This is a genomic window from Nonomuraea gerenzanensis, from assembly GCF_020215645.1.
GTDB classification, from domain to species: Bacteria; Actinomycetota; Actinomycetes; order Streptosporangiales; family Streptosporangiaceae; genus Nonomuraea; species Nonomuraea gerenzanensis.
Genome location: NZ_CP084058.1, coordinates 2764361 through 2877589 on the forward strand (window position 1 = coordinate 2764361; position 113229 = coordinate 2877589).

Genomic DNA, 113229 nt, shown 5'->3' on the forward strand with positions numbered 1-113229 from the left:
GGTGGGTCTCCGCGAAGTGCGTCTCCAGCGCGTCGACGGCCTCCAGCCGTACGGAGATGCCGCGGGCGTTGATGTCCGGCGGCCGGCCCGAGCGCCGCGGCAGCGCCTCGACCAGGGCGGGTGAGTCGGGAAGGAACTTGACGGTGTCGCCGTCGGGCTCGGGGCCCTGGCGGGGCAGGTCCGGATAACGGATCACGAAGCTGCCGCGTAACAGCGTGTAGCTCATGGAATCCCCCCATGCGAGCTGATGATGGTCCCCCGACCGGTAGTCAGCGGAGCGTAACTCGCATAGAGGGCATCGTCCATGTAGCTGGGCAAAGCGGTCAGCGGTACACGGCGACGGCCGCCTCGGCGACCAGCGTGTCCACGATCTCCACCAGCTCGGCCACCGGTGAGCCCGCGGCCGTGGCGATCTCCCGCAGCCGGGCGACCAGCCGGTTCGCCGGCTGGTCGAGGTAGAGCTCCGCCTCCAGCCGCAGCACCGCCACGAGCCCGCACAGCCCCGCGCAGCGCGCGTCGGGCGGTTTCCAGCCCTCGACCGCCGAGCGCACCCCCGAGGAGGCCCGCACGATCGAGGCGATGTCGGCGAGCTCGTAGCGCGTGTACGGCAGCACGCCCATGCGCCGCTTGCTGACCTGGACGAGCACCCCCGAGTCGAGCAGGTCCTCGCGGGCGCGGTCGTAGACGCCGTCCGCCACCGCCCGCTTGATCGCGGCCCTGGGGTCGGCCGGGGCGGCCCGGCCGGCCAGCAGCAGGTCGAGCAGGGCGGCACCGGCCAGCCCGAGTGCCAGCGACGCCTGGTGGACGCGCGGCCGGCCGGCCTGGTCGTGGCCGATCAGGTACAGGTCGTGGTGGAGCGGCAGCCGGTTCATCAGTCGGGGACGCTCCGCTCCATGGGTCCGCTCCGCGGGGTCGTGCCCTGCAGCGCCGGGGGGCGGCCGAGTGCGTACAGGGTGATCAGCACCACGACGCCGAGGCCCAGCCAGACCAGGCCGAGCACCTGCGCGAGGACGTTCGCGTTGATCACCACGAAGACCAGGATCCCGGCCCCGATGAGCGGCGCGACCAGGTGCGACCACACCTTGTTCGAGCCGCTGCGCAGCGAGTAGTGCACGATCACCGACACGTGCAGGACGATGAACGCCACCATGGCGCCGATGTTGATCAGCGTGGAGAGCAGGGTGACGCCGTCGTCGCGGGTGGACATCCAGATGCCGACGCCCACGGACAGCAGGCAGACGAGCATGATGGCGTTGGCCGGCACGGAGTGCTTGACCGACACCTTGGCCAGGAACGACGGGAGCTGCCGGTCCCTGGCCATCGCGTACAGCAGCCGTGAGACCGCCACCTGCGCGACCATCGTGTTGGCCAGGCCCCACGACAGCGCGGTGGCGAACGAGGTGACGTGCCTGAGCCACTCGCCGCCGGCCACGGCCGCCGCGTCGTAGAAGGCCGTGTCGCTGGGACTGCTCAGCAGCCCGCCGGGGTCGGGCACGAGCAGCGCGGCGACCCACACCTGCACGATGAACAGCACGCCCGCCAGCACGAGCGCCAGCCGCATGGCCCTGCCCACCTGCTCCGAGCCGCCGGTGGACTCCTCCACCAGCATGCTGATCCCGTCGAAGCCGAGGAAGGACAGGACGGCCACCGACACCGCCGCGAAGATCACCGGCCAGGAGAAGGTGTCCACGTCGAACAGCGGGGAGAGGCTGAAGCCGCTGCCCCTGCCCTGGAGCAGCGCCCAGAGGCCGACCAGGAGGAACAGCGCCAGCACCACCAGCTCGAACACGATCATGATGCGGGTGAGCCGGACCGTCATCTTGATCCCGCGCAGGTTGATCACCGTGTTGATCGCCACGAAGCCGATCAGCCAGGCCCAGACGGGCACGTCCGGCAAGCTGGCGTGCATGGCCACCGAGGCCACGAGGTAGAGCAGGCACGGGACGAGGATGTAGTCGAGCAGGATCATCCATCCGGTCATGAACCCGACCGGCGGGGCGATGCCGCGCCCGGCGTAGTTGTAGACCGAGCCCGACAGCGGGAACGCCTTCACCATCTGCGCGTAGGACGCGGCGGTGAACAGCAGCGCGACCATCCCGACGAGGTAGGCCAGGACCGGCATGCCGCCGGAGGTCGCGTAGACGGTGCCGAAGATCGCGAAAGGTGCGATGGGCACCATGAACGCCAGGCCGTAGAACACGAGGTCGGTCAGCCCGACCCCGCGACGTAACTCCTGCCGGTAACCGAACTGCTCAATGTTCTGTTGTGTGCGCACGACAGGCCTCTCCAGTCGTCATGCAAGGGGCGGGGGGTTCGATCCCGAGATCCTTTCGCAGCCCGGGGCCGCCTCGCAAGAGCGCCGGCGAGGCGCCGATGCGCCAGTCTGGAGGGTATGGACCTGCTGATCGCCGAAGAACTCCTGCTGCTCGGCTACACGCCGAAGGGCAAGCCGCTGGTCAACCTGGAGCTGCTTGACTACACGCTCAGCGCGGCCGTGCTCGCCGACCTCATGATCATGGCCAGGATCGATTTACGGAACGGGCGGATCGTCGTGACGGACCCCGCTCCTCCGGGCGACACCGAGCTGGATTCGGGTCTCGACCGGCTCTCCATGCGCGAGCAGCCGCCGCCGTTCGAGGAGTGGTGGCCCGCCATGTACACGCCGGAGCGGCGGGCTCGCCTGCTGGAGCGGCTCGCCCGGCGCGGGGCGGTCACCGCAGAGACCCGGACGTACCTGAGGCTGTTCAAGGAGGAGGTCTTCCCCGAGGCCGACCCGGCGGCCCGCGAGTCGGTACGGCGGCGCGTGCTCGCCGCACTGGAGCCGGGGGCCGAGCCCGACCGTCGTACGGTGGCGCTCGTCTCGCTGGCGCACGCCGCGGGGCTCATCGCCAAGGCGCTGCCGAAGGCGGATCGCAAGCGGGCGGCCGAGCTGGCGGGCCGCGACCGGCTGGGCGGCCTGGTCGCGGTGGCGTTCAAGCAGGCCGCGGGGGAGAGCGTGGGCAGGCTGGCCAAGGGCGGCGGCCTGGCCGGTTGACCGCTCACCTCGCCTTCCCGGGCCGCCGTGCCCCGTCTACAGGCTGTCGAGCCGTGCCTGGAGGCCGTCGAGGACCCGCTCGAGCCCGTACGCGAAGGCGTCGGCGTTGCTCGTGGAGGAGTCGCCGCCCTTCTGCGCGGAGTAGCGGGCGCGCATGCGCGGGTAGTCGCGCACCGCCCGCTCCGCCGCCGGCCACAGCTTCTCCATCCACTCCTGCTCGGTCTGCCCGCTGCGCGCGACCATGGACACCCAGGCGGCCTCGCTGGTCGTGACCCCGATCACGTACGCCAGGACCGTGGTCATCGCCGCGTCGGCCTCGTCGAGCGGGAACCCGGCGTCCTCCATGACCCCGAGCATGAACTCGCTCTGCCGCAGCACGTTCGGCCCGAGGTAGGCCAGCCCCGCCTCGGCGAGCTTGGCGGCCAGCCACGGGTGGCGCAGGATCGTGGCGCGCATGGCGTGGGCCACCTCGGTCAGGGTCGTGCGCCACTCGCCGGTGTCGGGCAGCGGCAGCTCGCCGTAGACGGCGTCGAGCGCCAGCTCCAGCAGCTCGTCCTTGCTGGCCACGTGGCGGTAGAGCGAGGTGGCGCCGGCGCCCAGCCTGCTGCCCAGGCGGCGCATGCTCAGGTTGTCGGCACCTTCCTCGTCGAGCAGGCGCACCGCCTCTGCCACGATGGTCTCCCGGGTGAGCAGGGGCTGCTGGCGCTCCCGGTGCGGGCGCGCCCACACCGAGGGGATCGGCTTGTCGTCGGTCATGAGGGCTCCTCTCCACCTCCAGCCTAGCGTACGGCGTGCGCTCCATGCGTACAGCGAACACGGCCCTTGACCTCGCCCGCCCGCGACATAGATTCCTTGGTACGACCCCGCGGAGGTGACGGCCTCGTGGCGACGTACGCCTACCACTGCGCCGGCTGCGGCCCCTTCGAGGTACGCAGGCCGATCGGCACGGCGGAGCCCGCCGAGCCGTGTGCCGCCTGCGGAGAGCCGGCCCCCCGCCGGTACACACCCCCGCTCCTGGCCCGCACCCCCGCCGCCGAGGCCCGCGCCCGGCTGGCTCAGGAGGCCGGCGCCCACGAGCCCCAGGTGGTGCGGCAGGTGCCTCCGGCCCCCGCCCGGCCCGCGCCGCCGCCCGACCCCCGCTGGGCAGGACTGCCCCGTCCCTGACGGCAAGCCCCGGGCAGGCCCGCCCCTGGAGACAAGGAGCACCGTCCCATGCCGGAAGTCGTCTTCAGCGTCGACCAGTCCCTGTCCATGGCCGCCCAGCTCGTGCCCGGGCACAACCGCTGGCATCCCGACATCCCGGCCGCCGCCACGGTGCGGCCCGGGTCGGAGTTCCGCGTCGAGTGCAGGGAGTGGACCGACGGGCAGATCGGCAACAACGACTCCGCGAACGACGTGCGCGACGTGGACCTGTCGGTCTGCCACATGCTCAGCGGCCCCATCGCGGTGGAGGGCGCGGAGCCGGGCGACTTGCTCGTCCTGGACATCCTCGACCTCGGGCCCGTGCCGCAGGCCACCGGCGCCGCGCCCGGCGAGGGGTGGGGGTACACCGGGATCTTCGCCAGGGAGAACGGCGGCGGGTTCCTGACCGACCACTTCCCGCAGGCGTACAAGGCGGTCTGGGACTTCCACGGCCAGCAGGCCACCTCCCGCCACATCCCCGGCGTGCGCTTCACCGGCATCACCCATCCGGGCCTGTTCGGCACGGCGCCGCACCCGTACCTGCTCGCCCGCTGGAACGCCAGGGAGCAGGCGCTCATCGACACCGACCCGCACCGGGTGCCGCCGCTGGCCCTGCCGCCGCTGCAGCAGGGCGTGCTGGCCGGCACGCTGAAGGGTCCCGAGCTGGAGCGTGTCGGCCGGGAGGGCGCGCGCACGGTCCCCGCCAGGGAGAACGGCGGCAACCACGACATCAAGAACTTCACCCGCGGCGCCCGCGTCTTCTACCCCGTCCACGTGCCGGGAGCCCTGCTGTCAGGCGGAGACCTGCACTTCAGCCAGGGCGACGGCGAGATCAGCTTCTGCGGCGCGATCGAGATGGGCGGGTTCGTGGACTTCCACGTGGACCTCATCAAGGGCGGCATGGAGAAGTACGGCGTCACCACCAACCCGATCTTCATGCCGGGCAACGTGGAGCCGCGCTACACCGAGTTCCTGTCGTTCATCGGCATCTCGGTGGACCACGACACCGACACGAACCTCTACAACGACGCCACCATCGCCTACCGCAACGCGTGCCTGAACGCGATCGAGTACCTCAAGAAGTTCGGCTACAGCGGCGAGCAGGCGTACCTGCTGATCAGCGCCGCCCCGGTCGAGGGACGGGTGAGCGGCGTGGTGGACATCCCGAACGCCTGCTGCACGCTGTACCTGCCCACCGCCGTCTTCGACTTCGACATCCGCCCCACCGCCGAAGGGCCGCGCCACGCCGACAGGGGAGCGTGCGCGGTGAGCAGCTGACTCAGTGCTTCATCCTGCGCGTCTGCGGGCCGTAGCCGAGCGTGCCCATCATGCCCTGCTCCTGGTGGTAGAGGTTGTGGCAGTGGAACATCCACTCGCCGGGGTTGTCGGCGCGCACGTCGATGTTCAGGCGCTCGCGCGGCAGGATGTTCACGGTGTCCTTGCGCGGCCCCTGCGGGCCCGGTGACGAGCGCACCTGGAACGTGTGCCCGTGCAGGTGCATCGGATGCCACATGGGCGACTGGTTGTCGAGCACGATCCTGATCGTCTCGCCGCGGTCCACGCGCAGGCGCATCGGGTCGGCGGCGAGCCGGTCGTTGAGCGTCCACTCGTTGCCCGACGGGCGCATGCCGAGCGTCACCGTGACGCTCCTCGACGGGCGCGGCAGCATGTCCTGCTGCCGCGCCTTCAGGTCGGTGTACCTCAGCATCCGCTGGGACAGCTCGCGCAGCCGCACGTCGCTGGCGGGCGCCGTCGCCCGCTGCGACGTGCGCACGATCGCGAACGCCCGCGCCCCCTTCCCCTCCGCCTCCGCCACCAGCGGGAAGGCCCCCTCGCCCAGCCGGACCAGGAAGTCGTAGCGCTCGCCCATGCCGATGAGGAACGTGTCCACCGCCACCGGCGCGCACGGGAACCCGTCGGTGTGCGTCACCGCCAGGCGGTGCCCGCCCAGCGCCACCCGGAACGCGGTGTCGGCCGCCGCGTTGATCACCCGGAACCTGACGAGCCGCCCCGGCTTGCTGGTGAACACCGCGGGCGCGTCGGCCGCCCGGCCGTTGACCAGGTGGTACGGATGCCGCAGCTCACCCACGACCCCGCCCAGCAGCGCGCTGCGCAGCGTGTCGTCGTGCGCGGTGCTGGCGTTCAGCCGCCGCAGCGCGTCGTCGGGGGTGCCGCCCACCCCGTCCAGCCAGTCGTCGAGCACGACCGTGAACTCCTGGTCGTACCCGAGCGGCTCGTGCGGGTCGGCCACGATCAGCGGCCCGTACAGGCCGCGGTCGTTCTGCATGCCGACGTGCGAGTGGTAGAAGTACGTGCCGGGGTCGGGGACGGTGAACACGTAGTCGAACGTGCCGCCCGGCGGCACCGGCTGCTGCGTGTAGCCGGGGGCGCCGTCCATCCTGGCGTCCAGCCTGATGCCGTGCCAGTGCACGGTCGTCTCCTTGGGCAGGTCGTTGACCAGCTTCGCCCGTACCAGGCCGCCGGCCGTGGCCTCGATGCGCGGGCCGGGCAGCTGGCCGTCGTAGGTCCAGGTGGCGACGGTGCGCCGGCCGATCGAGACCTTCGCCGGCCGCGCCCGCAGCACCGGGTTGCGATGCGGCCGCCCGGTGACGGCCTCCGCCGCCACGGGGACCGCGCTGCCCAGCGCGGCGAACATACCGGTCACGAACAACCTGCGGGACAAGCCCCGATACGAACCATTCACTGCGGATCCCCCCATCCACCTGGCAAGGTAACGGAGAGTGATCAAGAATGCGTCGCGCCACGCTGAAGATCAACCGGCTCCTGGCGGTGCCGTGGGGCCGCGCACGATCAGCGACACGGGCAGCAGCAGCGTGCGCGCCGGGCGTCCCGGGTCGTCGAGGCAGTCCAGCAGCATGCGGGCCGCCGCGGCCGGCGGTGACAGCGAGCTGCTCATGCTCGAAGAGGGCAACCACGGCTGCGCCAACCTCACCCCCTGGCACCGTCCCTACACCGCCGACTGGCTGGCCCAGCGGCTCGCGAAAGGCAGCCCGGGGCCGGGGTGGACACGATCGCCGCCCTGCACGACTCCTACAACGGCTACCGGACGTGTTACTACCGCACGTTCGGGGTGGGCAGCGCGACGGCCTCGCAGCGGGAGGCGTACGTCAGAGCGCGCGAGTGGATGGACGCGTCCATCGCCATGATCAGACCCGGGGCGGGCACCGACCAGGTGGCGCGGGTGTGGCCGCAGGCGGCCGAGTTCGGGTTCGAGGACGAGATGGCGGCCTTCGGGCTGCAGTTCGGGCACGGGCTGGGGCTGGGGCTGCACGAACCGGCCGCTTACTGACCGGCCGGCGCGTGCCGAACGGCCGGGCGCCCGCATCAGCGGCCCGGGGCCTGCTGACCGGCCGGGCGGCCTCACTCGACGACCTTCGGCGCGGCCTCATTCGATGGCCTTCAGCACGGCCTCACGGTCGAGCGGGAGGTCGCGGACGCGGACGCCGAGCGTCGCGGCGAGCGCGTTGGCGATGGCCGCCGCCACCGGGCCCTGGGCCGCCTCGCCCGCGCCCACCGACGGCGTGCCCGGATGCTCGACCAGCTCCACCGCCACCTCGGGCGCCTCGGAGAAGCGCAGGATCGGGTAGCTCTCCCAGTCACCGCTGGTGATCGCCCGCCGGTCGAACCGCACCCGCTCCTTCAGCGTCCAGCTCGTCGCCTGGGTGGCGCCGCCCTCGATCTGGTTGCGCACCCCGTCGGGGCTGACGACCTGGCCGGCGTCCACGGCGATGGTCAGGCGGCGCACCCGTACGTCCTGCTCGGCCTCCACCTCCGCCACCGCCGCGCAGTACGCGCCGATGCCCTTGTACCTGGCGAACCCCAGGCCCAGCCCCGGCTCGCCCCAGCCCGCCGCGTCGGCCGCCCGCTCCAGGACCATCCGGGCGCGGGGGTCGCTCAGGTGCGCCAGCCGGTACGCCAGCGGATCCATCCCCGCGGCCAGAGCCAGCTCGTCCATGAACGACTCGATGGCGAACACGTTCATGAACGCGCCCAGCGAGCGCAGCGCCGACGACCGGATGGGCGTCTCCAGCACGCGGTGGCCGGTGATCTCCAGCCGCGGGAAGTCGTAGATCGGCACCGCGTTGCGCGCCATGCCCGAGCCCGACTGCGGCGACGGGTCCACCGCCGCCGGGTACGCCCACGGCCGCTCCAGGTGGGCACCGGCGAGCAGGCCGGGCACGCCGCCCGCGTAACCGGGGCGGCTGAGGTGGCCCTGGCTCCACACGTCGTAGCGCCAGGAGCGCACCAGGCCCGCCTCGTCCACCACCGCCGCCACGTCCACCGACATGGCCGAGCCGAACGGCGCCCAGGTCAGCTCGTCGCGCCTGCTCCAGCGCACGTGCACCGGCCTGCCTCCCGCCTCGCGGGCCAGCAGGGCCGCGTCGAGCGCCACGTCGTCGGCGGCGTTGTGGCCGTAGCAGCCCGCGCCCTCCACGTGGTGGACCTCGACCTCCGCCTCCAGGATCTTCATCAGGGCCCTGCGCAGGGGGTGCACGCCCTGGGTGTGGCTCCACACCTCCAGGTCGCCGCCGGGGTTCCAGCGGGCGGCGGCGCAGCTCGGCGCGATCGAGGCGTGCGCGATGAACGGCCTGCTGTAGGTGGCCGCGTGCGGCTCGCCCTCGGGCGCGGGGCCGGCGGGCGTGCGGACGGTGATCGTCTCGTGCGGGCCCCGGCGCAGGAACGTGTGCAGGTCGTGCTCGTCGGGCAGGGTGTCGTGCTCCTCCCACTCGGCCGCGCGGGCCACGCGGGCCAGCGCCCGGTCGGCGTCCGCCTCCGTCTCGGCCAGGACGCCGACGAACGAGCCGTCGCGTACGACGTGGAGGTCCGGCAGGGGGGCCAGCCTGGTCAGGCGGGCGGCGGGGGAGGGCGGGCGCAGGACCCGGCCGTAGAGCTGGCCGGGCAGGCGGAGGTCGTGGATGAAGCGGGGGCGCCCGGCGATCTTGTCGGGCAGGTCCAGCCTGGGCACGCTGACCCCCACGAACACAGGCGCCTCGGCCTGTGCCGCGTCGGCCTGTGCCGCGTCGGCCTGCGTCGCCTCAGCGCGCGGGGCGTCGGCCACCTGCGCCAGATCGGCGTAGGTCGCCGTCCGATCCCCGCAGCGGAACTCGCCGCGCCGCACCATGACCTCCCCGGGAGAGACGCCCCAGCGGCGCGCGGCCTCGGCGGTGCAGGCGGCGCGCACGCCTGCGCACGTTTCGCGCAGCGGCGGCCCCGCCACGGCGATCGACAGGCTGCCCGCCGTGAAGCCCTGGTCGGGCCCCGCACCGGTGCTCGCCGCCAGCATCCGCACCTGTGCCACGTCGGCCCCCAGCGCGTCGGCCGCGATCTGGGCCAGCGCCGTGAGCACCCCCTGCCCGAGCTCCGACTTCCCGGCCCGCACGAAGATCACGCCGTCACCCCGCACCGAGACCACGCCGTCCTCCGACACGAGCAACATCCCCGGGTCGCTCTCACCGGCCGGCGAGCCCACGGCCGGGCCGCGCTCGTCGGCCGGCGAGCCCACCGCCCGGCCGCTCTCCCCGCTGGGCGAGCCCATCACTCCGCCGCCTTCAGCACCGCACGCACCACCCGCCGCTGCACCCCGCACCGGCACAGATGCCGATCCAGCGCCGCCACCACCGCCTCCTCGTCCGGCCGGGGATCGCGCGCCAGCAGCGCGGCGGCGGTGACCATCATCCCCGACAGGCAGTACGCGCACTGCCCCGCCTGCTCCTCCAGCACCGCCCGCTGCACCGCGTGCAACGAGTCACCCGGAGCCAGCCCTTCGACCGTCACCACCGCCCGGCCCTCAGCGGCCGACAGCGGCGTGTCGCAGGCGGCCGTCACCACCCCGTCGAGCAGCACGAAGCACGCCCCGCACAGCCCCACCCCGCACCCGAACCGGGTCCCCACCAGCCCGAGCTCCCCGCGCAGCACGTCGAGCAGCGGCGTGCCGGGATCGGCCGCCACCTCGGCGGCGGCCCCGTTGACGGTCAGCCGGATCATCGGAACACCTCCGGATGCCGGCACAGCTCCACCCGCGTACGCCGGATGTGCCCGCGCAGGCACCGCTCCGCGTCCACGACGTCGCGCCGCTCGATCGCGTCGAGCAGCAGCCGGTGCTCGGCGTTGACCACCCACCGCCGCGCCGGCCCCGTCAGCCGCATGAACGCCCGCCGGTGGTCGTCACCGGTCAGGTGGGGGATGCTCTCGGCCAGGGCGAGAGGTTCGAGCCGCTCGCGCATCCGGTACATCACCTCCACCTCGTGCATGCCCAGCTTGGGCACCCGTGCACCCCTTCCCTGCGCGGATGGTGCTCGGTGAGCCCCTCCGCCTCCAGCATGCGCAGCGCCTCACGCACCGGCAGCCGGCTGGCGCCGAGCCGCTCGGCCGGCTCCTCCTGCCTGATCCGCTCGCCGGGCGCGATGGCGCCGCTCAGGATGGCCTCCCGCAGGTGGTCGGCCACCCGCTGGCTCTCAGGCGCCCGCACGGCCGAACGCCCCCGGGTACGACACCAGCTCGAACTGCATGCCCCAGGGCGCCAGGAAGTACACCCACCGCTTGCCGGGAACCGGCCCCAGGCTGGCCGACGGCTCCCCCGGCTTCGCGCACGTGGGCGTGCGCGGCGACCTGTCGGAGCTCGACGGCGTGCGGACGGCCGACCGCGACACGTTCACCGGGGAGCTGGCCGAGCGCAGGTTCATCGAGGCGGTGTCCGGGGTGATGGCGCGGCGGATGCGCGCCGATCCGTCGATCGTCGTGCTCGGCGAGGACGTGCACCGGCTCAACGGCGGCACCAACGGAACCAGATCGCCAAGGCCAGGCACATCGGCGGCGGCGACGCCATGCCGCTGGTCCTGCGCAGCAAGGTCGCGATGGGCACCGGCTACGGCTCTCAGCACTCCATGGACCCGGAGGGCCTGTTCGCCACCGCGCCGGCGCCACGGGGAGTGCCCGGTGGACGACTGGGACCACTGCATCCCCGTCGGCCGGGCCCGCGTGCGGCGGGTGGGCTCGCAGGTGACCGTGCTGACGTACCTGGCGATGACCGGGTACGCGCTGCGGGCCGCCGAGTCGTCCGGGGTGGACGCCGAGGTGATCGACCCTCGTGCGGCGGGTGACCGGCGGGGAGGCGTCGCCGAGCATCAGCAAGGTGCTGGAGCGGGCGGCCATCGCGGGGGAGGAGGAGGTGGCCGCCACACTGGCCGAGATGGCCCGGTGGTGACCACGGGACAGGGCTGAAAGTCACCTCTTGCTCGGGCGGGCTGGCGCGAAATATGGTGTTAATCGTTTAACACCGGCCGAGGGCCGCCAACTGAACTCTTCCTTCCTGCTGCCCATCTGACGAGATCCAGCGACTCCAATACCCTATAATCCTGTAGGGAATGCTAGGTTATTCGACTAACATGAGACCAACAGCGCGACAAGTGGCCGAGCTGGCGAACGTGTCAGTGGCGACCGTCTCCTACGTCCTCAGCGGCAAGGACCGTCCTGTCGCCGCCGAGACCAGGCGGCGGGTGCTCGACGCCGCCAGACAACTCGGCTACACCCCCAACCAGGCCGCCAGGAGCCTGCGCAAACGCCGTACGCAGCGCGTCTGCCTGGTCCTGAGCACGTTCGGCGGCGTGCCCACCGACGCGCGGCTGGCCACGGACCTGCACGAGATGGCCGACGCGCGCGGCTACTCGGTGGTCACGCTCTCCGTCTACGACGAGGCCCGCGCCCAGGCGGCCGTCGAGGTGCTGCGCGGCGGTATCGCCGACGGGGCGCTCATCCGGCTCACCGGTGGCCACCTGGAGCACGACCTGCTCAGCGGGCTGGCCGCCACCGGGCTGCCGATGGTGGTGATGAGCAACGAGAGCGGGCTGGAGGGCTGCGACGTCGTCCGCACGCCGGAGGTGGAGGCGTGCGCCGAGGCCGTCCAGCACCTGCTGGACACCGGCAGGCGGCGCGTCGCCTTCATGGGCCAGCGCTACGAGGTCTACCGCGACAAGCCGGAGGGGCGGCTGCTCGGCTACCTCACGGCGCTGGAGCGGCACGGCGGGGCCGAGCGCGTCATCACCGGGGGCGCCGACGACCGCGTGGCCGCGTACCAGACGGCGACCGAGCTGCTCAGCTCGCCCGACAGGCCCGACGCGATCTTCGCCGCCTCCGACCGGGCCGCGATCAGCGCCATCTGGGCCGCCAGGGACCTCGGGCTGAGCGTGCCCGGAGACGTCGCCATCGTCGGTGTCGGCAACATCGACGAGGGTCTCATCAGCAACCCGCAGCTCAGCACCGTCGGCCCGCTCCGGCACGACTACACCGACGTCGTACGCCTGCTCTTCGACCGCCTCCAGGCCGAGGAGCCGCCGCCCGCCCGCGAGATCGTCCGTTCGTGGACCTTCGTGCGGCGGGGCTCGTCCTAGAAGGGAACCCCCGCATGTCCGCCCACCCCTCACGCCGTGACCTGCTCCGCCTCGTCGGAGCCGCCGCCGCCGTCCCCGTCCTGTCGTCCTGCGCGGGCGCGCCCGCCACGCAGAGCGCCGCGCCCGGCACCTTCACGGTGTACTGGAACGCCGGCCACGACTACCAGGCCTACCGCAAGGTGATCGCCGAGTTCGAGCAGGCCAACCAGGTCAAGGTCAACCTCCAGAAGTACCAGTGGCCCGACCTGCGGACCAGGCTGCTGGCGGACTTCGCCTCCGGCACCGTGCCCGACCTGGTGGAGGAGCCCGGCGGGTGGGTGCAGGAGTTCGCCGTGTCCGGCAACGCGCGCTCGCTGCAGGACTTCGTCGACCGTGACGGCCAGGCGATGGGCTTCCCCGCCGACTGGCAGCCGGTGACGGTCGAGCGCAACTCCTACCAGGACAAGGTTTACGGGGTGCAGCTGCACCTGACCTGCAACACGCTCGTCTACAACAAGGGCATGCTGCGCGAGGCCGGCCTGGAGGCGCCCACCACCTGGGAGGAGTTCCTCGACGCGGCCAGGAAGCTGACCAGGGACGGCGTGTACGGCGTCGCGCTCAACCAGGACTACACCTACATGTGGCCGTGGATGGTGCAGGCCGGCGTGACCCCCTACGACCTGGAGACCAAGGCGATCATGGAGCCGCGCGCGGACGCGGTCGCCGCGCTGCAGTTCCAGGCCGACCTCGTGCACAAGCACAAGGTGGCCCCGGTGCCGGTGGCCGGCACCGACTACTCGGGCCCGCAGAAGCTGTTCTCCGCCAAGCGCGCCGCGATGATCCTCACCGGCCCGTGGGACCTCGACCCCATCAGGAAGACCAGCCCCGACATCGACCTGGGCGTGGCGCCGCCGCTGAAGAACAAGACGGCGGCCACCCAGGCGGCCGGCGTCAGCATGTTCGTGCCCGCCAAGGCCACCAGACCCGAGCTGTCGTGGGACTTCATCAAGCGCATCACCGCGCTGCAGGTCGAGCAGGCCGCCACCAAGGAGACCGGCATGCTGATGCCGCGCAAGTCCTGGGTGGACCTGCCCGAGGTGCAGTCCGACGCCGTCACCAAGGTCTTCGCCGACGCCCTGCCCACGGCCAGGGACTCCTCCCAGGAGGTGCGCCTGACCGGGCAGCTCGGCAAGTGGGAGGAGCAGCTCAAGGTCATGTACCAGCAGGTGCTCATCCAGAACGAACCGGCCGCCGAGGCGCTCGACACCTTCGTCAAGGCCGCGGAGGGCTTCCTCAAGTGAGGCCGCGCACCCTGTACGGCCGCTACGCCAGGACCGCCTACCTCTTCCTGCTCCCGGCGATCCTGTTCTTCGCGGCCTTCTTCTACCTGCCCATCGGCAACGTGGTGGCCACCAGCTTCCGCACCGGGCCGATGGCGGACCAGTGGACGGGCCTGGGCAACTACACCCAGGCCGTGACCGACCCCGCCGTGCAGCACTCGTTCCTCGTCACGGCCGGCTTCTCGGTGATGGTGGTGCTCGGCTCGATCGTGCTCGGCCTGGCCCTGGCGCTGGCCATCGACCAGCCGCTCAAGGGCCGGGTGGTCTTCCGGGTGGTGCTGCTGGTGCCGTACCTGACCTCGGTGGCGATCGTCGGGCTGCTGTGGCGCAACATCCTCGACCCCGAGCTGGGCGTGCTCAACCGGGCGCTGATGGCGGTGGGGCTGCCCACCCAGCAGTGGCTCAACACCGCGCCGCTGCTCACGATCGCCGCCGTCACGCTCTGGCAGAGCGTCGGCTACACGATGGTGCTGTTCCTGGCCGGGCTGCAGGGCATCCCGGAGACCTACCACGAGGCCGCCAGGATCGACGGGGCGGACGCCTGGCACCGCTTCTGGCGGATCTCGCTGCCGCTGCTCGCGCCGACCACGCTGTTCGTGTCGGTGATGGCGGTGATCTCGGGGCTGCAGGCGTTCGGGCAGGCGTACATCATCACCGGTGGCGGGCCGGGCGACGCCACCGACCTGTCGGTCTTCCACATCTTCAACGTCGCCTTCCGTACCAGGGACTTCGGCTACTCCTCGGCGCAGTCGGTGCTGCTGCTGATCGTGATCGTGGCGTTCACGCTGATCCAGCTGCGGGCCGGGCGGCGCTCGGAGGTCACGTACTGATGCGCAAGTGGCTGCTCTACACCCTGCTCGGGCTCGCCTCGCTGATCACGGTCGTGCCGCTGCTCTACATGGTCTCGCTGTCGCTGCAGACGGAGGCCGAGACGCTGTCGGCCAACGCCGTGCTCGTGCCGGACTCGCCGCAGTGGGGCAACTACGCCGAGCTGTTCACCCGGGCGCCGTTCGGCGACTTCATCGTCAACAGCCTGGTCGTGGCCGGCGCCATCACGCTGGCCCACCTCCTGTTCGACCCGCTCGTCGGGTACGTCTTCGCCAAGTTCCGCTTCCCGCTGCGCAACACGCTCTTCGTGGCGCTGCTGGCCACGCTGATGGTGCCGTTCTTCGTACGGATGATCCCGCTGTACGTGCTGATGGCCAACATGGGGTGGCTGAACACCTACCAGGGGCTGATCACACCGTTCCTCATGGACGCGTTCGGCATCTTCCTCATGAGACAGTTCATCCAGCCCATCCCCGACGACCTGATCAGCGCCGCCCGCATCGACGGGGCCTCCGAGCTGCGCGTCTACTGGAGCGTCATCCTGCCGCAGACGCGGCCGGCGCTGGCCGTGCTCGGGCTGTTCACGTTCGTCTTCCAGTGGAACGAGTTCCTCTGGCCGCTGGTCGCCACCTCCACGCCCGAGATGCGCACGATCCCGGTCGGGCTCACCCTGTTCAACCAGGAGTACTTCACGCTGTGGCACCTCACGGCCGCCGGCTCGGTGATCCTCTTCGTGCCCACCGCCGTCCTGTTCGTCCTCACCCAGAGATACTTCGTCCGGGGCATCGCCCTGACCGGTCTCAAATAAGGAGTCTGCTGTTTTGCGCCCGAACGTGATCGTCGTCTTCACCGACCAGCAGCGGTGGGACACCGTCGGCCCCCTCACCCCGAACCTCGACAGCATGGCCAGGCACGGCACGCAGGCCACGGTCGCGCTCACCCCGCAGCCGGTGTGCGCCCCCGCCCGTGCGGCGCTCCAGACGGGCCGCTACCCGACCACGACCGGCGTCTACCGCAACGGCCGCGTGCTGCCCCCCGAGGAGCGCACGCTGGCCCACCACTTCGGCGCGGCCGGCTACGCCACCGGCTACATCGGCAAGTGGCATCTGGCCGGCACCGAGCCGGTGCCCGAGGACCGGCGCGGCGGCTACCGCTCGTGGCTGGCGGCCAACGCCCTGGAACACACCTCCGACGCGTACCGGACCATCGTCTACGACGAGGCGAACGAGCCCGTCCTGCTGCCCGGCTACCGCTCCGACGCGCTCGTGGACGCGGCCGTGCGCTTCGTGGCCGACCACGCCGGCGAGCCGTTCTACCTGTTCCTGTCGTTGCTGGAGCCGCACCACCAGAACGAGGTGGACAACTACCCGGCCCCCGACGGCTACGAGCAGCGCTACCAGGGCCGCTGGATGCCGCCGGACCTGGCCGCGCTCGGCGGCACCGCCCACCAGCACATGGGCGGCTACCTCGGCCAGGTCAAGCGCCTGGACGAGGGGCTGGGCCGGCTGCTGGACGCGCTGCGCAGCATGGACCTGCTGGACGACACGATCGTGGCCTACACCTCCGACCACGGCAACCACTTCAAGACGCGCAACGGCGAGTACAAGCGCTCCTGCCACGACGCGTCCCTGCGCGTGCCGCTCGCCCTGCGCGGCCCCGGCTTCGACGGCGGCGGCGCCATCTCCCGCCCGGTCAGCACCCTCGACCTGCCGCCCACGCTGCTGGAGGCCGCCGGGCTGCCGGTGCCCTCCGACATGCAGGGGCGCTCGTTCCTGCCGCTGGTGCGCGACCCGCGCGGCGCGTCCTGGCCCGAGGAGGTGTTCTTCCAGGTGAGCGAGTCGGAGGTGGGGCGCGGGATCCGTACGGCGCGGTGGAAGTACTACGCCGTCGCCGAGGACGCCCACCCCTGGGACGACCCGGCCGCGCCGGCATACCGCGAGCAGGCCCTGTACGACCTGGAGAACGACCCGTACGAGCTGGTGAACCTGGCGGGGTACGCCTCGCACGCGGGGGTGGCCGCCGAGCTGCGGGAGCGGCTGGTACGGCGGATCGCCGAGGCCGAGGGGGCGGCGCCGGTGGTCGAGCCGGCGGTGGCGCGGATGGGGCGCGAGCAGGCGATGCCCGACCCGGAGGTCCGCCTCCGCGGCCCCGAGCCGGTCCGCTTCGGCCACCAGCCCCGCACCACCCCCTGACCCACCCGGCCCGCGGCATCCCCGGCCGTGCGGTGTGCGCCTGCGCCACACGTCACACGCCACACGCCACACGCCACGCGCTTGCGTCACGCGGCGTGTGTCAGCGCCCTGCGTGTTGCGGTCCGAGCGCCCGCCGCCCCTCAAGGACCCCAGCGGGAGGGCGGCGGGCGCGGGGAGGGTCAGCTCGCGGCGTCCGCCGGCCGGTGCGGGTGGTCGTGCGAGCCGGCGTCACGCGCCGCCGCGACCGGTGCGGCGGTGCCGATGGTGCCCGTGTCGAACGCGTACGTGCCCGCCAGCGTCGCGATGGCGTCCGAGTTCACATCCAGCGCCCTGTCGTTGATGTTGCGGATCGTGTCGCAGACGCTGTGGTAGCACGGGTCGAGCGGAATCCCCGCCGTCCCACCGAAGATCGCCGCCTCCTCCTCGGTCTTGAGCACCTCGGCCCCCGTGAACAGGCCGCCGGACGGGATCCCGACCGCGATGAACGGCCCGTAGTCGGAGCGCCCGGTGAAGGCCGTCGCCTTGAACGGCAGGCCGCGCCCGGCGAAGAACTTCTCGAAGTCCTCCTCGATCACGTCGGACCCGGGAGGCCCGGCGGTGCCGAAGGCGTCGCCGTCACCGTCGTAGATGCCGAACGTGTAGTTGGGCGAGGCGATCATGTCGAAGTTGAGGTACAGGCTGATCCTGGCCCGCTCCTCGGGCGTCAGCGCGTTCACGTAGTGCTGCGAGCCGAGCAACCCGAACTCCTCGGCCCCCCAGAACGCGAACCGGAGCTGGTTCTTCGGCTTCGTCTTCGCCAGCTGCAGCGCCACCTCGAGGATGCCCGCACTGCCGGAGCCGTTGTCGTTGATGCCCGGCCCCTCCTGCACGCTGTCCAGGTGGGCGCCCAGCATGACCACGTTGTCCGGATCGCCCTTCCTGCTCTGCGCGATCACGTTGTAGGTGGTCCTGGTCTCCACGATCGGGTCCCAGTTCATCTGGACGGTGGTGCCCGCCGTGGCGGCCAGCTCGTCGCCGACCGCGAAGCTGGTGAAGAAGGACGGGATGGTGACGCCCGGCCCGCCGAGCGTGGGGTTCAGGTCGATCTCGGTACGGCCCGGCTGCCCCTCGTTGAACACGATGGCGGCCGAGGCGCCGGCGGCGATGGCGTTGTCCACCTTGATCCGGAAGTTGCAGGTGCCGCGCTGCATCAGCGCGATGTTGCCGGCCGTGAACCCGGCGAAGTCGCTCGCCTCGCACCCCGAGCTGGAGGAGTTGGCCACCGGGCCGGGCGGCAGCACGAGGTCCACCGCCTGCAGCGTGCCGCTGACGGCGCCGGCGGGGGAGTCCTGCATGGCGACGTAGTCGGCGAAGAACCCGTAGGTGTATGTCTTCTGCTCCCCGCTGGTCCGCTTGAGCACCGGCGGGGTGATGTAGCCGTCGAAGGTGAACTCGAACGGCTGGATCGTCACGTCGTACCCCGCGCGGCGCAGCTTGCCCGCCACGTAGTCGCGGGAGGCGTCGAAGCCGGGGGTGCCGGAGACGCGGGTGCCGCCGTGGGCGTTCGCGATGGCCTGCAACGCCCACAGGTGCTTCTTGACGTTCTTGCCCGAGACGGCCTTGACGAGCTTCTGAACGTGATGCCGGCCCCCGTGGGCCTCGGCCGGCGTGGCGAAGGCGACCGGTGAGAGGATCACGGCCGCGGCGGCGATGGCGCTGACTAAACCTTTTCGTGAACGGGAACGCATGCTGCTCCTCGGAAGAACCAGGCCAAAAAGCGCAGATGTCCCGAAACGTATTCATGGGTCGCGTGGTAGGGAAGAGTGACCACGTATCCGTTGCATCACGGACCTGGAACGTCCCAAGTCGAGGTGAGGAACCACATGTCCATATCGCTCCCGTCCACCGGCACGCTGGCCATCGGCGGCAAGACCGTGCACCGCCTCGGCTACGGCGCCATGAGCCTGACGGGGCCGGGCGTCTGGGGGCCGCCCGCCGACCGCGACGCGGCCGTCCGGGTGCTGCGCCGGGTGGTCGAGCTGGGCGTGAACTTCATCGACACCGCCGACTCCTACGGCCCGTACGTCAACGAGGAGCTGATCCGCGAGGCCCTGCACCCGTACCCGGAGGGGCTGCTGATCGCCACCAAGGCCGGTTTCGTCCGCACGGGCCCCAGCCAGTGGCACCCGGTGGGACGGCCGGAGTACCTGCGGCAGGAGGTCGAGATGAGCCTGCGCAGGCTCGGCGTGGAGCGGCTCGGCCTGCTGCAGCTGCACCGCATCGACCCGCAGGTGGCCCTGGAGGACCAGGTCGGCGAGCTGGCCGCGCTCCGCGACGAGGGCAAGATCGCCGAGATCGGCCTGTCGGAGGTGAGCGTCGAGGAGCTGGAGCGGGCGCGGCGCGTCACGGACATCGTCTCCGTCCAGAACCGCTACAACCTGACCAACCGCTTCTCGGAATCGGTCCTCGACCACTGCACGGAGCAGGGCCTCGTCTTCATCCCCTACAGCCCCGTCGCCAAGGGCGCGCTGACGGGGGCCGGCAGCCCGGTGGAGCACGTGGCCAAGGTGCTCGGCGCCACGCCGTCGCAGGTCAGTCTGGCGTGGCTGCTGGCCAGGTCACCGATGGTGCTGCCGATCCCCGGCACGTCGTCGATCGCGCACCTGGAGGAGAACCTGGGGGCCTCGACGGTGCAGCTGACGGCCGAGCAGCTCACCGAGCTGGGCTGAACGACAAGGGGGCCGGCCCCCAGGCGCGGAGGGCCGGCCCCGGTCTCTCAGCGGGTCAGCTCAGGCCGTTCTTCATGGCCGTGATCAGCTCGCCGTTCGTCGTGTCGCCGCTGAGCTCCCAGAAGAACGCGCCGCCGAGGCCCTGGTTCTTCGAGTAGCCCATCTTGCCCCCGATGGTGGCCGGCGTGTCGTAGCTCCACCACTGGTTGCCGCAGTACGCGTACGCCGTGCCCGCGACCGTCCCCGTGGCCGGGCAGCGCGTCTTGAGCACCTTGTAGTCCTCGATGCCCTGCTCGTACGTGCCCGGCGCGGGCCCCGTGGCCGTGCCGCCCGGCGCGGCCTGGGTGACGCCGGTCCAGCCGCGGCCGTAGAAGCCGATGCCGAGCAGCAGCTTGCTCGCCGGCACGCCCTTGCTCTTGAGCTTCTGGATCGCGCTGTCGGAGTGGAAGCCCGCGATCGGGATGCCGGTGTAGGAGGTGAGCGGCGAGTGCGGGGCCGTCGGGCCCTGCGCCGCCCAGGCGCCGAAGAAGTCGTAGGTCATGACGTTGTACCAGTCGACGTACTGCGCCGCGCCGCCGTAGTCGGCCGCGTCGATCTTGCCGCCGTCGGTGCCGTCGGCGGTGATCGCGGCGGTGACCAGGTTGCCGGAGCCGAAGCGGGAGCGCAGCGCCGACATCACGTTCCTGAACGCGGCCGGGCCGCTGGTGTCGCAGGTCAGGCCGCAGGCGTTCGGGTACTCCCAGTCGATGTCGATGCCGTCGAAGACGTCCGCCCAGCGCGGGTCCTCGACCAGGTTGTAGCAGGAGTTGGCGAAGGCGGTGGGGTTCTGGGCGGCCTGGCCGAAGCCGCCGGACCAGGTCCAGCCGCCGAAGGAGAAGAGCACCTTCAGGTTCGGGTACTTCTTCTTGAGCTTGCGCAGCTGGTTGAAGTTGCCGCGCAGCGCGCCGGCGTCCCAGGTGTCGGCGACGCCGTCCACGCTCTCGCCGGCCTGGTAGAAGCGGTCGTAGTCGGCGTAGCTGTCGCCGATCGTGCACTGGCCGTTCTGGACGTTGCCGAAGGCGTAGTTGATGTGCGTCAGCTTGGCGGCCGAGCCGCTGGTGTCGATGTTCTTGACGTGGTAGGCGCGCTGGTAGACGCCCCACTGCACGAAGTAGCCGAGCACCTTGTCGCCGCCGCCCCCGCTGCCGCCCGTGGTCGTGGCGTTGACGGTGTTGCTGTTGCCGGAGCGGTTGCCGGCGGCGTCGCGGGCGCGCACGGTGTAGCTGTAGGCGGTGTTCGCGGCGAGACCCGTGTCCGTGTGGGACGTGCCGGTGACGGTGGTGACCAGGGTGCCGCCGCGGTAGATCTCGTAGCCGGTGACCGCGACGTTGTCGGAGGAGGCGTCCCAGGCGAGGGAGACGCTGTTGTTCGAGACGCCGGTCGAGCGCAGGTTGCCCGGCACGGTCGGCGCGGTGGTGTCGGTGCCGCCGCCGCCCGTCGTGGTGGCGCTCGCGGTGTTGCTGTTGCCGGAGCGGTTGCCGGCGGCGTCGCGGGCGCGCACGGTGTAGCTGTAGGCGGTGTTCGCGGTCAGGCCCGTGTCGGTGTGGGTGGTGCCGGTGACGGTGGTGACCAGGGTGCCGCCGCGGTAGATCTCGTAGCCGGTGACGCCGACGTTGTCGGTGGCGGCGTTCCAGGCGAGGGTGACGCTGGTGTTGGTGACGCCGGTCGAGCGCAGGTTGCCCGGCACGCTGGGCGCGGTGGTGTCGGTGCCGCCGCCGGTCGCGACCTTCCACAGGGCGGGCACGTTCGGGGGCTCCCAGCCGGGCTGGGAGGTGTGGGCCTGCAGGCATTCGTACTCGACGCCGTTGTAGGTGACGCGCGCGCCCGTCGCGTACGCCGTCCAGGCCGCCCAGTCGGCCGCGAGGACGCGCACGGCCGAGGCGGACGCGGCCGGGGTGGCGGCGACGACCGCGGTGAGCGGCAGCGCTAACGCCGCCAGCCCGGCGAGGACCTTGCTCAGGATGGTGTGTCTCATGACGCTCCGACATCCGGTTGGGGGGTGTACAGGGGGTGGGATGTCCCGGAAACTATTAGGAAAGTTTCCTTTTAGTTATGGGCCGACGGTAACCCCAACCTGCGGAACGAGTCAATACATGTCGCTCAGATCGTGAAATCGCGCAGTAAGCCGGAGTAGCGCTTGGGGAGCGGCCTGGCGTACTCGCCGCGCGTGCTCGTCCGCAGGCCGAGCGCCACCAGCGACTCGGCGAAGCGGGTCGCCGCGCCCACCCCGTCGATCACCGGCACGCCCGTGGCCCGCGACGCCTCGGCGCAGAAGTCGGCCATGCCCGCGCAGCCCAGCACGATCGCGTCACTCCCGTCGTGGTCGAGCGCCGCCGCGCACAGCTCGATCACCGCCTTCCTGGCGGGCGGCTCCTCCAGGGCCAGCACCGGGATGTCGCAGGCGTGCACACCTTTGCAAGCCGCGGCGAAGCCGTAGCGATGGGCCAGCTCCCACGCCCTGCCGACCGTCCTGGACAGCGTGGTCACCACGCTGAAACCCCGGCCGACCAGCGTGGCGGCGTGCATCGCGGCCTCCGCGATGCCGACCACCGGGCCGCCTGCCAGCTCGCGGGCGGCGTCCAGGCCGGGGTCCCCGAAGCAGGCGATCACGTACGCGTCCACCCCCTCCCGCTCGCCCGCCGCGATCTCGGCCAGCACCCCCGGCACGGCCAGCGCCTCGTCATAGTGACTCTCGATCGACTCGGGGCCCATGGCCGGGCTCACGGCCGTCACGGTCGTCCCCGGGGACGCCACCGCCCTGGCGCAACGACCGATGGAGGCGGTCATGGCCAGGGCGGTGTTCGGATTGATGACGCGGACGTGGGTCATGCGGGGACGATCCGGGGCGTGCGGCGCTCCAGCGCGACCATCGCCACGAACCCGAGCCCGCAGCCCAGGAACCAGCTGTAGTCGGCGATCCACATCAGGTCGGCGGCCGTGACCAGCTTCGGCACCAGGACCGAGGCGATGGCGGGCACCCCGCTGAGCAGCGTCGCCCAGATGGCGTTGCGGTTGTAGCCCCGGTCGAACCAGTACCGGCCGCCCTGGTCCATCGTGAACAGCTCGTCCACCGACACCCGCTGCCGCGCGCAGACGTAGTAGCCGGCGATCAGGATGCCGAACAGCGGCCCGATCAGCGCTCCCAGCAGGCCGAGCGTGTAGTGGATGGCGTCCGGGTTGCCGTACCAGTTCCAGGGCGTCAGCAGCACGGAGCCGACCGCGGCGATCATGCCGCCGGTGCGCCAGCTGATGCGCTGCGGGCTGACGTTGGAGAAGTCGAAGGCCGGCGAGATGAAGTTGGCCACGATGTTGATGCCGACCGTGGCGATCACGAAGGTCAGGCCGCCGAGCAGGATCGCGAACGGCGTGTCGATGCGCTGCACCGTCTGGATCGGGTCGGTGATCAGCTCGCCGAACACCGGCACCGTGGCCGACGCCGTGATCACCGTCAGCAGCGAGAAGAACAGGAAGTTGATCGGCAGGCCGAGGAAGTTGCCGCGCTTGACGGCCTCGAACGAGCGTCCGTAGCGGGAGAAGTCGCCGAAGTTCAGCATCGGGCCGGAGAAGTACGACACGACCAGCGCGATCGCGCCCAGCATCACCGGGATCGACTCGGCGAACCCGAGGCTCTCGCCCTGCGACAGGTCCAGGCTGAGGTTCTCCCAGCCCGCCTGGCTGACCAGGTAGACCGCGAGCACGACCATGACCACGTACACGGCGGGCCCGGCCCAGTCGACGAACCGGCGGATCGCGTCCATGCCGCGCCAGAACACCGCCGCCTGCGCCACCCACAGGATGGCGTAGCAGATGTAGCCGAGCACGGACAGGCCGAGGAAGCGCGGCTCGTTCAGCGCGGCGGTGGCGGGCCAGAACTTGAGGAAGATGATGATCAGCGACTGCGAGGCGAGGTACGTCTGCACGCCGTACCAGGCGATCGCGATCGCGCCGCGCACGATGGCCGGGATGTTCGCGCCCAGCACCCCGAAGACGGCGCGGTTGATCACCGGGTACGGCACCCCGGTGACCTGGCTGGGCTTGGCCACCAGGTTGCAGAAGACGTTGACGATGACGATGCCGGCCAGCAGCGCGAACAGCACCTGCCAGCTCGCCAGCCCCAGCGCGAACAGGCTGCCCGCGGTGACGTAGCCGCCGACGCTGTGCACGTCGGACATCCAGAAGGCGAAGATGTTGTAGGAGGACCAGGTCTGCTTGCGCAGCGGGGCGAGGTCCTCGTTGGTGAGCCGGGGGTCGTAGGCGGGGGCTGGGGCGACGGTGGGTTGAGTCATCTGCGGCATCCTTGGGGGGTGCGGTCGCCGGACGGTGTTAAGCCATCACTTAACACCGGAGAGAGCGATCCCCTGATTGCACCCGTGTTAAAGCCCTGTGACGGAGGTTATGAACGACCTGGAAGCGGTCAGCAGCGAGCGGCTCGGCCGGCGGCTGCGGGAGCTGCGCGCACGCTCCGGCAAGTCGCTGCGGGCGGTGGCCCGTGAGCTGGGCATCTCGGCCAGCGCGGTGTCCCAGATCGAGCGAGGCACCATGCGGCCCTCGGTGAGCAGGCTGATCGCGTACGTGTCGGCCATCGGCGTGCCACTGGCGGCCGTCTTCGACCCGGACGAGCGGAAGGAGCAGGTGGAGCCGCCGGGCGGCCGGAAGGCGGCGCCGCCCGAGCTGGCCGTCAGCCGGGCGGGCGAGGTCGCGCCGATCCGGCTCGGCGGGGGAGTGACGTTCCGGCGGCTGTCGCCGGGCCCCACCCCCGACGTGGAGTTCTTCGAGTCCACCTACCCGCCGCACGCCGTCTCCACCGCCCACGGCCGCTTCCTCAGACACGAGGGGTACGAAGTCGGCACGGTCACGGCGGGGGAGCTGACCATCGAGTTCGAGTCGGAGGTCGTCACCCTGGCGGAGGGCGACTCGATCACGTTCCCGTGCAGCCGCCCGCACATCATCGGCAACCGCTCCGCCACCGTCACGGCCGTCGCCGTGTGGCTGATCGTGCACGCCGGATAACGGTTGCGGAACGGGCGCTGACGGCACGGACCCGCATACCCCAGCATGGAGGTGTGGCAGGGATGACCGCCTGGCGGCGGGAGGCTGAACGGCGAGGGCCGTACGTGGCCAGAGCGGTGGCGGAGCTGCGCTCGTGGCCCGCGCTCGCGGCGAGCGACGGCCGGCGCGGCACCACGTTCGCCGTGCGCGGCACCGAGATCGTCCGGCTCTCCGGCGCCGACGAGGTGCAGGTGCGCCTGACCGCCCCGGCCATCGACCGGCTGCGCCCCTACCTGAGCACGTGCGAGCAGGTCCAGGCGTGCGCGGACCAGGCGTGGGTGTCGGTGTACGTGGACGCCGAGCCGGACCTGGAGTTGCTGCTCGCCCTGACCAGCGTGGCGATCAAGGCCCACGTGCCCTGAGAGGCGTGACGGCCCGCCGGGTGGGGGAGGTTGCTGGGTGGCAGCGAACCCCGGAGGAGGTCGGTCATGGCCGTGTTACTGCTCGGCACCCTCGACACCAAAGGTACGGAGTACGCCTACGTCCGCGACCTCGTCGCGGCGGCCGGGCAGGAGGTCGTGCTGCTCGACGCGGGCGTCATGGGCGCCCCGGCCAGGAGCGCGGACGTCACGGCGCCGAGCGCCGACGTCACGGCGCCGAGCGCGGACGCCGCGGCGCCGGGTGCGGACGCCGCGGGCTCGGCGGCGCGGGTCGGCGGCCTGATGCCGGACATCGCGGCGGAGGCCGTCGCCGAGGCGGGCGGCGCGAGCCTCGCGCGGCTCAGGGGCGACGCCGACCGCGGCGCGGCCCTGAGCGTCATGGCCGCCGGAGCCGCGAAGATCGCCAGGGAGCTGTGGGAAGCCGGCCGGGTGAGCGGCGTGCTGGCGCTGGGCGGCAGCGGCGGCTCCTCGATCGCGGCGGCAGCCATGGCCGCGCTGCCCGTGGGGGTGCCCAAGCTGCTGGTCTCCACCATGGCGAGCGGCGACGTGACCCCCTACGTCGGGCAGAGCGACGTGACGCTCATGTACAGCGTCGTCGACGTCGCCGGGATCAACGCGATCTCCCGCCCGATCCTCGGCAACGCGGCGGCGGCGATCGCCGCGATGGCCGCCGCCTACGACGGGCGCCGCCGCGAGACCCCTGCCGAGGACAGGCCCCTGGTCGCCGCCACCATGTTCGGCGTGACCACCCCCGCCGTGAACGCCGCCAGGGCCCGCCTAGAGGAGCTGGGCTACGAGGTGGTCGTCTTCCACGCCACCGGCGCGGGCGGCCGCGCCATGGAGGCGCTGGTCAGGGACGGCTACTTCGCGGGCGTCCTCGACCTCACCACCACCGAGCTGGCCGACGAGCTGGTGGGCGGCGTCCTGTCGGCGGGCCCCGAGCGGCTGACCGCCGCGGGAGCCGCCGGGGTGCCGCAGGTCGTCAGCCTGGGCGCGGTCGACATGGTGAACTTCGGGCCGGTGGAGACCGTGCCGGAGAGGTTCAGGCAGCGGCGCCTGCTGGTGCACAACCCGACCGTGACGCTGATGCGTACCACGGCAGAGGAGTGCGCCGGGATCGGCAGGGAGATCGGCACGAAGCTGGCCGCGGCCACCGGGCCCGTGGCGCTGTTCGTGCCGCGCGGCGGCGTCTCGGCCGTGGACGTCGAGGGCGGGCCGTTCCACGACCCCGGCGCCGACGCCGCCTGCTTCGCGGCCGTGCTGGCGGCGGTGACGGGCGCCGCCGAGGCCGGCGGTCCAGGGGCGGACGTCCAGGTGGTGGAGAGCGAGGACGACATCAACCAGCCCCGGTTCGCGGTCGCCGCCGCCGACCGGTTGCACGAGCTGATCCAGAAGGGGGCGGCATGAACCGCGACGAGGCACTCGCCAGGCTCAGGGCCGAGCAGAAGTCCGGCAGGCTCGTCATCGGGGCGGGCGCGGGCACCGGGCTGTCCGCCAAGGCGGCCGAGGCCGGCGGCGTGGACCTGATCATCATCTACAACTCGGGCCGGTTCAGGATGGCCGGGCGCGGCTCGCTGGCGGGGCTGATGCCGTACGGGGACGCCAACGCGATCGTGGTCGAGATGGCCGGCGAGGTGCTGCCGGTCGTCGAGGACACCCCGGTGCTGGCCGGGGTCTGCGGCACCGACCCGTTCCGGCTCATGCCGCACTTCCTCGACCAGCTCAAGGCCATGGGCTTCACCGGCGTCCAGAACTTCCCCACCGTCGGCCTCATCGACGGCGTCTTCCGGGCGAACCTGGAGGAGACCGGCATGGGCTTCGACCTGGAGGTCGAGCTGATCCGGCTGGCCGCCGAGCGCGGCCTGCTCACCGCCCCGTACGTCTTCACCATCGAGCAGGCCACGGCCATGGCCAGGGCGGGCGCCGACATCGTCGTGCCGCACATGGGCCTGACCACCAAGGGCAGCATCGGCGCCAGGACCGCGCTCACCCTGGACGAGTCGGCCGTCCGCGTCCAGGAGCTGCGTGACGCCGCCGTGGCGGTGAACCCGGAGATCATCGTGCTGTGCCACGGCGGCCCCATCGCCGAGCCCGACGACGTCGCCTACATCCAGGCGCGCACCACCGGCGTCGCGGGCTTCTTCGGCGCCTCCTCCATGGAGCGCCTGCCCGCCGAGCGGGCCATCGCCGACCAGTTGCGTGCCTTCAAGAGCCTGTAGGGAGAACTCATGCACCGCAGACCGGACGACGTGCCGACCATGGTGTTCGGCTGGGGCTCGATCAAGTGGCACGTGACGCCCGGAAGCGTGCCGGGCGCCTCGTCCACGTTCGGCGAGGTCGTGATCAACCCCGGCCAGGGGCACGACCGCCACCAGCATCCCTTCTCCGACGAGGTGCTCTACCTCATCGAGGGGGAGGGGCGGCAGACAGTCGGCGACGGGCCCGAGTTCGCGGTCACGGCCGGGGACGCGGTCTACATCCCGATGGGCACGCTGCACTCGACGTTCAACACCGGGTGGCGTCCCCTGCGGATCATCGCCACGTACACGCCGGGCGGCGCCGAGGAGGCGCTGCGCGACCTGCCCGACTTCGCCGAGCTGGCGCCCGGCGAGCATCCCGCCTGGGAGGCCGTCAAGCCGGGGTGACCGGCGGCGTCCCGTGGGTGTGGAAGGAGGCGATCGTCTTCAGGCCCCACGCCTGGCCCTTGGCGCGCTCGGCCTCCGTCCACGTGATGGTCCGCCAGTCGGGGGCCAGGATGAGCCTGGTCAGCGGGTTGCACAGCTCGACGCGGTTGCCGCCGGGCTCGTAGACGTACAGGAAGAACGTCTGCTGGATGGCGTGCTTGTGCGGGCCCGTCTCGATGAAGACGTCGTTCTCCAGGCAGATGTCGGCCGCCCGCAGGATGTCCTCGCGCGCGTTCGTGGCGAAGGCGAGGTGGTGCAGCCGGCCCGAGTCGCCCGACCAGTCGTCGGTGTAGACGAGGTCGTAGGACTTGTTGCCGAAGTGCAGCCACTGGGCCGAGATCCGGCCGGTGTCGAGCCTGATCTGCTCGGTGACGCGGGCGCCGAGCACGTCACGCACGAACGCGCCGTTCGCCGCGGCCTCGGCGGCCAGGAAGTTGACGTGGTCCAGCCGGCGCACGCCGACGCCGTGGCCGGGGAAGGCCTGCGGCTGGTTCTTCAGCGCCGGGCGCAGCTCCTCGGGGGCCTCGTACCACTCCGACTCCCAGTACAGCCGCAGCTCGTGGCCGTCCGGGTCGTGGAAGGCGTACGTCGGGCCGCGGCCCGGCTCGCCGTCGCGCCAGCCGATGCCGAGCCCCGCCTCCTCGATCGCCAGCACCCGGCGGTCGAGCGCCTCCTGGCTGCTCGCGCGCAGGCCGGTCGCGCGGATGCCCGAGGTGTGGTGCGCGGTCAGTGTCAGGCTGTGGTGCTCGTAGTCGTCGTACGTGCGCAGGTGGACCGAGTCGCCGTCCTGGCTCGCGGCCGTCATGCCGAGGATCTCGGTGAAGAACCACAGGCTCCGCTCGGGCCGGGGGGTGAGCAGTTCGACGTGGCCGAGGTGGGCGACGTCGTGCAGCAGGGCGTTCACGGTTCTCCTTCCCGCGGGTAGACCGTTCCGTCGAAGAGCTTGCGCGCGGTGCGCACGTTGGCCGCCCGCAGCGCGGTCGGCGGATCGGTGGACAGGTCGAGCTCCACCTCCACCTCCAGGTGGCCGGTGGGGTGCTCGACGTCGAAGCGGCTGCCCCCGGCCAGGCGGGCGTGCCGCCGCGCCACGCCGCCCGGCAGCAGCGCGGCCGTGACGGCGCTGACGGCGCCCAGCACGCCGATCGCCGCGTGCGGGCGGACCGGGATGAACGTGCGGGTGCACAGCGCCCCGCCGTCCCTGGGCGGGGCGACGAGCGTGGTCTTGGGCACCGGCTCCTCCCGTACGTCGCCGAGCCCCATCAGCTCGCCGGCCCGGAGCCGCAGCGCCTGCACCCGGTCGAGCAGGGCGCGGTCGCCGGCCAGCTCGTGGTGGGTCTCGTAGCCGGTGATCCCCAGGTCGGTGGCCGCCGCGACGACGACCGGCATGCCGTTGTCGACGCAGGTCACCTCGATGCCGTCGATCACGTCCAGCACGCGCCCCGTCGGCAGCAGCCGGCCGGTCGTGGAGCCGGCCGTGTCCGCGAAGCCGAGCACGACGGCGGCGGCCGTGCCCGGCACGCCCGAGATGGCGGTGCCGCCCCGGTAGTCCACCCTTCCGCCGGGGGTGGGGAAGCTCGCGGTGGCCATGCCGCCGGTGTTGACCAGGCGGATGCGTACCTCGGTGTGCTCGTCCCCGGCCGTGACGAGCCCGCGCTCGACGGCGAACGGGCCCACGCCCGCCAGCAGGTTGCCGCAGTTCTGGCGGCTGGAGACGGCCGGCTCGTCCACGGCGACCTGGAGGAAGAGGTAGTCCACGTCGGCGGACGGGTCGGCGCTCGCCGAGACGACCGCGACCTTGCTGGTCAGCGGGTGCGCGCCGCCGATGCCGTCGATCTGTCGCGGGTCGGGGCTGCCCAGGGTGCGCAGCAGCAGGTCGTCGCGCTCCGCCGGGTCGCCGGGCAGGTCGCCGGCCAGGAAGTAGGCGCCCTTCGAGGTGCCGCCGCGCATGAGCATGCAGCGCACCCCGTCATCGCTCACCGTCGTACTCCTCGTAGGTGATGCCCAGGCCGGGCAGGCGCTCGCGCAGGCCGTACCGGTCGAGGCCGAGCTCGCCCTTCAGGAAGGCGGCGCGCGTGGTGGCCTCCTTGTCGGCGCGGGCGGCGGAGGCGGTGATGGCCCGGTCGAGGTCCGCGCGGGGGCACACGAGCACGCCGTCGTCGTCGGCCAGGATCGTGTCGCCTGGCCTGATGAGCTGCCCGCCGATCGTGATCGGCACGTTCACCGCGCCCGGGGTCGCCTTCACCGTGCCCTGCGCGCTGACCGCCGCGCTCCAGGCCGGGAAGCCCATCTCGCGCAGCTCGGCCACGTCGCGGACGCCCGCGTTGATCACCACGCCGCGTACGCCGCGATACCGCAGCGCGGTCGCGAACAGCTCCCCGAACATGCCGTCCGTGGACGGCGACGTCGTGGTGACGACCAGGATGTCGCCGATCTGGCACTGCTCGACCGCGACGTGGATCATCAGGTTGTCGCCCGGCCAGGACAGCACGGTGACGGCGTTGCCGCCCGTCCTGGCGCCCGGCCAGGCGGGGCGCAGGCCGGGGCCGAGGTAGCCGGTGCGGCCGAGCGCCTCGTGCACGGTCGCGACGCCGTACGCGGCCAGGGTGTCGATCCGGCCGAGGTCGGCGCGCGGGATGCCGGTGACGACCACGTTCCTCACGACAGCACGTCCGTGACCTGCGGGTACAGCCGCATGTACGCCTCACCCACGGTGTCGTGCGCCAGCCCCAGGTTCGGGCCCGCGTTGCGCTTGAGCTGCACGCCGCGGCGCTTGGCCAGGTCGGTGTAGTAGTCCCACATGTGCTGCTGGGCCGGCAGGCACTCCATCGCCTTGCGCTTCCTGTCGAACACCGGGGTGATGTCGAGCAGCACCTCCGGCTTGAAGTCGCACTGCTCGGGCTGGTGCGGCTCGAAGAAGAACACGGGGGGCGCGCCGAGCGGCTCGCCGGGCGCCTCGTAGCCGATCGCCTGCGCCAGCACGCGCGCCTGCAGCGCCATGCGCGCCGCGGCCGGGTGGTCGCCGTTGTACGGGTCGGCCAGAGTGTGCGTCAGCACCACGTCGGGCACCACGTCGCGGTAGACGCGGACCAGCCGGTCGACCAGCTCCTGGCTCTCCACCAGGGGGTAGTCGCCCGCGTCGAGGAACTCGATCTCGGCGCCCAGCTCCGCGGCGGCGTGCTCGGCCTCCTCGCGCCGGATCGCCTTGATCTCCTCCAGCGTCCTGCCCGCGCGCCACGCCTTCGCGGACTCGCCGCGCTCGCCGTAGCTGAGGCACACCACCTTGGCGCGCTCGCCGCGGCTCGTGGCCAGGGCTATCGCGCCGCCCGCGCGCCAGACGAAGTCGCCGGCGTGAGCACTGATCACCAACAGGGTACGAGAAGAGGTCATAGCCGGGGTCACCTCGCTGACGCTAGAAGTTTCACAACCAGATTGTCAACAGTTTCATCGCCAATACGGGAGTGTTGGTCCGTTGAGTGGAGGTGTGGGCGGGACTTCACGCAATATTGTCAACGATTTGGTTCCGTTGGGAGAGGATGGCGTCATGGACGCACCCCAGGTGGCGCTGCTCGGTCACGGCGAGGTCGGTCATATTCTCGCCGCTGGACTGGCGGACAAGGTACGGCTGCGCGTGTACGACCCCGCCCACCCTCCGGGGGACGTGCCATGGCTGGTCGCCCGCAACGCCGACGCCGTGCGCGGAGCCGACGTCGTCATCGCCGTGACGACCGGGGCCGACAGCCTCGCCGCCTGCGCCGAGTCCCGCCCGCACCTCGGGCCCGGCACCCTCTACGCCGACCTGTCCACAGGTGCGCCCGCCGACAAGCGGCGCATCGCCGAGCTGCTGGAGCCCTCGGGGGCGGCGGTCGTGGACGGCGCGATCATGGCACCGGTCCCGCTGCGCGGCCTGGCCACCCCGATCCTGGCCAGCGGGGCGCAGGCGGACCGCTTCGCCGCCCTCGCCGGCGGGCTGGGCCTGTCCGTGACGCCGATCGGGGGCTCGGCCGGCGACGCCGCCGCCCGGAAGCTGCTGCGCAGCGTGCTGGTCAAGGGGCTGAGCGCGCTCGTCATCGAGTCGCAGCGGGCGGCGATCGAGGCCGGGCTGGGGGAATGGTTCTGGGGGCATCTGCTGGAGACGGTCCGCGCCGCCGACGAGGAGTTCGTGGTGCGGCTGCTGCGTGGTGCGGGGCAGCACGGGGTGCGGCGGGTGCACGAGATGGAGGCGGCCACGCGCATGCTGGAGGAGCTGGGCGTGGTCGGCACCATGACGCGGGCCACGACCGCCACGCTCGACGAGGTCACCCGCACCGGCATCCCGCCCGTGCCGGAGGCGTGACGTCAGTCCGGGGTCGCCTCCAGTGCCTTGGCGACGCTGCGCAGGTGCTGCTGCATGGCCGTCTGGGCCGCCTCCGGGTCGCGGGCCACGATGGCCGCCACGATCAGCTCGTGCTGCGGCAGCGACACCGCCGCCCGTCCCGGCTGCCTGGCCAGGCGGAACTTGTGCCGCACCACCTGCGCCCCGAGCCGCTCGATGATCGCCGCGGACGTCCGGTGCCCGGCGATGCGGCGGATGTCGGCGTGCAGTGCGGCGTTCAGCTCCGAATACCGGTCCAGGTCGTTGCGCTCCACCGCCGCCCGCATGCCGGCGACGGTCTCGCGCAGCTGTTCGGCCTGCTCGGGCGTCACCCGTTCCGCGGCCTTGGCGGCCGACAGGCCCTCCAGCACCATCCGCACCTCCGTGATCTCGATGGCCTCCGCCTTCGAGATCGCCCGGACACGGGCGCCCTTGTTGCGTAGGATCTCGACGAGCCCCTCCCCGGCGAGCTCCTTGAACGTCTCGCGCACCGCGGCCCGCGGGGCGCCGAACTGCTCGCACACGTCCGCTTCGACCAGCCGCTGGTTGGGCACGAAGTCGCCGCCGAGGATGGCCGCCCTGACCCGGTCGGTCAGCGTCTCCGCGTGCGGGGGCCCTGAGCTCACGCGATCCTCCTCCGGTGTCTTGGTAGACAATATTATGGACAATCACCTCCGGATGGCGCGCGTCCCTGCCCGCCGGGCGCTTTGATCATTTGCCCCGGATCTGTCGGTGGGCTCCGGTAAGTTCCCGGATCAATTGATCAGCCGGCCGCGTGGGCGCGGGCACTTCCGCCTGCGCCGCGAGCCGGCGGGGCGGGAGGTTTCAGGGTCGTGGACGCGGACAGAACCGCGTGGGAGCGGCGCAGCGTGGTGCGGGTGGTGCCACCCGTGGAGCCACGCAAACTGGCGAAGGTGCCCTTCGTCGAGCTGGCCGACGGCCGGCTGCAGGGGGTCGTGTCGAGCGGATCCGACATCGAACGGGTCTACGTCTCCTCGATCACCGCGGGCACACACGCGCTGAGCTGCAGCACCAACAACAACCGGCCGTGCGGCGCGCTGCACGGCTACGCGTGCAAACACATCCGCATGCTGGCCGACGAGGCCGTCGTGCAGTACGGGCTGGACCGGGTGGCCCGCTACCTGCGGGTCGAGGTGCCCGAGGGCGGCCAGCTGATGCACGAGATCACGGGGCACGTCGAGCGCACCCCGGCGGCCGTGGTGTTCAGCCGGTTCCTGCGGCACCTGGCCTACCTGGAGGTGCCCGACAGCAACGAGCCGATGGCCGAGCTGCACTGGTTCCCCGCGACGGGGGCGGTGCGCTGATGCCGATCACGTACGTCTCAGACAAGGCGGTGTGCTGATGCTCGACGTACAGCTGAGCGAGCTGCTCGGCGACGCCCCCGAGGGGGTCGACCAGGCGCTCGACCTGGTGGCGGGCTTCGACGGCGCGCTCACCCTCGGGCTGGCCAGGCTCGGCGAGGAGCCCGCCGCGGCGCTGGCCGCCCTGGCGGGCGCGCTGGCCGGCAGCCCCCTCGGCGACCGGGTGGGCGAGGCGGTGGAGAAGGTGGCCGCGGGCTCCGTGGCCGACGAGCACCTCGCGGCGCTGGCCGGCGGCAGGGCCGCGCTGTTCGGCGCGGTGCACGACGCGCTGCTCGCCCGTCTCGACGGGGCGCTGGGCCGCACGCGCGCCGCCTGGCAACCCGCCGAGAGCGAGCCGGAGGTGGCGGAGAACCTGCTGGCCGGCTGCCGGGTGTGGCTGCGCGAGCTGGCCATCGTCGGCTGGCGCGGGGTCGATCACGACCTGGTGTCCTCGGCCGACCAGACGATCGAGGCGCTGCTGGCCGTGCCCGAGCTGCGCGGGCTGGCGGTGCTGCTCGACGGGCTGGCGGCGGAGCTGCGGGCCTCCAGCCCGGTGGCCACGATGGAGCGGCTGCCCGCCCGCCGGTGGGCCGACCTGTGGACGCGGGCCATGCTGCTGGCGCAGCACGGGCCGTGGCACGGGGGCGGCGCCGAGCCGGTGTCGGGCCGGATGCTGATCCTGGGCGCCGACGTGCACGAGCACGCCACCGTCGTACGCGTCCAGATCCACGCCGTCCTGGAGCCGGCCGGCGGCGGGCCCGCCAGGCTGGTCCGCACGAGCATGGCGGCGGCCAAGGTCGACACCATCGTCGGGCCCACCGTGTGGAAGCTGCTGCGCGACCAGCCGGTGCTGCTGTCCGCGCTGGCGCAGCACCGCAGCGTGGAGATCACCGACATGCCGCTGCTGCCCGGCGGCGACCTGGTGTGGGAGAACCACCGGGCCCGCGCGGGCGACGACGCCGACCCGTTCGCCACGGCCAGGCTGCAGCTCGCCGCCGCGACGCCGCCGGCGGTCACGCCGCTCGACCGGCATCCCGTCCGCATCGCCGAGCCCGTCTTCGTCGAGGCGTACAAGTGCGACGGGCAGACCATCGACCTGGGGGGCAACAAGCTCGCCCTCGACCTCGACCGGCTGCCGTCCGCCGGCCCGCTCACCCCGGGGCTGGTCAAGGCGTCCACGGCCTGCATCGGGCTGGTGCGCTGGGACGGCGGGCAGTGGATGCTGCAGCCGCTCGCCGTCCAGGCGGCGGTCAAGAAGCAGCCCGTCGCCGCGCACAACGGCGACTGGGCCCTGGGCCCCACCGACCCCAAGGTGGCCAAGGCCGAGACCAAGAACGGTGACGTGGTCGCGGTGCTGCGCGAGCGCGCGGGACGGCTGTTGCGGAAATGACGGACATGACCGCCGATACCACTGCCGGCCCGGTTACAGCCCCGGCCTCCGACACCGTGGGGCAGAGCGCCGACCAGACCCGGCGGCAGGTGCTCTACTGGCGCCTGATGTCGCGGCTGTTCAGCCCCGACGAGCAGCCCGCGCTGGAGACCGCCAGCCTGGGCATCGTCGGCGACCTCGACCTGCCGCTCGCGCTGCTCGACCCCGGGGTGTCGGTCGACAACCTGGTGCAGCGCTTCCCCGACCTGGCCGCCGAGTTCGACGGCCTGATGGCCGACAAGGAGCACGAGGCGGGCGACGAGGTGCGCCGCGCCGCCCTGGTCTCCAAGCTGCTGCTGAACGTGTTCGCGACCGGCTCGGGCAACGTCACCGCCGGCCAGCTGGAGAGCTGGAAGCAGGACGCGGCCTGGTTCGAGCGCGGCATGGGCTGCGAGCCGGGCGGCCTGCGCCACAGCCCCGGCAACGAGGAGCTGGCCAAGGTGCTCGCCGGCCTGGAGGGCGACCTGGTCAAGCGCATGCACCTGCGCGAGGTGCTCGCCGACCCGGCCCTGGCCGCGCAGCTCACGCCCAGCATGTCGCTCATCGAGCAGCTCCTGCGCGACAAGTCGAACCTGTCGGGCGTGGCGCTGGCCAACGCCAAGGCGCTGATCCGCAAGTACGTCGACGAGGTCGCCGAGGTGCTGCGTACCCAGGTGGAGAAGACCAGCTCCGGCGTCATCGACCGGTCGGTGCCGCCCAAGCGGGTCTTTCGCAACCTCGACGTCGAGCGCACGATCTGGAAGAACCTCACCAACTGGAGCCCGGAAGACCAGCGGCTCTACGTGGACCGGCTCTACTACAAGCAGACGGCCCACCGCACCACCCCGGCCCGCCTGATCGTGGTCGTCGACCAGTCGGGCTCGATGACGGACTCGATGGTCAACTGCACCATCCTGGCCTCCATCTTCGCCGGGCTGCCGAAGGTGGACGTGCACCTGATCGCCTACGACACCCGGGCGATCGACCTGACGCCGTGGGTGCACGACCCGTTCGAGGTGCTGATGCGCACCAACCTCGGCGGCGGCAACAACGGGCCGGTGGCGATGGCCATGGCCCGCCCGAAGATCAGCGACCCGCGCAACACCGTGATGGTGTGGATCTCCGACTTCTACGAGTTCGGCGCCTCCCAGCCGCTCTACGAGGGCATCGAGGCCGTCTACCGGTCGGGCGTGAAGTTCATCCCCGTCGGCTCGGTCAACAGCTCCGGCGTGCAGAGCGTCGATCCGTGGTTCCGCAAGAAATTCAAGGACCTGGGCACCCCCGTGATCTCGGGTCACATCCACAAGCTCGTCTTCGAGCTCAAGAACTTCCTCACCTAGGAGACTGGCGAATGAGTGACGACATGCTGCGCGCCCCCGCAGAGGTCAAGTACGCCGAGGAGCTCGACTACCTGGAGTCGATCGACGACGCGCCCAAGCCGTTCTCGTGGCGGCTCAGCCCGCGCATGATCCGGGTGTTCATCCTGGGCTCCGAGCGCTCCGACGGGATCGAGCGCGAGATCCCGCAGAAGTGGTTCGGCGACCGCAGTTTCGTCGAGCGCGCCATCGTGACGCTGGCCTCCGACCGGGGCCTGCTGCTGATCGGCGACCCGGGCACCGGCAAGAGCTGGCTGGCCGAGCTGCTCGCGGCGGCGATCTGCCGCAACTCCACCCTCGTGGTGCAGGGCACGGCGGGCACCACCGAGGACCACATCAAGTACTCGTGGAACGTCTCCATGGTCATCGCCAAGGGGCAGTCCCGCGCGTCCATGATCCCCTCGCCGATCATGACGGCGATGGAGCGCGGCGTGATCGGCCGCTTCGAGGAGCTGACCCGCTCCACCAGCGACGTGCAGGACGCGCTCATCTCGATCCTGTCGGAGAAGTACGTCTCCATCCCCGAGCTCGACGACGACAACATCGTCTTCGCCCAGCCCGGCTTCTCCATCATCGCCACCGCCAACAGCCGGGACCGGGGCGTCAACGACCTGTCCTCGGCGCTCAAGCGGCGCTTCAACTTCGTCCGCATCCCGGTCGTGACGAACAAGAAGAGCGAGGCGGAGATCGTCCGCTTCCGCACCGAGGAGCTGCTGCGCAGGCACCGGATCGAGCTGGACCTGCCGCCGACGCTGCTCGACATCCTGCTGCAGAGCTTCGCCGACCTGCGCTCGGCGGCGGCCTCGGCCACCAGCGACGACGAGAAGCTGGAGTCGGCGCTGTCCACAGCCGAGCAGATCGGCGTGCTGGAGGACGCCATCCTGCACAGCCACTTCTTCGGCGACCGCGTGCTGCGCGCCCAGACGCTGGCCGGGTCGCTGGTCGGCTCGCTGGCCCGGCGCAGCCCCGAGGACCTGGCCATCCTCAACAAGTACTGGCACGGTGTCGTCGAGCCCCGCAGCAAGAAGCAGGGCGGGGAGTGGCCGGAGTTCCTCGAGGGCGGCCGCGAGGCCATCGCCACCCTGTCATGAGCAGCCCGTTCAGTGCGCTGCGCGAGCAGCTCCTCGACGCCGCCGAGCAGTTCGCCGGCAGCCCCGTCGCCGTGTCCGGCATCCTGTCGGGCCTGGTGGAGGACGTGGACCGGGCGCTGCGCGAAGAGCTGGAGATCTTCCCCGTCTGCCACCACTCGCCGGCCTCCGCGCTGGCGATGGTGCGCAGGCTGCGCGAGAAGCAGCCGAAGGTCATCTACCTGGAGCTGTGCGAGGACCTCCAGCCGCTGCTGACCGAGCTGCGCAACTGCCGCCTGCCGGTGGCGCTGCAGGCGTTCGCGACGGACCTCGACGGCTTCCCCAAGGAGTCGGCGCCGCTCAGCGTGGTGGCGCCCATCACGGAGGCGTCGGCCGAGTACCAGGCCATCTCGTACGCGCTGGAGACCCCCGGCGTGGAGCTGGTGCTGGTGGACCGCTCGACCGACCACGTCTTCCAGTGGGAGCCCAAGCAGGAGCAGCCCGCCACCCCGAAGGACGAGGAGGCGGCCCTGCACGGCGACGCCGTGGGCGTCGAGATCGGCGACCTGCGCCCCGGCTTCGCCGAGCTGGAGGAGCACCTGCTGCACCACGGCAAGGTGCGCCACTGGTCGGAGTGGTGGGACCAGTACGTCGAGCAGCCCCTGTCCGGCGCAGACTACGAGACCTACCGCCAGGTCATGGTGCTGATCGGCAGCCTGTTCCGCCGGCTGCGCCCCGACAGCGGCCGGCTGACCATGGACGAGGAGCGCGAGCGCTACATGTGGACCAGGATGCGCGAGCACCTGGCCGCCTCCGGCGCCGACCCGGCCGACTGCCTGTACGTGTGCGGCGCCTTCCACGCCGCCAGCCACGTCGAGCAGTTCGGCCTCGGCTCCACGGCGCCCTACGAGATCAGCCCGCGCACCGGCACGAAATGGCTGTACGGCCTCATCCCGTCCAGCTACTCCGCCATCGAGGCGCAGTTCGGGCTGGCCTCCGGCTCGGTGTCGATCGCGGCGGCGACCTGGACCAAGGCGCTCACCCGCAACAAACTGACCCCGTTCCAGCTCGAAGGGCAGAAGGGCACGCGCAAGCGCGCGGCCAAGCTGCCCGCGCCCGCCGCGCCGCAGGCGGAGGTGTCCGACAAGCTGACCGGGTTCCTGTCCAGGCCGCCGGCGCTGGACCCGCTCGACGACGCCGAGCTGGTCGGCTGGTCGGTGGACATCGTCCGGCTGGCCCGGCGCAACGGCTACCTGGCCAGCACCGCCGACGCGATCGCGGTCTACGAGACCTCGATCCTGCTGGCCGGCATGCGCAACCGCGCCAGGCCCACCCCGTACGACTTCCAGGACGCCGCCGTCACGTGCATCGAGAAGGACGCGGTGCCGGGCAGGCGCGACATCCGGCGGCTGTGCGAGATCCTGCTCGGCGGCGACCGCGTCGGCGAGGTCGGCTACGACGCGATGCCCCCGCTGGCCAGGAACGTCTACGACCGGCTCAAGCCGCTCGGGCTGGACCTGGAGAAGCGGACGATCCAGCGGGCGCTGCTCGACCTGAACGCCGAGCCCGAGCTGGTGCCCTGCTCCGACCTGCTGTGGATGCTGCGGTACCTGCTGCCGTCCGACGCGGTGCGGCCCATCATGGGCGAGCGCAGGCTGGGCGAGCGCTCCATCCAGGAGAGCTGGGACCTGGCGTTCGGCAAGCACCAGCGCTCGATCATCGAGCTGGGCTACGAGGGCGTCACCATCGAGCAGGTGCTGGAGCAGCGGCTGCGGCGCTCGGTGCACGACCCCAAGGCCACGGCGGCGGTCGCGCTGGCGGCGGTCGAGGACTCCATCCTGTTCCTCGGCAGCCGGCGCTTCGCCGACGAGCTGGGGGCGCGGGCGGTGGAGCTGCTGTCCGCCGAGCGCACCGTGGACGACGCGCCCGAGGTGCTGCGCCGCATCCGGCGGCTGCTCGCCTACTACCGGGCCAACGAGCCGGAGCTGCCCGCCTGGTGCGAGTCGTTCGTGACGACCGGGTACGCGCACTACTGCACGCTGCTGCCGACGGCCTTCGTGGACGGCGACACCGGCGTGCGGCAGGTGGCGGCCATGCTGGGCTTCCTGTTCACGATGGAGAGCCTGGCGCTGGCGCTCGGTTGCGACCGGGCGCAGCTCGAGCTGGCGGTGCAGCAGTCACACCCGGAGGCGCCCGACAAGGTGGCGCTGCTGTGGGCGGCCCACCACCAGCTCGGCCTGCTGCCGATCGCCGACCTGCGGGCCCGCTGCGACGAGCTGCTCGCCAACCCGCTGGTCGTCCCGTCCTTCCCGCTGTACATCATGGGGTTCGTGCAGGCCATGGAGCCCGCTCCCGGGTTGTCGGGGTTCGTGGTGGAGGTGATCTCGAAGGCGTTCGGGCGGCTGCCCGACAACGTGCTGCTGCCGTGGCTGCCCAAACTGATCACCACGCTGCGCGACGGGGCGGCGGAGCTGGTGCCGGTGCTCATCCGGGAGGCCGGGCGCACGTTCCCCGGCTCGCTGACGGCCGTGGACTCCTGGGTGCCGCCGTGGACGCCCCGGCCCAAGCCCGCCACCGTCACGTCCGCTCCTGTGGCCGCCGGGCCGGTGGCGTCGCTGCTCAGGGCGCATCCGGACACGTGCGACGCGGTGGCGGGGGTGCTCGGGTGCGAGGGTGAGTGGAGTGTGGCCGGCGCCGGGGAGAACCCGCATCGGGAGGTGAGCGCCCTGCTGGCCGAGCATCCGGAGCCGGTGCTGGCGGTGGCGGGCCTGTTCCGCTGAGTGCGCCACCGGTCGGGTCACCCGTGGCCCGACCGGTGGCAGTCGGCAGGATGGATCTCGGCATGCGATTCGACGACCCGGCCGGCATGCTGCGTACCTGTGTCGAACGGGTCGCTCAACCGGTCGCCGTTGCGGGCCGGCAGGTCGTGCCGGGCGGGGGCAGGCGCAGGTCCGTCAGGTACGCGTTGGCGTGCGCGATCGTGCACGCGTCGCCCGAGAGGTACAGCCCGTGGCCGTGCCCCTCGTAGCGCACCGTCGCCGAGCCGGGCACCCGGCGTACGATGTCGGCCGTGTTCGCGTGGTCCTCCCACGTGCCGGCGCCGAGGAACGGCGGCAGGCCGGCGGGCAGGGGGCCGGCGGGGTTCGTCACGGGGATCGGCCAGCCGACGCAGCCGAGCCGGTGCCACACCCCGGCTCCGGCGAAGTTCGGCGACAGCTTCTCGCCCAGCGCGCGCACGGCCTGGTACTCACCGTAGTCGCGGTAGCGCAGGCCGTCGGCGCAGTGCGTCATGTTCATGCCTACCAGCGACATCAGCTTCGGGCTGCCGGTGCCCGCCTTGATGTACTTCGCGAACCCGCCCGCGTCCCCGGCCTCGGCCTGCTTGATCGCCTGGGCGAGCTGCCGCCAGCGCGGGTACTCGGGCGCGGGGCCTGGCGTGCGCACATTCGGCATCGCCGCCGTCTGCAGGTCGAACCCGGTGTACGTGGCCGCATCACCGTCGATGGGGATCGGCGTGCGGTCGGCGGCGGCCACCAGCTTCCGCCAGCGTGCGCCCATGCCGTCGCCGCAGACGTCCCGCGCCGACTCGCACCACTCCAGGAACCGCCCGAACTGCTCCTCGGCCTGGTGGTACCGCGCCCGGGCGTCCGCCATGGTGTCGCGGAGCTGGTTGGTCACCCCGTCCAGGTACATGGTCCGGATCCGCTGGGGGAACAGGCGGGCGTACGTGACGCCGGTCACGCCGCCGTACGAGGTGGCCAGGATGTTCAGCCGCCGCTCGCCGAGCGCGGCCCTGATCGCGTCGATGTCCCGCGCCACGGACGCCGAGTTGAAGCCGTCGAAGAACGCGGGATCGGCGTTCCTGCACTTCTGCGCGCCCTTGCGGATCGTCGCGCCGAGCTGGGCGTACTCGCTCCTGGTGCGGGGCGGGGTGATCCACGGGCCGGTGGTGAAGCACTCGAGGGGCAGCAGTCCGTACGTGGCGGCGTTGCGCGGCTCGAGACTGACCACGTCGAACCGCTCACGCAGCTTGGCGAAGTCGTCGCGGTCATAGGCGAGGTCGTCGATCCCGGACACGCCGGGGCCGCCGGGGACGTTGAACACCATGCCCTCGGACCTGCCGGTGGCGGGCAGCCGGGCCAGCTTGATCGTGATCTTGCGGCCGTCCGGCTTCGTCCAGTCCACCGGCACCTGGACGGTGGAGCACTGCAGGTCCTTCGGCCGCTCGGCGCCCTCGCACGGGCCCCAGCGGAGGGTGTCCGCCGCCGGGGAGGGGGCGGTCGCGAGCGCGCCGATCATCGCGGTGATCGCTATCAACTTCATGCCCTCTACGCTCGCCGTTCCGGGGCCGGATCACGATCGTGGTACGTCCCGTCTTCGAGGTAGTGCCAGGGCTAGTGTCTTCACGTCTTTCGCGTTGCGTCGGTCGGCATTACGCCGGTCGAGTTACGCCGGTCGCGCTGCGTCGGTCGCGTGGCGCTCAGAAGGGGCCGCTCTCCGGATACCCCGCCTTGATGACGGCCTTGCGGGTCTTCGCGTCGAGCTTCTTCTCGCTGATGACCTTCCCGGCCGCCGGCGGCGTGATCTTCACCTTGACGCCCCACCCCGAATACTTCGTGTCGGTGTGGAAGGCCATCTGGTCATAGGCAGTGGAGTCGTCGTCCGGGGAGGTCGTCGAGTCGATGACCGTGCGGGTGAGCAGGTTGCGCTTGTCGAAGTACAGCCGGAATTCCACGTTTCCCTCTCCCGCCGACTTGTCGCGCCGGAATTCGGCGAGCGTGGCGGTGCCCGCATATTCACCGGCCGCCACCTGCGAGGAGTTGTCCAGCATGAATTGCAGGTCCGCCGGCGTGATGCCCAGGTCGAGGAGGGGGTTCCTGCGCTCGCTGGTCCTCGCCTGGACCCAGGAACGGCCCTGCGGCAGCGCCCTGGCGATGCCCGAATTGGTCACGTAGGCATTTCTGCCCTCGGCGATGACCCGGTAGGGAGGGTCGGCCTTTTGCTGGCGGGTGGACATGGCGACACGGAGGTCGGCACTGCGGACGCTGCCCTTGCCGAAGGCGAGGGTGCCTACTGTGCGGGTGTTCACCTGGACCTGCATGGATTGGTCGTCGACGGTGAAATCGAGGGTGACGCTGCTCGATTGGGTGAGCTTGACGCCTTTGCCGGGGATCAGCTGGGCTTTGAGTGCCTTCACCGGGGGTGTTGCGGTGGTTGTTCGGGCGGAGGCTGTCTGGGTGGGTAATGCGATCGCACATACGGTGGCGAGTCCTGCGAGGAAAAGTTTCATTATGTTCACCCACGGCATCGCAGTCCAGGCGCAGGGTGCCGCGCCAGGCGTTGGCGGCCGGCCCTGGCAGGGGTCGCCAGGGCCGGCCGCTGGGCCGGGCGGGTCGGTGTCAGCCGAACACGCGCGCCAACCGCGGCATCCGCCGCACCACGAACCGATCCACCATCAGCACCGCCACCATGGTCACCCCCGCCAACGGAAACGCCACCCCCAACACCGCCATGACCACGATCACCCCATAGGTGGTGCGCCGATCCGTGGACCGGGCGGGAGCGCCGGCGCGCCCCCGGGGACGGCGCTTCCACCACATCCACACCCCCGTGACCACGAGCGTGACGATGGTCAGGCAGGCGCCCAGCATCACGATCAGGTTCGCGGTCCCGTACCGCCGCCCTTCGTGCAGGGCGACCCCCTGCTCCACGGCCTTGGCCAGCACCCCGTACTCCGCCCAGCCGTAGGACACGAGCACCCGGCCGCTGTACTGGTCGACGTGGAGGGTCTGGGCGGCCGAGGGGTCGCGGCGCGGGTCGGTGACGATGGTGTAGACGCCTTGGGGGCCGTCCGGGAGGAGGACCTTGAGGTCGCATTCGCTCGGCGGGCAGGATCGGATGGCCGGTCGGGCGGCGGCCAGGGCGTTCTCGACGGGCAGGGCGCCGGGTTGGAGGACGCCGTGTGCGGTGTGGTGGCCGGCGTGCCCGTCCTGGGAGGGGGGTACGGGCAGGCGTTCGGCCGCCCAGGGGACCTTGGCGTCCGGGTTGGTGGACAGGTCGCCGGACAGGGGCGGGTTCGAGGTGTGCGGGAAGTCGCCGGCGCTGGGGTAGGTCGAGCCCGTACGTTCCTGGACGCGTTGCAGGGCGTCACCCCAGACGCCCGACCACGGCAGGCCGGACAGCACGAGGAAGACGACCACCGCGCCACCGCCGAGGCCCGTCAGGATGTGCAGGCGGCGCAGGCGTCCGCGTCCCGGGCGGGCGGGCTTCCGGCGGGTGCGCCGGCCGCGCCACCACAGGTACGCGCCGGTGGCGACGAGGATCAGGGCCCAGCAGGCGGCGGTCTCCACGACCCGGTCGCCGACCGCGCCGGACATCAGCTCGCCGTGGATCGTACGGACGACGCGCATGAACGTGGCCCCGTCGTCGATCTGCCCGACCACGGCGGCGGTACCCGGATCGACGTACACCGAGATGCCCTGCGCCCACGGGCCCGTGTCGGCGCCCTGGAGGATGACGCGGGTGGTGCGGTCGGCGGACGTGGGCGGGATGACGGACATGACGGGAGCACCCGGGCGTGCCTGCTGGGCGGCGGCGATCTGCTCCGACAGCGGGCGGGCCGTGGTGACGGGTGCGGCGAGCGTGCGAACGTCCTGGTAGCGCCACTCCTCGAAGGGCTCCTTGAACAGGTAGATGGCGCCGGTGACGGCCAGGACGAGCAGGACGGGGGCGACGAAGAGGCCGGCGTAGAAGTGCCAGCGCCATACGGCCCGGTAGCGCTGCGACGGGCTCTTCGGCGGGGCGGGCAGGGTGGTTTCCGGGCGTGTTTCCACAGAGGTCATGGGGGGCTCCGTTCCGGAGGTGCCGCGTTCGGGCAGGGGGAACGTTCGGGTAGGCGAACGCTCCGGGGAACGTTCGGGCAGGGGGAAGCGGACGTGCGACGGGCGGAGGTTCGCACGCCTCGCCGCACGTTTCGTGAACACGAGATGCCGAGTTCGTCCCCTACAGGGGTGGCCCCCGACGGCACAGAGCCCAGGCCAGCACCTGCGAGGCTGGAACGCCTCCGGTGCCCGCGACCACCGCCGGCATCCGCAACGTGGGTGCGCAGGGTGGGGTGGCGCGGGTGGTGAGCAGGTTCCACAGGTCGTGGAGTGAGAAGGCCAGCAGCCGCAGCAGCATGGCCAGCGCGGTCTCGCCGCGATGCAGCCACCACGCCGAGATGGCCGCCACCAGTACGTGCGCCAGCAACATGCCGAGCCCGCCGTAGAGGCCGCCGCCGTGGTGATCGACGAGGGCGGTGGGGTCCGCGCCGGGCGAATGGTGGTGGGCGGACGCGGCAGAAGAGCCCGCCTCGGCGGCAGTGGCGGTGGTGGTGAAGAGCTGGAGCAGGCCGTACGGGGCGGTGAAGAGCTGGTGCATGCCGTACTGGGCGGCGAACGCGGCGGCGAGGAGCGTGCCCGCGGATCGCCGCCGCCGGGCCAGCACGAACGCGCCCGCCCCCGTCGCGAAAGTCGCCGCGACCACCGTGACCAGCCCGGCGATCGGCCCCCCGGCCAGCACATGCATGCCCAGGGCCGCGAGCACGCACACGACCGCGAACACCGACGCCCGCAGGCCGCGCAGGCCGGGCCGCCCGGCCTGCGCGGTGTCCCTGCTGCCGGTGCCGCGTCCTTTCTGGTCGGGGTTCATGCGCGATCACCGCTCACACGACCAGATACGGCGGTCCGGCGGGCCGGGTTCAACGGACGCGAGGGAAGTTCGCGAGCCGGTCAGCCCCGGCTGTAGACCACCCGTGGCGGGTCGCCGCCGAAGAGCCGGCTGACGGTGACGAACCGGTAGCCGCGCTTGGACAGGGCCTTCAGCACCTTCGGGATGGCCCGCACCGTGGAGGGGTGGATGTCGTGGAAGAGGATGACGCTGCCCGGGCGCACCGCCTTGAGCGCCTTGCGGGCCACCTTGGCGCTGTTGCGGTAGCGCCAGTCCAGGGTGTCCACGCTCCACATGACCACCGGCCGGCCCGCCTGCCGCCGCACCGTCGCGTCGAACGCGCCGTACGGCGGGCGGACCAGCTTCGGCCGTACGCCGATGGCCGCCTTGATCGCCCGGTCGGTACGGGAGAACTGCGCGCGCACCGATGCGGCGGACAGCCTGGTCAGGTCCGGGTGCGACCAGCTGTGGTTGCCGATCTCGTGGCCCGCCGCGTACGTCCGGTGCAGGATGCCCGGGTTGGCGGCCACGTTCTGCCCGACGACGAAGAACGTGGCCCGCGCGTCGTAGGCCGCCAGGCTGCGCAGCAGCGCGCCCGTGTGCTCGCCCGGGCCGTCGTCGAAGGTCAGCGCCACGCACTTGACGCGGCGGCAGTCGATCGGCTTGGCTGCGGACGCCTCCGCCTCCGCCTCCGCCTCCGCCTCCGCCTCCGCCTCCGCCTCCGCCTCCGCCTCCGCCTCCGCCACCGCGGAATCGCTGGTCGGGGATAACACAACCGCCTGTGCCGCCCCCGTGGTGGTGACGAGCGTGCCCGCCCCACCCACCCCTGCCGCCAGAACGACCGCCGCGAGCACCCTCGCGGCCCCCCGCCCCACGCCGGCCCGCCCAGGCCCGCGCGACATCGCGCCGATGTCCATGAATCCCCCTGTACGAAGCACCGCCCCCGGTGCAAGTCCCCTATGGACCGACCCCAGCCAGGATCGTTCCAAATGGTTGGACTCCTAGGCACCGCTCCTGGTTCGCACCGGATAGCCCCCGGGATGACAGGGATTCAGGCGTGCCCGACCGACCGCAGCCCCGCCAGCGCCGCCTCGGCGAACGCGCCGACCACCTCCCCGCCCTGCACGGGCGGCCACACGGCGGAGGTGGACCAGGTCAGCCGGGGCTCGTCGATCGGCCGCCACACCAGCCCGGACGGCAGCTCGTCGTACGGCTCCTCGTTGAGGTGCGCCCCGAGCCCGGACATGACCAGGCCGTGGACGAAATGCGGGTTGCGGGCGTGCCGGATCGCGCTGGGCAGGAAGCCGTGGTCGCGGCACGCCTCCAGCACGTGGTCGTAGAGCTGCGGCGCCATCTCCCTGGGGAAGATCACCAGTGCCGAGCCGTCGAGCGTGCGCAGCCGTACCACGTCCTGGTCGGCGGCGCGGTGGCCGGCGGGGAGCACCACGCCCAGCCGCCGGTGCACGACCTCGCTGGACTCCAGGCCGACCGTGTCGCAGGGGTGCCGTACCAGGCCCGCGTCCAGCTCCTCGGCGCGTAGCTTGGCGAGCTGGCTGGCGGTGGTCAGCTCGTGCAGCTCCAGCAGCACGTCGGGGACGCGCTCGGTGAAGCGGGCCACCAGCGTGCGCAGCGCCATCGGGGTCGTGTCCGGCGGCACGCCCGCGCGCAGCACCCCCGACGCGCCGGGACGGATGCGGCGCATGGCCTCGCGGGCGGCGTCGGCGCGGTCGAGCACGCCGCGCGCGTGCTCCAGGAGCAGCGCCCCCGCCTCGGTCAGCGAGACGCGGTGCGGGTTGCGGTCGAACAGCCGCACGCCCAGCTCCCGCTCCAGATCGCGGATCCGCTGGGACAGCGGTGGCTGGGCCATGTGCAGCCGCTCCGCCGCCCGGCCGAAGTGCAGCTCCTCGGCCACGGCGACGAAATAACGCAGGTGACGCAGCTCCATCGGCCTCACCATATCGCTTCGATATCGCCAAGGGACTTCATTGATGTTGGCCACGGCCCCGTCACACCTGGTTGTATCCCGGCAAGCCCGTTGACCTGCGAAGGGACGCTTGTGACTGTGCTGCTGGACCGTGACGGACCTGTCGCGGTGATCACCCTGAACCGGCCGGAGAAGCTCAACGCCTGGACCGCCGAGATGCGCGAGCGGCTGATCGGGCTGCTGCGCGAGGCGGGGGCGGATCCCGAGGTGGGCGCGGTCGTCCTCACCGGCGCGGGGCGGGCCTTCTGCGCCGGGCAGGACCTGGGCGAGACCGCCACGATCGACCCCGACGACCACGCCGCCTCCGACGCCTGGATCGACGGTTTCGACCGCCTCTACCGGGCGGTGCTCGACCTGGACAAGCCGGTCGTGGCGGCGGTGAACGGGGTGGCGGCCGGGTCGGGCTTCCAGTACGCGCTGCTGGCCGACCTGCGCATCGGCCACCCCGGCGTGCGGATGGGGCAGCCCGAGGTGCTCTCCGGCATCCCCAGCATCACCGGCATCTGGGCCATGTGGAACATCCTCGGCCGCGCCAGGACCACCGAGTTCGCGCTGACCGGGCGCCTGGTGTACGGGGCGGAGGCGGAGCGGCTGGGCCTGCTGACCAGGCTCGTGGGCGACGGCGAGGTGCTGGCGGAGGCCGTCAGGCAGGCCAAGGAGCTGTCGGCGCTGCCGCCCGGCGCCGTGGCGCTGACCAAGGGCCGGCTGCGCGAGCTGGAGAGCCAGGCGCTGGCCGAGGCCGTGACCGCCGCCAAGAAGGTGCACGCCGCCGCGTACGCCTCCGGCGAGCCGCAGCGCGAGATGAACCGCTTCCTCAACAGGAGTGCCACATGACAGGCTGGAGCGTTCCCGAGCGCTACAACATGGCCGTGGACGTGGCGGACCGCCACCCGCGCGAGAACCTGGCCCTGATCTTCGAGGACCACACCGGCGCCCACGAGGAGGTCCGCTGGGGCGAGATCCAGGACCGCTCCCGCCGGATCGCGGCCTGCCTCCAGGGCGCCGGCGTGCGCCCGGGCGACCGCGTCGCCGTCATGCTGCCGCAACGCACCGACACGCCCGCCACCTACCTCGGCGTGCTGCGCACCGGCGCCGTCCTGGTGACGATGTCGCTGCTGTGGGCCGACGACCAGATCGCCTACCGGCTGGCGGACTCCGGCGCGTCGGTGCTGGTCACCGAGGCCGGCGCGGTCCCCAGGGCGGGCGGTTACCAGGGCATCGTGGTGGACGTGGACGACCCGGTGATCGCGCGGTTCGAGCCGGAGTTCGCGGACGCGGACACGGCCGCCGACGACCCGGCGCTGATCTTCTACACCTCCGGCACGACCGGCCCCGCCAAGGGCATCGTGCACGCGCACCGCACGCTGCTCGGCCACAACGAGTTCGAGGTCTGCCACGACCTGCGCCCCGGCGACATCTTCTACGGCGCGGGGGAGTGGGCCTGGTCGATGGCCAAGCTCATGGGCCCGCTGCGGGCCGGCGCCGTGCACTACGTGTACCGGCCGGCCGGCGGGTTCGACCCGGAGGGGCTGCTGGAGGGCATGGCCCGCAACGGGGTTACCACCGGGCTGGTCAATCCGACGTTCCTGCGCAAGATGCGCGAGCAGGTGCCGGACGCGGGCACCCGCCACCCGCAGCGGCTGCGCACGGTCTGCTGCGCCAACGAGCCGCTCACCGCGGACCTGATCCGGTGGTTCCGCGACCAGTTCGGCGTCACGCTGCTCGACTACTACGGCTCCACCGAGTCGTACCCGCTGATCGGGAACTTCCCCGGCGAGCCGGTCAAGGAGGGCTCCATGGGGCGCCCGCTGCCCGGCTGGGACGTGGCGCTGCTCGACGAGCACGAGCGGCCGGTGCCGCAGGGCGAGGTCGGCGAGATCTGCCTGCGGGCGCGGAGCAACCCGCAGTTCCCGCTCGGCTACTGGAACCGCCCCGAGGCGTCGCGGGAGACGTTCGGCGGCGAGTGGTTCCACACCAAGGACCACGCGCGCGTGGACGAGGACGGCTACTACTGGTTCCTCGGCCGCGTGGACGACGTGATCAAGACCTCCGGCTACCGCGTGGGCCCCGACGAGATCGAGGAGGCGCTGCGCGCCCACCCGGCCGTCGCGGACGTGGGCGTGGCCGGGGTGCCGGACCCCGTACGCGGCCAGGCCGTCAAGGCGTGGGTCCTGCTCTCGCCCGGCTACCGGGCGGGCGAGGAGCTGGCACGGGAGATCCGCGAGTTCGCCAAGACCACGCATTCGCGGTTCGCCTACCCGAGGGAGATCGAGTTCGTCGCCGAGCTGCCCCGCTCGGCGACAGGCAAGATCCAGCGCGCCCAGCTCCGCAGCCGGCACACCAAGTAAGGAGCACCCATGACCCCCCAGGATTCCGCCGCCGTACGGCGCAAGGTCTCGCTGGCCTCCGCGATCGGCAACTTCGTCGAGTGGTTCGACTCGGCGGCCTACGCCGTGATGTCCGCGACCATCGCGGCGCTGTTCTTCCCCGACTACGACAGGTCGGCCGCGCTGCTCGCCACCTGGGCGATCTTCGCGGGCGGGTTCGTCGCCCGGCCGCTCGGCGCGGCCTTCTTCGGCCGGTACGGCGATCGCCTCGGCCGCAACAGGATGCTGGCCCTGACCGTCCTGACGATGAGCGGCGCCACGTTCCTCATCGGGATCCTGCCGACCTACGCCTCCTGGGGCATGGCCGCGCCGATCCTGCTGTTCCTGCTGCGCTGCGCCCAGGGCTTCTCCACGGGCGGCGAGTACACGGGCGCGTCGGCGTTCATCGTCGAGTACGCCCCGGAGGGCCGCAGGGCCCGCTTCGCCGCCGCCGTGCCCGTGACCGTGGGGCTGGCCAGCGTGGCGGGCTCCGGCGTCGGCTTCCTGATCACGGCGTCGCTGTCCGCGGAGGCGCTGCAGAGCTGGGGGTGGCGGGTGCCGTTCCTGCTGGCGGCGCCGCTCGGCCTCATCGGGCTCTACCTGCGCTCCAAGGTCGAGGACACGCCCGTGTTCCGGTCGCTGGAGCAGCACGACGCGGTGGAGCCGGCGCCGCTGCGGGAGGCCGTGCGGCGGTGCGGGCGGCAGATCGCCACGCTGTTCGGCTACAGCATCACCAACGCCGTCGGGTACTACCTGATGAGCAGTTACATGATCACGTACATGTCGGAGGAGCTGGGCTACACCAAGAGCGAGTCGCAGCTCACGAACGTCGTGTCGATGCTGGCGTACAGCGTCGCGTGCGTCTTCGCGGCCATGGCGAGCGACCGGTTCGGGCGCCGGCCGATGCTCATCGTGGCGTGCGCCGGGTTCGTGCTGCTGCCGCTGCCCGCGTTCTGGCTGATGGGGTCGGGGCTGGCGGGAGCGATGCTGGGCACCTCGCTGCTGGCCATGCTGGTGTCGGTGATCGGCACCTCGAACGTGCCCGCGCTGGTGGAGATGTTCCCCGCGAAGGTGCGGGCGAGCGGCTCGGCCATCGGCTACACCGCCGCGTACGTGCTGTTCGGCGGCACCGCGCCGTTCGTCGCCACCGGGCTGGTGTCGGTGTCGGGCAGCGCCGTCGCCCCCGCGTTCTACATGATCGTGATCGCGGTGGTGTCGCTGGTCGTGGTGCTGACGTCGTTCAGGGAGACGCGCGGCTTGCGCCTGGACCGGGGCGTGGACGCCACGGTTCCCGCCGCGCGGGGTTGACAGCGGGGTGGGGCTGGTCTTCTCTCGACCCATCGGGGTAGGGAGGGGAGCCCCGCATGAACGCGATCCGCCGATCCGTGCTGGCCTTGATCGTCATCGTCGCGCTCATCACCGTTCCCCGTGACCCGGTGCTCGCCCGGACCCCCGCGCCGGGCGGGCCCGGCCTCCCGTCGCACTTCGGCCTGGCCCGCAAGGACTGCGTCGGCACCGCGACGTCCCGCACGTCGAAGGTCTGGTACACGGTGGCGGGCGGCGTCCTGTCCGACGTATACGAGCCCACGATCGACAACACGAACGTCGAGACCATGCAGTTCGCCGTCACCGACGGCCGGACGTTCACCGAGCTGCAGGCCCGCGACACCACCTACCAGGTGAGCACCGACCGCTCGGGCATGACCTGCACGATCACCTCCGCGAGCAGGGCGGGCCGCTACCGCCTGACCACCACCTACCTGACTGACCCCGACAGGAACGCGGTGGTCGTCCGCGCCCGCCTCCAGCCGCCCACCCTGCGCCTGTACGCCCGGCTGGACGCGAGCGTGAACGGCAACGGCGGCGGCGGGACGCCCAACGGCGGCCCCGACAGCGGCGTGGTGGACCCGCGGACCGGCGCCCCCGTCGTCTGGGACGGCAACACCCGGACCTCGGCCCCGGCCCGCGACTACGCCGTCCCCACCCACCTGGCGCTGCGCGCGGAGCGGCGCCTGCCGCAGGCGAGCGTGGGCTACGCCGGCACGCCCAGTGACGGCGCCGCCCAGCTCGACGCCGCCCGCGAGCTGACCCCCTACACCGAGGCGCCCGCGGGCAACGTGGTGGCCACCGCCCGGCTGCCGATCGACGCCAGGGGCGAGGTCACGTTCGCGCTGGGCTTCGGCCGCGACAGGGCCGCCGCGCTGCGGACCGCCGCGGACGCCGCCGCCCGCCCGTTCGAGGTCACCAGGGCCCGCTACGAGGCCGGCTGGGCCGCCTACGACGCGAGCCTGCGCAAGCCTCCGGCGGCGCTGGGCGACCTCTACCGGCTCTCGGCCAACGTGCTCAAGGCCAGCGAGGACAAGACGTTCCCCGGCGCGGTCGTGGCCTCCCTGGCCAGCCCGTGGGGGCAGGCGGTCGGCGCGGGCGAGCTGGCCGGCGGCGAGGCCGTCTACTTCGGCTCCTACCGCGAGATCTTCGCCCGCGACCTGTACGAGGCGTTCACCGGCTTCCTAGCGGCCGGGGACCTGGCCACCGCCCGGGCCACGGCCCGCTTCCTGCTCGAACGCCAGCAACTGCCCGACGGCCGGATGCCCCGCAACTCCCTGCTGAACGGCAGGCTCGCCCCCGACTCGGGCGGCGACCAGCTCGACGAGACCGCGTACCCGATCCTGATGGCCTACCAGTCGGGGCTCACCGGCGTCTGGGACGACGTGCGCGAGGCGGCCGACTTCCTCCTCTCGCACGGGCCGGCGTTCGGCGTGGAGCGGTGGGAGGAGCAGTCGGGCCACTCGCCGTCCACGATCGCGGCCCAGATCGCCGGGCTGGTCGCGGCGGGCGAACTCGCCGCGCGGCACGGCGACCAGGCGCGCGCCAGGCTCTACCGGGCCACGGCCGACCACTTCGCCCGCTCGATCAGGACGTGGACGGTCACCACGACCGGCCCGTACGCGCCCCGCTACTTCCTGCGCCTGTCACGCACCGGCGACCCCGACGCGGCCGCCTCCTACAACCTCGGCAACGGCGGCCCCACCGAGGACCAGCGCCGCGTGGTGGACGCCGGCTTCCTGGAGCTGACCAGGCTCGGCATCCTGCCGCCGGACGACCCCGACGTGCTGGCCAGCCTCCCCGTCGTGGACCGGGTGATCAGGCGGGAGACGGCGAGCGGCCCCGGCTGGTATCGCTACGGCTCCGACACCGCCGGCACCGAGGACGGCTACGGCGACTGCCACGAGCCCGACCCCACGTCCTGCGCGCCGTCGGGCAAGCCGTGGCCCACCGGCAACAACGGCTCGGGGCACCTGTGGCCGGTGCTGGCGGGCGAGCGGGCCGAGCAGGCGCTGCAGAACGGCGACCAGGCCGGCGCCACCGCGCTGCTGTCGGCGATGCGGGCCATGGCGTCGGGCACCGGGCTGATCCCTGAGCAGGCGTGGGAGAACCCGGATCTGCCCGCCTCCCCGTACGGCGCCGACCCGGCCACCGCCTCCATCGGCTTCCGCGACGGCGGCCCGGCAGGCTCGGCCTCGCCGCTGACGTGGGCGCAGGCCCAGGTCGTGCGGCTCATCCTGTCGCTCGGCGGCACCAGGCCGGTCGAGCAGCCCGAGATCGTGCGCCGCCGCTACGCCGACCCGCCCCAGGCCGCGCCGCTCACCGTCACCGCCCCGGCCGACGGCACCGCCGTGCCCGGCACGTCCGTGACCGTCACGGGCAGCACCGCGCCGGGGGCGCGCGTGGACGTCGCCGCCACGCCCGTCGACACCGGCGCCGCCACCCAGGTCGTCCCGGTACGGGCCGGCGCGGACGGCGCCTTCACCGCCTCCGCCCCGGTGTCGTTCGGCGAGGTGGTGATCACCGTGACGGCCACCACCTCCGACGGCCGCACCGGGTACGCGCGGCGCGCGGTCGTCGGCGACATCGTGGACGCCACGACCGTGCTCGACGTCGAGGACCCGGAGGGCGACGACGACGGGCCGGGCACGTACGCGTACCCGACCGCCGCCGACTTCCACGACGGGGCCTTCGACCTGCGCAGGTTCCAGGTGATCACGGACGCGAGCACCGTCTACCTGCGGGCCGTCCTGCGCGACCTCACCCCCACCTTCGGCAACCAGCTCGGCGCCCAGCTCCTCGACGTGTACGTCCGGGACCCGGCGGTGGCCACGACCTCGACACAGGCGGCCTTCCCGCAGCGCAACCACCGGATCGCCGAGCAGGACGCGTGGTCGCAGCGGGTGGAGGCGCAGGGCTTCGCCGCCCCGGTCTGGGTGACGGCGGGCGGCGCGGCGCAGGCGGGAGCCGTGGTGCGCGCGTCCGGCACCACCCGGACGATCACGATCGCCCTGCCCAGGGCCACCTTCGGCACGCCCGGGCCCGGGTGGCGCTTCGCCGTGGTGCTGACCGGGCAGGACGGGTTCAGCGCCGACCAGGCCAGGACGTTCGCCGCGACGCCGCAGCCGTACCAGTTCGGGGTGTGCGCCGAGGGCGGCACGGCGCCGCTGTGCGCCGTGGACCCGGGCACCGTGCCCAAGGCCCTCGACGTGCTCCTCCCGCCCGGCCTGTCCCAGGCCGACGTGCTGAACCCGCTGCTCGGCCCGGTCACCGTCCCAGCGGTCCGGGTCCCGTGACGGCGGTCAGCTGTGCCAGGTGCGCTGGAGCGTGTCCTGGAGCCGTCGCTTGGCCGGCGGCGGCACGTCGCCGCCCGCCGGTGCGGGCAGCTCGGGCCGCGCGGGCGGCACCAGCACCGCCGTCTCCTCCTCGTCGGCCGGTCGCTCCACCTCGGTGTACCCGCCCTCGACCGAGCGCACGATCACCCCGGTCTCCACGCCGTGCGCCACCGTGTGCCGGTCGCGGGCCCGCAGCCCCAGGCAGATCCGCCGGGTGATGACGAACCCCAGCACCGGCCCCGCCACCACCGCGACCCGGAAGATCCACGTCGTCGCGTACAGCGAGATGTGGAAGGTGGTGGCGATCAGGTCGTTGCCCCCGGCCGCCCACAGCACCCCGTAGTACACCACCCCGGCGACGCCGAGCCCGGCCCGCACCGGCACGTCGCGCGGCCGGTCGAGCAGGTGGTGCACGGCCCGGTCACGGGTGACCCACCGCTCGACGAACGGGTAGCCGGCCAGCGCCACGAACAGCAGCCCCGGCGCGGCCAGCGCCGGCAGCACCACGCTCATGGCCACCGTCTGGCCGAACACCGTGAACTCCCACGGCGGCATGATCCGCAGCGCGCCCTCCAGGAAGCCCATGTACCAGTCCGGCTGGGAGCCCGCGCTGACGTGGCCCGGCATGTACGGCCCGTACAGCCAGATCGGGTTGATCTGGAACACGGTGGCCAGCAGCGCGACCACCCCGGTCACCCACAGGAAGAACACCGTCGTCTTGGCCAGGAACGCCGGGTAGAACGGCGCCCCGCGCACCACCCGCTCGTTCAGCCCCTTGGCCCGGAACTGCGTGTGCGTCTGCCGCCAGGTCAGCACGATCGCGTGCAGCGGCAGGAGCACGAGCAGGATGCCGGGGATCAGCAGCACGTGGATGCTGAAGAGCCGGGCGATGATGTCCTCGCCGGGGAACTCGCCGCCGAACAGGAACATCGCCAGGTACGTCCCCACCAGCGGGATCGAGATCGTCACGCCGTGCAGGATGCGCAGCCCGGCCCCGGACAGCAGATCGTCGGGCAACGAGTAGCCGAACAGCCCGTTGAACATCACCAGCACGAACAGCAGCACGCCGATCAGCCAGTTCAGGTCGCGCGGCTTGCGGAAGGCGCCGGTGAAGAAGTTGCGCAGCGCGTGCACCACGATGGCGGCCAGGAAGATCAGCGTGGCCCAGTGGTGCATCTGCCGCATCAGCAGGCCGCCGCGCACCTCGAAGCTGATCTCCAGCGACGAGGCGTACGCCTCGCTCATCATCACGCCGCGCAGCGGCACGTACGCGCCGTCGTAGACGACCTCCTTCATGCTCGGCTTGAAGAACAACGTCAGGAAGACGCCGGTGAGCAGGATCACCACGAAGGCGTATAGGGCGATCTCCCCGAGCAGGAACGTCCAGTGGTCGGGAAAGATCTTCCGCATCGCCTTCTTCAGGAACCCGGCGCCACCTATCCGGTCGTCCAGTGCCCCGGCCAGTGAGCTGCCCTTCATCGCCACCCCGCATACGGCTCGGTTGTCTCGTCACCACGAAGACGTCGCAGGATGGTGATTTGTGACACTCACCGGTCGATGAGTTTCGGCTCCGGGCCGGCGGGCGGCGCGAGCCTCTCCCTCTCCTCCTCGGTCAGCGGGCGCTCGACCTCGGTGTAGCGGCCCTCGGGCGAGCGTACGAGCCGGCCGGTCTCCACGCCGTGCTCGGCCATCCGCCGGTCGTGCGCCTGCAGCCCCAGGCAGATCCACGTGGTCACCACGTACGCCAGCACCGGCCCGATCAGGACCGCCACCCGGAAGATCCAGGTCGTCGCGTTCAGCGAGATGTGGAAGTTGGCGGCGATCACGTCGTTGCCGCCGGCCGTCCACAACACCCCGTAGTACACGACGCCCGCGACCCCGATCCCCGTCCGCCTCGGCACGTCACGCGGGCGGTCGAGCAGGTTGTGCACGGCCCTGTCACGGGTGAGCCACCGCTCCGCGAACGGGTACAGCGCCAGCCCGGCGAACAGCAGCCCCGGTGCCAGCAGCGCCGGGATCAGCACGCTCATGGTCACCGTGTGGCCGAACAGGGTGAACTCCCACGGCGGCATGAGCCGCAGTGCCCCCTCCAGGAAGCCCATGTACCAGTCGGGCTGGGAGCCGGCGCTGACCGTGCTGGGCACGTACGGCCCGTACAGCCAGATCGGGTTGATCTGGAACACGGTGGCCAGCAGCGCGACCACCCCCGCCACCCACAGCAGGTACGCCGCCGTCTTGGCGATGAACGCGGGGAAGAACGGCGCCCCGCTCACCTGGTGGTTGCGCACCCCGCGCTCACGGAACTGCGTGTGCGTCTGCCGCCAGGTCAGCACCACCGCGTGCAGCGGCACCAGCACCAGCAGCAGGCCGGGCACGAGCAGCACGTGCAGGCTGTACAGGCGCGGGACGATGTCGCCGCCGGGGAACTCGCCGCCGAACAGGAACATCGCCAGGTACGTCCCCACCAGCGGCACCGACACCAGCACCCCGTGCAGGATGCGCAGCCCGGCCCCGGACAGCAGGTCGTCGGGCAGCGAGTAGCCGAACAGCCCGTTGAGCATGACCAGGCCGAACAGGGCCACGCCGATCAGCCAGTTCAGCTCGCGCGGCTTGCGGAAGGAGCCGGTGAAGAAGTTGCGCAGCAGGTGCACCACGATGCCGCCGAGGAAGATCAGCGTGGACCAGTGGTGCATCTGCCGCATCAGCAGGCCGCCGCGCACGTCGAAGCTGATCTCCAGGGACGAGGCGTACGCCTCGCTCATCATGACCCCGCGCAGCGGCACGTAGGCGCCGTCGTAGACGACCTCCTTCATGCTCGGCTTGAAGAAGAACGTCAGGAAGACCCCGGTGACCAGCACGACCACGAACGCGTACAGGGCGATCTCGCCCAGCAGGAACGACCAGTGGTTGTTGAAGGCCTTGCGCATCGCCCTGTCCAGGAAGCGGGCGCCGCCGACCCGATCGTCCAGAGCCCTGACCAGTGAGCTCGCCTTCATCGTCACCCCGCACCCGGCTCGGTTGTCTCGTCATACGAGGGACCGGGCAGGGGTGGCGAGTCGTGACAGTCAGGCGAAGCGCTCCACGGTGACGGGGATGAGACCCTGCTCGCGGACGGCCTGGCGGTGGTGGTGCAGCAGCGCCCCGAGCGCCGTGATCGGGCCGGAGCCCAGGCGTGCGGTCACGTCCACGCACCAGGCGATGCCCGCGCCGATCCGGCGCAGCTCCCAGCTGAAGCCGTGGCCGCCTGCGCTGGCGGAGGCCGTGCCGACCACGCGCGGGTCGCCGGTGGGCTCCAGGCGCAGCGCCGTGCTGGCGTTGGCCAGCCCGGTCTCACCCAGCTCCCCGGCGAACAGGATGCGGTAGCGGCGGGCCTTGGCGGAGCCGTTGCCCAGGTGCAGCGGGGCCGTGGTGGGCAGCGCGCGGCGCTCCTGGAAGAGCGTGCGCAGCCCGGCCTCCTCCGGCAGCCCGCCGCCGCCGAGCACCTTGAACGCGCGCACCGCCTCCTGCCTGCTGACGGGCGTCACCCGGGAGCGCAGCTCGGTGTCGGCGCGGATGGCCCTGCTCAGCTCGGCCGAGGCGGACCAGGCCCCGATCTCCGCCACCCACTCGGCGCCGTCGATGCCGGCCGCCGTGTAGTCGTCGCACAGGACGAACTCCTCCACCAGGAGCCCTGCGGGCGATCGATCGCCCGCCGTCGCGGAGATCAGGTAGTAGTCCACCGGCCCATGATTGTGGGCGGTGGAACGTCAGATCAAGATCATCGCAACGCGCCGCGCCGCCGTGTTCGCATGGGTTCGGTCAATACGGGAAGGAGTCCGCCGGATCGCCGATAACCGGTCTAATCTCAATGGTTGCCAATATGTCAGGCGCGGGAGGCATCGCTGATGCAGAACGGCCGGACCAACAGAACTCTCATCACCCTCTGCGCGGCGGCACTGGCCGTGGCCGCCGGATGCAGCTCGACAGGCGGCGCAGGAGGCGGTGGCGCGGCACCGGGCGGGCCGTCGCAGCAGCAGGCCCCGGTGGCCAAGCTGTCCATCACCCCCGCCGACGGCACCAAGAAGGTCGCCCCCGACACCGGCATCACCGTCGCGGCCACCGGCGGCCAGGTCACCAAGGTGACCGTGGCCGACGCCGAGGGCCGGGCCGTGCGGGGCGCCGTGGGCGCCGACGGGCAGTGGCGGCCCCGGTGGCCGTTGCGGCCCTCGACCGCGTACACGGTCAGCGCCGAGGCCAAGGGCACGGACGGCAAGGCGGTCACCGGCACCGCCACGTTCACCACGCTCAAACCCAAGAGGGTGCTGGAGAGCGGCATGTCGCCCCTGGACGGCGAGAAGGTGGGCGTCGGCATGCCCGTCCAGCTCCTGCTCTCCCACCCGATCACCGCGCAGCGGGCCAGGGCCGCGATCGAGCGGTCGCTGGTGGTGCGCATGTCGCAGCCGGTCGAGGGCGCGTGGAGCTGGGTGAGCGACCGCGAGGTGCAGTTCAGGCCGCGCGAGTACTGGCCGGTGGGGGAGCGGGTCACGGTGGACGCGCACCTGACGGGCCTGCGCGCCGGCTCCGGGCTGTGGGGGACGAAGGACCGGCGCGTGTCCTTCACCGTCGGGGACGAGCACATCACCAAGGTCAGCGCCAGGACGCACAAGGCGGTCGTCCGCGAGAACGGCGAGGTCGTCAAGACCATCCCGGTCAGCCTCGGCAAGCCAGGCGACGACAGCTACTCCGGCGTCATGATCGCCCAGGAGAAGTCCGCCGACATGGTCATGGACTCCGCCACGATCGGGGAGCCAGGCGAGTACCGCATCCGCACGAAGTGGAACGTCCGCATGACCTACAGCGGCACCTTCTTCCACGCCGCCCCCTGGTCGACCGGCGCGCAGGGCAGCTCCAACGTCAGCCACGGCTGCGTGAACGCCAGCCCCGCCAACGCGCGCTGGTTCTACGAATTCACCCAGCGCGGGGACATCATCGAGGTGACGGGCACGTCGAGGCGGCTGCAGTTCGGCAACGGGCCCACGCCGTGGGCGAAGCCGTGGGAGGAGTGGCTGGCGGGCAGCGCGCTGGGCAAGCCCGTCAACGGCGGCTGAGAGGCCGGTCGCGGCGGCCCCGGCCGACTTACCATGGAGGAAACAGGGGTACCGTCGCGGGGGAAGGTGACGTGATAGCGGGTGCCTGGTGAAGGAGCCTGGCGAGGGCTGTACCGGCTCCCCGCCATCGCTCTGTGGCTGCTGGTGTGGGTGCTGAACACCTACGAGTTCCTGCTGGCCATCTAGGGAGCGGTGCCGGGGACCACCAGGCCCGACTCGTACGCGAAGACCACGAGCTGGGCCCGGTCACGCACGCCCAGCTTGGTCATCGACCGGCTGACGTGGGTCTTGGCCGTGGCGGCGCTGATCACCAGGTGCCCGGCGATCTCCTCGTTCGACAGGCCCCTGGCCACCAGGGCGACGATCTCCCGCTCACGGCCGGTCAGCCTGTCCTGCCCGGGGACGGGGGTCGGGCGGGGCGGGGTGCTGACGTACTCCTCGATCAGGCGGCGCGTCACCGAGGGCGACAGCAGCGCGTCGCCGCGCGCCGCCACCCTGACCGACTGCAGCAGGTCGGCCGGTTCGATGTCCTTGAGCAGGAAGCCGCTGGCGCCGGCCCTGAGTGCGGCGAAGACGTACTCGTCGAGGGCGTAGTTGGTGAGGATCACCACGCGGACGGCGTTCAGCTCGGGGGTGGCGCCGATGCGGCGGGTGGCCTGGATGCCGTCCAGCAGGGGCATCCTCACGTCCAGCAGTGCTACGTCGGGGAGCAGCCGGGTGGCCAGCTCCACGGCCTGGGCGCCGTCGCCGGCCTCGGCCACCACGGTGATGTCGTCGGTGAGCTCCAGGAGGGCTTTGAAGCCGGCGCGGATCAGTGGCTGGTCGTCGGCCAGGAGCACTCTGATGGGCTGGGCCGTCACGCCGCCGCTCCTGCCGGTCCTGGCGTGTCGGCCGCTCTGGTTGTTCCGGCCGCTCCGGCCGCGTCGGCCGCTTGCGCCGTTCCGGCCGGGAGCTCTGCGCGGACCGTGAAGCCGCCGTGCGTGCCGGGGCCGGCCGTGAGGGAGCCGCCGACGGCGACCGCGCGTTCGCGCATCCCGATCAACCCCATCCCCGGCCCGGCCGTGCCCGGCTCGCCGTCGTTCTCCACCCGCAGCACGACCTTCGAGCGATCGTAGTCCACGGCCACCGTCACCACCGCGGCACCCGCGTGCCGCAGCACGTTGGTGAGCGCCTCCTGCGCGATCCGGTACGCCGCCCTGTCCACCTCGGCAGGCAGCCCGTACGGGTCGCCCGAGACCGTGTGCACCACCCGCAGCCCCGCCCCCTCGGCCCTGGCCACCAGGCGAGGCAGCCCGGACAGCCCCGCCTCGGCCCCCTCCGGCTCGCCCTGCCGCAGCACGCCGAGGGTGGCGCGCAGCTCGTTCATCGCCTCGTGGCCCGACTCCTTGATCGCGGCCAGCGCCTCCCTGACGCGCTCCGGCTTCCTGTCCAGCAGCTCCATGGCCAGCGCCGCCTGCACGTTGACCACCGAGATGGTGTGGGTGAGCGAGTCGTGCAGCTCCTGCGCGATCCACAGCCGCTCCTCGCCGGCCCGCCGCAGCGCGGCCTCCTCCCTGGTCCGCTCCGCCTCCCGCGCCCGCTCAGCCTCCGCCTCAGCCCGCTGCGCCTGCGCTTCGGCCCGCTGCTCCACGGCATGCAGGTACGCGCGTCGGCTCCGGGTCATCTCGCCGATCACCACCATGGCCACCAGCCAGCCGCTCAGCAGCGCCATCCAGTTGCCCGCCGCCGGGTCGTCGGACGACAGCGCCATCAGCCCGTACACCGGCACCGCCAGCCCGATCGCCAGCCAGATCGCGTCGGCGCGCCGGCCCAGCGCCGCCAGGGTGTAGATGGCGGCCAGCGCCGGCGCGGCGGCGAACACGCCCGGGTAGTGGGCGGCGTAGTACACCACACCGCAGGCCGCCGCGACGATCCCGGCGGTCAGCGGGGTGGTGCGGCGGAAGGCGAGCGACAGGGCCGCGATCGTGATCAGCGTCAGGCCCGCGGCGTCGAGCGGGCGTTCGTAGGGGCCCGTCCACGACAGGTTCGCGTACGTGCCCGCCATGATCGCCACCAGGCTGCCCGCTGCGATGAGCGTGTCCGTTCTGCGGCTGTACATGCCCATAAAGGTAGCGATCGTCCATCGCGGCGGGCGTCATCCCGGGGGCGTACGTTTCCTGGCCCGTACGCGGCGCGTACGACCCCGGGAGTACGGCGCGGTGCCGTCCCGCGTGGGATGTGGGCGGGTGGCTCGTCCGGCGAGCATTCCTGGCATGACCTCCTTGAACTCCACACCGGCGCCGCGGCGCTGGATCGTCTGGTCGCTGCGGGTGACGGCCACGGGGCACCTGGCGGGCGTGCTCGCGCAGGCCGCGTTGGCCGGGCTGTTCGTCACCGGTGACGTCGATCTGCTGACCTGGCATCGCAACAACGGCGGTGTCACGCACAGCCTGCTGTACCTGCAGTTGGTGGCTTCCGTCCTGCTGTGGCGGCCGGGCGGGGGAGCGTGGTGGCCGGCGGTGGCCGGGGTGGGGCTGGTGCTCTTGGAGACGGTGCAGGTGGTGCTGGGGCAGAACCGCGTCATCGCGGGGCACTTCCCGCTCGGGATGGCGATCTTCGGGCTGTCGGCCGTGTTCACGGCGTGGGCGTGGCTGGGCTTCCGGCGCGCGGGTGCGGAAGCGGGTGCGGCATGAGGCGGGGATCGGGCGGAGGCATGCTCGGAGGCGGGTGGCTCGGCGGTGGCTCAGGCGGGCGGTCCGGTGGAGGTGCGCGCCGGCGGTCCGGCGAGAGTGCGGGCGAGCGGGCGGCCGATGTCTCGCGGCGGGCGTTCCTCGGCGTGCTCGGTGGGGCCGGGCTGGCCGTCGCGGGGTGTGGTGGCGGGTCGGAGACGGCGGGGGAGCTGCTGGCCAGCGGGGCGCGCCTGCCCGAGCCGTTCACCGTGCCGTTGCCGATCCCCGAGGTGGCCAGGCCGGTAAGTCCCGGCCGGTACGAGGTGACGCAGCGGGTGGCGGCCGTCGAGATCCTGCCCGGACTGCGTACCGAGGTGTGGGGTTACGGCGGCACCTTCCCCGGGCCCACGTTCGAGCTGCGGCGCGGCACCCCCGCCGTGATCCGGGTGCGCAACGAGCTGCCCGTGCCGACCTCCACCCACCTGCACGGGGGCGTCACCCCGCCCGACTCGGACGGCTACCCGACCGACCTCGTCGTCCCCGCCGGCCACGCCGCCGCGCACGGGCACCCCGGCGAGGTGCATCACCAGGTCGTCAAGGACTACCGCTACCCGATGGAGCAGCGGGCCGCCACGCTCTGGTACCACGATCACCGCATGGACTACACCGCGCCGCAGGTGTGGCGGGGGCTGGCGGGGATGGTGCTGGTGCGGGACGAGGAGGAGGACGCGCTGCCGCTGCCCCGGGGCGAGCGGGAGCTGCCGCTGATGATCTGTGACCGGGCCTTCGAGGAGGACGGCTCCTTCAGCTACCCCCACGCCGCCCACGGCCCGTCCGGGCACGGCACCGGCACGCACGCCCTCCACACCGACTACCTGGAAGGCGTGGAGGGCGACGTGATCCTGGTCAACGGCGCCCCCTGGCCCCTGGCCGAGGTGTCGGCCACGCGCTACCGGCTGCGGCTGGTGAACGCCTCCAACGCCCGCAGGTACCGCCTGGCCCTCTCCCCGGCAGGCCGCTTCACCCAGATGGGCAGCGACTCGGGCCTCCTGGCCGCGCCGATCGCGCACGACGCGATCACGATGGCCCCCGGCGAGCGCTACGACGTCGTCGTGGACTTCTCCGCCTACCCGGTCGGCACGCAGGTGACCCTGCTCAACACCCTGGCCGACGGCCCGGCGGGCCAGGTCATGCGCTTCGTCGTCACCCGGCGGGAGCGCGACGACACCGCCGTGCCCACCACCCTGTCGCGCCCGCCCCGCCGCCCGCGCCCCGTGACCACCCGTATGTTCGACTTCCGCAGGACGGGCGGCTCCTGGACCATCAACGGCCACCCCTACAGGCCCGGCGTCCCGCTGGCCCGCCCGCGCCTCGGCACCGCCGAGGTCTGGCGGCTGACCAGCGACTTCCACCATCCCGTGCACGTGCACCTGGCCCACTTCCAGGTGCTCGCGAGGAACGGCAGGCAACCGGCCGCCACCGACGCCGGGTGGAAGGACACGGTGGACGTGCGCCCGTACGAGGTGGTGGACGTGCTGGCCCGCTTCGACGGCTACCGTGGCCGCTACATGCTCCACTGCCACAACCTCGAACACGAGGACATGGCGATGATGGCCGATTTCGAGGTGGTCTGAGCCCTCCCGATCAGCCCGGCGAGCTACTAAGTTGATCCCATAGGGGACATTCATCGGATGACAGGTGTCCCCTCGTCTGATGGAGCTAGGAGCAGGCATGCAGATCGTACGGTTCACCAGCCCTATGACCAGCGCCGATGCGGTGGGTGTCGATGACGGTGAGCAGGTGGTGGAGCTGTCGGGCGTCACCAGCGTGGGCGAGCTGCTCCGGTTGTCCTCCGATGAGCTGCGGGAGCGCTGCGCGTCCGCCGACGGGACGCGGCACCCGTCCGGATCCGTGCCGCTGCTGCCGCCCGTGGACGGGCGCATGGAGGTGTGGGCGGCCGGCGTGACCTACCGGCGCTCGCGGGAGGCGCGGGTGCTGGAGAGCGAGCGCGCCGCCGACGTGTACGAGCTGGTGTACGACGCCGAGCGGCCCGAGCTGTTCTTCAAGTCGGTGGCGTGGAAGGTCGCCGGGCACGGCGGCCGCATCGCGGTGCGCGAGGACTCCGAGATCGACGTGCCGGAGCCGGAGCTGGGCCTGGTGCTGAACACGGCCGGCGAGATCGTCGGCTACACGGTCGTGGACGACGTCAGCTCGCGCACCATCGAGGGCGTCAACCCGCTCTACCTGCCGCAGGCCAAGATCTACCTGGGCGGCTGCGCGGTCGGCCCGGCGATCAGGCCCGCGTGGGAGGTCGCCGACCCGTACGCGCTGGACATCTCCCTCAGCATCGCCAGGGCGGGCGAGACGGTGTGGGACGGCAAGGCCAGCACCTCCCAGCTCAACCGGCGCCTGGACGACCTGGCCGGCTACCTCTACCGCGCCGACGTCTTCCCCGACGGCGCCGTGCTGGCCACCGGCACGTGCCTGGTGCCCGACCTGCCGTTCACGCTGCAGGACGGCGACACGGTGACGATCGGCATCGGCGAGATCGGCACCCTGTCGACCACGGTGGTCAGGGGCGTGCCCAGCCTATGAATGCGACGCCGTTGATATAACCGGCGTATGAATCTCCAGCAGCTCCGCTACGCCGTGGCGCTGGCCGAGGAGCTCAACTTCGGCCGCGCCGCCCTGCGCGAGGGCGTCCGGCAGCCGCCGTTCAGCCAGCAGATCGGCAAGCTGGAGGAGGAGCTGGGCGTGCGGCTGTTCGAGCGCACGACCAGGCAGGTGCGGCTCACCGCGGCGGGCGAGGCGTTCGTCGCCGAGGCACGCACCAGTCTGGCGCACGCCGAGCTGGCGGCCGAGGCGGCCAGGCGGGCGGGCCGGGGCGAGGCGGGGCGGCTGGCGATCGGGTTCGTCGGCTCGGCCACGAACCTCACGCTGCCGCGCGTGCTGCGCCGCTTCCGCGCCCGCTACCCGGGCGTCCAGGTCGAGCTGCGCGAGCTGACCACCGCGCAGCAGGCGGAGGAGCTGCGGCAGGGGCTGCTGGACGTGGGGCTGCTGCACGCGCCGCTGGCCGGGCCCGCCGCCGAGGTGCTGTCCACCCGCACGGTGGCGCGCGAGCTGCTGCTCGCCGCGCTGCCCACCGGGCATCCCCTCGCCGGCCGCACGCCGCTGCCCGCGTCGGCGCTGGCGGGGGAGGCGTTCGTGCTGTTCCCCCGGCGGTACGGGAGCGGGCTCTACGACCAGATCATGGCCGTGGCCAGGGCGGCCGGGTTCGAGCCCGTGGTGGTGCAGGAGGCCGTGCAGATGCAGACGATCGTGGGGCTGGTGGCGGCGGGGATCGGGGTGTCGGTCGTGCCCGAGTCGGTGGCCCGGCTGCGGCGCGGCGATGTGGTGTTCCGGCCGTTGTCGCCGGCGACCAGGGTCGTCACGCTGGACGTCACCTGGCGCACCGGCGACCCCAACCCGGTGGTGCGCAACTTCCGCGACCTGTTCCCCGCCACCTGACCGCTACCAGGGCGACGGGGCCGGGGGCGGCACGACCGGCGGGCGGTCGTCGCAGGTGATGGTGTTGGGCAGCAGCCAGGGCGCCAGCCAGCCGCCGTCGTTCCCGCCGCGATCCACCACCGTGAACTCCGAGCCGGTGGCGGGGAAGCCGAAGGAGCCGCAGTTGTTCACCCCGACCGCGCCGACGTTGCGCGCGTCGACGTTCTCGAACGTGGCCGAGCCCTTCACCCGGGCGCTGACCACCGACGTGCCGGTGCCGTCCACCCGGATGTCCTTGAAGTGCACGTTCGTGATCGCGTACAGGTCCTTCACCGACCACTCGCTGACCAGCATGATCGCGTTGTAGGTGTTGTCGAGGAAGTCGTTGCCGGTCACCCTGATGTCGGCGGAGATGTCCCGCTCCAGGGCGTAGAACCAGATGGCGCCCAGCCCGATGTTCCAGTTCAGCTCGTAGGTGCCGGAGCGCACGGTGGTGTTGCCGGTGATGTCCAGCCGGCCGGCGAACGGCTCGGCGCCGAAGCGGGAGCCGACCTGGAGCGCGCTGCCCTCCCTGATCGGGTCGGCGACGAGGTTGTGGGAGATCGTGTTGTCGGTGCCGCCGTAGATCGCGATGCCGTTGGCCAGCACGGGCGTCTGCACGGTGTTGTGGTCGAAGGTGTTGCCGGTGTTGGCGCTCTTCTCCGACCACATGGCCAGGGCGTCGTCGCCGGTGTTGCGGATGAAGTTGTGCGAGACGACGGAGCCGGAGACGCCCGTGTGGAAGTTGATGGCGTCGGCGATCTGGTCGACGATGATGTTGCCGGTGATCCGCAGGTTCGACATCGGGCCGTCGAACCACATGCCGACCTTGGTGTGCCGGATGTGCAGGCGCTCGATGGTGGAGTCGCTCATCGCGCCGCCGACGCCGTTGACCTGGTCGGTGTCGATGCGCTCGCGCACGTCGCCGTCGATCGCGAAGTCCGACAGGTGCACGTTGCGGCTGCCGCCCTCGGCGGCCGGCCTGCCGTAGAAGCCGACGCCCGTGTGCACGGAGCCGTCCGGTGCCGGGCTCGGCAGGGCGACCTCGCGGCCCTTGACGATCGTGTACCAGTTGCCCGCGCCGGTGATCGTCACGTCGTCCACGACGATGTGCCGGTTCACCTGGTAGGTCCCCGGCGGCAGGTACACCTTCAGCCGCTTGCGCTTGGCGTAGGCGATGGCCCGGTCGATCGCTCCGGCGGAGTCACGCCGCCCGGTCGGATCCGCGCCGAACGCCAGCACGTCGGCCGCCCGCGGCTCGACCTTGGGCGGGCCGACCAGCTCGGAGTCGAGCAGGTCGACGACCGTCCACGCGGCCTTGCTACCGGTGGGGACCGTCAGCCGCAGCCGGTCGCCGGCCCGGTACGTGCGGCCGAGGAGCAGGCGCTGCTCGTCGTAGAAGTGGCTCGGCCGGAACGGCTTGGCGATCACCGGCGGGGGTGTGGTCGCGCTGGGCACGCACGCGCACTCCGTGATCCACCAGTCGGGGTGCAGCAGGTCGGCGCCCGGGTCGTTGGAGAACGGATACTGGTTGTACAGCCAGGCGTACTGCGAGGTCAGCGTCATCGTGGTGCGCCGCCCGCCGTTGACGGTGACGTCGAGCGGCGCGGTGATGCCGCCCCCGCCCGGCGCGTCGGGGATGCTGTAGCGCACGGTGATCGCGTTCGTCCTGGCCGGCAGCGTGAACTCGACGTGCTGCCCAGGGGTCAGCCGCACCGCCCTGCGCCCCGACGCCTCGGCGGGCAGCGTGTACGCGCTGCGGTCCGGCCCGATGACCGTGCCGTCGGTCGAGGCGTTCTCCGCCTCCTGCTCGGCGAAGGCCACGGTGGCGCCCCGGCCCGCGACCAGCGCCGGATCCAGTGCCGCCCGCGTCACGACCGGCGGGGGCGACCCGGCGGGGGAGTGTGCCGAGGCGGGCGGGGCCAGGAGGCCGCAGGCCACGGCGGCGGCCAGCAACGCCGCGGTGAAGGTGGTGCGGGGCATGCGTGCTCGATTCTCTCGGGGGGTGAGCCGACATTAGGTCCCCCGCACACCGCTTCACAAGGGCCTGTGAACTACTTTCAGTGATACCTCAAATTCTTGCGTTACAAGCGCAAGCCGCTTGCGGAGCTTGCGGCGACGACCGACAGCGGCACCCCGTCGCACGGATGCACGCCGAACCCCGCCTCCCCACGGAACACCGAGCCCCCGATCCACCTGGCCGTGTTCGACGCCACGATCCGCCCGGCCGCGCTGATCACGAACGCCGGCACCGGCACCTCGCGCAGCACCGGCCCGACCGCGCCCTCGAACCGCCGTACGAACACGTCGGCCGCCGCCACCCCCACGAACGCGCCCCCGGCCGTCACCGGCACCGACAGCGTGAGGCTGTACTCGTCGGTGCACAGGTAGTCCACGTACGGGCCGCAGATCGTCCGCTCGGCCCCCTCGCTCGGCCCCGCGTACCACTCCCAGTGCGTGTAGTCGTAGAACGCGCTGCTGGCCGGGTCCAGGTTGCGCAGGAGCTGCACCGGCGTGCCCGAGGGGTCGTCCTGCCACCACTCCAGGTACCACGGCGCGTCCACCAGCAGCCCGGGCGCGGCGATGAAGCCGAGGCCCGCGATCAGCCCGCCGAGGTGGCGGAAGAGGGCGGGCCGCAGCGCCGCCAGGTCCCCCTTGGCCAGGTCCCCCTTGGCCAGGTCCCCCTTGGCCAGGTCCCCCTTGGCCAGGGGCCGCCGCGCGCCGGCGAGCGCCGCCGTGCGGTCGCGGACCTCGTCCAGGACGGTGAAGACGCTCCGCATCGTCTCGCCGACCAGGGAGACGGCCCGGCCGATGCCGGCGGCGGTGGTGGTGGAAGTCGAGGGCTGGGGCATCGCGCGCTACCTCCGTGCCTGTGGTCGTGCCCGCACGGCCGGAGGCTGCCGGGCCGCCGCGCGGTCAGGCGTCCGCCAGCCGCAACCGCAGCTCGATCAGCCGTTCGATCGCGTCGAGCACATGCTGTTCGGCCAGGTCGCGGGCCTGACCGGGGTCTCCTTCGCGGATGGCCTCGGCGATGGCGCGATGCTGGGCCGTGGCCTCATCGTGCCCGCCCGGCTCGTCGTACGGAAGCCAGAGCAACGGCCCGATGTCGGCCTGTAACCGGATCTCCTCCTGAGTGAGTCGTGCCGACTGCGAGGCCGCCGCCACCTCGATGTGGAAACGCCCGTCCAAGCGGCGCAGCACCGCTCTCGTCTGGAGGTCGGGCCCGCCACCGCCATTGTCACCGCCACCGTCACCGCCACCGCCACCGTCACTGCCTGCGGCGGCGGCGCGGGCCATCGCGTCCAGCGTCCGCCACAGCGGTGCCAGGTCTCCCGGCAGCGCACGAAGGGCCGCCAGCCGGGCCGCCGCGCCGGCGATGGCCGCGTAGTGGTCGCCCAGGTCGCGCAGCTCGTCCACGGTGAACGCGCGCAGCCGCGCCCCCAGCTCGGGCGGCTCGCTGGGCGTGCGGACGAAGCTGCCGCCGCCCCGCCCGCGCCGCGTCTCGACCAGCCCCTGCTGCCGCAGCGCCATGAGCGCCTCCCGCAGCGTGACCGTGGAGACGCCGAGCAACGCGGCCAGCTCCGCCTCGCTGGGTAGCTGCTCCCCGTCGGCCAGCAGGCCGAGCGCGATGGCGTCGGAGAGCCGGCGCACGACCGCGTCCACCCGGCCGGCGCCCCCCACGGGTGCGAACACGGCCAGGCGGGATCCCCTCGTCGCCATGCTCACCCTCCCCAGCGTCAACGACATTGATACAGGAACCACCCTTGTCGGAAAACCTTTGAAATCATATGTTTCAGGTTATGTCGGGCAGCGAGACAGCCGTCGGCTTACGCGGGCTGCGCAAGGAGTTCGGGCCAGTCACGGCCGTCGACGGGATCGATCTGGAGGTCCGCGACGGCGAGTTCTTCGCGATGCTGGGGCCGTCGGGATCGGGCAAGACCACGGTGCTGCGCATGATCGCCGGCTTCGAGCCGCCCACCGCCGGCACGGTCGAGCTGGGCGGCAGGGACGTCACCCGGCTGGCCCCGTTCGAGCGCGACGTCAACACCGTCTTCCAGGACTACGCGCTGTTCCCGCACATGAACGTGCTGGCCAACGTCGAGTACGGCCTGCGCGTCAAGAAGGTCCCCAGGGCCGGGCGGCGCGAGCGGGCCCTGGCCGCGCTGCGCTCGGTGCGTCTGGAAGGCTTCGAGGACCGCCGCCCCGCCCAGCTCTCCGGAGGCCAGCGGCAGCGGGTGGCGCTGGCCAGGGCGCTGGTGAACCGTCCCCGCGTGCTGCTGCTCGACGAGCCGCTCGGGGCGCTCGACCTCAAGCTGCGCGAGGAGATGCAGGTCGAGCTGAAGGAGCTGCAGCGCGAGGTCGGCATCACGTTCCTGTTCGTCACGCACGACCAGGAGGAGGCGCTGACGATGAGCGACCGGGTGGCGGTGTTCGACCGGGGCCGGATCGAGCAGGTCGGCACGCCGGCCGAGGTGTACGAGCGGCCCGCCACCGCGTTCGTGGCCGGCTTCGTGGGCACCTCCAACCTCATCTCGGGCGCCGCCGCGGAGAAGCTCCTCGGCCGCTCCGGCACGTACAGCGTGCGCCCGGAAAAGCTCCGCGTCGTGTTCGGGGACCTGGACGGAGGGGAGCTCGCCGTGGCCGACGCGGCAGGGCCCGGCGGGCTCGCCGCGGCCGGTCCCGGCGAGCACTCCGCCACGGGGACGGTCGCGGAGGTCGTGTACGCCGGCGCGGCCACCAGGTTCGTCGTGGACCTCGACGCCGGCGGCCGGCTGATCGCCCTCCAGCAGAACCTCCAGGTCTCCTCCATGGAGGTGACGGGCCTGAGAGGCGCCCGCGTCCGGCTCGTGTGGCAGCGGCGGCACGAGTTCGCGATCACCTAGCGACACCTGGGAGAGAAGGCAATGCGACGCATCGGAACAGCCTTCGCAGCGGCGGCCCTCGCGCTCGCCACCGCCTGCGGCGGCTCCACCCCCACGCAGCCGGGCGCCCCCGCCCCCGGCCAGAGCGGCTTCGTGCCGCCGGCGCTCCAGGCCCAGCGGGCCGTCGGCACCGGCGAGGGCCAGGTGAACCTCGTCGCCTGGGCCGGCTACGTCGAGGACGGCAGCAACGACCCCAAGGTGGACTGGGTCACCCCGTTCGAGCAGGAGACCGGCTGCCAGGTGAACACCAAGGTCGCCGGCACCTCCGACGAGATGGTCACGCTCATGCGGACCGGCCAGTACGACGCGGTCTCCGCCTCGGGCGACGCCTCGCTGCGCCTGATCGCGGCCGGCACCGTGGCCCCCGTCAACACCAGCCTGATCCCCAACTACGCCGACGTGTTCGACGGCCTGAAGAGCAAGCCGTGGAACTCCGTGAACGGCGTCCCGTACGGGGTCCCGCACGGCCGCGGCGCCAACCTGCTCATGTGGCGCACCGACACGGTCAAGCCCGCCCCCGACTCGTGGAGCGTCGTCTTCGACCCGAACTCGCCGTACAAGGGCAAGGTCACCGCGTACGACTCGCCCATCTACATCGCCGACGCCGCCGTCTACCTCATGGCCACCAAGCCCGACCTCGGCATCAAGAACCCGTACGCGCTGGACGACAAGCAGTTCCAGGCCGCCGTGGACCTGCTCAAGCAGCAGAAGCAGATCATCGGCGAGTACTGGTCCGACTACACCAAGGAGATCCAGGCGTTCAAGAGCGGCGACTCCGTCGTGGGCACCACCTGGCAGGTGATCGTGAACGTGGCCAAGAGCGAGCAGGCCCCCGTGGAGGCCGTGCTGCCCAAGGAGGGCGCGACCGGCTGGTCCGACACGTGGATGGTGGCCGCCAAGGCCGCGCACCCGAACTGCGCCTACCGGTGGCTCGACTGGATCATCTCGCCGACCGCCAACGCGCAGGTCGCCGAGTACTTCGGCGAGGCCCCGTCCAACGCGAAGGCGTGCGCGGAGACCGCCGACCCGAAGCACTGCGAGACCTTCCACGCCACCGACGAGACCTACTTCTCCAAGGTCCACTACTGGACCACCCCGATCGCCCAGTGCCTCGACGGCCGCACCGACGTCACGTGCAAGGACTACGCCAAGTGGACGCGGGCCTGGACGGAGATCAAGGGTTGACCCGCGTCGCCGCCTTCCTGCACCGCAGGGCGGGGGTACGCCTGTCACTGCTGCTGTCGGCGCCGCTGGCGTGGCTGGGGCTGGCGTACCTGGGGGCGCTGGCGGCGCTGTTCGTCACCGCGTTCTACTCCGTGGACACCTTCACCGGGGAGCTGGTCAGGACCTTCACCTGGGCCAACTTCCGCGACCTGGTCACGGGGGAGGTCTACCGCACGATCGTGCTGCGCTCCGTCGGGGTGGCGCTCGCGGTGACGGTCATCGACCTGGTGGTGGCCTTCCCCATGGCGTTCGCGATGGCCAAGCTGGCCTCGCCGCGGGCGCGGCGCTGGCTGGTGATCGCGGTGCTGACGCCACTGTGGGCGAGCTACCTGGTCAAGGCGTACGCGTGGCGGGTGATGTTGTCGTCGGGCGGGCTGCTGGGCTGGGGCTTCGGGCTGACCGCCACGGTGCTGACCCTGGCCTACCTGTGGCTGCCGTACATGATCCTGCCCATCTACGCGGGGCTGGAGCGGCTGCCGAACTCGATGCTGGAGGCGGCGGGGGACCTCGGGGCCAGGGCCTGGCGGGTGTTCCGCACGATCGTGTGGCCGCTGACGTTCCCGGCCGTCATCGCCGGGTCGATCTTCACGTTCTCGCTGTCGCTCGGCGACTACATCGCCGTCAAGATCGTCGGCGGGCGCGGCCAGCTCATCGGGAACGTCGTCTACGACAACATCGGCGCGGCCAACAACCTGCCGTTCGCCGCCGCCGTGGCCACCGTGCCCGTCGTCGTCATGCTCGGTTACCTCGCGGCCGTGCGCCGCACCGGCGCACTGGAGAACCTGTGAGACTGTCCCGCCCGGCCAGGCTGCTGCTCCGGCTCGCGCTCGCGGCCGGCCTGGCCGTCATCTACGTGCCGCTGGCCGTCGTGCTGCTCAACTCCGTCAACGCCGACCGCACCTTCGGCTGGCCGCCGTCCGGGCTGACGCTGCGCTGGTGGGGCGCGGCCTGGGCCTCCTCGGGGGTACGGGACGCGCTGTGGACCTCGGTGCGGGCCGGGCTCGGAGCCACGGCGATCGCGCTGGTGCTCGGCACGATGGCGGCCTTCGCCGTGCAGCGGTACCGCTTCTTCGGACGGCAGACCGTGTCGCTGGTGATCATCCTGCCCATCGCGCTGCCGGGCATCGTCACCGGGATCGCGCTCAACAACGCCTTCCGCACGGTGCTGGAGCCGTTCGGGGTGGGGCTCGGGCTGTTCACGGTGGTGGTCGGGCACGCCACGTTCTGCGTGGTGACCGTCTACAACAACGTGCTGGCGCGGCTGCGGCGTACCGGGACGAGCCTGGAGGAGGCGTCGGCCGATCTCGGCGCGGGGCCGTTCACCACGTTCCGGCTGGTGACGTTCCCGATGATGCGGTCGGCGCTGCTGGCGGGCGGGCTGCTGGCGTTCGCCCTGTCGTTCGACGAGATCATCGTGACCACGTTCACCGCGGGGGCCGGGGTGCGGACGCTGCCCATCTGGATCTTCGAGAACCTCTTCCGGCCGAATCAGGCGCCGGTGGTGAACGTGGTGGCCGCCGCGCTCATCGTGGCCTCGGTGGTGCCCATCTACCTCGCCCAGCGGCTGTCGTCCGACGTGGGCGCCCACTGACCTCTATGCGGGGTCGGGGACCTGGGCCGCCTGCTCGCGCAGCCGCCTGGCGCGGCGGCGCAGGCTCTCGGCGGTGGCCAGGCAGTCGTCCTCCAGGTCGTCCAGCTCCCGCCGCAGCCTGAGCACCTGCGTGAGGAAGCGCTGGGCGGCGGGGCCGCGCCAGAACGGCTCGCAGTCGGACGGGCGTGAGGGGAGGGTGTCGAACGTCTCCGGGAGAGATCTGGCGTAACGCAGGAAGGTGACGGCGAGGGCCTCCTTGTCGGCGGCCTCGCGGAGCAACTGGTCCTTGGTGGGCATGGTCAGCCGCCGAGACCCTGGACGTTCGACCACGCCCGCTCCCGCAGGCCGTCGGCTCCGACGCCCGGCTTGAGCGCCTCGTCCAGTGCCGGTTTCAGGGCGGGGTCGGCGGTGGCGAGGAGTTTTGCTGTCTCGTGCGGGTGCTCGGCCAGGAACTGCTGGAACGCGAGGGGGTTGGTGGTGTAGGCGGTGATGAGGGCGTGGAGGCGGGGTGGTGGGGTGGGGTGATTGAGGAGCGTGACGGCCACGTGGTTGAGCACCGTGCCTGACTGGGGGGTCAGTGTGACCAGGGCGGTGAGGGTCTGGGGTGGGGCCGACTCCAGCATGGCGCGCCACTCGTCGCCTAGCCTGCCGGTGCGCTCGGCGCTGGCGAACGCCTTGGTCAGCAGCGCAGCCTCGCCCGCGCCCGCCGCCGTCGCGCCCGCCGCCGCGTTCCCCGCGTCGGCGGTGCTGCCGTGTGCGTCGGCTGTGTCCGACGGCGCGTCCGGTGCGCCGGTCAGGATGCCCAGGACACGCGTGAAGGCGCCCGGTCCGAGCGCCGCCAGCAGCGCCGCCGCGTAGGCGGGGTCGCCCACCTTGCCGGCGACCGCCGAGACGGCGCGCGCCACCGCCGCGGCGGCCGGCTGGCCGACCTCGGCGGCGGTCCCTGCGGCGGCGGCCCCTCCGACGGCGGCGGTCCCGGAGGCGGCGGCGGTCCCGGAGGCGGCGGCGGGCGGGTCGGCGAGAGCCGCGCGGATGGCGCCCGCCGCCTCTTCGGCCGAGCGCCGCGCCTCGACCTCGGCGCCGAACGGAAAGACCGCCGTCAACATCCCCCGCTCCCGCACCGGTACCAACTGCTCAACCGTGTCGATCCGCCAAGCCAACTCCCGCTGGACCTCATCCAGAAACGCCCAGGCCCGACGCAACGCCGCCCCACCCTGCCGCCCCGCCCAGTCCGGCCCGGCCTCGGCGATCGCCGCGTCGAGCCCTGGCCGTGTCCTGCCCAGGGCCGCCTTCACCGCCTCCATCCGGCGGATGAGGTCATGAGCACCGCGGGGGTCGATCCCCACCAACTCCCCCATGAACCCTCCCAGAGGTCACCAGGCGGGAGTCAAGCACACCAGGCGTACCGGAGGAGACACGTTTCGCAGAACGGGAATCGCCCCCGGCGACAGAAGCCACCGGGGGCGGAGCATCAGTCGCGATAAGTCCGTACGTAGTCGAACTCGGCGACCGCCCCCGACCGATTCATGGACACCAGGCCGATCCTGAGTCTGCCCTCGGCGGGCAGCGTCCAGACCCCGTTGCGCACCCACCGCTCACCGTCCCGGCTGGTCGCCGCGCGCACCTCGTTCTCCTGGTTGGCCGCGTCGTAGTGGTACGACAGCCGCAACCACATGGTCTCCGCCGCGGGCCCGCCGAACATCGGCCCGTTGGCGACCGCGATCGGCGGCGTGGTCGTCGGCCGCTCGCCCTCCTTGCCGAACTCGCTCATCCGCAGCACGGCCCCGCCGCCCCGCTGCAGCGGCAGCGCGGAGTGGGCCAGCTTGAAGTAGCGGTCGTCGTGCTCGTACAGCAGCAGCCCCGCCTGCTGGGCGGCCTGCGTGGGCGCGAACCTGAGCTTCGTCTCGACCGTGTAGTCGCCCTCCGGCGCCGCCCGCCACAACACCGAGGCCGTGTTGTTGGCCAGGTGCAGCTCGGCGTTCTGAGTCGGCCAGGACAGCTTGCCGCCCGCGACGGACACCCCGGCGGCCGGGCCGCGCACCCACTGCCACGGCGCGCCCACGGCGGTGCCGTCGAACTCGTCGCTGAACTCCGGCAGCAGCTCGCCCGGCTCAGGCTCCGGCACCCGCTCGGTGACCGGCCGGTACAGCTCGGCGGCGCCCACGTTGTCGGCGTCGGCCCGCCCGCGCGCCACCACGCCCACCGAGCCGTGCCGGGCGGCGGCGCGCGGCAGCGTGCGCCGCTGCTCGGCCACCGGGTCGCCGAGCTGGTCGGCGCTCACCTGCACGGTCAGCTCGGTGCCGCGCAGCTCGGCGACCACGTTGTGCCAGGTGCCGAAGCCGAACCCGGCCGGCAGCGGGGTGACCTGCTCGCCCCGGCTCCGGCCGCCGATCACGACGTCGGTGACCAGCGCGTCGCGGTCCTCGTCCAGCCAGGCCGCCACGTGGTTGTCGCGGTTGACGTGGGCGAGCGTCAGCCCGGCCGCGCCGTTGGCCACCCGCAGGTCGGCCTGGGCGCGCACGTCCGCCGCAGCCGTCTTGCGGACCGTCGTCAGGTACGACAGCCCGCCGGTGCGGGAGGCGTAGCCGTGCGCGTCCTGCTCCGTCCGCGCCGTCCAGGCGCCGCCCTCGGCTCGCCAGCCGGCCAGCGAGCCCTCGCCGAACGTGCCGCCCACCTCGTACGAGGCCACAGGCGCGGGCTGGGCCCCCTCGGACGGCCCGGCACCGGCCCGCACCACCGGCCAGCCGTCGATCCAGTCGAGCCGGTCGATCAGCAGCGGCCGCTTGCTCAGCGCGGTCAGCCGCCCGCCGCCGACCGGCGGGAAGTCCGGGTCGGCGGTCGGGATGGCGTGGTAGACGAGCCAGTCCTGGCCGGACAGGTCGGTCGTGAAGCCGCTGTGGCCCGGCCCGGCCCACTTGTTGCCGTTGGCGCCCACGACGATGGCGCCCTTGCTGGTCAGCGCCATCAGGTCCACGCCCTCGTCGTCCTCGAACGGGCCGAGCGGGCTGGTGGAGCGGCCCACCTTGACCTGGTAGCCGCTGTAGGCGCCGTCGCAGCAGCCGGCGTCGGAGTAGAACAGGTAGTAGTAGCCGTCGCGGCGGACGACGTACCCGCCCTCCATCCGGCGGCCCCTGGCGAGCTGGGTCGCGCTGCCCTCGACGAGGGTGGCGTCGGCGTTCATCCGGGCCACGCAGATGACGTCGTAGCTGCCCCAGTACATGTAGTGGGTGCCGTCGACGTCCGTGAACTGGGCCTGGTCGATGTGCCCGGTCGGGCAGCTCGCCTGGGTGGCGGCCGGCAGCACGTCACCGTGGTCGGTCCACGGGCCTGTGGGCGTCGGCGCGGTGGCCAGGCCGAGGTCGCCGCTGGCCAGCGAGTAGTAGAGGTAGTACTGGCCGCCGATGTACCTGATGTCCGGTGCCCACAGGCGGGCGCCGGCGTGCCAGTCGGGCTTGGTCTCCGGGGTGAACACCTCGCCGGCGTACTCCCAGGTCACCATGTCCGTGGAGCGCAGGATCGGCAGGATGCGCTCGCCGTCCTCGCCCTTGCTGTTGAAGACCGGGTTCTGGGTGCCGTAGGCGTACCAGAGGCCGTCCTGGGCGTGGATCATCGTGGGGTCGGGGAAGGTGTCCACGACCCCGGCCGAGACGGGGTTGGAGTAGGCGGGGGCCGCCTGCGCGGCGGCGGGAAGGGGGGTGATCAGCCCCGCCACGAGGGCGGCGAGGCCGACGACGGTACGCATCAACCGGCGGTCTCTTTCTCGAAAGAGCTCAGTGTGGGGTCGTAGTCCAGCTCGCCGATGTCGTACATCGGCGTCATCCAGTGGTAGAAGTTGTCGCCGCGCTCGCGCAGCAGGTCGTACAGCCTGCGCATGAGGCGGCGCCGGACGGGTGCCATCTCCGGATGGGTGTACCGGTTGCTCAGCTCGTGCGGGTCGGCGTGCAGGTCGTACAGCTCGTTGACCGACTCCGGGTTGACGACCAGCTTGTAGCGGTCGTCGCGGATCATGCGCTGCGGGTAGGGGAAGTGGTGGCCGTGGAACTCCGCGAGCAGCTCGCCCGGCCACTCGGGGTGCTCGCCGCGCACCAGCGGCACCAGGCTGCGGCTGTCCACCGCCGGCTTCGGGTCGCAGCCCGCCAGCTCCAGGATCGTCGCCGTGCAGTCGGTGAGCGTCACGAACTCGTTCCTGACCTTCGGCGGCGCGCCGGGGATCCGGACGAGGCCGCAGATGCGGTAGATGTCCTCGTACATCGCCGGGCCCTTGTCGTGCAGCCGGTGGGCGCCGGTGAACTCGCCGTGGTCGGAGGTGAAGAACACCGACGTCCGATCCGTCAGGCCCAGCTCGTCCATGCGATCGAGGATCCGGCCGATCTGCTGGTCGATCAGCGTGACGTAACCCCAGTAGACCGCGATGAGCTTGCGGGTGACCTCGATCGGGATCGTGTCGAACGTCCAGTGCTCGCTGTAGTTGCGCTGCACCGGCGGCTTGCCCTCGAACGTCTCCGCGATCGACGGCGGCAGCTCGACCAGGCTCGGGTCGTACATGTCGAAGTACTCGTCAGGCAGCAGGTACGGCAGGTGCGGCCCGAAGAAGTGGGTGGCCAGGAAGAACGGCTTGCCCTCCGCCGCGTACCGCTCCATCAGCTCGATCGCCCGGTCCGCCAGGTAGTGCTCGAACGTGGCCTCGACCGGCTGGTGCAGCCGCGCGGCCAGCAGGTTGCCCTGGTTGCCGTTCGGCGTGGTGCCCCGGATCAGGTCCGAGATCCTGTACGGCGGCAGCCCCCGCTCCTCCAGGTAGGCCACGTAGTCGGGGTGGTCCACCGGGTTGTGCCAGCCGGGCAGGTCGGGCCCGTCGAAGCCGTAGGAGGCGGCGTTGCGGCTGGTGCCGCCGTGCCACTTGCCGATCAGCCCCAGGTTGTAGCCGCGCTCCTTCAGCGCCTCGGGGAAGGTGAACGCGTCCTCGCGCAGGTCCTCCAGATATCCGACGTTGCGCTCGTAGTTCGCCAGCAGCCGGTGCCTGAACGGGGCCTGCCCGGTGAGCAGGCTCGCCCGCGCGGGCGTGCAGATGGCCGTAGGCGTGTAGAACCGATCGAACCGCGTGCCGGTGGCGGCCAGCCTGTCCAGGTTGGGCGTGGCCACGTGCGGGTTGCCGTAGCAGCCCAGGGTGTCGACGCGGTGCTGGTCGGTCATCAGGAACAGCAGGTTCACTTGGTGAAGGCCTTCGTGTAGAGATCGCCGGTGTAGTACGTCGCGGGCTCCGGCCGGGTCTTGAGCTTGCCGGTGCTGACGAAGAAGTCGCCGAGGCTGTTGAGCCACTTGGCCACGGTGCCGTCCTTGGTCTTGTTGACCAGGTCCTGCGTGGTCATCACGGTGACGTTCGCCGCGTCGGCCTTGACCTTGGCCGCGTCCAGCTTGAGCAGCGACGCCGCCTCCGTGATCGACTCCTCGTGGTGCGCCGCCCGCCAGTCGTTGGCCTCCTGCAGCACCTTGATGACCTTGTCGGTGAGCTCGTCACTCACCTTCGTGCCGCCCACGAAGGCGGTGGGGAACGAGTTGTCCGGCCACTCCTTGGTGCTGGCCAGCTCCGTCAGGTCCGGCACCTTCTGCTTGATGTTGTCGATCAGCGGGTACCAGATGCCGGCGCCGTCGATCTGCCCGGCGACGAAGGCGGAGACGACCGTGGCCGGGTCCATCGGCACCTTCTCGATGTCCGCGGGGCTCATGCCGGCCTTCTGCAGGGCCAGGTTGAGCACCATCTCGCCGGACGTGCCCTCCGGCACGCCGACCTTCTTGCCCTTGAGGTCGGCGATGCTCTTGATCCCGGGCCGGCCGATGACGCGGTCGGCGTAGGCGAGCGTGTTGATCGCGACGACCTTGGCCTTGCCGGTCGCGGGCAGCCACATGGCGCCCGGGCCGATGTAGCCGAAGTCCAGGTCACCGGCGCCGAGCGCCTGGATCTGGAGCGGGCCGTTGGTGAAGACCTTGATCTCGGGGGTGAGACCCTGCTTCTCCCACAGGCCCTGATTCTCGGCGATCGCGAGCAGGCTGGCGCCGTTGTAGTCGCTGATGTAGCCGAACCGGACCGTGGAGCCGTCGTCGGAGCAGGCGGTCACGGAGAGTGCGAGCAGGCTCACCGCCGTGGCGGCCGTCAGGGCGCGGCGAAGAGAACGCATGGCGGATCAGTCCTTTCTGGGAGGTGTTCGCTAGGCCGCGGGTACGGCCGGAGCCTGGTGGTAGACGGCGTGCCAGACCTCGTTGCGGATCCGCCCGAACTCGGGCGACAACCGCATCTCCTCGGTCCTCGGGTACGGCAGGTCCACGTCGATGACCTTGTGCAGCCGGCCGGGCCTGGCGGCCATCACGATCACGCGGCTGGCCAGGTAGACGGCCTCGTCCACGTCGTGCGTGATGAACATGACCGTGCGCTGCTCCTGGCTCCACGTGTCGAGGAGCTGGTCCTGCAGCTGCACCCGGGTCAGCGCGTCCAGCGCGCCGAACGGCTCGTCCATGAGCAGCACCTGCGGGTTGACCGCGTACGCGCGGGCGATGGCGCAGCGCTGCTTCATGCCGCCGGAGAGCATCTTGGGCAGCGCGTCGGCGAAGTCCGCCAGCCCGACCAGCTCGATCGCCCGCTGGGCGCGCTGCCTGCGCTCCTCGGCGGGCAGGTCCATGAGCTTGAGCCCGAACTCGACGTTCTTGCGCACGGTCAGCCAGGGGAACAGCGCGTACTGCTGGAAGATCACGCCCCGGTCCGGGCCGGGGCCGCGCACCGGCGCGCCGTCCACCAGCACCTCGCCGGACGTGGGCTCGACCAGGCCCGCGGCCATGCTCATCAGCGTGCTCTTGCCGCAGCCCGACGGGCCCACGACGGTGACGAACTCGCGGTCGGCGATGTCCAGCGACACGTGGTCCAGGGCGGTGAAGGTGTCGTCCTTCATCGGGTAGGTCTTGACGACGTCCCTGAACGAGATCTTGGCGTTCAACGGCGCTCCTGCCAGTCGGTGAGGCGGCGCTCGGCGAGCAGCAGCAGGCGGTCCATCAGCAGGCCGAGCACGCCGATGGCGATCAGGCCCACGAAGATCGTGGACAGGTCGTAGTAGAGCTGGGCCTGCTGCATCCGGAAGCCCAGGCCCTCCTGGGCGGCGATCAGCTCGGCGGCGACCAGCGTGCCCCAGGCCGAGCCGAGCCCGACCCGCATCCCGACCAGGATGAACGGCGTCGAGGCCGGCACCACGACCTTGAGGAAGATGGTGCGGTCGGAGGCGCCGAGCACCCGGGCGGCGTTGATCAGCGTCTTGTCCACGTCCACGACGCCCTGGAAGGTCGAGACGACGCTGGACAGGAACGACGCCAGGAAGATCACGAAGACCTTCGGCACTTCGCCGATGCCCATGAGCACGATGGCCAGCGGGATGATCGCCAGCGGCGGGATGGTGCGGAAGAACTGCACGTACGGCTCCAGCAGGCCGCGCGCGGTGGCGTACCAGCCCATCAGGAAGCCGACCGGGATGGCCAGCAGCGTGCCGAGCAGGAAGCCGATGAGCACCCTGCGCAGGCTCGCCAGCGCGTCCGTGAACAGGGTGCCGTCGGCGATCAGCTCACCCGCCTTGGCCGCCACCTCCAGCGGGCCCGGCAGGCCCTGCACGCCGAGGGTGGCCAGCAACGTCCACACGACCAGGCCGATGACGACGGCGATCAGGTTGAGAGCGATGGCGCGCCGCGAGCGCCTGGGGGCCCGCCGGGCGGCCTGCGCCGCCGGCGGCTTGCCCAGCGCGGTGAGCTGGGTCATCGAGACTCCTTGTCGGGGATCGGGTCCTCCGCGAGATCCGGCCCGGCCGGATAGCGGGAAAGCAGGGGGGATTCGTGCAGCACCAGGGCGATGCCGCCGAGGGCGCCGGCGACCTCGCCGAGCGTGGCGCGGCGCAGGCTCACCCGGTGCCGGGAGACCGGCATGACGTGGTCGTGCAGCGCCCGCTCGATCGGCTCGACGAGCGCGGCCCCGGTCTCGGCCAGCTCGCCGCCGACCACGATCACGCTCGGGCCGATGGCGTTGCACAGGGCCGCGAGCACCTCGCCGATCCTGGCGCCGACGCCGCCGAGCAGGGTGAGCGCGGCCCGGTCGCCCGCGCGGACGGCCTTGACCAGCTCCGGTACGTCCGCGGCCCGGCCGCCGGCGGCGCGGTAGGCGTCCAGCACGGCTCTTATCGAGGCGACGGTCTCCAGGCAGCCGGTGCCGCCGCAGTCGCAGCGCGCGCCGCCCGGATCGACCGTGATGTGGCCGAACTCGCCTGACAGCCCGTACGCGCCGCGGTGCAACGATCCGCCGACCACCAGCCCGCCACCGACACCGTGGGACAGGCGCAGGTAGAGCACGTCCTGCCCGCCCGCGGCGGCGCCCCAGATGGACTCGCCCAGTGCGGCGAGCCGGGTGTTGTTGTCCAGCAGCACCGGCACGCCGAACCGCTCACGCAGCAGCACCTGCGCGGGGTGCGGCGCGAGCGGGCCGTCCTGAGCGGCGGCGGGGTCACCTGGTCCGGCGGCGGGGTCACCTGGTCCGGCCGCGGAGTCGCCCGGTCCGGCCGCGGGATCGCCCGGTCCGGCCTCGGGGGAGCCGACCACGCCGACCACGCCGACGCCGATCGCGTCGAGCGCGCCCAGCCGCAGCGTGCCGCCGCCGCTGCCGGCGCCGGTGAGCGAGCCGACGAGCCGTACAGCCAGCTCGACCCGCTGCTCCCACGGCAGGTCGGCGTCGTGCGGCTCGCTGGCCGAGCCGACGACCTCGTGGGCCAGGTTGACGGCGGCGACGTGCAGCGCGCGGCGGGCGAAGTCGATGCCGATGGCCTGGCCCGCGTCGGGGTTCAGGGTCAGCGTCTCGGCCGGCCTGCCACGGCCGCGCGGCCCCTCCTGGGAGGTGGCGGTGACCACGGCGCCGGAGGCGACGAGCTCGGCGAGGATGTCGTAGAGGGTCGTACGGGACAACCCGCAACGCTTGCCCAGCTCGCCCCGGCTGAGCGGGCCGTGCTTGCGCAGCAGGCCCAGCACGAGCTCTTCGTGCCCGCGCCGGAGTTGTGACAGGGGGCCACGGGGTTGTGACATGACGCAGAGTCTGCCGACGCCCGGTGTTTTTCGTCAATAACCCGGAAAAAAAGGTACCCATCCCGATATCGGGCCTGTGAGCTGCAAGAATAGGCGTACGCGGGGATTCGGGCCACTCGTAACGTTCCCGTAACGGGGTGCTGGTAGTAGGCTGCGGTGACCGGCGCCGTCCCGCGCCCGACCTCCTGACCGCACACCCACGCCGTGCGGCGCCGCGGAGGCAGAGGGGATCGATGTCCTCGGGGCGACGTCTCGATCGTGCCGGGTGTCTTCACGGCGGGGCCGTGCCGAAGGAGCGTGGGTCCGCGCACGGAGCCGCCGCGGGAGCACTGCCATGACCGATCACAAGCACCTCAAGCGCCGCGTACGCGAGCGCATGGCCAGGACCGGCGAGTCCTACACGACCGCGCTGCGTCACGTCGCGGGCCGCGCCCGCCGCCACCACCACGAGTCGGCGCTGCTGCGCGACGTGCTCGGCGGCGGCCTGTCCGAGGCCATGCTGCTCGGGCTGGGCGGCGGCATCGGGTTCATGTACTTCGTCTTCGAGTACGCCGGCCACCCGCCCATGCTGACCATCGTCGCCCAGGCCCATCCCGAGCCGATGATTCCGCTCGCGCTCGCCAGGGCCGGCGTCCCGCACGAGATCCGGCGGACCGGCTCGGCCAGGCTCGCCGAGCGCAGCCTCCGGGCCGCGCTCGACGCCGGGCGCCGGCCGATCTGCCGGGTCGGCCGCCACCTGCTGCCCTGGCGGGAGCCGCTGCCCTTCCCCGACCCCGTGGACGTGGTGGTGACGGGGCTGGACGGCGACACCGTGCGCGTGCGGGACGACGGCCCCGGCGAGCTGCCGCTGGCCGCCTTCATGGCCGCCTGGTCCGCCGTGCCCCAGGCCAAGCACCTGCTCGTCGAGGTCACCGGCCCGGCCGAAGGGAAGCCCGACGTGCGCGCGGCCATCACGGACACCGCCGCCAAGCTGACCGGGCCGGTGCTGGGCAACAACTTCGACGTCAACTTCGGGCTGTCGGGCATGCGCAAGCTGGCCGCTCAGCTCGCCGACACCACCGGCAAGCAGGGCTGGACCCGCAGGTTCGCCGACCTCGGGCCGGCGCTCGACCGGCTGGCGGAATGCCTGGAGGTCGACTACACCTCGCCCGGCGCCACCAGGCCGCTCTACGCCGACTTCCTGGCCGAGGCCGGGCACGCCGAGGTGGCGGCGCTCTATCGCGAGTGCGGCCGGCAGTGGTCCCGGGTGGCCGCCGCAGCCTCGGCGCGGGAGCCACTGGCGCAGGTGGCGGCGCTCGTCGCCGAAGCCGTGCTGCTGGAGGAGCGGGGGGCCGGGGCGCTGGCCAAGATTTATTGACTTTTGTTTGGATGGTCGCCAAATTAAGGAGCGCGCGTGCCGTTCTGAGCCCACCCCTGGAAGGCGACCATGAGGCGCTTGCTCTCGGTGCTGCTGGCCCTGCTCCTGACCTCCGCGACGCTCGTCGCGCCCGCGCGGGCACGCACCGCGCCCGTGAGCACTGCGCTCGTGGGCACTGCGCCGGAGGTGACCTACGACAAGCACTCGCTCATGGTGGACGGGCGGCGGATCGTGCTCCAGTCGGCCGAGTTCCACTACTTCCGGCTGCCCAGCCAGGAGTTGTGGCGCGACGTGCTGGAGAAGTTCAGGGCGGCCGGGTTCAACGCCGTCTCGCTCTACTTCTCGTGGGCCTACCACTCGCCGGCGCCCGGCGTGTACGACTTCGGCGGCGTACGCGACGTGGACCGACTGCTGCGCACCGCCCGCGAGGCCGGCCTGTACGTGATCGCGCGGCCGGGCCCGTACATCAACGCCGAGAGCACCGGCGGCGGCTTCCCGGCCTGGCTGAAGACGGTGCCGGGCCGGGCCCGCAGCTTCGAGCCCGGCTACCGGGAGGCCTACCGCGAGTGGCTGCACCGGATCAACCCGATCATCGCTCGCCACCAGGTCACGAACGGCGGCCCGGTGATCCTCTACAACGCCGAGAACGAGTACCAGGTCAACACCGACGCCGCGTACATGCAGGACATCCAGGATCAGGCCAGGGCCGACGGCATCACCGTGCCGATCACCACCAACGACTGCTGCGACGCGGGCAGCTGGACCTCGACCTGGGCGACCGGGTCCGGCGCCGTGCAGATCCCGGGCGTGGACGACTACCCGCAGTCCTTCGAGTGCGCCGACCCCGGCCTGTGGGGGCCCTGGGGCGAGGGCCTGACCGAGAAGCTGCGCGACGACATCCCCGTCTTCGCCGCCGAGTATCAGGCCGGAGCCATCGACCTGGGCAACGCCGGGTACGACGAGTGCCGGGAGCTGACCGGGCCGGCCTTCATGAAGTTCTTCTACAAGAACAACCTCATCCAGACCGGCGCCACGATGTTCTCGTACTACATGGGCTACGGCGGCACGAACTGGGGCTGGCTGGCCCAGCCGAACGACGTCTACACCTCCTACGACTACGGCGCCGCCATCACCGAGGCCAGGCGGCTGACGCCCAAGTACGACGAGTTCAAGCGCCAGGGCTACTTCCTGGAGGCGGTCGCCCCCCTCACCAGGACCGACGCCCTCGCCCCCGCACCGGCCGTCCCGGCCAACGCCGCCCTGACCACCGTCGCCCGCGCGAACCCCGACACCGGCACCCAGTTCGTCCTGGTCCGACACACCGACAGGGCAGCCACCGGCACCGACGCCGCCACCCTCGACTGGGCCGCGCCGGACGGGCGCTACCAGGTGCCGGTGCAGGTCAAGGGGCGCGACGCGCACGTGCTGGTGGCCGGGTACGACCTGGGCGGGCAGCGGCTGGCCGTCTCCACCTCCGAGATCATGACCCATGCCGCCATCGGCGGGCGCGACGTGGCCGTCCTGTACGGCACCGCGGGCTCGGCCGGCGCCACCGTGCTGCGGTACGCGTCGCAGCCGTCCGTCAAGGTGCTCGAAGGGGTGGTGCGGGCCGCGTACGGCGGGGGAGAGCTGCGGCTCGACTACGCGCACGACGGGCTGGCGCGCGTGCTCGTCACGGGCGGCGGGCGGCGGCCGCTGCTCCTGCTCATCGGCACGGACGAGGAGGCGGCCCGCTTCTGGCGCGCCTCGACGGCGGCGGGGCCCGTGCTGGTGCGCGGCACGGAGCTGGTCCGCTCGGCCACACTGCGCGGCGACGTGGTGCGGCTGGCGGCGGACACGGTGGCGGGGGAGGTGGAGGTCTTCGCACCACCGTCAGCCGGCCGCGTCGAGATCGGCCGCACCATCGGCCCGACATCCGCCCTGGCCGCCGTTCGCGACGGGACGGCCGACGCAGGCGGCGATCAGAACGCCGCTCGCGACGGGACGGCCGACGCGGGCAGCGCCCTGAACGCCGCTCACTACGCGACGGCCGACTCGGGCGGTGGTCAGGCTGCTGCTCGCGACCGGACGGCCGAGGCGGGCGCCGCTGGTGAGGAGGTGCGGGTCAGACGGACGGCGAGCGGTTCCCTGCTCGGCGTCACAAGAGCCCCGACCGCGGCGAAGCTGCCCGAGCTGACCGGCTGGCGTGCCCGCGCCGAGGCCCCCGAGGCCGCGCCCGGTTTCGACGACTCAAGCTGGAAGGCCGCCGACCACACCACGACGACCAGCCCGCACCCACCCAAGACCCTGCCCGTCCTGTACGCCGACGACTACGGCTTCCACCACGGCAACGTCTGGTATCGCGGCCACTTCACCGCCACCGGCACCGAGACCAGGATCGGCCTGAACGCGATCACCGGCCTGCGCGGCAACTACCTGGTCTGGCTGAACGGACGCTACCTCGGCTCGGCGCCCGGCGGCGTGCAGGCGGACTCGGGCGACCAGTGGACCCCGCCGAACCCCGACCCGGGCCCGGGCCGCTTCGACATCCCGGCGGGCCTGCTCAAGCCGGGGGCGGACAACGTGCTGGCCGTCCTGGTCGCCACCACGGGCCACAACGACGACTGGATCGCCGACGACCTGCGCTTCAAGCAGCCGCGCGGCCTGGTCGCCGCGTCCGTCGGCGGCACCCCGATCGCCTGGCGGATCCAGGGCACCGCAGGGGTGGACAAGCTGCGCGGCCCGCTCAGCACCGGCGGCCTGTTCGGCGAACGCACCGGCTGGCATCTACCGAAATATCAGGACAAATCGAAATATCAGGACAAATCGTGGAAGGAGGCCGCACCGGCCACCCCGCTGACCCCCGGCGTCACCTGGTACCGGACCTCGTTCCGGCTGGACCTGCCCCAAGGGCAGGACGTCCCCGTCGGGCTGCGCTTCGGCGGCGACCCCTCGCCCGCCCACCGCGTGCTGATCTTCCTGAACGGCTGGAACGTCGGCCAGTACGGCGCCGACATCGGCCCCCAGCGCGAGTTCTCGCTGCCCGCCGGGCTGCTGAACGAGCACGGGAGCAACACCCTCGCCCTGGCCGTGACCGCCGAGCAGCCGGCGGCCGGGCCGGGCCCGCTCAGCCTGTTCGCCTACGGGAACGTGCGCGGCGGGCCCTGAGCCGGCGGCTCGCTCAGCCCTTCGGCACGGCCATCTCGCCCAGCTCGGACCAGTCGTCCTGGTCGAGGGTGGTGTTGACGATGCGGGGCGTCTCGGCGAGGTAGGGCGGCAGCTCCTGCTGGGCCTGCTTGAAGTGGGCCGACTGCACGTGCGCGGCGCCCGCCTCGCCGTCCCTGAACGCCTCCACCAGGACGTACTCGTTCGGGTCGTCGAGGCTGCGCGACCAGTCGAACCACAGGCAGCCCGGCTCGGCGCGGGTGGCCGCGGTGAAGGCGGCGGTGATCTCGGGGAAGCGGTCGGCGTGCTCGGGCACGACGCGGAACTTCGCGGTAATGAAGATCATCTGAAACGCTCCTCTGCTGGTCGGCGGCCTTACGAGACGAGACTATCGGCCAATTCTCTAGTAATCCTGTAGGAAATGTTGACTTCATGGCGGGCAGGCTCGTACCTTCGTACGCATGAGCCAGGGCCTCCATCTCAGCCTCAGGAACGTGACGAAGACGTTCCACGGCGGCGCGCCGTTCACCGCGCTGTCCGGCCTCCACCTCGACGTGCGCGCGGGCGAGCTGCTCACGCTCGTCGGCCCCAGCGGCTGCGGCAAGTCCACGCTCTTCGCCCTCGTCGCCGGCCTCACCCCGCCCACCACGGGGGAGATCCGCCTCGGCGGCGCCCCCGTCACCGGCCCCGCGCTGGGGCGGGGCGTGGTCGTCCAGCAGTACACCCTGTTCCCGTGGCGCACGGCCCTGGGCAACGTGGAGTTCGGGCTGGAGGGCGAGGCCGGCGTCAGGCGGGAGCGGGCGCGTGAGTTGCTCTCGATCGTGGGGATGTCCCGGTACGAGGAGTGTTACCCGCACGAGCTGTCCAGCGGCAGGCGGGAGCTCGTGGCGCTGGCCCGCAGCCTGGCCTTCGAGCCCGGCGTGCTGCTGCTGGACGAGCCGTTCGCGGGGCTGGAGCGGCGCGTGCGCGAAGAGGTGGGGGATGAGCTCGTACGGGTCTGGGAACGCACCGGCACGACCATCTTGCTCGTCACGCACGACGTCGAGGAGGCCGTCCGGGTGGGGCGGCGGGTCGCCGTCATGACGTCGGGGCCGGGGCGGATCAAGGAGATCGTGGACGTGGGCTCCCGCACGGCGGGCGCCCGCAGGCACGTGGGACGGCTGCTGCGCGACGAGTTCGCGGCGGCACGGGGGCGGAAGGTGGCGGCCTGACGTGGCTGAGCTGCGCGAGTACGAAGGTGACATCCACTGGTACGACCTGCCCGACGACGAGGCGGAGGAGGACTGGATGCTGGACGAGGAGAGCGGGCAGCGCTGGGTGCGCGGCGAGCTGGGGGTGGCCCGGTGAGCGTCGTCGCGCTGGTGGGCAACCCGAGGGAGGGCTCCAGGACGCTGAGCGTGGCCGCCGAAGCCGCGCGCGCGATCGGCCGGCGGGTGCGCGGGTCGGAGTCGTACGAGGTGGTGGACCTGGCGGCGCTCGGGCCGCACCTGCTCGCACCCGGCGCGTCCGCCGGGGTGGAGGTGGCGCTGGAGCTGGTGGCGGAGGCGAGCGTGCTCGTCGTGGCCAGCCCCACCTACAAGGGCACCTACACGGGCCTGCTCAAGGCGTTCCTCGACCGCCTGCCGCCGCAGGCGCTGGCGGGCAGGCCGGCGCTGCCGCTGCTCGTGATGGGGGACGCCAGGCATGCGCTGGCGGTCGAGGTGCACCTGCGCCCGCTGCTGGTCGAGCTGGGCGCCACCGTGCCCACGCCCGGGCTGGCGATGCTGGAGTCCGATCTGCCGCGCCTGGAGGAGGTGGTGGCGGCCTGGGCGGACCGGGTCGCGCCGCAGGTGGCGGCGGCCTGGGCGGGTCGGGTCGCGCCGCAGCTCGCGGCCGGGGTCAGGGACACGGCGCTGAGCTGAGGCAGATCTTCACCCGGAGGTGGTGGTGCGCCGCCCCGCGAGGTGCCATGATCCGGCGCAGTCCCATCCGAGGGGAGATGCCGTGATCTTCCGTTGTGTCCTGGCCGCCGTCGTGGCGGCGGCGATCCTCACCCCGCTGCCGGCGAGCGCCACGAGCCGGGTCAGGTTCGCCACCTTCAACGCCTCGCTCAACCGGGCCGCCGAAGGGCAGCTCGTGAGCGACCTGTCCACCCCCGGCAACACGCAGGCCGCGGTCATCGCCGAGATCGTCCAGCGGTCCCGCCCCGACGTGCTGCTCATCAACGAGTTCGACTACGACGCCGCCGGCCAGGCCGCCCGCCTCTTCCAGGACAACTACCTGTCCGCCGGTCAGGGCGGCGCGCGGCCGATCAGTTACCCGTACCGCTACACCGCCCCCAGCAACACCGGCCTCGCCTCCGGCTTCGACCTCAACAACGACGGCACCGTGGTGACCACGCCAGGCGCGCCCGGCTACGGGGACGACGCGCTCGGCTTCGGCGCCTTCCCCGGCCAGTACGGCATGGCCGTCTACTCGAAGTACCCGATCGACGTGCGCGGGATCCGGACGTTCCAGAACTTCCTGTGGAAGGACATGCCGGGCAACGTCATGCCCGCCGGCTGGTACTCGGCCGAGGAGCAGCAGGTGCTCCGCCTGTCCTCCAAGAGCCACTGGGACCTGCCCGTCCGGATCGGGCACCGCACCGTGCACTTCCTGGTCAGCCATCCGACGCCACCCACGTTCGACGGCGCGGAGGACCGCAACGGCCGCCGCAACCACGACGAGATCAGGCTCTGGGCCGACTACACCCGGCCGGGCAGGGGCGGCTACCTCTACGACGACCGGGGCAGGCGCGGCGGGCTCGACCCCGGGGCGGCCTTCGTGATCGCCGGTGACCAGAACGCCGACCCCCACGACGGCGACAGCTACCAGGACGCCATCCACCAGCTCCTCGACCACCCGAGGATCGACGGCGGGAACGCCCCGTCCAGCGCGGGCGCGGCCGAGGCGGCGGCGCTGCAGGGCGGGGCGAACGCCACCCACACCGGCGACCCGAAGCACGACACGGCCGACTTCGCCGACACCGCGCCCGGCAACCTGCGCGCCGACTACGTGCTGCCCTCCAAGCGGCTGCGGTCCGTGGGTGGTGGCGTGTTCTGGCCGGTGCCGGCGGATCCGCTGTCGCGGCTGACCGGCGTCTTCCCGTTCCCCAGCTCCGACCACCGCCTGGTCTGGCTGGACGTCAAGACTCCCTGACGAACGGATCACCGCGGCCGAGGTCGGGCGGGCATCGCCCGCCCGCCTCACCGCGGGCGGCGCCGCGCTGCGGCCTCATCGCGGGCGGCATCGTGCTCGGGTCTCACCGCGGGCGGCGTCGTGCTGCGGCCTCACCGCAGGCTGGGATTGCGGCGGGCGCTCCACACCGCCACCCCGGCCAGCACCAGTACGCCGCCCGCGGCCCACAGGTCGCCCCGCAGCGTGACGGAGTTCACGATCGTCCCCCCGACCAGCGCACCGAGCCCGATCGCCAGGTTGAACACCGCCACCCACAACGCCGAGGCCGCCTCCACCGCCTGCGGCGCGGCCTTGATCATCCACGTCTGCAGGCTCACCGACACCCCGCCGAACGCCAGCCCCCACACGCCCAGCAGCACGATCCCGCCGACCGGCCCGGCGCCCGCCACCGGGAAGAGCAGCACGGCCAGCGCCAGGGCGGTGACGATGACGAGCACCGTCCGGTGCGGCCGGCGCGCCACTGCCGCGCCGGCCACGAAGTTGCCCGCGATCCCCGCCAGCCCGAAGCCGAACAGCAGCGGTCCGACGAGCTCCGCGCCGAGGCCCGACAGGTCCTGCAGCACCGGGCTGATGTAGGTGTAGGCCGCGAAGTGGCCGATCACGATGAGGAACGTCGCCACCACCCCGGCCCGCACGCCCGGATCGCGGAGCTGGGCGGCGAGATCCCGGAGCCCGACCGGCCGGGTGGCCTTCAGGGGAGGCAGGACGGCGAGCAGGCCTAGGAGCGCGACGAACCCGAGCCCGCCCAGCGCGCCGAAGGCCGCCCGCCAGCCGGCCAGCTCACCGATCACGGCGCCGATCGGCACGCCGAACACGTTCGCGGCCCCGACGCCACCGAAGATGACCGCCGTGGCCCGCGGCACGTGCGCCGGAGCGACCAGTCGGACGGCCAGCCCGCCGGCGACGGCCCAGAAACCGCCGATCGCCACGCCGACCACCGCGCGGGCGGCGAGCAGCAGCGGGTAGGTCGGCGCCAGGGCGGAGCCCAGCCCGGCGAGCGCGGTCAGCGCGACCAGCCCGATGAGCAGCAGCCGCCGGTCCAGCCGCCCGGCCAGCACGGGCACCACCGGCGCCGCGACCGCCGCGATCAGGCTGGGCAGCGTCACCATCAGCCCGGCGGTGCCCTCCGACACCGCCAGCGCGGAGCCGACGGACGTCAGCAGCCCGATCGGCAGTTGCTCGGCGGTCACCACCAGGAACGTCGCCACGGTCACGGTGCCCACCGCCGCCCACCGGCTCCTGACCGGCGCGTCCGGCGCTTCTGCTGCGGAGGCTGCGGAGGGTGCGTCCGGCATGTCCGGCGTGTCCGGCGCCGTCGCGGAAGTCGTCACGAGATCTCCTCAGAGTTCACAATTCGGGAGCGATCGCTCCCGTATGGCGGCTCACCCTAGTATGGGAGCGATCGCTCCACAACTGGGGTAGGGTGCTGGCATGGCGCGACCGAGAGAGTTCGACGAGCAGGACGTGGTGGCCAGGGCCACCGAGCTGTTCTGGCGGCGCGGCTACACCGCGACCGGCGTCCGCGAGCTGGGCGCCGAGCTGGAGCTCAAGCAGAGCAGCCTCTACCGCACCTTCCATGACAAGCGCGGCCTGTTCCTGCGCGCCCTCGACCACTACCGGGCCACCGAGTCGTCCCAGGCCGGTGAGCTGCTGGAGCGGCCAGGGCCCGTGCGTGACGTGCTGCGCGAGTGGCTGACCTGCATGGTCGGTGACGAGACGGGCCGCGGCTGCCTGGTGGTCAACACCGCCACCGAGCTCGGCGCCACCGACGCGGAGGTGCGGCGGCGCACCGAGGCCGCGTTCGACGTCACCAGGAAGGCACTCGAATCGTTGCTGCGGCGCGGCTGCCGCACCGGCGAGCTGCCGTCGGCCCTCGACCTCGACGCCGCCGTGGACCTGCTCTTCACCACCGTGCTCGGCCTGCGCGTGCGCGAACGCGCCGGTCACGACCCTGAACGACTGGCCGCCACCATCGACTACGCCGTACGGATGCTCGCCGCGCCGTGAAATGCATGTGACGCCGAATCGGGAAAGGGAAATGCGGTGAGCCGGTAACGCGGCGAAAAACCGGTGTCATTTCAGGAAGGGAATTCTTAAACTCCAATTCCGTGGACATGCCAACTCTTCTCACTCATTTCCGGACTCATGAGGTGCCGCTGGAGCTGTCCAGGGGCGGCGAGCCGGGCTGGGGCGACGCGGAGCTCCACCGAAGTGCCCGGCTGAGCGACCCCAAGGGATACGCGCTGCTCGCGCTGGTGCCCGGGGTGCTCCCGTGGCAGCGCGCCCGGGTGCTGCTGGAGATCCTCGCGGCGTCCCAGGACGGGCTTGGCGAGGCCACCCGGGCGACTTTGGCCAAGGTGACCAGGGCGCTCATGTTCGGCCTGCCGCCCGCGTACGCCTTGAGGGCGCTGCTCGCGCTGCGGCGGCTGCGCGCCAACCACAAGCACACGACCAGGGCGATCGTCGCCTTCGTGCTGGAGCACCCGGACGCCGACGCGCTCATCGAGGCACGGCGCCCGGCACTGGTCGACTGCCTGGAGCACGCCCTCGGCAGGTCCACCGCCCGCACCTGCGCGCGGCTGGTCACGGCAAGCGACGCCGCCCAGTCGGCCACCGCTGGCGAGGACGCCCAGTCGGCCACCGCGAGCGAGGGCGCTCAGTCGGCCACCGCTGGCGAGGGTGCCCGGCTGGCCACCGCGAGCGAGGGCGCCCGGCCGAGCACCGGGGACGAGGCAGGCGATGCGTACCTGCGCAGGAGCCTGCTGCGCTTCACCGCGGACCCCGCGACGGCGATCGCGCGCCTGCGCAAGCTGTACGGCCCCGGCACGTACGGCGCGCCCGCCCCGCAGGAGCCGCCCGCCCCGCTGGACCAGGCCACCGAGCAGCCCCCGATCGTCACCCCCACCAACCGGGGCGACATCGCCGCGACGCTGGTGCACCTGTACCAGGGCGGCCCGGCCGCCGAGCTGCGCCCCGCCCTGGCGGGCTACGTGGCGCGGGCGACGGGCGGGCTGCCGCGCCTGGCCGCGCACGTGGCCGTGGTGCTGGACACGTCCCGGTCCATGCGCGGGTACGGCGACCGCGAGTGGGCGCTCATGTCGCAGGCCCTGGCGCTGCGGCTGGTGCTGGGGAAGGTGTGCGAGCGACTCACGGTCGTCGAGACCGGCGGCACGGCGCAGGCCCCGGCGGGCTCGGCCGACCTGGCCGTCGCCCTGCTCGACGCGCTCGCCGCCGGCCCCGACCTGGTGGTGATCGTCACCGACGGCTACGAGAACCACCTGCCGGGCGACCTGGCCAGGGTCGCCGCCACGCTGCCGCGCGCCGGCGTCACCACGCCCGTGGTGCTGTGCCTGGCGGCCTTCACCCGCAGCGACGACCTGACCCTGCGTCACCCCGCCCCCGTGCTGCCGCACCGGCCGTTCTGGCACCAGGACGACTTCGCCGGGCTGCTGCCCTGGATGTTCGCGTACTGCACGGCCGGACCCGACTGGATCCGCACGACGGCGCTGGCCCGGCTGGACGGAGGAGGACGATGACCAGCCTGAGCACGATCCTGCCCGCCCCGCTCGACCTGCGCGGATACCGGGCGGGCACGCCCCAGCGCGCCGGGGTGCTGACGATGGTGCCGGTCTACGGACCCGTCCGGCCCGGCATCGCGCCGCCCCGCTCCGGGCTCAAGCTCAAGCGGGTCGTCGGCTACGGGCAGGTGGAGCTGGTCAACGGCGCCCGCGAGGGCGTGGCCATCGTGCCGCTGCACCTCGGCTACATCCAGGACGCCGCGCAGAACCACGCCCTGTGCTCCTCGGCGCTGCTGGGCGCCGGGCAGACCAGGCGCTTCGACGACGCCTGCTGCGTGCAGGCCGCTCAGGGCGGCTACCTGGAGGGCCGTGACCAGTGGTTCTTCGTGCTGCCGTGGGAGCTGCGCGGCCAGGCCATGCGGCTGCGCGGGCGGCACGACTACGCCAAGCTCTGGCCGGCCATCAGCGAGCTGAACCGCGCGTACGGGCTGCCGTCCCGTGGTCACCTGGAGCAGATCCTGTCGCGCAAGCGGGCCGTGCTGACCCAGTTCCAGAGCCGGCTGGAGCTGATGCCGGGGCAGCTCGGGGCGCTGTTCCTGGTCGGTGACCGGTTCGCGGGGCTGGAGCTGGCGCCGGACCCGGGGTACTTCGCCGAGTTGTGGATGGCGCTGGTCTGCTTCGCCTACGGCGTGGCCGCCTGGCAGGCCGAGCCGGAGCCCGCGGGGGCGGCGCCGTACGAGGCGGAGAGCCTGGCGGAGCTGCGGGCCGAGCTGGCGCGCGACCGGTCGGCGCGGCTGGCCGAGGTGGCCTCCTGGCTGCCGGCGCCCGGCGGCGGCGTGCGGCTGGTCGAGGAGGAGCGCTACCTCGACCTGCGGCTGTCCACGCTCACCGGTCACGGGCTGGCGGGGCAGGTGGTCACCGAGCACGGGCGGCCCGTGTACGCCTCCGTCTTCGCCGACCGGTGAAAATCCGTTGCGGCTCCGGCGGGGGCGGCGGTTGAATGATCAGTGCGGGAACTGTGCCGGGCGCGGCGGACGACACCCTCATTCCAGATAAGGGATGGTCGCTGATAAACGACTCTTCTGGTACGCCGAGGCGCCGGCCACCTGTCCCGCACTTATCAACCGCTTATACGCTGATATTTCCGCTTTTACAAGATCTTGTCAGCTCCCAGAACGCGGTGTTACCTCTTGCGAGATGCGCGAACCCTGCGCATCCCTGGCACGCAGGAGGGAAAACGTGTCGACCAAGTCCTGGTTACGCAGCACACTCATCGTCACGGCGCTCACCGCGTCGATCCTCCCCCTCGCCGGGGCCGCCCGGGGCGAACCCGGCGGGCAGGCCCCCGAGCTGCACGACTTCCAGGCGGAGCACTCCGAGAAACCGGACGTGGACAACCGCCAGGGCCGGGTGGCGCCCCCGGCCAGCCTGCGCCTCGCCGGCCCCGCCGGCAAGATCCGCTGGAACGCTCTCGGCACCCCCGCCGCCATCGTCAGCGCGGAACCGCTGGCCGAGGGCCTCGGCTCCGACCCCGCCCAGGCCGCCCGCGCCTACCTCAAGGCCAACGAGGCCGTCTTCGGGCTGACGGCCGAGGCCGTGGACGCGCTGGAGACGGTCGCGGTCAACCCGATCGGCGCGGGCGCCGCCGTCCTGCTGCGGCAGCGCTTCGGCGACCTGCCGGCCGGCGTGGACGGCCTCGTCGCGATCGGCGTGTCCGGCGGCCAGATCAGGCACGTCACGTCCTCCCTCTCGCGCCGGACCGAGGCGCCGCCCGCCGCCCGGATCACCGCGCAGCAGGCCATGGAGATCGCAGCCAGGGACGGCGGCATCGACCTGGCCTCGGCGGTCACCAAGCAGGCCACGCCGGTGGCGGTGCCCGCGCCCGACGGGGTGCACAGCGCGTACCAGGTGGTCCTGATCGGCGGCGCCAGGGGCGCCGAGGCGGGCTTCACCACGCACGTGGACGCGGTCAGCGGCGCCGTCATCACCCGCGAGAACCTGGTCGACCACCACCAGGACCCGGACAACCCGCGCTGGGACGTCTTCCCGGCCAACCCGCCGGGCGACTACTCCTCCAGGGACACCCGCCAGACCTGGTGCCACGCCCCCGGCCCCCGCTGCGACGAGGCGACCGGCGGCGACCCGGCGACCGGCAAGCCGTGGGACGTCGACCACGTGACGAACGAGCCCACCTTCACCAGCCTCGGCAACGCGGCCAGAACGTTCGAGAACCGGGCCAGCGGCGACCCGTTCACGGTCGGCACCCGCCCCAACGTGCTCACGCCCAGCAGGAACTACCAGTACCCCTGGAAGAACACCTGGTACGAGGCCAAGTGCGACCCGGCCGTGTTCGATCAGCCGGGCGAGGCCGACCTCGAAGCCGCCATCGCCAACCTGAACGCCATGCACAACCGCATGCACGACTGGTCCTACCGGCTCGGCTTCACCGAGACCGCCTGGAACATGCAGGCCGACAACGGCGGGCGCGGCGGCCTCGGCAACGACCCCGAGCAGGGCAACGCCCAGGCAGGGGCGCGGATCCTGACCGTGCGCGACAACGCCAACCAGATCACCGGCCCCGACGGGACGGCGCCGATCACCAACATGTACCTGTGGCAGCCGATCGCCGGGTCGTTCTACTCGCCCTGCGTGGACGGCGACTACGACATGTCGGTCATCGGGCACGAGTACACGCACGCCATCTCCGGCCGGATGATCGGCGGGCCCAACGCCGGCTGGAGCGGTCCGCAGGCCGGGGCCATGAACGAGAGCACCTCCGACCTGTTCTCCATGGAGCAGCTCTTCGAGTATGGCTACCGCCCCGCGGGCGACACCCCGTACGTCACCGGCGGTTACGTCACCGGCGACAAGTCGCGCGGCATCAGGAACTACGACATGTCGAAGTCGCCGCTGAACTACAGCGACCTCGGCTACGACATCGTCGGCACCCAGGTGCACGCGGACGGCGAGATCTGGTCGGCCACGCAGTTCGACGTGCGGGCGGCCTTCGTCAAGCGGTACGGCCAGGGCTCGGCCAGGCAGCAGCTCTCGTGCGCGGAGGGCAGGACCCCCGTGGACAGGTGCCCGGGCAACCGGCGCTGGGCGCAGCTCTCGTTCGACGCCCTGCTGCTGATGGCCTCGGGCGCGGTCGACTACGTCGATCACCGTGACGCGCTGCTGGCTGCGGACATGATCCGCTTCGGCGGGGCGAACCAGGACATCATGTGGCGCGCCTTCGCCGAGCACGGCCTCGGCTCGACAGCGGCCAGCAACGGCCCCGCCGACGCCGACGCGACGCCCAGCTTCGTCAACCCGGCGGGCAAGAACGGCTCCCTGCAGCTCAAGCCGCTGGGCGAGGCGAAGGACGCGGCGCTGCGGCTGTACGTGGGCGACTACGAGGCCCGCGCCGTCCCGGTCGCGGACACCGACCCGGCGACCGAGCTGGGCGACACGGTCGAGATGACGCCCGGCCTGTACGACTTCGTCGTCGTGGGCGCCGGCTTCGGCCACAAGCGGCTCAAGTACGCGGTCGTCCCCGGCGTCAAGCTGCCGCTGCCGCTGGTCCTGTCGCGCAACCTCGCCTCGGCGGCGAACGGCGCGGCCGCGACGGGCGACGGCGTCAACCAGGCCCTGCTGATCGACGACACCGAGGCCACGAACTGGGCCTCCCGCACCGGCGCCCCCGCCGGCAAGTCGGTCGTGGTGGACCTGGCGGGCGACGAGCCGGTCAAGGTCCGCAGGGTGCAGGTGAGCGCCATGCTGCGGCCCGGCACCGACCCGGCCGACCCGGGCACGCAGAACCGCTTCTCCAGCCTGCGCTCCTTCGAGGTGCTCGCCTGCAGCGCGAACTGCGCCGACCCGGCGAGCTTCACGAAGATCTACACCAGCAAGGCCGACGCGTTCGACACCACGCTGCCCCGGCCGCGCGGCGCGGACCTGCTCATCAAGTCGTTCGACGTGCGGAGCACGAGTGCCACGCACCTGATGTTGCGGGCGCTGACCACCCAGTGCACCGGCAACCCGCGCTACGCCGGCGAGCAGGACCACGATCCGAACTCGGCGACGGACTGCGGCACGGCCAGCCCGGTCAGGGAACACGTCAGGGCCGCGGAGTTCCAGGCGTTCTCCCACTGATGACCTGACGTCCCGTTGAGGGCCGCCGTCCGCGCGACGGCGGCCCTTCTCTTGCGGCGTCAGACGGTCAGCCGCGTACGACGCGCTCGTGATCAGCCCGATCACCCGCATCGAGGCGGTCACCGGCGACCGCGGCGGCACCGAGCTGCTGCGCGACGCGCGGACGGCCGGGCGCAGGTCGGAGCGGTCGAAGGCCACGTTCCGGGCTGCGGGCCGATCTGCTGCTCGTGGACGGCGACCCGACCACGGACATCACCGCCACCCGCGCCATCGCCGGTGCGGCGCAACGGCGTGCGGCAGGGTGCGTGCTGAGCGCCGGCGCGCAGCAGAACGGGGCTGAGGCCCCCACCGCCTCAGCCCCGTGGACCCGCTAGTAGATGCGGTACTTCTTGCCGCAGTTGTCGAACTTGCCGGCCCAGCAGGTGAAGGTGTAGACCTTCTTGATCCCCTTGCCGCTCCAGGCGCCCACGACCTTGCCGTCCCACGACTTGTTGAACTTGTGCCAGGAGCCGTTCTGGTAGTACTCGAACCACACCCAGCCCTTCTTGCCGCCGACCTTGTCCACGCCGTACCACTTCGTGAACACCTTGCCGCCCGAGGCCCAGGTCTTGCCGTAGGTGTAGGCCTTACGGTCGCTGGAGAAGAACTTGCCCCACTTCACGACCGTGACGGTGCTCGCGGTGGTCGTGGTGGTGGTCTGCGTGGCGGCCTGGGCGGCGGCCGGGCCGAGCGCCAGACCGGTGACGGCCATCGAACCGGCCAGAGCGGCGATCGTGAGGGTCTTACGCATGATCGGGTTTCCTCCCCCTTGTCGGTGCTGCCGGGGTTTGTTCCGGCAGCAAGGACACTACGGAGAGCTCAAGCGATCATCTGTGCAGGAATCCACAGATCAGCGGTGACGAGGGACACATCTCAGCGCTTGACCGAGATCCGGTCCACGGCGAACGGGACGTACGCCGGGCCCGCCGTTCTGGCCTGGGCGTCCGCGCTCTGGCCGCACGCCGCCAGGATGAAGTACGCGCTGCTGGCGTAGTCGATCGGGTGCGGCACGACGCTGCCGTTCTCGTCCAGGCTCTGGTACTTCGTGCGGTTGACGCCCATGGAGAGCTGGCGGGTGCCGTCCTCACGGATCATCGACTCCGTGGCCATGCCGAACACGCCGCCGCTGTGCCCCCAGAACCGGCCGCACGGCAGGTCGAAGTAGTACAGGCCGAGGCCGTAGTTCAGCACGCCGCCCGCCAGCACGGGCACCGTCTTCTTCATCTCGGCCAGCTCCGCCTCACCGATCAGCTCGCCGCCCAGCAGCGCCCGGTAGAAGCGGTTGAGGTCGTCCATCGTGGAGACGATCGAGCCCGCCGTGGTGATCCAGGTGGGGCTGTAGACGCTGTAGTCGCGGGGCGGGTCCACGTAGCCGAACAGCGACTCGTACGCCTTGGAGTGCGGGCCGGGGATGTGCGGCGTGCGCGGGAAGGAGGTGTGCCGCAGGCCGGCCTTGCGGATGACGTTGCGGGTGATGTAATCCTCGGCGCGCATGCCCGTCACCTTCTCCAGGAGCAGGCCGGCGACCAGGTAGTTGGTGTTGGAGTAGACGCCCGGCGTGGTGCCCGGCTCGCCGGTCGGAGCGGCGTCCAGGCCCAGGCGTACCAGCTCCTCGCGGGTGAAGGAGCGGAAGCGGTTGTCGTCCAGGCTCTGCGCCGAGCCCACCAGCAGGGAGGGGAACGCCGGGCCGACGTGGTCGGCGATGTGGCTCGTGTGGTTCAGCAGCATCCGCACCGTGATCCGCTCGCCGCGCTCGCCCGGCACCAGGTCCGGCAGGTAGCGGGCGATCGGCGCGTCCAGCTCCACGGTGCCGCGGGCGACCTGCTGGAGCACGGCCACGGCGGTGAACGTCTTGGTGATGCTGCCCACCCGGTGCACCATGCCGGGCTTCACGGGGCGGCTCGTGGCCACGTCCGCCACGCCGGAGGCGCCCTGCCAGGTCTGCGCGCCGTCGCGGACCTGGGAGTAGATGCCGTACATGCCGGCCTCGTGCACCGCGTCCAGCGCCTGCCGCAGCGCCTGCCGGTCCAGCCCGGTGTCCGCGGTGGCGGGTGCGGGGGCCGCGGCGAACAGCACGCCGAGCGTCGTCGCGGCGACCGCGAGGAGGCGGGAGGTGCTCTTTCCAGACACTCGCATCTTCATGCCGCAAGCATCGTGGAACGCGGGCACACCGGGGCAGTCGTGCCTGTCACCTTCTCCATATGACAGGAGTCATCCATCGTGTCGATCTCCGCCCGGAGGTTGACAGCGGGGCGGCCGGAGCGGGCAATGACAAGTACGCTTCATGCCACCTGCATCGGCTGGCTCGCGCCAGGAAGGACACTGCGGATGCCCCACGCGGCGAGGCCCACGGTCACGCTGCACGACGTGGCCGCGGCGGCCGGCGTCTCCGTCGCCACCGCCTCCCGGGTCCTGGGCGGCAGCAGCAGGAAGGTGGCGCCCGAGTACGAGGCCCGCGTGCTGGCCGCGGCGGCGGCCCTGCGGTACACGGTGGACGCCTCGGCCAGGGCGATGCGCCGGGCCGGTGACTCGATCGCGCTCGTGGCCGACGACCTGACCACGCCGTCGATGGGCATGGTGGTGGCCGCCATGGAGCGCGAGGCCCGTACGGCGGGGGCGTTCGTCACGGTGTCGTCCACCATGGCCGCCTCCGAGCGGCAGGCGGAGACCGTCCGGGTGCTGCGCTCGCTGCGCCCGCGCGCGCTCGTGCTCACCTCCAGCCGGTACCTCGGCGACGAGCGGCTGGCCAGGGAGCTGGCCGCGTACGAGCGGGAGGGCGGGCGGGTGGTGATCGTCGGCCACACGGACCTGACCTACGACTCGATCAACCTCGACAACCACGGCGCCGGGTGGTCGATGGGCGCCTACGTCGCCGGGCTCGGGCACCGCCGGGTGGTCGTCCTGACCGGCGGCCCGGAGATGCGCAATATGGCCGATCGCACGGCCGGGTTCGTCGAAGGGCTGCGTGCCGGAGGCGTCGCCGAGCGCGCGATCCGGATCGTCGCGTGCCCGGTCAACCGGCAGGGCGGCTTCGAGGCGGCCCGGCGGCTGGCCGCCGATGGGGTGGCGGGCGGGACGGCGGGCGGGCAGGCGGTGCTGGCCACCAACGACACGCTGGCCATCGGGGCGCTGGCGGGATTGCGGGAGTCGGGGCTGCGCGTGCCCGATGACGTCTCCGTGACGGGGATCGACGACATCCCGCTCGCCTGCGACGTGACGCCGCGCCTGACGACCGTGGCGTTGCCGCTGGCCGAGTGGGGGGTGGCGGCGATCCGCTTCGCGCTCAAGGAGTCGGCCGAGCCTCGCCGGCTGGTGCTCGAAGGCCGACTGATCGTCCGCGACAGCACCCGCGCCCGGCCGTAGCCGGTCCGCGACAGCACCCGCGCCCGGCCGTAGCCGGTCCGCGACAGCACCCGCCCCCGGCCGTAGCCGGTCTGCGACAGCACCCGCCCCGGGCCGTAGCCGGTCTGCGACAGCATCCGCGCCAAGCGCCGCGCTCTTGACGCTCCCGCAACGGACGTGCAAACCTCGGAATACGTTTTCCCGAGACGCCCCCAACCCCCTGACCTCGCAGTAAGGAACATCTTGTCTCAACGCACCTACCGGGCCGCGATCGTCGGCACCGGTGCCATCGCCCACGCGCACGCCCAGGCCGTGCAGGCCGCCGGCGGCCGGGCCGAGCTGGTGGCCGTGGCCGACGTGGACGCCGGGCGGGCGCGCGAGTTCGCCGACAAGTACGGCGTGCCGCACGCGTACGGGAGCGCCGAGGAGCTGCTGGACGCGCAGGAGCTGGACCTCGCGCACCTGTGCACCCCGCCCGCGCTGCACACCCCGATCGCCCTCGCCTGCCTGGAGGCCGGGGTGACGGCGCTGGTGGAGAAGCCGCCGACGCTGTCGCTGGCCGAGCTCGACACCCTGATCGAGGCGGAGGGCCGCTCCACCGCACGCGTCGCCACCGTGCTGCAGCACCGCTTCGGCCCCGGCGCCGTACGGCTGCGGCGGCTGGCCGGTGCGGGCACGCTGGGCCGGGCGCTGCTGGCCACCTCCACCACGCAGTGGTACCGGGACGAGGCGTACTACGCGGTCCCGTGGCGCGGCACCTGGGAGTCGGAGGGCGGCGGCCCGACGATGGGGCACGGCATCCACCAGTTCGACCTGCTGCTGTCGGTGCTCGGCCCGTGGAGCGAGGTCACGGCCGTGGCCGTGCGGCAGGCGCGCGAGGTGGACACCGAGGACGTGTCGATGGCGCTGGTGACGTTCGAGAGCGGCGCGGTCGCGTCCGTCGTCAACTCGGTGCTCTCCCCGCGCCAGACCTCCGAGCTGCGCTTCGACTACGAGCGCGCGACCGTCGAGGTCGAGCACCTGTACGGCTACACCGACGACGACTGGACGATCACCCCCGCGCCCGGCCACGACGCCCTGGCGGAGCTGTGGGGGCAGGACCGCAGCAGCGACTCCAGCGGCCACGGCGGCTGGTTCGCGGCCGTGCTCGACGCCCTCGACCAGGGCCAGGCGCCGCCGGTCACGACCGCCGACACCCGGCGGACGATGGAGTTCATCGCCGCCCTGTACGCCTCCGCCTTCACCGGCGAGCGCGTCCGGGCCGGGCAGATCACCGCGGACGACCCGTTCGCCCTGCGCATGGACGGCACGGGCGCCCCTTGGAGGAAGCAGCAGTGAACCTGCAGGCCACCCACGCCCTCGGCCGCTCGGTCACCGTCGCGGCGGGCGACGTCGAGCTGTTCACCTACGTCTACCGCCCGGACACGCCGGTGCTGGAGTCGCCCAAGCCGTACCTGCACCCGATCCGCACCCGTGGCGGCCGGCTGGTGTCGCTGTTCAGGCCGCACGACCACGTCTGGCACAAGGGCATCGCCTGGTCGCTGCCGTGCGTGGGCGAGCACAACTTCTGGGGCGGGCCCACGTACGTGCGGGGCCAGTACGTCCAGCTCGACAACAACGGCAGCGCCACCCACCGCGAGATGACCACGCTGGAGGTCGAGGGCGGTCGGGCCGAGATCGGGCACGCGCTCGACTGGACCGCCCAGGACGGCGCGCCCGTCATCGAGGAGCGGCGGGCGCTGACCGCGACGCTGGTCGACGACGGCACCTGGGCGCTCGTCTTCGAGACGGCCATGCGCAACGTGTCCGGCGCCACCATCGACTTCGGCTCCCCGACCACCAAGGGCCGCGAGAACGCCGGGTACGGCGGCCTGTTCTGGCGCGGGCCCCGCTCGTTCACCGACGGTGTCATCCAGTCGCCGGACGGCGCGGGCGGCGACGAGCTGCGCGGCAGGCGCGCCGAGTGGTTCGGCTTCCGCGGCAAGCACGACGAGACCGGCGACGGCTCGACGATCGTCATGGTGGACGACGCCGCCAACCCGCAGCACCCGCCGCAGTGGTTCGCCCGCACCGAGAGCTTCGCCTGCCTGAACCCCGCGCCGTTCTTCAGCGAGGAGGTGCCGCTGGCCGACGGCGACACCATCCGCTTCCGGTACGCGGTCGTGATCGCCGACGGCGACCGGGGCGAGGAAGGCTGCGCGGTGCTGGCCGGGCAGGGCAGGGACGCGCTGCTGTGACCTTCACCGCGACCTTCCCCGGCGGCACGTCGATCAGCCGGCTGACCGTCTACACCGGGGCCTGCTCGGACGGGCTGGAAGGCGGCACGCCGCACCTGCACACGGCCTCCACCGAGGCGTACGTGGTGATCGGCGGGCGCGGCACGCTGCAGACCCTCGACCTGAACGGGCTCAGGGAGACCGAGCTGGGCCCCGGCTCCACCGTGTGGTTCACTCCCGGCACCATCCACCGCGCGGTCAACCGGGGCGGGCTGGAGGTCGTCGTGGTGATGTCGAACGCCGGGCTGCCGGAGGCCGGTGACGCGGTGATGACATTCCCGCCGGAGATCGTCGCCGACGCCGGGCGTTACCGCGAGGCCGCGGCCCTGCCGCCCGCAACCGCAACCGCGACCGCGACCGAAACGGTCCAGGCGGTCGAGGCGGCGGTCGCGCGGCGGCGGGAGCTGGCCGTGGCGGGTTTCCACCTGCTCGCCGAGGGCGGCCCCGAGGCGCTGCGCCGCTTCTACGACAGCGCGGTCGCCCTGGTCCGGCCGAAGGTGGCGGGCTGGCGGGAGACCTGGGAGTCGACGGTCGCCGAGCAGGCCAGGCACACCGCCGAGGTGCTCGACGCCCTGGAGCGCGGCGACGGCGCGCACCTCCAGCGCTCGGCCCTGATGGAGAGCCCGCCGCAGGAACGCTGGGGCATGTGCGGTCACCTGCGCGCCCACGACGTCGCCCATCCTGTCGTGCGCACCCCCGGCCCGAGCTGACCGGCGCAGCGGCGGACGCGGTGACACAATGACCGCCATGGACGAGGGGCCCGCTCCCACCCTGCATGACGTCGCCCGCGAGGCGGGGGTCTCCGTCGCCACCGCCTCCCGGGCGCTCAACGGCAGCGCCCGCAACGTCAAGGCGGAGAACGCCGACCGGGTCCGCGCGGCGGCCGACCGCCTCGGCTACCAGCCGCACCTGTCGGCCCAGGCCATCGCCAAGGGCTCGACCAGGACGGTCGCGCTGGTCGTCCGCGACGTTGCCGACCCGTACTTCTCCTCCATCGCCGCCGGCGTCGGCCAGGCGGCGGAGGCCGACGGGCTCATCGTCACCATGGCGGTCGCGGGCGGCTCGCCCGAGCGGGAGCTGGAGCTCGTCAGGACCCTGCGCGGCCGGCGCCCCCGCGTCATCATCGTCACGGGCAGCCGCATCGACGGGGCGGGCACCAGGGACGAGCTCATCGACGAGCTGGAGGCCTACCGCATGGAGGGCGGGCGGGTCGTCCTGATCAGCCAGCGCGACCTGCCCTTCCGCACCGTCACCATCGACAACAGGGGCGGCGCGGCGGCCCTGGCGCGCGCCCTGCTCGGCGCGGGCTACCGGCGCTTCGCCGTGCTGCACGCGCCGCCCGAGCTGCGCACCTCGCGCGAGCGGCACGAGGGGTTCCTGTCCGCGCTGGAGGGGGTCCCGGCGCCGCTCGCCGTCGAGACCGGCTTCACCCGCGACGGCGGCTACGAGGCGGCCCGGCGGCTGGTGGAGCGGGGGATCGGGGACGTGGAGGCGGTGTTCGCGGTCAACGACGTGATGGCGATCGGCGCGATGACCGCCCTGCGCGACGCGGGGGTGCTGCCGGGGGCGGACCTCGGGGTGGCGGGGTTCGACGACATCGCCTCGACGGTGGACGTCGTGCCCGCGCTGACCTCGGTGACCGTGCCGCTGCGCGAGGCGGGGCTGAGCGCCGTGCGGCTGGCGCTGGCCGACGACGGGCGGGCCGAGATCAGCCTCCCTGCCACCGTCGTGCTGCGGGAGAGCACCCCGCCGCGTAATCAAGGTGTGGGCCGGCGGCCCGCTCCGGCAAGATCGCGGGCATGGACTTCGCGGAGCTGATCCACCAGGCGCAGGCCGCCCCGTTCGAGGGCTGGGACTTCTCCGTCCTGCGCGGGCGCGTCACCTACGACGGCGCGCTGCCCTGGGACTACGAGCGCCTGGCCAGCGACCACCTCGCGACCGCCACCTCCCTCCTCGACCTCGGCACGGGCGGCGGCGAGCTGCTGGCCTCGCTGGCCCCGCTGCCGCCCCGCGCCGCCGCCACCGAGGGGCACCCGCCGAACCTGCCGGTCGCCAGGTCCCGCCTGGCGCCGCTGGGCGTCGAGGTCGCCGCGCACCCCCGGGCGTTCCCCGGTGACTGCTTCGACCTCGTGCTCAACCGCCACGAGCGCTACGACCCGGCCGAGGTCCGGCGCCTGCTCGCGCCGGGCGGGACGTACCTCACCCAGCAGGTCTCCGGCCGCGACCTGGAGGAGCTGAACGCCGCGCTCGGCGGCCCCCCGCACCCGGACCGCGACTGGGATCTCGCGGCGGCGGCGGCCGGGCTGGGCCTGCGGATCACGTGGAGCGCGCAGGGCTCCTTCACCACCACGTTCCACGACATCGGCGCGCTGGTGCTGTTCCTGCGAGCCGTGTCCTGGCAGGTGCCCGGTTTCGAGGTGAGCGCGTACGAGGAGCGGCTGCGCGCCCTCCACGAGGACATGATCCGCGGCCGCCCGCTCAAGGCCACCGCCCGCCGCTTCGCCCTGCTGGCCGTCGCGCCGTAGGGCCCGCCGAGGCGTTGTGGCGGATGCGGCACTCGCCCACCTATGCCCGATGTGTCCGCCCCGCCGGGAAGCCTTTGTTCCACCAAGGTTCAAAGATCGTCATCTGCGGATGGGTTTTCCTCACCCTGAGCGGGGGCCATACCGGTGGCCTATCGCCCGCAGGGATGCGAGGCTGCCCGCAACCGCCCCGGTCCTCCTGCGAACGGGTGGCCGGGGTGGAGCCCGCAAGTGCACCGAGAGGAGTGCTGCAGATGTCACACGACGCCAGCCGCGTCGCGGCGAAGCGGATCAACGACCACGTGGAGGTCATCCACGCGGACAACCCGGACACGGTGCTGGAGGTTCCTCGCCGCGACTGGGAGGCGTTCACCGCGGCCGTCAAGTCCGGCGCGTTCGACCTCGAAACGCTCAACCGACAGGCCGAGCAGAGCAACGTGGCCTGACCTTCCGCAGCACGACGGCGCCCGCTCTCCCTCCAGGAGGGCGGGCGCTCTCGGATTAAGTTTCTTGAAAGTTTCATCTTATAGATGCGCTGGTCAGATCATTTATTGGCGGATTCTCCGGGCACTTTCTCCGAAACTTTCGGTACAGTCTCGAAATATTCTTGACGGCGCTGCGGACGGCACCTAGAGTCCCGGCTTAATGATCGGGATGAATCTCTCGAAGGTCGCAACCATGACAGCTGTCAACGTGCCGGGCCTCGCGCCCTGGCGGGACGCCGCCCGTACGAGCGCGGAGCGGGTGGAGAGCCTGCTGGCCGAGCTCACCCTCGAGGAGAAGGTCGCCCAGCTCGGATCCGTGTGGATCCAGAGCGGCGAGGCCGGCAACGTCGCGCCCCTGCAAGATCGTTTCTCGGTGGACGGCGGGCTGGAGGAACGGCTGCGCCACGGGCTCGGGCACCTCACCCGCGTCTACGGCACCGCGCCGATCGGCCCCGCCGAGGGGGCGGCGCGCCTGCGCTCACTGCAGGAGCAGGTGATGGCGGCCAACCGGCACGGCATCCCGGCGATCGCGCACGAGGAGTGCCTGACCGGGTTCGCCACGTACGGGGCGACGGCGTACCCGACGCCGCTGGCCTGGGCGGCCACCTTCGACCCCGGCCTGATCGAGCGCATGGCCGGGGCGATCGGCGCCGACCTGCGCGCCGCCGGGGTGCACCAGGGGCTCTCGCCCGTCCTCGACGTGGTGCGCGACTACCGGTGGGGCCGGGTCGAGGAGACGCTCGGCGAGGACCCGTACCTGGTGGGGCAGCTCGGGGCGGCGTACGTGCGCGGCCTGGAGGGCGCCGGGGTCATCGCCACGCTCAAGCACTTCGCCGGATACGCCGCCTCCCGCGCGGGCCGCAACCAGGCGCCGGTCAGCATGGGGCCGCGCGAGCTGGCCGACGTGGTCCTGCCGCCGTTCGAGACGGCGTTGCGCGAGGGCGGGGCACGCTCGGTGATGAACTCCTACACCGACCTCGACGGCGTGCCGGTCGGCGCGAACCCGCACCTGCTGCGCCGCCTGCTGCGCGAGGAGTGGGGCTTCGACGGGACGGTGGTGGCCGACTACTGGTCGATCCCGTTCCTGGCGTCCATGCACGGAGTGGCCGAGGACGTGGCGGGGGCGGGCGCGCTGGCCATGCTGGCGGGCATCGACGTGGAGCTGCCCGAGACGCACGGCTACGGCGAGCACCTGGTGGCCCACGTCCGCGCGGGGCGGGTGGACGAGGCGCTGGTGGACGAGTCGGTGCGGCGGGTGCTGCGGCAGAAGATCGACCTCGGGCTGCTCGACGGCGACCCGGAGGCGCCGCCGTCAGCGGAGGAGCTCGACCTGGACAGCGCGCGCAACCGCCACCTGGCCGTCGGCGTCGCGGAACGTTCCATCGTCCTGCTCGCCAACCCCGCCCGCGTCCTGCCCCTCGACCCCGCGACCACCGCCCGCATCGCCGTCATCGGGCCGTGCGCCGACGACCCGCGCACCTTGCTGGGCTGCTACGCCTTCCCCAACCACGTGCTCGACCGTTACCCGGAGCACGGCACGGGCCTGCCGATCGCCTCCGTCAGCGAGCGGCTGGCGGCCGAGTTCCCGCACGCGGAGCTGCGTCACGCGCTGGGGGCCGACGTGCTGGGCGAGGACCGGTCGGGCATCGCACCGGCGGCGGAGCTGGCCGCCGGGTGCGACCTGGCGCTGCTGTTCGTCGGCGACCGGGCCGGCCTGTTCGGCGGTGGCACCTCCGGCGAGGGCTGCGACGCGGCGGACCTGCGGCTGCCCGGCCCGCAGCCGGACCTGGTGGAGGCGGTGCTGGCCACCGGCACGCCGACGGTGCTCGTGGTGGTGTCGGGGCGGCCGTACGCGCTGGGGGCGTACAAGGAGCGGGTCGCGGGGGCGATCCAGGCGTTCTTCCCGGGCGTCGAGGGCGGCGCGGCGCTGGCGGGCGTGCTCAGCGGCCGGGTGAACCCGTCGGGGCGGCTGCCGGTGCAGATCCCCGCCTCGCCGGCCATCAACCCGTCCACCTACCTGCAGCCGCCCCTGGGCAGGAAGGCCGAGGGCATCACGGTGCTCGACCCGACACCGGCGTACCCGTTCGGGCACGGGCTGTCGTACTCGGCCGTCGAGTACGTCGCCATGACCACCGACTGCACCGAGTACTCCACCGACGGCGAGATCGAGGTGTCGGTGACCGTGCGCAACACGGGGGAGCGGCCCGCCGAGGAGGTCGTGCAGCTCTACGCCACCGATCCGGTCGCGCAGGTCGCCAGGCCCGCCGTCCAGCTCGTCGGGTTCGCGCGGGTGGCGCTGGCGCCGGGGCAGAGCCGGGTGGTCGTCTTCGACGTGCCGGCCGACGCGTTCTCCTACACGGGCGTGGAGCTGCGCCGCATCGTCGAGCCGGGGCTCATCACGCTCGCCGCGGGCCCGTCCGCGGAGGAGCCGCCGCTGCGGCAGGTCATCCGGCTCACCGGCGACCTGCGCGAGCTGTCCGGCCCCCGGCGCCTCACGACCGGAACGCGGCTCCCGGAGGGCTGAGGGCAGGCCCGGTCAGGGCAGCCGCAGCTCGGCGAAGACGCCGCGGTGGTCGGTTCTGGGCACGTCCAGGAAGTCCACCCGGTTCACCGCCACCCGCCGGTCGGCCACCACGTGGTCGATGGAGATGAGCGGCGGCATGGGCCGGAAGTTCGGCCAGGTCGGCGTCAGCCCGGCGCCGACCTGCTCGGCCGCGTCCACGTACCCGCGCCCCAGCAGGTCGCGGAACTCCCGGTGGTCGAGGCTGGCGTTGAAGTCGCCGGCCAGCACCCGCACCACGGACGGCGAGGGTGGGGGGAGGGCACGCAGGGCGGCCGTCCACTCCGCCTCCTTGCGGCCCAGCGGCGGGTTGGGGTGCACGGCCACGACCTCGACCCTGCCGCCTCCGGGCAGTGTCACGGCGGCGGCCGGCATGTTGTGCCCGATCGGCGTGAACAGGTCGGGCAGCTCCGTCACCGGGTACTTGGAGTAGATGCCGCTGCCGGTGATGTCGGCCTCCGCCTGCAGCACCCGGTAGGGCAGGAGCTGCTTCAGCCCGGCCGCGTCCAGCCGCTCGGCCTCGGCGTAGGTCAGCTCAGGAGCGCTGAACACCTCGACGTCGTTGCGGCGGATGTAGTCGACGACGGTCTTCGCCTCGCCCCGGCCGAAGAGGTTGACCGACAGCACGCGCAGCGCCGGCCCCTTGGCGGCGGGCTGCTCGGCCGGGATCGCCCGCGGCACCACGACCGCGACCATCGCCACGCACGCGAGCGCGGCGACGAGCGCGGCCCAGCGGTTGCGCCGCAGCAGCGACACCAGCGCCGTCAGCGCCGCCAGGCCCGCGCCCCACGGCGTCACGGTCATGAGCTGCGTGGGGAAGGAGCCCTGCTCCCAGCCGCCGATCCTGACGACGGCCCACACCGCCAGCAGGACGGCGACCGTCCAGGAGAACCATCGCCTGCGCCGCCTCTTGACCTTCGGCCGCTCGCCGGCCGCCGCCTGCTCGATGCCGACCGCCGCGCTCACGCCGCCGTCCTGTCGTCCCCGGACCGATCCACAGCTTGAACCTTAAACGGCTCGGCGCCGGACAGCGTGACGCCACCTGTGAACGCGCTCAGGTTCGGGCTACGGCTTGCGCCCCACCCCGGCGTACATCCAGGCGGCCTCCTCGGGGAAGAGCGGCTCGTCGTGCCACTTGGAGACCGCCACCAGCCCCGGTTCGAGCAGGTCGAAGCCGTCGAAGTAGCGGGTGATCTGCTCGCCGGTCCGCGGCGTGCGGTGCATCGCCTGCGGCCGGGTGGCCTTCAGGTAGTCCTCGGCCACCCGCGGGGACACCAGGTCCAGCGTCAGGTGGCTGAGCACCAGATAGCTCCCGGACGGCAGCGCCTGCGCGTAGGTCTTGACCAGCCGCTCGGGATCGTCGGCGTCCGGGATGTGCATCAGGATCGCCACCATGACCAGCCCGATCGGCCGGGTGAAGTCGAGGGTGGCCAGCACGTCGGGGTGCTCCAGGATCGAGCGCGGCTCGCGGACGTCGGCCTCGATGTAGGCCGTGCGGCCCTCGGGCGTGCTGGTCAGCAGCGCCCTGGCGTGCGCCATCACGATCGGGTCGTTGTCGACGTAGACCACCCGCGACTCCGGCGCCTGCGCCTGCGCGACCTCGTGCGTGTTGCCCTGGCTGGGGATGCCGGTGCCCAGGTCGAGGAACTGCCGCACGCCGAGGTCGGTCAGGTGCCGCACCGCGCGGCCGAGGAAGGCCCGGTTGTTCCTGGCGCTCTCGCGGATCCCCGGCACCGCGGTCATGGTCTGCTCGGCCACCCGGCGATCGGCTTCGAAGTTGTCCTTGCCGCCCAGCCAGTAGTCGTAGACGCGGGCGGAGTGCGGAATGTTCGGGTTGATGCCGTGTGGTGCGGTCACAGCGACGATCTTAGGTGAACCGACTGTCATTCTGGTGCGAAATCGCCTCACCTCGGGGGTGCCGGGACGGCTCTGGGCAGGACGTACTGCTCGATCGCCTGGGCGAAGCCGTCCTCCTCGTTCGACGCCGTGACGTAGGTGGCCTGCCGCTGCACCTCCGGACCGGCGTTGCCCATCGCGATGCTCAGGCCGCTGCGCACGAACATCAGCACGTCGTTCGGCTGGTCGCCGACCGTGGCGACCTGCTCCAGCGGGATCCCGTAGTAGCGCGACAGCCGCTCCACCACGACGCCCTTGTTGGCCGTCGGATGCGTGACGTCCAGGTAGTACGCCTGCGACCGCGCGGCCGACACGTGGGCGCAGTAGCGGGCCTGCACGTCGGCCTCGCACCGTGCCACCAGGTCGTGATCGTCGCTGACCCCCACGATCTTGACGACGCGGTCGAGCAGCCCGTCGTACGACGGCACCACCGTGGGCTGGAACCGCACCGTCCTGGCCTCGCGCTCCGCGTGCGGGGCGTGCGGGTCGGTGACGAACCAGTCGGCGCCGCGGTAGATCCAGGCGTACAGGCCGTGCGCGCGGATCGTCGCGATCACCTCGGCCGCCACCTCCTCGGGGACGCATCGCTCGTCCACCACCGTCAGGTCGGGCAGGACGAGGATGCCGCCGTTGAAGGCGGCCATCGGGCCGGTCAGGCCGAGCGGCTCGATCAGCATGAACATGCCGCGCGGCGGCCGACCGCTGGTGATCGCGAAGAGCGTGCCGCGCTCGTGCAGGCTCCTGATCGCCCGGATCGTCCGGGGCGTCAGCTCCTTGGACCTCGGCACGAGGGTGCCGTCCACGTCGGCCAGGACGGCGGCGATCGGCTGCTCCTTGCCGTCGGGCGGGTCGTCGGCCGGGCCACGGCCGACGACCAGGTCCCCGCTGTCAGTCATGATCGGTCCACACCCAGTCGCGGATCTCCGGCTGGTCCTCGAAGTGCTCGCGCGCGTACGCGTTGGCCTCGGCGACGCGCGCCTCGCACTGCGCCACCAGGTCGGCGGCGCGCTCACGCAGGCGCGGCACCCGCCGGATCGCCTCGGCGGCCAGGTGGAAGCGGCTCATCTCGTTGAGCACGACCATCTGGAACGGGGTCGTCGTGGTGCCCTGCTCGCTGAAGCCGCGCACGTGGATGCGGCCCACGTGCGGATGCCCGTGCACGATCTCGTGGATGGCCCGCCGGTAGCCGTGGAAGGCGAACACGACCGGCTTGTCCTCGGTGAACAGCTCGACGAACTCCTTGTCGGTCGTCCCGTGCGGATGGTGCTCGACCGGGAACAGGCGCATCAGGTCGACCACGTTCACGACGCGTACCCGCAGGTCCGGCACGATCCGGCGGAGATACCAGGCCGCCGCCACCGTCTCCATGGTCGGGATGTCGCCGGCGCAGCCGAGCACCACGTCGGGCTCGCCGCCCTCGTCGTTGCTCGCCTTGTGCCAGATGGACACGCCGTTCTCGCAGTGCCTGATGGCCGTCTCCATGTCCAGGAACTGCAGCTGTGGCTGCTTGTCGATGACGATGAGGTTCACGTAGTCGCGGCTGCGCAGGCAGTGATCGCCCACCGACAGCAGGCAGTTGGCGTCCGGCGGCAGGTAGATGCGGGTCACCGTGCCGCGCTTGGACAGCATCACGTCGATCAGCCCGGGCCCCTGGTGGCTGAACCCGTTGTGGTCGTTGCGCCAGCATGTGGAGGTGAGCAGGATGTTGAGCGAGGGGACCGGCTCCCGCCACGGCACGTTGCGCGCCTCCTGCAGCCACTTGGCGTGCTGGACCGCCATCGAGGCGGAGACCATCGCGAACGCCTCGTACGTCGCGAAGATGCCGTGCCGCCCGGTCAGCGTGTAACCCTCCAGCCAGCCCTCGCACAGGTGCTCGCTGAGCACCTCCATGACACGGCCGTCGGGGGAGAGGTGGTCGTCGATGTCCAGCGTGCGGCCGACGAAGCAGCGGTTCTCGACCTCGAAGACGTTGCCGAGCCGGTTGGAGTTCGTCTCGTCGGGACAGAACAGGCGGAAGTTGGCCGCCTCGGCGTTGCGCGTGTAGATGTCGCGCAGCATCATGCCGAGCTGGCGGGGCGACTCGCGGCGGATCACGGCGGGCTGCTCTACCTTGATCGCGTAGTCCCGGAAGTCCGGGATGTCCAGGTCGATGAGCACCTTGCCGCCGTTCGCGTGCGGGTTCGCGCTCATGCGGCGCTCCCCGGCGGGTGCCAGGGCGGCCAGCTCGGGGACGAGCCGGCCCTCGGCGTCGAACAGCTCCTCCGGCCGGTACGACCGCAGCCACTCCTCCAGCTGCGCCAGGTGTGCCGAGTTGGTCCTGGTGTCCGACATCGGCACCTGGTGCGAGCGGAAGGTGCCCTCGGCGGGCAGCCCGTCCACCTCCTTGGGCCCCGTCCAGCCCTTGGGCGTGCGCAGCACGATGGCGGGCCAGCGCGGCCGGTCGAAGACGCCGTGGTTCCTGGCCTCCCGCTGGATCGCCCTGATCTGCTCGTGGCACCGGTCGAGCGCCGCGGCCAGCTCCTGGTGCACGCCCGGCGGGTCGT

General features: G+C 72.2%; 103 protein-coding genes (2 of these 103 only partly in view). 53 read left to right on the forward strand and 50 right to left on the reverse strand.

Translation table 11 applies throughout. From position 1 onward, the window contains the following. The 3 genes from LCN96_RS13220 to LCN96_RS13230 all read right to left on the reverse strand — a co-directional run. Positions 1-226, reverse strand: the 5' portion of a protein-coding gene (locus tag LCN96_RS13220) for a lamin tail domain-containing protein (protein WP_225272892.1). It extends 1028 nt beyond the left edge of the window; only the first 226 of its 1254 coding nucleotides appear in the window; the start codon lies at positions 224-226; its stop codon lies off the left edge, out of view. A 97-nt stretch (positions 227-323) separates the two neighbouring features. Further along, a complete protein-coding gene (locus LCN96_RS13225; RefSeq protein WP_225272893.1) occupies positions 324-872 on the reverse strand; it encodes a GPP34 family phosphoprotein in 549 nt (182 codons plus the stop codon). Then, a complete protein-coding gene (locus LCN96_RS13230) occupies positions 872-2275 on the reverse strand; it encodes an APC family permease (RefSeq protein ID WP_225272894.1) in 1404 nt (467 codons plus the stop codon). The genes LCN96_RS13225 and LCN96_RS13230 overlap by 1 nt, the downstream gene beginning before the upstream one ends. A 117-nt stretch (positions 2276-2392) precedes the next feature. On the opposite strand from LCN96_RS13230, the gene LCN96_RS13235 reads away from it, so the two are divergent. Further along, positions 2393-3034 carry a GOLPH3/VPS74 family protein gene (locus LCN96_RS13235; protein ID WP_225272895.1) on the forward strand — a complete coding sequence of 214 codons (642 nt, stop codon included), beginning with the start codon at positions 2393-2395 and terminating at the stop codon, positions 3032-3034. A 36-nt stretch (positions 3035-3070) separates the two neighbouring features. Here LCN96_RS13235 and LCN96_RS13240 read toward each other — a convergent pair whose 3' ends face one another. Further along, the gene (locus LCN96_RS13240) at positions 3071-3790 is read right to left on the reverse strand and encodes a TetR/AcrR family transcriptional regulator (RefSeq protein WP_225272896.1); all 720 of its coding nucleotides are present in this window, start codon (positions 3788-3790) and stop codon (positions 3071-3073) included. A gap of 126 nt (positions 3791-3916) precedes the next feature. On the opposite strand from LCN96_RS13240, the gene LCN96_RS13245 reads away from it, so the two are divergent. Further along, on the forward strand, positions 3917-4198 hold the full coding sequence (locus LCN96_RS13245; RefSeq protein ID WP_225272897.1) for an FmdB family zinc ribbon protein: 282 nt from the start codon (positions 3917-3919) through the stop codon (positions 4196-4198). Positions 4199-4246: 48 nt separating this feature from the next. Continuing rightward, positions 4247-5494, forward strand: coding sequence for a formamidase (fmdA, locus tag LCN96_RS13250; RefSeq protein ID WP_225272898.1), 1248 nt, complete (start codon positions 4247-4249; stop codon positions 5492-5494). 1 nt (position 5495) lies between these two features. On the opposite strand, the gene LCN96_RS13255 is transcribed toward fmdA, so the two are convergent. Next, entirely contained in the window at positions 5496-6872 is a 1377-nt protein-coding gene (locus LCN96_RS13255) for a multicopper oxidase family protein (RefSeq protein ID WP_225275976.1), read from the reverse strand. A 117-nt stretch (positions 6873-6989) separates the two neighbouring features. Further along, complete coding sequence (locus LCN96_RS13260; protein WP_225272899.1) at positions 6990-7133, reverse strand: hypothetical protein; 144 nt, start codon at positions 7131-7133, stop codon at positions 6990-6992. 105 nt (positions 7134-7238) lie between these two features. On the opposite strand from LCN96_RS13260, the gene LCN96_RS13265 reads away from it, so the two are divergent. Continuing rightward, the gene (locus tag LCN96_RS13265) at positions 7239-7526 is read left to right on the forward strand and encodes a M24 family metallopeptidase (protein ID WP_225272900.1); all 288 of its coding nucleotides are present in this window, start codon (positions 7239-7241) and stop codon (positions 7524-7526) included. A 96-nt stretch (positions 7527-7622) separates the two neighbouring features. Here LCN96_RS13265 and LCN96_RS13270 read toward each other — a convergent pair whose 3' ends face one another. From LCN96_RS13270 to LCN96_RS13290, 5 genes are read right to left on the reverse strand one after another with little or no spacing between them, the layout of a single operon-like run. Next, entirely contained in the window at positions 7623-9773 is a 2151-nt protein-coding gene (locus LCN96_RS13270) for a molybdopterin cofactor-binding domain-containing protein (protein ID WP_225272901.1), read from the reverse strand. Then, positions 9773-10222, reverse strand: a complete 450-nt coding sequence (locus LCN96_RS13275) for a (2Fe-2S)-binding protein (RefSeq protein WP_225272902.1) — start codon at positions 10220-10222, stop codon at positions 9773-9775. The genes LCN96_RS13270 and LCN96_RS13275 overlap by 1 nt, the downstream gene beginning before the upstream one ends. Continuing rightward, entirely contained in the window at positions 10219-10503 is a 285-nt protein-coding gene (locus LCN96_RS13280; RefSeq protein ID WP_225272903.1) for an FCD domain-containing protein, read from the reverse strand. The genes LCN96_RS13275 and LCN96_RS13280 overlap by 4 nt, the downstream gene beginning before the upstream one ends. Next, a complete protein-coding gene (locus LCN96_RS13285) occupies positions 10470-10706 on the reverse strand; it encodes a GntR family transcriptional regulator (RefSeq protein ID WP_225272904.1) in 237 nt (78 codons plus the stop codon). Before LCN96_RS13285 ends, LCN96_RS13280 begins: the two co-directional genes overlap by 34 nt. Next, positions 10693-11004, reverse strand: coding sequence for a hypothetical protein (locus tag LCN96_RS13290; RefSeq protein ID WP_225272905.1), 312 nt, complete (start codon positions 11002-11004; stop codon positions 10693-10695). The genes LCN96_RS13285 and LCN96_RS13290 overlap by 14 nt, the downstream gene beginning before the upstream one ends. A gap of 169 nt (positions 11005-11173) precedes the next feature. Here LCN96_RS13290 and LCN96_RS13295 point away from each other — a divergent pair, with 169 nt between their 5' ends. From LCN96_RS13295 to LCN96_RS13320, 6 genes are all read left to right on the forward strand, one after another. Continuing rightward, a complete protein-coding gene (locus LCN96_RS13295) occupies positions 11174-11458 on the forward strand; it encodes a hypothetical protein (protein WP_225272906.1) in 285 nt (94 codons plus the stop codon). Between the two features lie 164 nt (positions 11459-11622). After that, positions 11623-12624, forward strand: a complete 1002-nt coding sequence (locus tag LCN96_RS13300) for a LacI family DNA-binding transcriptional regulator (RefSeq protein WP_225272907.1) — start codon at positions 11623-11625, stop codon at positions 12622-12624. Positions 12625-12638: 14 nt separating this feature from the next. Beyond that, a complete protein-coding gene (locus LCN96_RS13305; RefSeq protein WP_225272908.1) occupies positions 12639-13904 on the forward strand; it encodes a sugar ABC transporter substrate-binding protein in 1266 nt (421 codons plus the stop codon). Continuing rightward, the gene (locus LCN96_RS13310) at positions 13901-14773 is read left to right on the forward strand and encodes a carbohydrate ABC transporter permease (RefSeq protein ID WP_225272909.1); all 873 of its coding nucleotides are present in this window, start codon (positions 13901-13903) and stop codon (positions 14771-14773) included. Before LCN96_RS13305 ends, LCN96_RS13310 begins: the two co-directional genes overlap by 4 nt. Continuing rightward, a complete protein-coding gene (locus tag LCN96_RS13315; protein ID WP_225272910.1) occupies positions 14773-15579 on the forward strand; it encodes a carbohydrate ABC transporter permease in 807 nt (268 codons plus the stop codon). Before LCN96_RS13310 ends, LCN96_RS13315 begins: the two co-directional genes overlap by 1 nt. Before the next feature lie 13 nt (positions 15580-15592). Then, positions 15593-16963: a sulfatase-like hydrolase/transferase gene (locus LCN96_RS13320; protein ID WP_225272911.1), complete on the forward strand. Its 1371-nt coding sequence runs from the start codon at positions 15593-15595 to the stop codon at positions 16961-16963. A gap of 179 nt (positions 16964-17142) precedes the next feature. On the opposite strand, the gene LCN96_RS13325 is transcribed toward LCN96_RS13320, so the two are convergent. Beyond that, the gene (locus tag LCN96_RS13325; RefSeq protein WP_225272912.1) at positions 17143-18639 is read right to left on the reverse strand and encodes a M28 family metallopeptidase; all 1497 of its coding nucleotides are present in this window, start codon (positions 18637-18639) and stop codon (positions 17143-17145) included. A gap of 186 nt (positions 18640-18825) precedes the next feature. On the opposite strand from LCN96_RS13325, the gene LCN96_RS13330 reads away from it, so the two are divergent. Next, the gene (locus LCN96_RS13330) at positions 18826-19671 is read left to right on the forward strand and encodes an aldo/keto reductase (protein WP_225272913.1); all 846 of its coding nucleotides are present in this window, start codon (positions 18826-18828) and stop codon (positions 19669-19671) included. Between the two features lie 55 nt (positions 19672-19726). On the opposite strand, the gene LCN96_RS13335 is transcribed toward LCN96_RS13330, so the two are convergent. From LCN96_RS13335 to LCN96_RS13345, 3 genes are all read right to left on the reverse strand, one after another. Beyond that, positions 19727-21685 carry a glycosyl hydrolase family 18 protein gene (locus LCN96_RS13335; RefSeq protein ID WP_225272914.1) on the reverse strand — a complete coding sequence of 653 codons (1959 nt, stop codon included), beginning with the start codon at positions 21683-21685 and terminating at the stop codon, positions 19727-19729. Between the two features lie 125 nt (positions 21686-21810). After that, positions 21811-22539 carry an aspartate/glutamate racemase family protein gene (locus LCN96_RS13340; protein ID WP_225272915.1) on the reverse strand — a complete coding sequence of 243 codons (729 nt, stop codon included), beginning with the start codon at positions 22537-22539 and terminating at the stop codon, positions 21811-21813. Continuing rightward, positions 22536-23996, reverse strand: coding sequence for an NCS1 family nucleobase:cation symporter-1 (locus tag LCN96_RS13345; protein WP_225272916.1), 1461 nt, complete (start codon positions 23994-23996; stop codon positions 22536-22538). The genes LCN96_RS13340 and LCN96_RS13345 overlap by 4 nt, the downstream gene beginning before the upstream one ends. A gap of 109 nt (positions 23997-24105) precedes the next feature. Here LCN96_RS13345 and LCN96_RS13350 point away from each other — a divergent pair, with 109 nt between their 5' ends. From LCN96_RS13350 to LCN96_RS13370, 5 genes are all read left to right on the forward strand, one after another. Then, entirely contained in the window at positions 24106-24720 is a 615-nt protein-coding gene (locus LCN96_RS13350; RefSeq protein ID WP_225272917.1) for a helix-turn-helix domain-containing protein, read from the forward strand. 62 nt (positions 24721-24782) lie between these two features. Next, positions 24783-25121, forward strand: a complete 339-nt coding sequence (locus LCN96_RS13355; protein ID WP_225275977.1) for a luciferase domain-containing protein — start codon at positions 24783-24785, stop codon at positions 25119-25121. A 66-nt stretch (positions 25122-25187) separates the two neighbouring features. Beyond that, positions 25188-26546 (forward strand): Tm-1-like ATP-binding domain-containing protein, encoded by a 1359-nt coding sequence (locus LCN96_RS13360; protein ID WP_225272918.1) that lies wholly within the window; start codon positions 25188-25190, stop codon positions 26544-26546. Beyond that, positions 26543-27358, forward strand: coding sequence for a phosphoenolpyruvate hydrolase family protein (locus LCN96_RS13365; protein WP_225272919.1), 816 nt, complete (start codon positions 26543-26545; stop codon positions 27356-27358). Before LCN96_RS13360 ends, LCN96_RS13365 begins: the two co-directional genes overlap by 4 nt. Before the next feature lie 9 nt (positions 27359-27367). Then, positions 27368-27784, forward strand: a complete 417-nt coding sequence (locus LCN96_RS13370; protein WP_225272920.1) for a cupin domain-containing protein — start codon at positions 27368-27370, stop codon at positions 27782-27784. On the opposite strand, the gene LCN96_RS13375 is transcribed toward LCN96_RS13370, so the two are convergent. Genes LCN96_RS13375 through LCN96_RS13390 form a run of 4 tightly spaced genes read right to left on the reverse strand, consistent with a single transcriptional unit; the run spans position 27771 to position 31186 of the window. Next, on the reverse strand, positions 27771-28727 hold the full coding sequence (locus tag LCN96_RS13375) for a VOC family protein (RefSeq protein ID WP_225272921.1): 957 nt from the start codon (positions 28725-28727) through the stop codon (positions 27771-27773). The two genes, LCN96_RS13370 and LCN96_RS13375, sit on opposite strands and share 14 nt — an antisense overlap. Further along, positions 28724-29800 (reverse strand): 4-oxalomesaconate tautomerase, encoded by a 1077-nt coding sequence (locus LCN96_RS13380; RefSeq protein ID WP_225272922.1) that lies wholly within the window; start codon positions 29798-29800, stop codon positions 28724-28726. The genes LCN96_RS13375 and LCN96_RS13380 overlap by 4 nt, the downstream gene beginning before the upstream one ends. Further along, the gene (locus tag LCN96_RS13385; protein ID WP_225272923.1) at positions 29790-30482 is read right to left on the reverse strand and encodes a 4-carboxy-4-hydroxy-2-oxoadipate aldolase/oxaloacetate decarboxylase; all 693 of its coding nucleotides are present in this window, start codon (positions 30480-30482) and stop codon (positions 29790-29792) included. Before LCN96_RS13385 ends, LCN96_RS13380 begins: the two co-directional genes overlap by 11 nt. After that, the gene (locus LCN96_RS13390; RefSeq protein ID WP_263657477.1) at positions 30479-31186 is read right to left on the reverse strand and encodes a PIG-L deacetylase family protein; all 708 of its coding nucleotides are present in this window, start codon (positions 31184-31186) and stop codon (positions 30479-30481) included. Before LCN96_RS13390 ends, LCN96_RS13385 begins: the two co-directional genes overlap by 4 nt. Before the next feature lie 265 nt (positions 31187-31451). Between LCN96_RS13390 and LCN96_RS13395 the strand changes: the two genes are divergently transcribed. Then, positions 31452-32156, forward strand: a complete 705-nt coding sequence (locus LCN96_RS13395; protein ID WP_225272925.1) for an NAD(P)-dependent oxidoreductase — start codon at positions 31452-31454, stop codon at positions 32154-32156. A gap of 2 nt (positions 32157-32158) precedes the next feature. Here LCN96_RS13395 and LCN96_RS13400 read toward each other — a convergent pair whose 3' ends face one another. Then, a complete protein-coding gene (locus tag LCN96_RS13400) occupies positions 32159-32800 on the reverse strand; it encodes a GntR family transcriptional regulator (RefSeq protein ID WP_225272926.1) in 642 nt (213 codons plus the stop codon). Positions 32801-33007: 207 nt separating this feature from the next. On the opposite strand from LCN96_RS13400, the gene LCN96_RS13405 reads away from it, so the two are divergent. From LCN96_RS13405 to LCN96_RS13425, 5 genes are read left to right on the forward strand one after another with little or no spacing between them, the layout of a single operon-like run. After that, positions 33008-33499 (forward strand): hypothetical protein, encoded by a 492-nt coding sequence (locus LCN96_RS13405; protein ID WP_225272927.1) that lies wholly within the window; start codon positions 33008-33010, stop codon positions 33497-33499. A 37-nt stretch (positions 33500-33536) separates the two neighbouring features. Then, entirely contained in the window at positions 33537-34925 is a 1389-nt protein-coding gene (locus LCN96_RS13410; RefSeq protein WP_225272928.1) for a hypothetical protein, read from the forward strand. A 5-nt stretch (positions 34926-34930) separates the two neighbouring features. After that, on the forward strand, positions 34931-36283 hold the full coding sequence (locus LCN96_RS13415; protein WP_225272929.1) for a VWA domain-containing protein: 1353 nt from the start codon (positions 34931-34933) through the stop codon (positions 36281-36283). An 11-nt stretch (positions 36284-36294) separates the two neighbouring features. Next, positions 36295-37410 carry an ATP-binding protein gene (locus LCN96_RS13420; RefSeq protein ID WP_225272930.1) on the forward strand — a complete coding sequence of 372 codons (1116 nt, stop codon included), beginning with the start codon at positions 36295-36297 and terminating at the stop codon, positions 37408-37410. Then, positions 37407-40166, forward strand: coding sequence for a DUF5682 family protein (locus tag LCN96_RS13425; protein WP_225272931.1), 2760 nt, complete (start codon positions 37407-37409; stop codon positions 40164-40166). The genes LCN96_RS13420 and LCN96_RS13425 overlap by 4 nt, the downstream gene beginning before the upstream one ends. Positions 40167-40281: 115 nt before the next feature. Here the strand turns inward: LCN96_RS13425 and LCN96_RS13430 are convergent, their stop codons facing one another. The 6 genes from LCN96_RS13430 to LCN96_RS13455 form a co-directional block, all read right to left on the reverse strand. After that, positions 40282-41709: an alpha/beta fold hydrolase gene (locus LCN96_RS13430; RefSeq protein WP_225272932.1), complete on the reverse strand. Its 1428-nt coding sequence runs from the start codon at positions 41707-41709 to the stop codon at positions 40282-40284. A gap of 157 nt (positions 41710-41866) precedes the next feature. Further along, entirely contained in the window at positions 41867-42583 is a 717-nt protein-coding gene (locus LCN96_RS13435; protein WP_225272933.1) for a hypothetical protein, read from the reverse strand. Between the two features lie 202 nt (positions 42584-42785). Then, positions 42786-44228 carry a PepSY-associated TM helix domain-containing protein gene (locus LCN96_RS13440; RefSeq protein WP_225272934.1) on the reverse strand — a complete coding sequence of 481 codons (1443 nt, stop codon included), beginning with the start codon at positions 44226-44228 and terminating at the stop codon, positions 42786-42788. 160 nt (positions 44229-44388) lie between these two features. Then, positions 44389-45075, reverse strand: coding sequence for a hypothetical protein (locus tag LCN96_RS13445; protein WP_225272935.1), 687 nt, complete (start codon positions 45073-45075; stop codon positions 44389-44391). Between the two features lie 80 nt (positions 45076-45155). Next, complete coding sequence (locus LCN96_RS13450; RefSeq protein ID WP_225272936.1) at positions 45156-46010, reverse strand: polysaccharide deacetylase family protein; 855 nt, start codon at positions 46008-46010, stop codon at positions 45156-45158. A gap of 134 nt (positions 46011-46144) precedes the next feature. Continuing rightward, positions 46145-47038: a LysR substrate-binding domain-containing protein gene (locus tag LCN96_RS13455; protein WP_225272937.1), complete on the reverse strand. Its 894-nt coding sequence runs from the start codon at positions 47036-47038 to the stop codon at positions 46145-46147. 111 nt (positions 47039-47149) lie between these two features. On the opposite strand from LCN96_RS13455, the gene LCN96_RS13460 reads away from it, so the two are divergent. The 4 genes from LCN96_RS13460 to LCN96_RS13475 are packed head-to-tail and all read left to right on the forward strand — an operon-like array spanning position 47150 to position 54065. Next, a complete protein-coding gene (locus tag LCN96_RS13460; RefSeq protein WP_225272938.1) occupies positions 47150-47911 on the forward strand; it encodes an enoyl-CoA hydratase/isomerase family protein in 762 nt (253 codons plus the stop codon). Next, on the forward strand, positions 47908-49425 hold the full coding sequence (locus LCN96_RS13465) for an acyl-CoA synthetase (RefSeq protein WP_225272939.1): 1518 nt from the start codon (positions 47908-47910) through the stop codon (positions 49423-49425). The genes LCN96_RS13460 and LCN96_RS13465 overlap by 4 nt, the downstream gene beginning before the upstream one ends. Positions 49426-49434: 9 nt before the next feature. Next, entirely contained in the window at positions 49435-50751 is a 1317-nt protein-coding gene (locus tag LCN96_RS13470) for an MFS transporter (RefSeq protein ID WP_225272940.1), read from the forward strand. A 56-nt stretch (positions 50752-50807) separates the two neighbouring features. Continuing rightward, a complete protein-coding gene (locus LCN96_RS13475) occupies positions 50808-54065 on the forward strand; it encodes a glucodextranase DOMON-like domain-containing protein (protein ID WP_225272941.1) in 3258 nt (1085 codons plus the stop codon). A gap of 6 nt (positions 54066-54071) precedes the next feature. On the opposite strand, the gene qcrB (LCN96_RS13480) is transcribed toward LCN96_RS13475, so the two are convergent. From qcrB (LCN96_RS13480) to LCN96_RS13490, 3 genes are all read right to left on the reverse strand, one after another. Further along, complete coding sequence (gene qcrB / locus LCN96_RS13480; RefSeq protein ID WP_225272942.1) at positions 54072-55583, reverse strand: cytochrome bc1 complex cytochrome b subunit; 1512 nt, start codon at positions 55581-55583, stop codon at positions 54072-54074. Positions 55584-55651: 68 nt separating this feature from the next. Next, positions 55652-57100, reverse strand: coding sequence for a cytochrome bc1 complex cytochrome b subunit (qcrB, locus tag LCN96_RS13485; protein ID WP_225272943.1), 1449 nt, complete (start codon positions 57098-57100; stop codon positions 55652-55654). A gap of 69 nt (positions 57101-57169) precedes the next feature. Next, positions 57170-57823 carry a hypothetical protein gene (locus LCN96_RS13490; protein ID WP_225272944.1) on the reverse strand — a complete coding sequence of 218 codons (654 nt, stop codon included), beginning with the start codon at positions 57821-57823 and terminating at the stop codon, positions 57170-57172. Positions 57824-57988: 165 nt separating this feature from the next. Between LCN96_RS13490 and LCN96_RS13495 the strand changes: the two genes are divergently transcribed. After that, positions 57989-59191, forward strand: a complete 1203-nt coding sequence (locus LCN96_RS13495; protein ID WP_225272945.1) for a L,D-transpeptidase — start codon at positions 57989-57991, stop codon at positions 59189-59191. Between the two features lie 182 nt (positions 59192-59373). Here the strand turns inward: LCN96_RS13495 and LCN96_RS13500 are convergent, their stop codons facing one another. Together LCN96_RS13500 and LCN96_RS13505 are read right to left on the reverse strand one after the other, a co-directional pair. Beyond that, positions 59374-60051 (reverse strand): response regulator, encoded by a 678-nt coding sequence (locus LCN96_RS13500; protein ID WP_225272946.1) that lies wholly within the window; start codon positions 60049-60051, stop codon positions 59374-59376. Then, positions 60048-61289 carry a sensor histidine kinase gene (locus LCN96_RS13505; protein WP_225272947.1) on the reverse strand — a complete coding sequence of 414 codons (1242 nt, stop codon included), beginning with the start codon at positions 61287-61289 and terminating at the stop codon, positions 60048-60050. Before LCN96_RS13505 ends, LCN96_RS13500 begins: the two co-directional genes overlap by 4 nt. A gap of 154 nt (positions 61290-61443) precedes the next feature. Between LCN96_RS13505 and LCN96_RS13510 the strand changes: the two genes are divergently transcribed. From LCN96_RS13510 to LCN96_RS13525, 4 genes are all read left to right on the forward strand, one after another. Then, entirely contained in the window at positions 61444-61863 is a 420-nt protein-coding gene (locus tag LCN96_RS13510; RefSeq protein ID WP_225272948.1) for a hypothetical protein, read from the forward strand. Between the two features lie 20 nt (positions 61864-61883). Beyond that, positions 61884-63473, forward strand: coding sequence for a multicopper oxidase family protein (locus tag LCN96_RS13515; RefSeq protein ID WP_225272949.1), 1590 nt, complete (start codon positions 61884-61886; stop codon positions 63471-63473). A gap of 97 nt (positions 63474-63570) precedes the next feature. Next, positions 63571-64434 carry a fumarylacetoacetate hydrolase family protein gene (locus tag LCN96_RS13520; RefSeq protein ID WP_225272950.1) on the forward strand — a complete coding sequence of 288 codons (864 nt, stop codon included), beginning with the start codon at positions 63571-63573 and terminating at the stop codon, positions 64432-64434. A 27-nt stretch (positions 64435-64461) separates the two neighbouring features. Continuing rightward, on the forward strand, positions 64462-65346 hold the full coding sequence (locus tag LCN96_RS13525) for a LysR family transcriptional regulator (RefSeq protein ID WP_225272951.1): 885 nt from the start codon (positions 64462-64464) through the stop codon (positions 65344-65346). A gap of 3 nt (positions 65347-65349) precedes the next feature. Here LCN96_RS13525 and LCN96_RS13530 read toward each other — a convergent pair whose 3' ends face one another. From LCN96_RS13530 to LCN96_RS57095, 3 genes are all read right to left on the reverse strand, one after another. Continuing rightward, a complete protein-coding gene (locus LCN96_RS13530; protein WP_225272952.1) occupies positions 65350-67347 on the reverse strand; it encodes a glycosyl hydrolase family 28-related protein in 1998 nt (665 codons plus the stop codon). 101 nt (positions 67348-67448) lie between these two features. Further along, on the reverse strand, positions 67449-68216 hold the full coding sequence (locus tag LCN96_RS13535) for a cache domain-containing protein (protein ID WP_225272953.1): 768 nt from the start codon (positions 68214-68216) through the stop codon (positions 67449-67451). Positions 68217-68280: 64 nt separating this feature from the next. Next, positions 68281-69084 (reverse strand): FadR/GntR family transcriptional regulator, encoded by an 804-nt coding sequence (locus tag LCN96_RS57095; RefSeq protein WP_311132277.1) that lies wholly within the window; start codon positions 69082-69084, stop codon positions 68281-68283. An 80-nt stretch (positions 69085-69164) separates the two neighbouring features. On the opposite strand from LCN96_RS57095, the gene LCN96_RS13550 reads away from it, so the two are divergent. The 4 genes from LCN96_RS13550 to LCN96_RS13565 are packed head-to-tail and all read left to right on the forward strand — an operon-like array spanning position 69165 to position 73101. Then, a complete protein-coding gene (locus tag LCN96_RS13550; RefSeq protein WP_225272954.1) occupies positions 69165-70247 on the forward strand; it encodes an ABC transporter ATP-binding protein in 1083 nt (360 codons plus the stop codon). A gap of 21 nt (positions 70248-70268) precedes the next feature. After that, complete coding sequence (locus tag LCN96_RS13555; RefSeq protein WP_225272955.1) at positions 70269-71471, forward strand: ABC transporter substrate-binding protein; 1203 nt, start codon at positions 70269-70271, stop codon at positions 71469-71471. Then, positions 71468-72298, forward strand: a complete 831-nt coding sequence (locus LCN96_RS13560) for an ABC transporter permease (protein WP_225272956.1) — start codon at positions 71468-71470, stop codon at positions 72296-72298. Before LCN96_RS13555 ends, LCN96_RS13560 begins: the two co-directional genes overlap by 4 nt. Next, the gene (locus tag LCN96_RS13565) at positions 72295-73101 is read left to right on the forward strand and encodes an ABC transporter permease (RefSeq protein WP_225272957.1); all 807 of its coding nucleotides are present in this window, start codon (positions 72295-72297) and stop codon (positions 73099-73101) included. Before LCN96_RS13560 ends, LCN96_RS13565 begins: the two co-directional genes overlap by 4 nt. Before the next feature lie 3 nt (positions 73102-73104). On the opposite strand, the gene LCN96_RS13570 is transcribed toward LCN96_RS13565, so the two are convergent. From LCN96_RS13570 to LCN96_RS13605, 8 genes are all read right to left on the reverse strand, one after another. After that, the gene (locus LCN96_RS13570; protein WP_225272958.1) at positions 73105-73398 is read right to left on the reverse strand and encodes a hypothetical protein; all 294 of its coding nucleotides are present in this window, start codon (positions 73396-73398) and stop codon (positions 73105-73107) included. Between the two features lie 2 nt (positions 73399-73400). Beyond that, positions 73401-74459, reverse strand: a complete 1059-nt coding sequence (locus LCN96_RS13575) for a hypothetical protein (protein ID WP_225272959.1) — start codon at positions 74457-74459, stop codon at positions 73401-73403. 113 nt (positions 74460-74572) lie between these two features. Next, a complete protein-coding gene (locus tag LCN96_RS13580) occupies positions 74573-76843 on the reverse strand; it encodes a family 43 glycosylhydrolase (protein ID WP_225272960.1) in 2271 nt (756 codons plus the stop codon). Further along, positions 76843-78309 carry a sulfatase-like hydrolase/transferase gene (locus LCN96_RS13585; protein ID WP_225272961.1) on the reverse strand — a complete coding sequence of 489 codons (1467 nt, stop codon included), beginning with the start codon at positions 78307-78309 and terminating at the stop codon, positions 76843-76845. The genes LCN96_RS13580 and LCN96_RS13585 overlap by 1 nt, the downstream gene beginning before the upstream one ends. Continuing rightward, positions 78306-79274 (reverse strand): aliphatic sulfonate ABC transporter substrate-binding protein, encoded by a 969-nt coding sequence (locus LCN96_RS13590; protein ID WP_225272962.1) that lies wholly within the window; start codon positions 79272-79274, stop codon positions 78306-78308. The genes LCN96_RS13585 and LCN96_RS13590 overlap by 4 nt, the downstream gene beginning before the upstream one ends. 30 nt (positions 79275-79304) lie before the next feature. Continuing rightward, positions 79305-80084, reverse strand: coding sequence for an ABC transporter ATP-binding protein (locus LCN96_RS13595; protein WP_225272963.1), 780 nt, complete (start codon positions 80082-80084; stop codon positions 79305-79307). Then, entirely contained in the window at positions 80081-80890 is an 810-nt protein-coding gene (locus tag LCN96_RS13600) for an ABC transporter permease (protein ID WP_225272964.1), read from the reverse strand. Before LCN96_RS13600 ends, LCN96_RS13595 begins: the two co-directional genes overlap by 4 nt. Then, positions 80887-82197, reverse strand: coding sequence for an ROK family transcriptional regulator (locus LCN96_RS13605; RefSeq protein WP_225272965.1), 1311 nt, complete (start codon positions 82195-82197; stop codon positions 80887-80889). Before LCN96_RS13605 ends, LCN96_RS13600 begins: the two co-directional genes overlap by 4 nt. Before the next feature lie 334 nt (positions 82198-82531). Between LCN96_RS13605 and LCN96_RS13610 the strand changes: the two genes are divergently transcribed. Further along, on the forward strand, positions 82532-83554 hold the full coding sequence (locus tag LCN96_RS13610) for a BtrH N-terminal domain-containing protein (RefSeq protein WP_225272966.1): 1023 nt from the start codon (positions 82532-82534) through the stop codon (positions 83552-83554). Between the two features lie 69 nt (positions 83555-83623). Beyond that, positions 83624-86701, forward strand: a complete 3078-nt coding sequence (locus LCN96_RS13615) for a beta-galactosidase (protein ID WP_225272967.1) — start codon at positions 83624-83626, stop codon at positions 86699-86701. Positions 86702-86714: 13 nt separating this feature from the next. On the opposite strand, the gene LCN96_RS13620 is transcribed toward LCN96_RS13615, so the two are convergent. Continuing rightward, positions 86715-87044: a putative quinol monooxygenase gene (locus LCN96_RS13620; protein WP_225272968.1), complete on the reverse strand. Its 330-nt coding sequence runs from the start codon at positions 87042-87044 to the stop codon at positions 86715-86717. Between the two features lie 115 nt (positions 87045-87159). Here LCN96_RS13620 and LCN96_RS13625 point away from each other — a divergent pair, with 115 nt between their 5' ends. The 4 genes from LCN96_RS13625 to LCN96_RS13635 all read left to right on the forward strand — a co-directional run bounded on the left by LCN96_RS13625 (position 87160) and on the right by LCN96_RS13635 (position 89875). Then, the gene (locus LCN96_RS13625) at positions 87160-87909 is read left to right on the forward strand and encodes an ABC transporter ATP-binding protein (protein WP_225272969.1); all 750 of its coding nucleotides are present in this window, start codon (positions 87160-87162) and stop codon (positions 87907-87909) included. Position 87910: 1 nt separating this feature from the next. Further along, the gene (locus LCN96_RS56540) at positions 87911-88045 is read left to right on the forward strand and encodes a hypothetical protein (RefSeq protein WP_263657478.1); all 135 of its coding nucleotides are present in this window, start codon (positions 87911-87913) and stop codon (positions 88043-88045) included. Beyond that, a complete protein-coding gene (locus tag LCN96_RS13630) occupies positions 88042-88599 on the forward strand; it encodes an NADPH-dependent FMN reductase (protein WP_225272970.1) in 558 nt (185 codons plus the stop codon). The genes LCN96_RS56540 and LCN96_RS13630 overlap by 4 nt, the downstream gene beginning before the upstream one ends. A gap of 82 nt (positions 88600-88681) precedes the next feature. Next, positions 88682-89875: an endonuclease/exonuclease/phosphatase family protein gene (locus LCN96_RS13635; protein WP_225272971.1), complete on the forward strand. Its 1194-nt coding sequence runs from the start codon at positions 88682-88684 to the stop codon at positions 89873-89875. A gap of 131 nt (positions 89876-90006) precedes the next feature. Here the strand turns inward: LCN96_RS13635 and LCN96_RS13640 are convergent, their stop codons facing one another. Next, positions 90007-91245 carry an MFS transporter gene (locus tag LCN96_RS13640; protein ID WP_225272972.1) on the reverse strand — a complete coding sequence of 413 codons (1239 nt, stop codon included), beginning with the start codon at positions 91243-91245 and terminating at the stop codon, positions 90007-90009. 100 nt (positions 91246-91345) lie between these two features. On the opposite strand from LCN96_RS13640, the gene LCN96_RS13645 reads away from it, so the two are divergent. The 4 genes from LCN96_RS13645 (at position 91346) to LCN96_RS13660 (ending at position 97566) form a co-directional block, all read left to right on the forward strand. Then, positions 91346-91921 carry a TetR/AcrR family transcriptional regulator gene (locus LCN96_RS13645; protein WP_225272973.1) on the forward strand — a complete coding sequence of 192 codons (576 nt, stop codon included), beginning with the start codon at positions 91346-91348 and terminating at the stop codon, positions 91919-91921. A gap of 107 nt (positions 91922-92028) precedes the next feature. After that, positions 92029-93450: a hypothetical protein gene (locus tag LCN96_RS13650; RefSeq protein ID WP_225272974.1), complete on the forward strand. Its 1422-nt coding sequence runs from the start codon at positions 92029-92031 to the stop codon at positions 93448-93450. After that, positions 93447-94397 (forward strand): ARPP-1 family domain-containing protein, encoded by a 951-nt coding sequence (locus LCN96_RS13655; RefSeq protein ID WP_225272975.1) that lies wholly within the window; start codon positions 93447-93449, stop codon positions 94395-94397. Before LCN96_RS13650 ends, LCN96_RS13655 begins: the two co-directional genes overlap by 4 nt. Before the next feature lie 274 nt (positions 94398-94671). Then, on the forward strand, positions 94672-97566 hold the full coding sequence (locus tag LCN96_RS13660; protein WP_225272976.1) for a M36 family metallopeptidase: 2895 nt from the start codon (positions 94672-94674) through the stop codon (positions 97564-97566). A 370-nt stretch (positions 97567-97936) separates the two neighbouring features. On the opposite strand, the gene LCN96_RS13665 is transcribed toward LCN96_RS13660, so the two are convergent. Both LCN96_RS13665 and LCN96_RS13670 read right to left on the reverse strand, forming a co-directional pair. Next, a complete protein-coding gene (locus LCN96_RS13665) occupies positions 97937-98356 on the reverse strand; it encodes a hypothetical protein (protein WP_225272977.1) in 420 nt (139 codons plus the stop codon). 122 nt (positions 98357-98478) lie between these two features. Further along, on the reverse strand, positions 98479-99747 hold the full coding sequence (locus tag LCN96_RS13670) for a serine hydrolase domain-containing protein (protein ID WP_225272978.1): 1269 nt from the start codon (positions 99745-99747) through the stop codon (positions 98479-98481). Positions 99748-99933: 186 nt separating this feature from the next. On the opposite strand from LCN96_RS13670, the gene LCN96_RS13675 reads away from it, so the two are divergent. The 8 genes from LCN96_RS13675 to LCN96_RS13710 all read left to right on the forward strand — a co-directional run bounded on the left by LCN96_RS13675 (position 99934) and on the right by LCN96_RS13710 (position 108754). Then, a complete protein-coding gene (locus tag LCN96_RS13675) occupies positions 99934-100968 on the forward strand; it encodes a LacI family DNA-binding transcriptional regulator (protein WP_225272979.1) in 1035 nt (344 codons plus the stop codon). Between the two features lie 222 nt (positions 100969-101190). Beyond that, a complete protein-coding gene (locus LCN96_RS13680) occupies positions 101191-102285 on the forward strand; it encodes a Gfo/Idh/MocA family protein (protein WP_225272980.1) in 1095 nt (364 codons plus the stop codon). After that, complete coding sequence (locus tag LCN96_RS13685) at positions 102282-103184, forward strand: DUF6807 domain-containing protein (protein WP_225272981.1); 903 nt, start codon at positions 102282-102284, stop codon at positions 103182-103184. Before LCN96_RS13680 ends, LCN96_RS13685 begins: the two co-directional genes overlap by 4 nt. After that, positions 103181-103933 (forward strand): cupin domain-containing protein, encoded by a 753-nt coding sequence (locus tag LCN96_RS13690; protein ID WP_225272982.1) that lies wholly within the window; start codon positions 103181-103183, stop codon positions 103931-103933. Before LCN96_RS13685 ends, LCN96_RS13690 begins: the two co-directional genes overlap by 4 nt. A 37-nt stretch (positions 103934-103970) precedes the next feature. Further along, entirely contained in the window at positions 103971-105041 is a 1071-nt protein-coding gene (locus LCN96_RS13695; protein WP_225272983.1) for a LacI family DNA-binding transcriptional regulator, read from the forward strand. Beyond that, positions 105023-105748: a class I SAM-dependent methyltransferase gene (locus tag LCN96_RS13700; RefSeq protein WP_225272984.1), complete on the forward strand. Its 726-nt coding sequence runs from the start codon at positions 105023-105025 to the stop codon at positions 105746-105748. Before LCN96_RS13695 ends, LCN96_RS13700 begins: the two co-directional genes overlap by 19 nt. 251 nt (positions 105749-105999) lie before the next feature. Next, the gene (locus LCN96_RS13705) at positions 106000-106191 is read left to right on the forward strand and encodes a hypothetical protein (RefSeq protein WP_225272985.1); all 192 of its coding nucleotides are present in this window, start codon (positions 106000-106002) and stop codon (positions 106189-106191) included. Between the two features lie 232 nt (positions 106192-106423). Further along, positions 106424-108754 (forward strand): glycoside hydrolase family 3 N-terminal domain-containing protein, encoded by a 2331-nt coding sequence (locus LCN96_RS13710; RefSeq protein WP_225272986.1) that lies wholly within the window; start codon positions 106424-106426, stop codon positions 108752-108754. 12 nt (positions 108755-108766) lie between these two features. Here the strand turns inward: LCN96_RS13710 and LCN96_RS13715 are convergent, their stop codons facing one another. From LCN96_RS13715 to LCN96_RS13730, 4 genes are all read right to left on the reverse strand, one after another. Further along, on the reverse strand, positions 108767-109756 hold the full coding sequence (locus LCN96_RS13715; RefSeq protein WP_225272987.1) for an endonuclease/exonuclease/phosphatase family protein: 990 nt from the start codon (positions 109754-109756) through the stop codon (positions 108767-108769). 99 nt (positions 109757-109855) lie between these two features. Next, positions 109856-110647: an SAM-dependent methyltransferase gene (locus LCN96_RS13720; RefSeq protein ID WP_225272988.1), complete on the reverse strand. Its 792-nt coding sequence runs from the start codon at positions 110645-110647 to the stop codon at positions 109856-109858. A 47-nt stretch (positions 110648-110694) separates the two neighbouring features. Next, entirely contained in the window at positions 110695-111582 is an 888-nt protein-coding gene (locus LCN96_RS13725) for a Cof-type HAD-IIB family hydrolase (RefSeq protein ID WP_225272989.1), read from the reverse strand. Next, positions 111575-113229, reverse strand: partial view of a phosphoketolase family protein gene (locus LCN96_RS13730; protein ID WP_225272990.1) — the 3' portion only. Its footprint extends 775 nt past the window's final position; the window shows 1655 of its 2430 coding nt (coding positions 776-2430); its start codon lies beyond the right edge, outside the window — the gene reads right to left on this strand; its stop codon occupies positions 111575-111577. Before LCN96_RS13730 ends, LCN96_RS13725 begins: the two co-directional genes overlap by 8 nt.

Bases quoted from the DNA above. Each gene is read 5' to 3' on its own strand.
- LCN96_RS13225 (WP_225272893.1), bottom strand. From the start codon at position 872: ATGAACCGGCTGCCGCTCCACCACGACCTGTACCTGATCGGCCACGAC.
- LCN96_RS13235 (WP_225272895.1), top strand. From the start codon at position 2,393: ATGGACCTGCTGATCGCCGAAGAACTCCTGCTGCTCGGCTACACGCCG.
- LCN96_RS13240 (WP_225272896.1), bottom strand. From the start codon at position 3,790: ATGACCGACGACAAGCCGATCCCCTCGGTGTGGGCGCGCCCGCACCGG.
- fmdA (WP_225272898.1), top strand. From the start codon at position 4,247: ATGCCGGAAGTCGTCTTCAGCGTCGACCAGTCCCTGTCCATGGCCGCC.
- LCN96_RS13255 (WP_225275976.1), bottom strand. From the start codon at position 6,872: ATGTTCGCCGCGCTGGGCAGCGCGGTCCCCGTGGCGGCGGAGGCCGTC.
- LCN96_RS13260 (WP_225272899.1), bottom strand. From the start codon at position 7,133: ATGAGCAGCTCGCTGTCACCGCCGGCCGCGGCGGCCCGCATGCTGCTG.
- LCN96_RS13270 (WP_225272901.1), bottom strand. From the start codon at position 9,773: ATGGGCTCGCCCAGCGGGGAGAGCGGCCGGGCGGTGGGCTCGCCGGCC.
- LCN96_RS13275 (WP_225272902.1), bottom strand. From the start codon at position 10,222: ATGATCCGGCTGACCGTCAACGGGGCCGCCGCCGAGGTGGCGGCCGAT.
- LCN96_RS13300 (WP_225272907.1), top strand. From the start codon at position 11,623: ATGAGACCAACAGCGCGACAAGTGGCCGAGCTGGCGAACGTGTCAGTG.
- LCN96_RS13305 (WP_225272908.1), top strand. From the start codon at position 12,639: ATGTCCGCCCACCCCTCACGCCGTGACCTGCTCCGCCTCGTCGGAGCC.
- LCN96_RS13315 (WP_225272910.1), top strand. From the start codon at position 14,773: ATGCGCAAGTGGCTGCTCTACACCCTGCTCGGGCTCGCCTCGCTGATC.
- LCN96_RS13330 (WP_225272913.1), top strand. From the start codon at position 18,826: ATGTCCATATCGCTCCCGTCCACCGGCACGCTGGCCATCGGCGGCAAG.
- LCN96_RS13335 (WP_225272914.1), bottom strand. From the start codon at position 21,685: ATGAGACACACCATCCTGAGCAAGGTCCTCGCCGGGCTGGCGGCGTTA.
- LCN96_RS13340 (WP_225272915.1), bottom strand. From the start codon at position 22,539: ATGACCCACGTCCGCGTCATCAATCCGAACACCGCCCTGGCCATGACC.
- LCN96_RS13345 (WP_225272916.1), bottom strand. From the start codon at position 23,996: ATGACTCAACCCACCGTCGCCCCAGCCCCCGCCTACGACCCCCGGCTC.
- LCN96_RS13350 (WP_225272917.1), top strand. From the start codon at position 24,106: ATGAACGACCTGGAAGCGGTCAGCAGCGAGCGGCTCGGCCGGCGGCTG.
- LCN96_RS13355 (WP_225275977.1), top strand. From the start codon at position 24,783: ATGACCGCCTGGCGGCGGGAGGCTGAACGGCGAGGGCCGTACGTGGCC.
- LCN96_RS13360 (WP_225272918.1), top strand. From the start codon at position 25,188: ATGGCCGTGTTACTGCTCGGCACCCTCGACACCAAAGGTACGGAGTAC.
- LCN96_RS13365 (WP_225272919.1), top strand. From the start codon at position 26,543: ATGAACCGCGACGAGGCACTCGCCAGGCTCAGGGCCGAGCAGAAGTCC.
- LCN96_RS13370 (WP_225272920.1), top strand. From the start codon at position 27,368: ATGCACCGCAGACCGGACGACGTGCCGACCATGGTGTTCGGCTGGGGC.
- LCN96_RS13410 (WP_225272928.1), top strand. From the start codon at position 33,537: ATGCTCGACGTACAGCTGAGCGAGCTGCTCGGCGACGCCCCCGAGGGG.
- LCN96_RS13415 (WP_225272929.1), top strand. From the start codon at position 34,931: ATGACCGCCGATACCACTGCCGGCCCGGTTACAGCCCCGGCCTCCGAC.
- LCN96_RS13420 (WP_225272930.1), top strand. From the start codon at position 36,295: ATGAGTGACGACATGCTGCGCGCCCCCGCAGAGGTCAAGTACGCCGAG.
- LCN96_RS13425 (WP_225272931.1), top strand. From the start codon at position 37,407: ATGAGCAGCCCGTTCAGTGCGCTGCGCGAGCAGCTCCTCGACGCCGCC.
- LCN96_RS13430 (WP_225272932.1), bottom strand. From the start codon at position 41,709: ATGAAGTTGATAGCGATCACCGCGATGATCGGCGCGCTCGCGACCGCC.
- LCN96_RS13440 (WP_225272934.1), bottom strand. From the start codon at position 44,228: ATGACCTCTGTGGAAACACGCCCGGAAACCACCCTGCCCGCCCCGCCG.
- LCN96_RS13445 (WP_225272935.1), bottom strand. From the start codon at position 45,075: ATGAACCCCGACCAGAAAGGACGCGGCACCGGCAGCAGGGACACCGCG.
- LCN96_RS13450 (WP_225272936.1), bottom strand. From the start codon at position 46,010: ATGGACATCGGCGCGATGTCGCGCGGGCCTGGGCGGGCCGGCGTGGGG.
- LCN96_RS13455 (WP_225272937.1), bottom strand. From the start codon at position 47,038: ATGGAGCTGCGTCACCTGCGTTATTTCGTCGCCGTGGCCGAGGAGCTG.
- LCN96_RS13465 (WP_225272939.1), top strand. From the start codon at position 47,908: ATGACAGGCTGGAGCGTTCCCGAGCGCTACAACATGGCCGTGGACGTG.
- LCN96_RS13470 (WP_225272940.1), top strand. From the start codon at position 49,435: ATGACCCCCCAGGATTCCGCCGCCGTACGGCGCAAGGTCTCGCTGGCC.
- LCN96_RS13475 (WP_225272941.1), top strand. From the start codon at position 50,808: ATGAACGCGATCCGCCGATCCGTGCTGGCCTTGATCGTCATCGTCGCG.
- qcrB (WP_225272942.1), bottom strand. From the start codon at position 55,583: ATGAAGGGCAGCTCACTGGCCGGGGCACTGGACGACCGGATAGGTGGC.
- qcrB (WP_225272943.1), bottom strand. From the start codon at position 57,100: ATGAAGGCGAGCTCACTGGTCAGGGCTCTGGACGATCGGGTCGGCGGC.
- LCN96_RS13495 (WP_225272945.1), top strand. From the start codon at position 57,989: ATGCAGAACGGCCGGACCAACAGAACTCTCATCACCCTCTGCGCGGCG.
- LCN96_RS13505 (WP_225272947.1), bottom strand. From the start codon at position 61,289: ATGTACAGCCGCAGAACGGACACGCTCATCGCAGCGGGCAGCCTGGTG.
- LCN96_RS13510 (WP_225272948.1), top strand. From the start codon at position 61,444: ATGACCTCCTTGAACTCCACACCGGCGCCGCGGCGCTGGATCGTCTGG.
- LCN96_RS13515 (WP_225272949.1), top strand. From the start codon at position 61,884: ATGCTCGGAGGCGGGTGGCTCGGCGGTGGCTCAGGCGGGCGGTCCGGT.
- LCN96_RS13520 (WP_225272950.1), top strand. From the start codon at position 63,571: ATGCAGATCGTACGGTTCACCAGCCCTATGACCAGCGCCGATGCGGTG.
- LCN96_RS13525 (WP_225272951.1), top strand. From the start codon at position 64,462: ATGAATCTCCAGCAGCTCCGCTACGCCGTGGCGCTGGCCGAGGAGCTC.
- LCN96_RS13530 (WP_225272952.1), bottom strand. From the start codon at position 67,347: ATGCCCCGCACCACCTTCACCGCGGCGTTGCTGGCCGCCGCCGTGGCC.
- LCN96_RS13535 (WP_225272953.1), bottom strand. From the start codon at position 68,216: ATGCCCCAGCCCTCGACTTCCACCACCACCGCCGCCGGCATCGGCCGG.
- LCN96_RS57095 (WP_311132277.1), bottom strand. From the start codon at position 69,084: ATGGCGACGAGGGGATCCCGCCTGGCCGTGTTCGCACCCGTGGGGGGC.
- LCN96_RS13550 (WP_225272954.1), top strand. From the start codon at position 69,165: ATGTCGGGCAGCGAGACAGCCGTCGGCTTACGCGGGCTGCGCAAGGAG.
- LCN96_RS13555 (WP_225272955.1), top strand. From the start codon at position 70,269: ATGCGACGCATCGGAACAGCCTTCGCAGCGGCGGCCCTCGCGCTCGCC.
- LCN96_RS13570 (WP_225272958.1), bottom strand. From the start codon at position 73,398: ATGCCCACCAAGGACCAGTTGCTCCGCGAGGCCGCCGACAAGGAGGCC.
- LCN96_RS13575 (WP_225272959.1), bottom strand. From the start codon at position 74,459: ATGGGGGAGTTGGTGGGGATCGACCCCCGCGGTGCTCATGACCTCATC.
- LCN96_RS13580 (WP_225272960.1), bottom strand. From the start codon at position 76,843: ATGCGTACCGTCGTCGGCCTCGCCGCCCTCGTGGCGGGGCTGATCACC.
- LCN96_RS13590 (WP_225272962.1), bottom strand. From the start codon at position 79,274: ATGCGTTCTCTTCGCCGCGCCCTGACGGCCGCCACGGCGGTGAGCCTG.
- LCN96_RS13600 (WP_225272964.1), bottom strand. From the start codon at position 80,890: ATGACCCAGCTCACCGCGCTGGGCAAGCCGCCGGCGGCGCAGGCCGCC.
- LCN96_RS13605 (WP_225272965.1), bottom strand. From the start codon at position 82,197: ATGTCACAACCCCGTGGCCCCCTGTCACAACTCCGGCGCGGGCACGAA.
- LCN96_RS13610 (WP_225272966.1), top strand. From the start codon at position 82,532: ATGACCGATCACAAGCACCTCAAGCGCCGCGTACGCGAGCGCATGGCC.
- LCN96_RS13615 (WP_225272967.1), top strand. From the start codon at position 83,624: ATGAGGCGCTTGCTCTCGGTGCTGCTGGCCCTGCTCCTGACCTCCGCG.
- LCN96_RS13620 (WP_225272968.1), bottom strand. From the start codon at position 87,044: ATGATCTTCATTACCGCGAAGTTCCGCGTCGTGCCCGAGCACGCCGAC.
- LCN96_RS13625 (WP_225272969.1), top strand. From the start codon at position 87,160: ATGAGCCAGGGCCTCCATCTCAGCCTCAGGAACGTGACGAAGACGTTC.
- LCN96_RS13645 (WP_225272973.1), top strand. From the start codon at position 91,346: ATGGCGCGACCGAGAGAGTTCGACGAGCAGGACGTGGTGGCCAGGGCC.
- LCN96_RS13650 (WP_225272974.1), top strand. From the start codon at position 92,029: ATGCCAACTCTTCTCACTCATTTCCGGACTCATGAGGTGCCGCTGGAG.
- LCN96_RS13655 (WP_225272975.1), top strand. From the start codon at position 93,447: ATGACCAGCCTGAGCACGATCCTGCCCGCCCCGCTCGACCTGCGCGGA.
- LCN96_RS13665 (WP_225272977.1), bottom strand. From the start codon at position 98,356: ATGCGTAAGACCCTCACGATCGCCGCTCTGGCCGGTTCGATGGCCGTC.
- LCN96_RS13670 (WP_225272978.1), bottom strand. From the start codon at position 99,747: ATGAAGATGCGAGTGTCTGGAAAGAGCACCTCCCGCCTCCTCGCGGTC.
- LCN96_RS13675 (WP_225272979.1), top strand. From the start codon at position 99,934: ATGCCCCACGCGGCGAGGCCCACGGTCACGCTGCACGACGTGGCCGCG.
- LCN96_RS13695 (WP_225272983.1), top strand. From the start codon at position 103,971: ATGGACGAGGGGCCCGCTCCCACCCTGCATGACGTCGCCCGCGAGGCG.
- LCN96_RS13700 (WP_225272984.1), top strand. From the start codon at position 105,023: ATGGACTTCGCGGAGCTGATCCACCAGGCGCAGGCCGCCCCGTTCGAG.
- LCN96_RS13705 (WP_225272985.1), top strand. From the start codon at position 106,000: ATGTCACACGACGCCAGCCGCGTCGCGGCGAAGCGGATCAACGACCAC.
- LCN96_RS13710 (WP_225272986.1), top strand. From the start codon at position 106,424: ATGACAGCTGTCAACGTGCCGGGCCTCGCGCCCTGGCGGGACGCCGCC.
- LCN96_RS13725 (WP_225272989.1), bottom strand. From the start codon at position 111,582: ATGACTGACAGCGGGGACCTGGTCGTCGGCCGTGGCCCGGCCGACGAC.